General features: G+C 54.9%; 87 protein-coding genes (1 of these 87 running past the window's edge). 44 read left to right on the top strand and 43 right to left on the bottom strand.

The genetic code is table 11. The annotated features are described in order from the left end of the window. Both VFO10_RS08055 and VFO10_RS08050 read left to right on the top strand, forming a co-directional pair. Positions 1-273: the final stretch of a response regulator gene (locus VFO10_RS08055; RefSeq protein ID WP_325138852.1), read on the top strand. The gene continues 390 nt to the left of window position 1, outside the view; only the last 273 of its 663 coding nucleotides appear in the window; its start codon lies off the left edge, out of view; its stop codon occupies positions 271-273. Positions 274-292: 19 nt separating this feature from the next. Next, positions 293-2,419, top strand: a complete 2,127-nt coding sequence (locus VFO10_RS08050; protein WP_325138850.1) for a response regulator — start codon at positions 293-295, stop codon at positions 2,417-2,419. 70 nt (positions 2,420-2,489) lie between these two features. Here the strand turns inward: VFO10_RS08050 and VFO10_RS08045 are convergent, their stop codons facing one another. From VFO10_RS08045 to dusB, 3 genes are all read right to left on the bottom strand, one after another. Beyond that, positions 2,490-2,963: a hypothetical protein gene (locus VFO10_RS08045; protein ID WP_325138848.1), complete on the bottom strand. Its 474-nt coding sequence runs from the start codon at positions 2,961-2,963 to the stop codon at positions 2,490-2,492. Positions 2,964-3,110: 147 nt separating this feature from the next. Further along, positions 3,111-5,507: a hypothetical protein gene (locus tag VFO10_RS08040; protein ID WP_325138846.1), complete on the bottom strand. Its 2,397-nt coding sequence runs from the start codon at positions 5,505-5,507 to the stop codon at positions 3,111-3,113. A gap of 128 nt (positions 5,508-5,635) precedes the next feature. Then, positions 5,636-6,754 (bottom strand): tRNA dihydrouridine synthase DusB, encoded by a 1,119-nt coding sequence (gene dusB, locus VFO10_RS08035; protein ID WP_325138844.1) that lies wholly within the window; start codon positions 6,752-6,754, stop codon positions 5,636-5,638. Between the two features lie 215 nt (positions 6,755-6,969). Between dusB and serS the strand changes: the two genes are divergently transcribed. The 5 genes from serS (at position 6,970) to VFO10_RS08010 (ending at position 14,646) form a co-directional block, all read left to right on the top strand. Continuing rightward, positions 6,970-8,235 carry a serine--tRNA ligase gene (gene serS, locus VFO10_RS08030; RefSeq protein ID WP_325138841.1) on the top strand — a complete coding sequence of 422 codons (1,266 nt, stop codon included), beginning with the start codon at positions 6,970-6,972 and terminating at the stop codon, positions 8,233-8,235. A 57-nt stretch (positions 8,236-8,292) separates the two neighbouring features. Beyond that, entirely contained in the window at positions 8,293-10,677 is a 2,385-nt protein-coding gene (locus tag VFO10_RS08025) for a response regulator (RefSeq protein WP_325138839.1), read from the top strand. Positions 10,678-10,788: 111 nt separating this feature from the next. Next, positions 10,789-12,999 carry an MBL fold metallo-hydrolase gene (locus VFO10_RS08020; protein WP_325138837.1) on the top strand — a complete coding sequence of 737 codons (2,211 nt, stop codon included), beginning with the start codon at positions 10,789-10,791 and terminating at the stop codon, positions 12,997-12,999. 105 nt (positions 13,000-13,104) lie between these two features. Next, positions 13,105-14,109: an NAD(P)-dependent alcohol dehydrogenase gene (locus VFO10_RS08015; protein ID WP_325138834.1), complete on the top strand. Its 1,005-nt coding sequence runs from the start codon at positions 13,105-13,107 to the stop codon at positions 14,107-14,109. 402 nt (positions 14,110-14,511) lie between these two features. Next, positions 14,512-14,646: a hypothetical protein gene (locus VFO10_RS08010; protein WP_325138832.1), complete on the top strand. Its 135-nt coding sequence runs from the start codon at positions 14,512-14,514 to the stop codon at positions 14,644-14,646. 89 nt (positions 14,647-14,735) lie between these two features. On the opposite strand, the gene VFO10_RS08005 is transcribed toward VFO10_RS08010, so the two are convergent. The 5 genes from VFO10_RS08005 to lysS all read right to left on the bottom strand — a co-directional run bounded on the left by VFO10_RS08005 (position 14,736) and on the right by lysS (position 21,653). Next, positions 14,736-17,453 (bottom strand): amidohydrolase family protein, encoded by a 2,718-nt coding sequence (locus VFO10_RS08005; RefSeq protein ID WP_325138830.1) that lies wholly within the window; start codon positions 17,451-17,453, stop codon positions 14,736-14,738. Between the two features lie 60 nt (positions 17,454-17,513). Further along, entirely contained in the window at positions 17,514-18,410 is an 897-nt protein-coding gene (locus tag VFO10_RS08000; protein ID WP_325138829.1) for a hypothetical protein, read from the bottom strand. 171 nt (positions 18,411-18,581) lie between these two features. Further along, entirely contained in the window at positions 18,582-19,520 is a 939-nt protein-coding gene (gene rfbD / locus VFO10_RS07995) for a dTDP-4-dehydrorhamnose reductase (protein ID WP_325138827.1), read from the bottom strand. Positions 19,521-19,544: 24 nt separating this feature from the next. Next, a complete protein-coding gene (locus tag VFO10_RS07990; protein WP_325138825.1) occupies positions 19,545-20,033 on the bottom strand; it encodes an LEA type 2 family protein in 489 nt (162 codons plus the stop codon). A 30-nt stretch (positions 20,034-20,063) separates the two neighbouring features. After that, positions 20,064-21,653 carry a lysine--tRNA ligase gene (gene lysS, locus VFO10_RS07985; RefSeq protein ID WP_325138823.1) on the bottom strand — a complete coding sequence of 530 codons (1,590 nt, stop codon included), beginning with the start codon at positions 21,651-21,653 and terminating at the stop codon, positions 20,064-20,066. A 129-nt stretch (positions 21,654-21,782) separates the two neighbouring features. Between lysS and VFO10_RS07980 the strand changes: the two genes are divergently transcribed. From VFO10_RS07980 to VFO10_RS07965, 4 genes are all read left to right on the top strand, one after another. After that, the gene (locus VFO10_RS07980; RefSeq protein ID WP_325138821.1) at positions 21,783-22,097 is read left to right on the top strand and encodes a DUF1820 family protein; all 315 of its coding nucleotides are present in this window, start codon (positions 21,783-21,785) and stop codon (positions 22,095-22,097) included. A 202-nt stretch (positions 22,098-22,299) separates the two neighbouring features. Then, positions 22,300-22,971 carry a GNAT family N-acetyltransferase gene (locus VFO10_RS07975; protein WP_325138820.1) on the top strand — a complete coding sequence of 224 codons (672 nt, stop codon included), beginning with the start codon at positions 22,300-22,302 and terminating at the stop codon, positions 22,969-22,971. Positions 22,972-23,114: 143 nt separating this feature from the next. Further along, positions 23,115-23,789, top strand: a complete 675-nt coding sequence (locus tag VFO10_RS07970) for a hypothetical protein (protein WP_325138818.1) — start codon at positions 23,115-23,117, stop codon at positions 23,787-23,789. Next, a complete protein-coding gene (locus tag VFO10_RS07965) occupies positions 23,773-24,786 on the top strand; it encodes a YcaO-like family protein (protein WP_325138816.1) in 1,014 nt (337 codons plus the stop codon). The genes VFO10_RS07970 and VFO10_RS07965 overlap by 17 nt, the downstream gene beginning before the upstream one ends. Here VFO10_RS07965 and VFO10_RS07960 read toward each other — a convergent pair. Beyond that, the gene (locus tag VFO10_RS07960; RefSeq protein WP_325138814.1) at positions 24,689-26,410 is read right to left on the bottom strand and encodes a HAMP domain-containing sensor histidine kinase; all 1,722 of its coding nucleotides are present in this window, start codon (positions 26,408-26,410) and stop codon (positions 24,689-24,691) included. The two genes, VFO10_RS07965 and VFO10_RS07960, sit on opposite strands and share 98 nt — an antisense overlap. Positions 26,411-26,687: 277 nt before the next feature. On the opposite strand from VFO10_RS07960, the gene VFO10_RS07955 reads away from it, so the two are divergent. After that, entirely contained in the window at positions 26,688-28,097 is a 1,410-nt protein-coding gene (locus VFO10_RS07955) for a hypothetical protein (protein WP_325138812.1), read from the top strand. Here the strand turns inward: VFO10_RS07955 and VFO10_RS07950 are convergent. After that, positions 28,094-29,815: a GMC oxidoreductase gene (locus VFO10_RS07950; RefSeq protein WP_325138811.1), complete on the bottom strand. Its 1,722-nt coding sequence runs from the start codon at positions 29,813-29,815 to the stop codon at positions 28,094-28,096. The two genes, VFO10_RS07955 and VFO10_RS07950, sit on opposite strands and share 4 nt — an antisense overlap. Beyond that, on the bottom strand, positions 29,812-31,602 hold the full coding sequence (locus tag VFO10_RS07945) for an alpha/beta fold hydrolase (RefSeq protein ID WP_325138809.1): 1,791 nt from the start codon (positions 31,600-31,602) through the stop codon (positions 29,812-29,814). The genes VFO10_RS07950 and VFO10_RS07945 overlap by 4 nt, the downstream gene beginning before the upstream one ends. Before the next feature lie 270 nt (positions 31,603-31,872). Between VFO10_RS07945 and VFO10_RS07940 the strand changes: the two genes are divergently transcribed. Further along, complete coding sequence (locus VFO10_RS07940; RefSeq protein ID WP_325138808.1) at positions 31,873-33,816, top strand: sensor histidine kinase; 1,944 nt, start codon at positions 31,873-31,875, stop codon at positions 33,814-33,816. A 3-nt stretch (positions 33,817-33,819) separates the two neighbouring features. Here the strand turns inward: VFO10_RS07940 and VFO10_RS07935 are convergent, their stop codons facing one another. After that, on the bottom strand, positions 33,820-34,548 hold the full coding sequence (locus VFO10_RS07935) for an FHA domain-containing protein (RefSeq protein WP_325138806.1): 729 nt from the start codon (positions 34,546-34,548) through the stop codon (positions 33,820-33,822). Between the two features lie 234 nt (positions 34,549-34,782). On the opposite strand from VFO10_RS07935, the gene VFO10_RS07930 reads away from it, so the two are divergent. The 5 genes from VFO10_RS07930 to VFO10_RS07910 all read left to right on the top strand — a co-directional run bounded on the left by VFO10_RS07930 (position 34,783) and on the right by VFO10_RS07910 (position 39,834). After that, positions 34,783-35,919: a hypothetical protein gene (locus VFO10_RS07930; RefSeq protein ID WP_325138804.1), complete on the top strand. Its 1,137-nt coding sequence runs from the start codon at positions 34,783-34,785 to the stop codon at positions 35,917-35,919. Further along, positions 35,864-36,403 (top strand): hypothetical protein, encoded by a 540-nt coding sequence (locus tag VFO10_RS07925; RefSeq protein ID WP_325138802.1) that lies wholly within the window; start codon positions 35,864-35,866, stop codon positions 36,401-36,403. Before VFO10_RS07930 ends, VFO10_RS07925 begins: the two co-directional genes overlap by 56 nt. Positions 36,404-36,556: 153 nt before the next feature. Continuing rightward, positions 36,557-37,207: a hypothetical protein gene (locus VFO10_RS07920; RefSeq protein ID WP_325138800.1), complete on the top strand. Its 651-nt coding sequence runs from the start codon at positions 36,557-36,559 to the stop codon at positions 37,205-37,207. A gap of 70 nt (positions 37,208-37,277) precedes the next feature. After that, on the top strand, positions 37,278-38,306 hold the full coding sequence (locus VFO10_RS07915) for a hypothetical protein (protein ID WP_325138797.1): 1,029 nt from the start codon (positions 37,278-37,280) through the stop codon (positions 38,304-38,306). Between the two features lie 37 nt (positions 38,307-38,343). Continuing rightward, the gene (locus VFO10_RS07910; RefSeq protein WP_325138795.1) at positions 38,344-39,834 is read left to right on the top strand and encodes a hypothetical protein; all 1,491 of its coding nucleotides are present in this window, start codon (positions 38,344-38,346) and stop codon (positions 39,832-39,834) included. Positions 39,835-39,861: 27 nt separating this feature from the next. Here VFO10_RS07910 and VFO10_RS07905 read toward each other — a convergent pair whose 3' ends face one another. From VFO10_RS07905 to VFO10_RS07895, 3 genes are read right to left on the bottom strand one after another with little or no spacing between them, the layout of a single operon-like run. After that, positions 39,862-40,179, bottom strand: coding sequence for a hypothetical protein (locus VFO10_RS07905; protein ID WP_325138793.1), 318 nt, complete (start codon positions 40,177-40,179; stop codon positions 39,862-39,864). Next, a complete protein-coding gene (locus VFO10_RS07900) occupies positions 40,176-40,670 on the bottom strand; it encodes an RNA polymerase sigma factor (protein ID WP_325138791.1) in 495 nt (164 codons plus the stop codon). The genes VFO10_RS07905 and VFO10_RS07900 overlap by 4 nt, the downstream gene beginning before the upstream one ends. Before the next feature lie 3 nt (positions 40,671-40,673). Continuing rightward, entirely contained in the window at positions 40,674-41,114 is a 441-nt protein-coding gene (locus tag VFO10_RS07895; RefSeq protein WP_325138789.1) for a Spy/CpxP family protein refolding chaperone, read from the bottom strand. 114 nt (positions 41,115-41,228) lie between these two features. On the opposite strand from VFO10_RS07895, the gene VFO10_RS07890 reads away from it, so the two are divergent. Further along, complete coding sequence (locus VFO10_RS07890; protein WP_325138788.1) at positions 41,229-41,792, top strand: dihydrofolate reductase family protein; 564 nt, start codon at positions 41,229-41,231, stop codon at positions 41,790-41,792. 105 nt (positions 41,793-41,897) lie between these two features. Continuing rightward, positions 41,898-43,769 carry a DUF5939 domain-containing protein gene (locus tag VFO10_RS07885; RefSeq protein WP_325138786.1) on the top strand — a complete coding sequence of 624 codons (1,872 nt, stop codon included), beginning with the start codon at positions 41,898-41,900 and terminating at the stop codon, positions 43,767-43,769. 26 nt (positions 43,770-43,795) lie between these two features. Here VFO10_RS07885 and VFO10_RS07880 read toward each other — a convergent pair whose 3' ends face one another. Together VFO10_RS07880 and thrS are read right to left on the bottom strand one after the other, a co-directional pair. Then, positions 43,796-46,372 carry a glycosyl hydrolase gene (locus tag VFO10_RS07880; protein ID WP_325138784.1) on the bottom strand — a complete coding sequence of 859 codons (2,577 nt, stop codon included), beginning with the start codon at positions 46,370-46,372 and terminating at the stop codon, positions 43,796-43,798. A 253-nt stretch (positions 46,373-46,625) separates the two neighbouring features. Further along, a complete protein-coding gene (thrS, locus tag VFO10_RS07875; RefSeq protein ID WP_325138782.1) occupies positions 46,626-48,410 on the bottom strand; it encodes a threonine--tRNA ligase in 1,785 nt (594 codons plus the stop codon). Positions 48,411-48,759: 349 nt separating this feature from the next. Here thrS and nadA point away from each other — a divergent pair, with 349 nt between their 5' ends. Further along, positions 48,760-49,806, top strand: coding sequence for a quinolinate synthase NadA (nadA, locus tag VFO10_RS07870; protein ID WP_325138780.1), 1,047 nt, complete (start codon positions 48,760-48,762; stop codon positions 49,804-49,806). Between the two features lie 59 nt (positions 49,807-49,865). Here nadA and VFO10_RS07865 read toward each other — a convergent pair whose 3' ends face one another. The 6 genes from VFO10_RS07865 to VFO10_RS07840 form a co-directional block, all read right to left on the bottom strand. Then, positions 49,866-50,741 (bottom strand): alpha/beta hydrolase, encoded by an 876-nt coding sequence (locus VFO10_RS07865; RefSeq protein WP_325138777.1) that lies wholly within the window; start codon positions 50,739-50,741, stop codon positions 49,866-49,868. Positions 50,742-50,983: 242 nt separating this feature from the next. Further along, positions 50,984-51,148 (bottom strand): hypothetical protein, encoded by a 165-nt coding sequence (locus tag VFO10_RS07860; RefSeq protein ID WP_325138775.1) that lies wholly within the window; start codon positions 51,146-51,148, stop codon positions 50,984-50,986. A gap of 40 nt (positions 51,149-51,188) precedes the next feature. Continuing rightward, entirely contained in the window at positions 51,189-51,668 is a 480-nt protein-coding gene (locus VFO10_RS07855) for a carboxymuconolactone decarboxylase family protein (RefSeq protein WP_325138773.1), read from the bottom strand. Between the two features lie 131 nt (positions 51,669-51,799). Further along, positions 51,800-52,255 carry an LEA type 2 family protein gene (locus VFO10_RS07850; protein ID WP_325138771.1) on the bottom strand — a complete coding sequence of 152 codons (456 nt, stop codon included), beginning with the start codon at positions 52,253-52,255 and terminating at the stop codon, positions 51,800-51,802. A 3-nt stretch (positions 52,256-52,258) separates the two neighbouring features. Then, complete coding sequence (locus tag VFO10_RS07845; RefSeq protein WP_325138769.1) at positions 52,259-53,854, bottom strand: GMC family oxidoreductase; 1,596 nt, start codon at positions 53,852-53,854, stop codon at positions 52,259-52,261. After that, positions 53,854-54,429 (bottom strand): hypothetical protein, encoded by a 576-nt coding sequence (locus VFO10_RS07840; RefSeq protein WP_325138767.1) that lies wholly within the window; start codon positions 54,427-54,429, stop codon positions 53,854-53,856. The genes VFO10_RS07845 and VFO10_RS07840 overlap by 1 nt, the downstream gene beginning before the upstream one ends. 164 nt (positions 54,430-54,593) lie before the next feature. On the opposite strand from VFO10_RS07840, the gene VFO10_RS07835 reads away from it, so the two are divergent. Together VFO10_RS07835 and VFO10_RS07830 are read left to right on the top strand one after the other, a co-directional pair. Continuing rightward, on the top strand, positions 54,594-55,433 hold the full coding sequence (locus tag VFO10_RS07835) for a hypothetical protein (RefSeq protein ID WP_325138765.1): 840 nt from the start codon (positions 54,594-54,596) through the stop codon (positions 55,431-55,433). 1 nt (position 55,434) lies between these two features. Further along, positions 55,435-56,835 carry an MBL fold metallo-hydrolase gene (locus tag VFO10_RS07830; protein ID WP_325138763.1) on the top strand — a complete coding sequence of 467 codons (1,401 nt, stop codon included), beginning with the start codon at positions 55,435-55,437 and terminating at the stop codon, positions 56,833-56,835. Here the strand turns inward: VFO10_RS07830 and VFO10_RS07825 are convergent. Beyond that, the gene (locus tag VFO10_RS07825) at positions 56,830-58,149 is read right to left on the bottom strand and encodes an SLC13 family permease (RefSeq protein WP_325138761.1); all 1,320 of its coding nucleotides are present in this window, start codon (positions 58,147-58,149) and stop codon (positions 56,830-56,832) included. The genes VFO10_RS07830 and VFO10_RS07825 overlap by 6 nt on opposite strands. Before the next feature lie 132 nt (positions 58,150-58,281). On the opposite strand from VFO10_RS07825, the gene VFO10_RS07820 reads away from it, so the two are divergent. Next, entirely contained in the window at positions 58,282-58,737 is a 456-nt protein-coding gene (locus tag VFO10_RS07820; RefSeq protein ID WP_325138759.1) for a YaiI/YqxD family protein, read from the top strand. A gap of 40 nt (positions 58,738-58,777) precedes the next feature. On the opposite strand, the gene VFO10_RS07815 is transcribed toward VFO10_RS07820, so the two are convergent. After that, complete coding sequence (locus VFO10_RS07815; protein WP_325138758.1) at positions 58,778-59,830, bottom strand: serine/threonine protein kinase; 1,053 nt, start codon at positions 59,828-59,830, stop codon at positions 58,778-58,780. A 246-nt stretch (positions 59,831-60,076) separates the two neighbouring features. On the opposite strand from VFO10_RS07815, the gene VFO10_RS07810 reads away from it, so the two are divergent. Beyond that, positions 60,077-60,718 carry a hypothetical protein gene (locus tag VFO10_RS07810; protein WP_325138756.1) on the top strand — a complete coding sequence of 214 codons (642 nt, stop codon included), beginning with the start codon at positions 60,077-60,079 and terminating at the stop codon, positions 60,716-60,718. A gap of 77 nt (positions 60,719-60,795) precedes the next feature. On the opposite strand, the gene VFO10_RS07805 is transcribed toward VFO10_RS07810, so the two are convergent. Next, positions 60,796-64,068, bottom strand: coding sequence for a DEAD/DEAH box helicase (locus VFO10_RS07805; protein ID WP_325138754.1), 3,273 nt, complete (start codon positions 64,066-64,068; stop codon positions 60,796-60,798). 504 nt (positions 64,069-64,572) lie between these two features. On the opposite strand from VFO10_RS07805, the gene VFO10_RS07800 reads away from it, so the two are divergent. Both VFO10_RS07800 and VFO10_RS07795 read left to right on the top strand, forming a co-directional pair. Further along, a complete protein-coding gene (locus VFO10_RS07800; protein ID WP_325138752.1) occupies positions 64,573-66,573 on the top strand; it encodes a M13 family metallopeptidase in 2,001 nt (666 codons plus the stop codon). 266 nt (positions 66,574-66,839) lie between these two features. Next, positions 66,840-68,222: an AarF/ABC1/UbiB kinase family protein gene (locus tag VFO10_RS07795; RefSeq protein ID WP_325138750.1), complete on the top strand. Its 1,383-nt coding sequence runs from the start codon at positions 66,840-66,842 to the stop codon at positions 68,220-68,222. Positions 68,223-68,233: 11 nt separating this feature from the next. Here VFO10_RS07795 and VFO10_RS07790 read toward each other — a convergent pair whose 3' ends face one another. Next, positions 68,234-69,334 (bottom strand): amidohydrolase family protein, encoded by a 1,101-nt coding sequence (locus tag VFO10_RS07790; protein WP_325138748.1) that lies wholly within the window; start codon positions 69,332-69,334, stop codon positions 68,234-68,236. A gap of 270 nt (positions 69,335-69,604) precedes the next feature. Between VFO10_RS07790 and VFO10_RS07785 the strand changes: the two genes are divergently transcribed. Then, on the top strand, positions 69,605-72,262 hold the full coding sequence (locus VFO10_RS07785) for a 7TM diverse intracellular signaling domain-containing protein (RefSeq protein WP_325138746.1): 2,658 nt from the start codon (positions 69,605-69,607) through the stop codon (positions 72,260-72,262). A gap of 4 nt (positions 72,263-72,266) precedes the next feature. On the opposite strand, the gene VFO10_RS07780 is transcribed toward VFO10_RS07785, so the two are convergent. From VFO10_RS07780 to VFO10_RS07760, 5 genes are all read right to left on the bottom strand, one after another. Continuing rightward, positions 72,267-74,156, bottom strand: coding sequence for an LTA synthase family protein (locus VFO10_RS07780; RefSeq protein ID WP_325138744.1), 1,890 nt, complete (start codon positions 74,154-74,156; stop codon positions 72,267-72,269). A 110-nt stretch (positions 74,157-74,266) separates the two neighbouring features. After that, positions 74,267-74,686, bottom strand: a complete 420-nt coding sequence (locus VFO10_RS07775; RefSeq protein ID WP_325138742.1) for a ketosteroid isomerase-related protein — start codon at positions 74,684-74,686, stop codon at positions 74,267-74,269. Next, a complete protein-coding gene (locus VFO10_RS07770; protein WP_325138740.1) occupies positions 74,646-75,083 on the bottom strand; it encodes a DUF2784 domain-containing protein in 438 nt (145 codons plus the stop codon). The genes VFO10_RS07775 and VFO10_RS07770 overlap by 41 nt, the downstream gene beginning before the upstream one ends. Beyond that, positions 75,083-75,460 carry a CoA-binding protein gene (locus tag VFO10_RS07765; protein ID WP_325138738.1) on the bottom strand — a complete coding sequence of 126 codons (378 nt, stop codon included), beginning with the start codon at positions 75,458-75,460 and terminating at the stop codon, positions 75,083-75,085. Before VFO10_RS07765 ends, VFO10_RS07770 begins: the two co-directional genes overlap by 1 nt. Before the next feature lie 15 nt (positions 75,461-75,475). Continuing rightward, positions 75,476-78,280 (bottom strand): 7TM diverse intracellular signaling domain-containing protein, encoded by a 2,805-nt coding sequence (locus VFO10_RS07760; RefSeq protein WP_325138736.1) that lies wholly within the window; start codon positions 78,278-78,280, stop codon positions 75,476-75,478. A 272-nt stretch (positions 78,281-78,552) separates the two neighbouring features. Between VFO10_RS07760 and VFO10_RS07755 the strand changes: the two genes are divergently transcribed. Further along, positions 78,553-79,305: a GGDEF domain-containing protein gene (locus tag VFO10_RS07755; RefSeq protein ID WP_325138734.1), complete on the top strand. Its 753-nt coding sequence runs from the start codon at positions 78,553-78,555 to the stop codon at positions 79,303-79,305. On the opposite strand, the gene VFO10_RS07750 is transcribed toward VFO10_RS07755, so the two are convergent. The 3 genes from VFO10_RS07750 to VFO10_RS07740 form a co-directional block, all read right to left on the bottom strand. Then, positions 79,306-79,863 (bottom strand): c-type cytochrome, encoded by a 558-nt coding sequence (locus VFO10_RS07750; RefSeq protein WP_325138732.1) that lies wholly within the window; start codon positions 79,861-79,863, stop codon positions 79,306-79,308. Positions 79,864-79,882: 19 nt separating this feature from the next. Beyond that, positions 79,883-81,934 carry a cbb3-type cytochrome c oxidase subunit I gene (locus tag VFO10_RS07745; protein ID WP_325138883.1) on the bottom strand — a complete coding sequence of 684 codons (2,052 nt, stop codon included), beginning with the start codon at positions 81,932-81,934 and terminating at the stop codon, positions 79,883-79,885. A gap of 73 nt (positions 81,935-82,007) precedes the next feature. Next, entirely contained in the window at positions 82,008-83,537 is a 1,530-nt protein-coding gene (locus VFO10_RS07740; RefSeq protein ID WP_325138730.1) for a sigma-54 dependent transcriptional regulator, read from the bottom strand. 290 nt (positions 83,538-83,827) lie between these two features. Here VFO10_RS07740 and rlmM point away from each other — a divergent pair, with 290 nt between their 5' ends. From rlmM to VFO10_RS07705, 7 genes are all read left to right on the top strand, one after another. Beyond that, entirely contained in the window at positions 83,828-84,913 is a 1,086-nt protein-coding gene (rlmM, locus tag VFO10_RS07735) for a 23S rRNA (cytidine(2498)-2'-O)-methyltransferase RlmM (protein ID WP_325138728.1), read from the top strand. A gap of 145 nt (positions 84,914-85,058) precedes the next feature. Beyond that, positions 85,059-86,249, top strand: coding sequence for a glycine C-acetyltransferase (locus tag VFO10_RS07730; RefSeq protein ID WP_325138726.1), 1,191 nt, complete (start codon positions 85,059-85,061; stop codon positions 86,247-86,249). Positions 86,250-86,329: 80 nt separating this feature from the next. Continuing rightward, the gene (gene tdh / locus VFO10_RS07725; protein WP_349259351.1) at positions 86,330-87,355 is read left to right on the top strand and encodes an L-threonine 3-dehydrogenase; all 1,026 of its coding nucleotides are present in this window, start codon (positions 86,330-86,332) and stop codon (positions 87,353-87,355) included. A 297-nt stretch (positions 87,356-87,652) separates the two neighbouring features. Then, positions 87,653-88,027 (top strand): PilZ domain-containing protein, encoded by a 375-nt coding sequence (locus VFO10_RS07720; RefSeq protein WP_325138722.1) that lies wholly within the window; start codon positions 87,653-87,655, stop codon positions 88,025-88,027. Positions 88,028-88,193: 166 nt separating this feature from the next. After that, a complete protein-coding gene (locus VFO10_RS07715) occupies positions 88,194-90,905 on the top strand; it encodes an ATP-binding protein (protein WP_325138720.1) in 2,712 nt (903 codons plus the stop codon). Positions 90,906-90,979: 74 nt separating this feature from the next. Further along, complete coding sequence (locus VFO10_RS07710; RefSeq protein ID WP_325138718.1) at positions 90,980-91,759, top strand: substrate-binding periplasmic protein; 780 nt, start codon at positions 90,980-90,982, stop codon at positions 91,757-91,759. 145 nt (positions 91,760-91,904) lie between these two features. Beyond that, the gene (locus tag VFO10_RS07705) at positions 91,905-92,459 is read left to right on the top strand and encodes a hypothetical protein (RefSeq protein ID WP_325138716.1); all 555 of its coding nucleotides are present in this window, start codon (positions 91,905-91,907) and stop codon (positions 92,457-92,459) included. Positions 92,460-92,498: 39 nt separating this feature from the next. Here the strand turns inward: VFO10_RS07705 and VFO10_RS07700 are convergent, their stop codons facing one another. Next, positions 92,499-95,492 (bottom strand): hypothetical protein, encoded by a 2,994-nt coding sequence (locus VFO10_RS07700; RefSeq protein ID WP_325138714.1) that lies wholly within the window; start codon positions 95,490-95,492, stop codon positions 92,499-92,501. Between the two features lie 481 nt (positions 95,493-95,973). Between VFO10_RS07700 and VFO10_RS07695 the strand changes: the two genes are divergently transcribed. The 5 genes from VFO10_RS07695 to VFO10_RS07675 all read left to right on the top strand — a co-directional run bounded on the left by VFO10_RS07695 (position 95,974) and on the right by VFO10_RS07675 (position 103,168). Continuing rightward, positions 95,974-96,255: a hypothetical protein gene (locus VFO10_RS07695; RefSeq protein WP_325138712.1), complete on the top strand. Its 282-nt coding sequence runs from the start codon at positions 95,974-95,976 to the stop codon at positions 96,253-96,255. Positions 96,256-96,302: 47 nt separating this feature from the next. Further along, positions 96,303-97,973, top strand: coding sequence for a DUF692 family multinuclear iron-containing protein (locus VFO10_RS07690; RefSeq protein ID WP_325138710.1), 1,671 nt, complete (start codon positions 96,303-96,305; stop codon positions 97,971-97,973). Between the two features lie 170 nt (positions 97,974-98,143). Next, positions 98,144-99,400, top strand: coding sequence for a TolC family protein (locus VFO10_RS07685; protein ID WP_325138708.1), 1,257 nt, complete (start codon positions 98,144-98,146; stop codon positions 99,398-99,400). Beyond that, entirely contained in the window at positions 99,397-102,498 is a 3,102-nt protein-coding gene (locus tag VFO10_RS07680; protein WP_325138706.1) for an efflux RND transporter permease subunit, read from the top strand. The genes VFO10_RS07685 and VFO10_RS07680 overlap by 4 nt, the downstream gene beginning before the upstream one ends. 100 nt (positions 102,499-102,598) lie before the next feature. Then, on the top strand, positions 102,599-103,168 hold the full coding sequence (locus VFO10_RS07675; protein WP_325138704.1) for a hypothetical protein: 570 nt from the start codon (positions 102,599-102,601) through the stop codon (positions 103,166-103,168). Positions 103,169-103,183: 15 nt separating this feature from the next. Here the strand turns inward: VFO10_RS07675 and VFO10_RS07670 are convergent, their stop codons facing one another. From VFO10_RS07670 to VFO10_RS07655, 4 genes are read right to left on the bottom strand one after another with little or no spacing between them, the layout of a single operon-like run. Further along, positions 103,184-104,113 (bottom strand): stomatin-like protein, encoded by a 930-nt coding sequence (locus VFO10_RS07670; protein WP_325138702.1) that lies wholly within the window; start codon positions 104,111-104,113, stop codon positions 103,184-103,186. A gap of 4 nt (positions 104,114-104,117) precedes the next feature. Next, positions 104,118-105,038: an SPFH domain-containing protein gene (locus VFO10_RS07665; protein WP_325138700.1), complete on the bottom strand. Its 921-nt coding sequence runs from the start codon at positions 105,036-105,038 to the stop codon at positions 104,118-104,120. Then, positions 105,035-105,490 carry an NfeD family protein gene (locus VFO10_RS07660; RefSeq protein WP_325138698.1) on the bottom strand — a complete coding sequence of 152 codons (456 nt, stop codon included), beginning with the start codon at positions 105,488-105,490 and terminating at the stop codon, positions 105,035-105,037. Before VFO10_RS07660 ends, VFO10_RS07665 begins: the two co-directional genes overlap by 4 nt. Continuing rightward, positions 105,487-106,290, bottom strand: a complete 804-nt coding sequence (locus tag VFO10_RS07655) for a TerB family tellurite resistance protein (RefSeq protein WP_325138696.1) — start codon at positions 106,288-106,290, stop codon at positions 105,487-105,489. The genes VFO10_RS07660 and VFO10_RS07655 overlap by 4 nt, the downstream gene beginning before the upstream one ends. Before the next feature lie 285 nt (positions 106,291-106,575). Between VFO10_RS07655 and gntA the strand changes: the two genes are divergently transcribed. The 3 genes from gntA (at position 106,576) to VFO10_RS07640 (ending at position 111,086) form a co-directional block, all read left to right on the top strand. Beyond that, on the top strand, positions 106,576-107,262 hold the full coding sequence (gntA, locus tag VFO10_RS07650) for a guanitoxin biosynthesis heme-dependent pre-guanitoxin N-hydroxylase GntA (protein WP_325138694.1): 687 nt from the start codon (positions 106,576-106,578) through the stop codon (positions 107,260-107,262). After that, a complete protein-coding gene (locus tag VFO10_RS07645) occupies positions 107,252-107,845 on the top strand; it encodes an urea carboxylase-associated family protein (RefSeq protein WP_325138692.1) in 594 nt (197 codons plus the stop codon). The genes gntA and VFO10_RS07645 overlap by 11 nt, the downstream gene beginning before the upstream one ends. 187 nt (positions 107,846-108,032) lie before the next feature. Then, the gene (locus VFO10_RS07640) at positions 108,033-111,086 is read left to right on the top strand and encodes a choice-of-anchor D domain-containing protein (RefSeq protein WP_325138690.1); all 3,054 of its coding nucleotides are present in this window, start codon (positions 108,033-108,035) and stop codon (positions 111,084-111,086) included. Between the two features lie 73 nt (positions 111,087-111,159). On the opposite strand, the gene VFO10_RS07635 is transcribed toward VFO10_RS07640, so the two are convergent. From VFO10_RS07635 to VFO10_RS07625, 3 genes are all read right to left on the bottom strand, one after another. Continuing rightward, positions 111,160-112,200: a YsnF/AvaK domain-containing protein gene (locus VFO10_RS07635; RefSeq protein ID WP_325138688.1), complete on the bottom strand. Its 1,041-nt coding sequence runs from the start codon at positions 112,198-112,200 to the stop codon at positions 111,160-111,162. 297 nt (positions 112,201-112,497) lie between these two features. Next, the gene (locus VFO10_RS07630; protein ID WP_325138686.1) at positions 112,498-113,865 is read right to left on the bottom strand and encodes a hypothetical protein; all 1,368 of its coding nucleotides are present in this window, start codon (positions 113,863-113,865) and stop codon (positions 112,498-112,500) included. Between the two features lie 16 nt (positions 113,866-113,881). After that, positions 113,882-115,066: a PLP-dependent aspartate aminotransferase family protein gene (locus tag VFO10_RS07625; RefSeq protein WP_325138684.1), complete on the bottom strand. Its 1,185-nt coding sequence runs from the start codon at positions 115,064-115,066 to the stop codon at positions 113,882-113,884. Between the last annotated feature and the right edge of the window lie 277 nt (positions 115,067-115,343).

Raw genomic sequence — 115,343 nt, 5'->3', positions numbered from 1 at the left:
GTGCAGAAGGTGCTGGCCAACCCGGACGTTCGCCTCATCATCACCGATTTGAAAATGCCAAAATTAAATGGGCTGCAATTTGTTAAAACCCTGCGCCGCATGCGTCTGGCGGAATCCTCCCGCATCGTGGTCATGACCGCTTATTCCCAGCCCGCGCTCATAGCCGAGGGCAAAAAACTGGCGATCGACTCCTGGCTTGTGAAGCCGGTTCAGCCGGAAACCCTTTTGGAAACGGTCAAACGCCTTTTGGAGAGGAAGAACCACGTTGCCTAACCGCTTTGAAGAAAAAACAATGCGCTGCCTCGCCATCTCGGCAAGTAGTTCCCAGCGTCAGTTGCTTTCTTCCGTGCTGAAGGAGCTTGGCTTCGGCAATGTCGTGGTGGTCAGTGATATCAAAACCTGCCTCGAAATGATGGAAGCCGAGGAAGTCGGCTGGATCATAGGCCCGCTTCAGGACGCCAATGACTGCTCGATTCTGCAGCTTTTGGAGGCCATCAACAAGCAGCCGGTGCTGCGTCATGTGAAGGTTTCGGTTTTGCGCGATGAGGATCAGGAGCTTTTACCCAAGGCCTTTGCCATGGGCGCCATGTCCTGCCACAAATTCGCCATGACTCGCGAAGCCTGCTATCCGGAATTGAAGAAGCTTCTGGAACGCCTCACGGTCCATGAATTTGATTTTATTAAAGTCGCCGCCAGCTATCTGCAGGAATACCTGCAGGAAGCCAGAGAATTCGGTGACCTGCGCTCGCTCTTCACAGGGCTCCTGCAGGTTTACCCCGGGCATCCGGATTACATGCTCTCACTGGCCCATGCTCTCCTTCAGATGGGCGAGCTCGATACCGGCCGCGTGATTCTTCATCAGGTGAAGCTCACAGGCCCTGACCGCAACGATCGCGTCCGGGCCCTTTGCCAGGAATTCTTCGAAAGCGACGAATTGCCCGACGAGCCTGAGGTGGTGCTGGCCGAACACTTTGGTTTTCGCACCTGTCTTGTCGTGGATCCGAACGAGGGGTCGCTGGAAGTCATGAAGCAGACCCTGCAAAACCTGGGTTTCGGCGAGGTGATCTGTCAAAGAGATCCGATTGCCGCACTGAAATGGTTGAGGCTCAATAAAAAGGTGGATCTCCTCATCTGCGAGTGGAAACTGCCGAATATCCCCGGTCCGGTCTTCCTTTATAAGCTAAGGAACCGACTGGGCCTGAATATCCCTTTGCTCGTCATCAATGAATCCATCGAAGAGCGTGAAATCCCGTTCCTGAGCGAACTCGGTGCCAGCCGCCTCCTGCAAAAACCCATCGATGAAAAACGCCTGAACGCGGACATCATCTGGGCTCTGCAGCAGCACACCAACCCCACCGACCCTCAGGTCATCAAACAAAAACTGGTCCTGGCTTCGAAGCGGCATGACCTGGCGGAAACCAAGAAACTGAAGGCCCTTTACTTCAACCTGCCGGCGCTCATGGATGCGGAAAAGCAGCTGATGGAAGCCCATATCGCCTTTGATTCGGGCTGCTTCCTGCATGCGAAAAAATATGCGCTGGAGGCCATGCGCCTGGGTGGAAGTTCCCGCGAGGCCATGGAGATCCTGGGCAAATCCCTGATGAAGCTGCGGGATTTCGATGCCGCGGTTCGCTGCCTCGCCAACGTCTCGTTCATTTCACCTTTGAATGTTTCCCATCTTTGCAGCCTTGCCGAATGTCACCTGGAGCAGGGCAACGACCAGGCCTTCGATCAGGTCATGAACAAGGCCCAGGCCATGGACGACGAGTCCACCGAAGTGCTTGAAACGGCCGCCAAGGGTGCGATCAAACAGGGGCATACGGATACCGCCAGAAAGCTTTTGAGCCGCCTGAAATCCTATAAGGAAGTGATGGCGTTCATGAACAACCGCGCGGTCTCGCTGATCCGGGTCGGGAACTTCCAGGAAGGCGTCGATCTCTATAAAAAAACGCTGGAATCCCTGCCCGAGAATCAGCAGGAGATGAAGGCTTTGATCCATTACAATTTGGGCCTCGGCCTCGCCCGTTCCAACCGTCTGGAGGACGCTCTGCAGGCCCTTTCCGAAGCCGAGCGCAGCCAGAACCAGCAGAGGATGAACAAGGCCAAAAGCCTGAAAACGCGGATCGTCGCGGCCATCAATTCCGGCGAGCCCATCGCGCTGAAATCCGAGCCGCAGATCAGCGAAAAGGCCGAGCAGGATCGGATGGACGAGATCAAGAAAATGGAGGCCAGCCTTGCGGCCGCCGAGAAAATCAGCCGCTCGGACTACTGCCTGATCAATATCTACCGGACCGCCCTGGGCGAAGACCGGGCGCAGGAATTCCTTTCGAAAAAGCTCAACTTCACACCGCGCGGCAAACTGGTCAAGGATTACCATCGCGGTCTTGTGCTCGAGGATTCCACCAAGGACGCGAGCTGAAAGACCCCGAAAAAGCGAATGCCCCTGGGGCTAAAGCACCAGAGGCAGTCCACGGATGGGTTCGTCCGGATCAGGCGACTTCGGACAGGAACGAGAAATAAAGCTCAGGATTATGGTCGCATTCCATCTGCTCGCCGCATTCGGAACACTTCATCTCAGGGCTTTCCATATACGATTCCAGACCGGCCTGGATGTCTTTGCCGACGACCAGGATCATGCTGTCTTCGTGTCCGCAGCTGGGGCACACGAACTGAGTTTCAAAGGATTCCACCACACCGTGGCGACCGATGAACTCGGGTATCATGGAAAACTGGGTAACGATCACGGATGAACAGTTGATGTAATGAATCTTCGATTGGTTCTTCACAATCGCTTTAATCCATTCCCGCACGCCGCAGCTGTTGATACGAGCCACGTCGCGCAAGTCGATCCAGACTTCCTCTTTGAACTTTGGCAACTCCTCGTCTATCGAGAAATTCTCGTCGATAGTCCCTGAGATCTTCAGGGTTCGGTCGTTGATCCATCGAAATTCACAGCGGCTCATGGTTTGGCTTTCCTCAAGCTAGACAACAGCTTCCCAATCTATCGGCCATCGATCCCGAACCTTTATGGAAAATGAACCGAAATCGGAGCAAAAATTCCATCCCTCTGAAATACTTGGAGGAAACCCGGCAGTCACCGGGCCTTTCCCTCACACACAGGTCAGCGTCGCCGTATCAAAGGTCTTGCCAACCGGGCATTCGCAGGAAGCCCCGTTCGTGGACTGCGAGGCTCCGACGACGCATTTGCAGGCGTTGATGCGGGGCAATTCCAGATAGGTCGAGATCGTCGTGTTGGTGGCGTCAAGGCCCGAACCCAGGCCCGGCTCCGTGATGCCCAGGCGGATATAACCCGACCAGCCCAGGCAGAAGTGCCCGGGATCGGTGGGATTCACAGCGCCGCTGCAGGGGCGTGAGCACTGCGGAACCGTGACAGTACCCATGACGGGATATCCATAATCACGGGACGGGTGATCCACGGCATTGAAGTTCAGTATGGCTTCCGTCTTCTCGCTGGCATTGCTGCGCTCAAGGTTGGACTGCTTGAAGAGCCTGCGGGTCGGCTCCAGATAATAATCTTCGGGTGGCGAAACGAAGTTGATCGCGGGAAAACGCGCATAGGCGAGATCCACATTCTGATCGAAGTTGATCTGCTCCAGCCAAAGCGACAATTTCGTGCCGCCTGGGAGCAGCGAACCGCAAAGGTCATGGGCATAGATCGCGAACTTCCAGGTCGACGAGTTGGAATACTGATTCAAAGCAGTCCAGAAATCCGAAGCGTTGAGGATGCCCTTCACCCCGAAGACGTTGTAGTTGCCCCATGGCAAGGCCGCAACGTCTTCTGTGAAGGTGTAGTCGCTGCTCTTGATCTGATAATGCTGCAGGGAATAGGGTGAAGGCCCCATGGAGATCGGCAGGACTTCGTACTTCCAATCGGTGGTGTCGGAATCCCGCTTGCCGTTCGGCGCTTCGTATTTTTCACCGATCAGAATGTCGATGCTGGGATTGAACGAGCGATCTTCATCGACATCAATGAAGGGCGTAGGGAGATCGATGAACCATTCGCCCCGGCGATCCAGTTTTCCGTCGTTGCCGGCATCATAGGTCAGCACATCTTCGGTATCATAAAAGCCGTTCTGGTTTCTGTCCCAGAAGCCATCGCCGCCTTCATCGTATTTTCCATTGCTGTTGGCGTCGTTATAATGCTCCTGACCGCGAGTGTAATAGACGAGCGTCGACCGCCAGTTCTTGGCGATTTCGGTATAATTCACGTTGGCCTTGCCATTGGCCTGGCCCCACTCCGCGATCTTCTGAGGATGGCAACGGGTCTGGGCCAGCGTCACATCATCGAAGGGATAGACCTGGTAGGGGTAGTTATCGACAAGGTGCAGGGCCTGAACCTTGAATTTGACGCTGCCTGTTTCGGGATCGATCACACCCCCATTTTCCAGGGTCACGCGCCCGGTTTCCATGGCCACCATCAGCGGATACTGCTTGATGGGCATCCCGTCCATGCGCGAGCCGACGTTGGCTGTGATGGGCAGTTCGTATTTACTGTTGGTGTTGAAGTAGGCGCGCAGGGTCCGGCCATTGTCTTCATCGAACATGAGGGACATATTGATCCAGTTGGTGAGCCCGCCGACGATGCGGACGACAGGGGCATGGGCTTCGTAGCGGCGGCTTTCCTCGTCCACAAAGTTTACAGCCACATCCAGACTGCCAAGGAAGACACCGGCGCAGACTGGAACCGCGGCTTCACCCGAACCATTGGTGAAGGTTTCATAGCTGAGGTATTTCTTATTGGTGAGGGGATCGATCGCCGTCTTCGCAGCATCGGCTTTTTTCGCGAATTTCGCGCCGGCGGGAAAATCGATCTGCGAGCGGAAAGCGACCTTCGTGCCTGTGACGGGTTTATTGGCCTTGGTCAGTTTGAAATAAACGCTCGTGCAGTCCTGGGGCCCGGAATCAATCAGGTTCAGATAGATCGCGTCCTTGTCCTCCAGACTTTCCGTGGGGCCCAAAAGGGGATCGGCATCGGTTCTTTCGTAACTCAGCTTATAGATCGGCTTTACGGTTACGCGAATGGTTTCCGAGTTGGTGATGATCCCACTCAGCTCGGCTGCGATCACAATGGAGCCTTCGCTTTCACCCGAACAGTATGTGCCCTCGACCACACCGGCACTGTTCGATTTGGTGGAAGCGGCCAGGACCTCGCCCAGATCTTTCATGCCCGCGGACAGGGTGCTTACGGTAAAGGCCACGGTTGCGCCTTCCAGCGGCTGCCCATCGGAGGTCACGTTCACCTTGAAGGGCAGACACACATTCTCGGCCGTGGACTGCACAAAGATGGTCGGCGTCACCGTAAAGGCTTCAAAGACGAGCTTGACCTTGTCACGCGCCACTCCATCGGGAAGGCTGGATTGGGTCGGTACCGTGGGGGTGCCTGTTCCAGGATTGGCGCCGGTGGATTCGCTCCGGCCTCCACCTGCGGAAGGGTTACAGGCGACAAGAATCAGTGAACTCACGACCATGAGTAATGATTTGAACATGGTTGGATCGCACTCCTAATCGGTGACTCTAACCCGATCGTAGGAGGCGCCCTCCAGCTTGAGTTTTTTGGTATTAATTTTAATTTACCCAAACCCCGCGCGGGCTTGGGCCATTCGGTCGATACGGATTAAAAGGACAGTTCCTCTTGCACTGCAAGGGTTTCCAGCCCGTCGTCCCCAACGCCGCGATCGAGCTTTCTATCCATTTCATACTTGGGATCCCAGGCGAAGCGGTGACCGGCTTCGTTCTGAACGATAGGCGCGCGGACGAGGTACTGACTTTTCCGCAGCTGATCGGCGAAACGTTTCACAAGGTCCCCTGCCCCGCTCAGACTGCCGGCTTCGTTCACGGCTTCGCGGAAAGGCTTCACGCCCTGCCAGCCCTTGGCATACCAAAGAAGGTGCTTGCGCATGCAGACCGCTGCGCCGGGCTGATCGCCGTATTCCTCCTGCTGCCAGGCGAGGTGCCGCAGCACGGTCGCTTCCCATTCATCAATACTGACCGTCTTATCGCTGGTCCGTATTTCCTTGAAGAGCCAGGGATTGCCCAAGGCCCCGCGGCTGATCATCACGCCATCGACACCCGTAACAGCTTTCATATGCGCGACATCTTCGTGTTGAAAGAGATTGCCGTTGCCAATGACGGGAACTTTCAAAGCCGCCTTGATCTGCCGAATGCCGTCCAGATTCACCGGCATTCCATAATCATCGGCGCGGGTGCGACCATGAACGGTCACCCACGCAGCCCCGCCGGCTTCCGCCGCCTGCGCGACTTCCATGCCATTGATGGATTGATGATCCCAGCCCAAACGAATCTTCGCCGATATGGGTTTATCTGTGGCGTTGCAGGCGGCCTTCACGGTTTGAAACACCCGCTCGGGATCGCGCAGGATCGCCGAGCCGCAGCCGGTCTTCACGACCTTTTTCACAGGACAGCCCATATTGATGTCGATCGTTTCAAAATTATGCTGGGCCAGGATTTCCACCGCACGGCCCATATCATCCGCAGATGCGGCTGTGATCTGCACGCCAAGTATGGACTCCGAGCTATGACGCTTTAGCATGTCATAGGTACGTCGGCTTTCGTAAAGCAGAGCGGTCGCCGAGATCATTTCAACGTAAGTCAGATCCGCACCTTGAGCGGCACAGCTTCGCCGAAAAGGATGATCCGAGACTCCAGCCAAAGGGGCCAGCAGCAGGGGATCCCGGGGCAGGCCCAAGGCTTCAAAAGGATTTAACTTATTCATAGGAGCCTCTTCCGACATGGTTTTCCATTCGAGCAGGATTTCATAGGGGAAAATGAGGAGATGGTCCAGCCTTTTTTGACTGCCCACATCAACAGTCCTCGGGCTGATGCTTCCAGACTTTTCATGCCGGGTTGCCTTCTGTATGATGGCCGCCTAAGCGGATTGGGCCATGATAACCCGTAGCGTTTGCCAAGGAAAAGGAAGCTGAAGATACCATGCTCGACATCAAATTCATTCGTGAAAATCCCGACAAAGTACGCAAGGCCATTCAAGATAAACGCATGGGTGTTGACCTCGATCGACTCCTGTCGATGGACGAACACCTGCGGAAAAAACAAGTCGAGATGGAGCAGCTTCAGGCCGACCGGAATCGCATCTCCAAAGCCATTGCCAGCGCGACGCCTGCCGAGCGTGATGGTCTGAAGGCCCAGGTGGCCGGTATCAAACCCCGCCTGGAAACCCTGGAAAATGAAGTGCGCGAGCTGAGCGGGGAATTCGAACAGCTGATGCTGCTCGTGCCGGCCCCGGCCCGTGACGATGTTCCACTGGGCAAGGACGATACGGAAAACGTCGAAGTGAAACGCTGGGGCGAGGTTCCCAAATTCGATTTCAAAACCAAAGACCATGTCGAGATCGGTGAGGCGCTCGATCTTTTCGATGTGGAACGCGGCGTGAAACTCGCCGGCAGCCGTTCCTACGTTCTGCGGGGACTCGGCGCGCAGCTTGAAGCCGCGATTCTGCGCCTGACCGTCGATCATTTAAACAAGAAGGGTTATACCCAGCTCGCCGTGCCTGTCCTGGTCAAGGAAGAGGCCATGGTCGGCACCGGATACTTCCCGGTGGGTCGTGAGCAGGCCTACCTGGTCGAGCGCGATGAGATGGTGCTCGTCGGCACGGCCGAGGTTTCGTTGACCTCGTATCATTCGGGCGAAATTTTGAAAGACGAGCAGCTGCCGCTTCGTTATTTCGCGCAGAGCACCTGCTTCCGTCGCGAAGCCGGAACCTATGGTAAAGACGCGCGCGGCCTTTATCGCGTGCATCAGTTCCAAAAAGTCGAGCAGGTGGTCATCGGTCATGCGGATACTGCGGAATCGGATCAGCTGCATAGCGAGATCCTGGGTAATGCCGAAGCCATCCTGCAGTCTTTGGAACTTCCCTATCGCGTGGTCTACGTCTGTACGGGCGACCTGGGTCAGGGCCAGGTGCGGAAGCACGACATCGAAACCTGGATGCCCTCGCGCAATGCCTATGGCGAAACCCATAGCTGTTCGACTTTCTACGACTTCCAGGCTCGCCGATTGAAGCTGCGCTACAAGGATAAGAACGGCCAGAATCTTCATGCCTACACCTTGAATAACACCGCGATCGCGACCCCGCGCGTTCTGATCCCCTTCCTGGAAAATCACCAAACAGCGGATGGAAAGGTACGCATTCCAAAGGCTTTGCAGCCGTATCTCGGCGGCCGGACCACCCTCGGCTGAGGTTTTCTGAAAAGCGGCCGATAATCGACTCAGGATGTCTTCATAAAGAATGAGTCGATGAGCCCTTTTCAAAGCCAGCTGCTGCTCATCGTGATGAGCCTTGGTCTGAGTGGCCCCGCCTATGCTGATGCTGGCGGGACGTCCCCCCTTTGGCCCTGGCTCAGTCTTGCCCTCGCTTTGCTGCTCGGCGCCACGATATTCTTTTGCTTTTGGCTGCAAAAACAAATCACGAAGCTGCAGCGTCAGGTTCTGGCGAAGGCCGCGGAAACCGAAGCGGCGCAAAAGCACCTGGACGAAGCCCTTGCCGAGGACCGTTTCCGCACCACCTTTTTTCACAGCAGTTCCCATGAGTTACGGACTCCGCTGAACGGCATCATCGGCTTTCTGCAGCTGATGTTCCAGGGTCAATACGGGCCCTTGCCTGCGAGCGGACGCACCCAGATCAGTAAATGCATCATGCTCGCCGAATCCTTGAAGCATCAGATCACCACCATCCTCGACCTTGCGGACGGTCGCCGCGGCAAGCTTCAGCTGCAGAATTCCCGGATTCATCTGAACCAGCTCGTGCTCGAAGTCGAAACCATGGCCGAAGGCCTGCGCCTTCGCTATCCGGATTGTCATTTTGAAATCAGAAAACTCTGGATGAATGACGACGGTATTTTCATTCACGATAACGCCAGGCTTTTGATGATACTCAGAAACCTGATCGGCAATGCCTTCAAGTTCGGCAAGGCGCAGGAGCGCAATCACGTCGTGCTCGCCATCAGTAAACGCGGCCGCGCATTAACGCTGGAAGTCAGTGATCAGGGCGTCGGCCTCGGTTCCGAACAGATCAGCCGCATTTTCGATGATCAGGCTTTTTTAAGCGATGCGAGCAGTCTTGGGCTTCCCATGGTGCGCATGCTGCTGCGGCTGATGCAGGGTGAAATGAAGATCAGTTCCGAACCTGGGGTCGGCAGTAAATTCACCGTGGTGATTCCCGAGCAAAGCGAAGTGCACCTCGAAAGCACCGCCCGTGAGTATCTGCCGCTGACCGGACCCGCTGATCCTGAGGACAGAAGTTTCACGCCCGTTCAGGAGGATCCGCCCAGCCATAATCTGATGAAGATGGATGGCTATGCCGCGCATATCCTCGTGGTCGATGACAATGAAATCAACTGCGAGATCATTCAGGAGATCCTGATGCCTCAGGGCTATCGCGTAAGCCTCGCCTACGGCGGACGCGAGGCCTTGACCCGCATGCGTTCCGATCGACCGGACCTCGTTCTGCTCGATCTGGCGATGCCGGAATTTTCCGGTGAGCAGGTGATGCAGGAAAAACAGCTCGACAGCAGCCTTGCCGATATTCCGGTGATATTGATCACGGCCCGCGCGTCCGAACAGGATCGCATCCATGGCCTTGACCTCGGCGCCGATGATTATCTGACCAAACCCATCATCCAGCAGGAACTCGTTCTGCGCGTCAGAAACCTTTTGAGCCGTCAGCGTTTGACCAAGCGCATCGCCCTTATGGAAGAACGCGAGAAGCTCGCGCAGCTCGGGGAATTGATCACCGATTTAAGCCGGGAAATACGTGCGATCTGGGCCGAGCGCAATGGCACCGATGCCGGACGCATCCTTTGTCAGGAGGCGCTGGCAGCCCTGCCGGATGCCGAGCGCTTGGGACCGCATTGGGCCGAGGTCTTTTTAAGTGGGCAGGACAGTGCTGAAGACGTTGACCTCGACGCTTTGCCGCTGCCTAAAACCGATGGGGAAAGCCTGGCGCTTTTAAGGAGCTTCCGTCTTCTGCTGGCTCCCGCGCTTTTATCCGCAGACGAGAAAAGCCGGATCTGGAAAGGACTCCAGGATCTCGCCCGGCCGCAGCTTGTGCTTTTTTCCCGCGTCACCGCTCTGGCGACCACGCACATGCACCTGATGGAACAGTCGCAGAAATCACGCCTTTTGATGGACGGAATACTCGAATTCCAGCAGCGCCTCGGGCCGCAGAAACTCTGCCGCCTCGACCAGACCCTGGCCAAGACCGCGAATCTTCTGGGTCCGCGGCTGCGTCTGGCCGGCGTCCGACTCACCATGGATCTGCCGCCGGAAAACCTGATGATTCATCCTGCGGACCTTATGCAGGTCGGCATCAGTTTGATCACCATGCTCTGCCAAAGGCTTGAGATGCTTTTGGATCAGGATAAGTGGCTGAATATAACAGCCGAGGTGCTGGAGGACCTGCTTCTGATTCGACTGACCTGCGGCGGGCCGAAGCTGACCGAAGCCCAGGCTCTGCGGCTCTTCGATCCGGTCGCCGAGGGATCGGAAGGTCATGGGCACAGCGGCCTGCATGTGGCGCGAAGAATTGTTCTGCGGACGCCGGGTCGATTGGATTTTAATCTATCGGGAACCGCCACCTGCTTTGAGCTTGAATTGCCTAAGGCTTTGCCGGGAATTTATTGAAATGCAAGGCGAATGCGAAAACGAAATCTACCCTAAGGTAAGCATGCGGCAAAAGATGCCGCTCAACTCCGCCCGAGTGGGGCCGATAGGCTGAGTGGAGATGGGAGTTTCATGAGCTTGATAGAGAACAAAAAAATTGCTCCGGGGCTTTACTGGGTGTCGGTTCCCAGCAGGAAGGTCTTCCTTCAGGCGGGCTGTCCGGCCGATAGCGTCAAGCACCTGATCAAGCACGGCGTGATTCGCAACCAGGCGGGTAGCGGGGCGCTGCATGAAACAGGTCCGAACTGCCTGCTCCTCTCGGACCTTGGCATCCAGAATGGACAGTTTGCCAACCTTGCTGAATTCACCATGCTGCAGATGTTCTATCGTCAGGGCATGCTGATCCCGAATCATCCAGGCTATTCCAAAGACAAGCCGATCATGATCGGCAACTCCGAGCAGATCAAAGCCCAGCTCGATTATGTCTTCCGCGGCAACTATGGACTCATCGACGAGAATGAACTCATCGAAGCCGGAATGCCGAAGGAACAGGCGCAGGAAATGATGCGTCTGAAGCTGAAGTTCGCCTTTGGCAGGATTCAGGCGACGCATGATCTGATCGACTGCCGGCAGCTGGGTGATGACGTCCTTGATCTGAACGGCGTTCTGATCAAACGAACCGGCATCAATAAATTCCGCATCAGCGTGGATCAGGAATTCATCGACATCGATCTGAATCTGGCGGCGCATGAAGCCTACCAGCCGACTTATAAATTGAATTTCCAGCGCTTCGCACCGGAGTTCTTCTCGGTGATCCACAGCGGTGAAGGCGACGGCTGGGACATCCATCGACCGGCGATGGCCAGTATCATCTGCTATGGCCCTGACGTGTACCTGATCGATGCCGGACCGCACATCACGCATACGCTCCGCGCTCTGGGGCTCAGCTTGAATTCCATCCGCGGGATTTTCCAAACCCACGGACACGATGATCACTTCGCGGGTCTGACCGAACTGATGCTGGGCGATCGGAAGCTTGAATACTATTCGACCAGCGTCGTGCGTCACTCGGTGAACAAGAAGATGCAGGCTCTGCTTTCGGTTAAATTCCCGGTTCTGGAGCGGTTTTTCACCATCCACGATCTGGCGCCCGAGGAATGGAATAACATCGACGGTCTGGAAGTCCAGCCCAGCTATTCTCCGCATCCTGTGGAGACCAATACTTTCCAGTTCCGCACGGTGACGGAAAACGGTCATCGCACCTATCATCACCTCGCGGATATCTGCTCGTTCTCCGTCCTTCAGCGGATGATAGAACCGGATCAGCAGAAGCCGGGCATCTCGCTGCAGTACTTCCAGAAGATCAAGGATCTTTATCTGCAGCCGGCCGACCTGAAGAAGATCGACATCGGTGGCGGGATGATCCACGGTCATGCCGAGGACTTCCAGGGCGACCGCAGCAAGAAAATCATTCTGGCCCATACCGCCGACGAACTGAGCCCCAGTCAACTCTCGATCGGAACCCGGGCTCTTTTTGGCCAAATAGATCACCTTGTGAAGAGCCACATTGATAACCGTCATGAAGTAGCGGCGCGTTCGCTGCATCACTACTTCCCCACGGTGCCTTTCAGCTCGTTCTATGAACTTTTGAATCAACCTATTGAATCTTTGGAACCAGGCTCCGCCCTTGTTCGCCAGGCCGGGCATGCGCAGGATATTTTCCTGGTGCTGAGCGGTATCGTGGCGGCTCCCAAGAGCGAAGTGCCCTTTGGCCTGGAATATGTCGCAGGCTATCTCGTCGGTGATGATCCCGACTGTCCTTTGCATCAGCTGATTTCCAAGAGCTTCGCGGAAATCCTGCGCATACCGCGCCGGATCTTCGATTCGTTCCTGGAACGCTATAATCTGAAGGAAAGCTTCAGCAAGAACATCAGCCGTCGCCGCATGCTCCAGAGCAGCGATCTCTTCCAGTCGATCAAGTGGTCGCCGCTGCTGAACAAGATCGCGAAATCGGTCTATGAAATCCAGATCAAAGACCAGCAGATCATCTCGCACTTCACAGGTCACTTCGTCTTTATCCTGGAAAGCGGTCACCTCTCGCTCTTCCGTGAAGGCTATGCCGAGGAATTGAGACCGGGCCAGTTCTGCTATGAAGACAACGTCATCACCGATCACGCCCCACTGGAACTGCAGCTCAAAGCGCTGGAGAACAGCCGTGGCTACCTGATTCCGCATGTGGTGCTCAAGGATATTCCGGCGGTGGAATGGAAACTCCTGGAAACCTACAAGCGCCGGTCCCAGGCCATTCAGAAGGCGCCCGTTCTTCATAAGAATGCGTCGTAAACTGGCCTGCGTCTTACACCAGCCCCGTCTTCTCAAAAATGAGCATTAAACAATTTAATTTTACGCTATATATTGTCGGAACACGTAAACTCTCAGGAGAGTTCCATGACAATCAAAGCGTATGCCGCTATTCAAGCAAAATCCCCTCTGGTTCCCTATACTTACCAGGAAAAGCCGCTCGGACCCCATGACGTTCGCGTCAAGATCAGCCACTGCGGAGTATGTCACAGCGACGTTCACCTCGTTGATAATGACTGGGGCTTCTCCAGCTATCCGCTCGTAGCCGGTCATGAAGTTATCGGCACCGTCGAGGCTCTGGGATCGTCTGTCACCCATCTGAAGGCCGGCCAGCGCGTGGGTATTGGCTGGGCGAGTGGCGCGTGCATGGAATGTGAATTCTGCATGCGTGGGGACGACAATCTTTGCGTACGAGCCCAGGCGACCGCCGTGGGTCGCGAGGGTGGTTTTGGTGAAGCGCTGACTGTGGACAGTCGTTTTGCGTTCCCCATTCCCGATCAGATCACATCAGAAAATGCGGCGCCCCTTCTTTGCGGCGGCATTACCGTTTATGCGCCGCTGCGCGTTTATGGAGTGACACCGAGCATGAAAGTCGGAGTCATCGGCATCGGCGGACTCGGTCACCTCGCCCTTCAGTTTGCCCGGGCCTGGGGTTGTGAAGTGACAGCGTTTTCGTCGTCCGCGGACAAAGCCGAGGAAGCACGCGCATTCGGAGCCCATCACTTCGTGAGTTCCGTTGACCAGGCGGCCATGGAAAGTCAGAAAAATTCCCTCGACTTCATCATCTCGACAGTGCATGCCGACCTCGATTGGAATGCCTATCTGAATCTTCTAAGGCCTGATGGCAAGCTCTGTTTCGTCGGCGTTCCCCAATCGCAGGTTCAGATCGGAGCCTTCGGGCTGATCGCCGGTCGTCGCTCCATCTGTGGCAACCCCACAGGCTCGCGCCATCAGATTCACGAGATGCTGGCGTTCGCCGCACGGCATGGAATCGAAGCGAAAACTGAAGTCATGCCGATGTCGGAAATCAATGCGGCGCTCGATCGCGTCCGTTCCAACAAGGCCCGCTATCGCATGGTGCTCAAGGCCTGACCGGCGAGCCAGTTAACAATTTTTTCCCTGGGAAAGTGTTAACTGGCCGCTCATTCAATGCTGTTCGAGGACGCTTCCCCAAAAAAATTTTCAAGCGATTGGCTCATCCGCCAATCGTTTTTCAACACTCCATTAAAGCCTTGCGATTCAAGATCTTCCCCGACTTTCTCATAGCATTTTAACGAGTTAACCGGCTGGCCAGAAGCTCATCCAGAGTGATTTTCCGCATTCTCGTGCTTGATTCGTCCCGAAAAAAGCATAAATTGGAGATGTCAGCGGATGATGCTGATGCAATAAAAAGACGACGAGGTCGTCTGGTCCTCGGAAGCAGAAAGCGGATTCAATAATGCGCGGCTTCAGGAAAGAAAAGACCAGCGCAGTTTAAATAAAGGAAGAGACATTATGAAAACCATCCAACACACACCCGAACAGCACAACATTATGGAAGTCATGTCGGAGAGCGTAATGGCGACATTGATCATCGGGTTGTCTGTAGCTGCCACGCTGGTCGCCATCATGATGGTCGTTGGTGCCTGAATCTTCGGAACTCTCACGTTCCTGTAACTTTATAGAAGCATCTTCAAAGCCGGTTCCTTGGAACCGGCTTTCTTTTACTCCATCACAACTTATTTCACTGCAGGAACGGGAACCGGCGCCTTCGCAAGGTAAGCCCGCGCGAGTTCTTTTTGCCGATGATTGAGGTCCATATCCTTTCCAGCGATCCAGACTTTCTGCACCGTGGTCTGGGGCTCGAAGGGATCGCCCGACCAAAGCACAAGATCAGCGCGCTTGCCGACTTCCACGCTGCCACGATCCTTCAATCCAAAAACCCGAGCCGGTACGCTGCTGATCGCGGCGATCGCCGACGCGTAAGGCAGAGAATACGCGACCGCACGGGCCGCCTCCTGCCTTAAACGTCCGGCCCTGACATCATCAGTGCTGATGATGACGTCAACGCCTGCATTCATCAGAAGCGTCGCCTGATCGTCCCGCACACGCAAAGCATCGAGGGTGCGCGGCATCTCTTTCGAGGGGGTCACGATCACAGGGATTTTCGCGGCGGCGAGTTCCTTGGCGGCCAGCCATGCCTCCCCTGCTCCGCTCAAAATAAGCTGAAGGGGGAAGCCCTGCGCGGCCATTTCCTTTTTCCATTGAATCGCGGTCAGGACATCAGCGAGTCGATGCACGGTCAGAACCAAGGGCACGCGCCCCTGCATCACTTCATAAAGCGCTTCCAGATGAAGAGGCTTCAGACTGAGTTCACGCGAATGCGCAGCCTTCAGACCGCCTTCCTGTTTATAATAACGGGCATCATCAAAAGCCTCCCGCAGCTTGAGCCAGGTCTGCCCGCGATTTTTTCCGCCCATCAAAGAGCCGAACATGATAGGTCCTGCTGGAGTCACCGTAGCGTCGGCACGGGTGGAAAGATCCAGAGCGCGCCCCTGCCCGGAAAGTATGCCGCCGCTGGGCTTTGCAATGATCGTCGTCACGCCCTGCTCGCGGGCGATCGGCATACGCAGGGAAAAGGGGTCCCAGCCATCCATGGCGCGAAAGCCGGGATTCAATCCGTCGCCTGAATTATGATCCTGCCCGTCGTCTTCCAGTTCCACCACCAAAGCGCCCATTGAAGTCTGCGCTTCGATAAGTCCAGGTGTGACCGTACGTCCCTGAGCGTCGAGTCGCGGCAGGCTCAAGGGGGCATTGCGGGCTCCGATGGCTTGAATCACGCCTTTGTCCACCCAGATGCTGGCATCAGTCCGACGTTCCCCGCTGCCGGTTTCAAGGGTCGCGTGTTCAATGACGAAGCTATCCTGAAGGCGGGGTTCAGCAGGCACAGGGGGCTGGGCTTTGGCATCGGGAATGCCGGCACCGGGCAGAGCCGTGTCCTGAGTCCCACGATCACCGAGTCCGAAGTCGCGAATACCGCGCTCCAGGTCACCAAGGGGAAATGTTTGAGGCGCGCGATCAAAGAGCAGTTCGCCCCCCACAAAAACCTTATCAGGCTTGGCATAAGCCGAGAAAGGATGACGATCCCAAAGAACCAGATCCGCCATCTTCCCTTCCTCGATGGTGCCGACTTTCTTATCAATGCCCAGAACGATCGCCGGATTGCGCGTGATCCACTGCAGGATATCGTCATCACTCATTTCAAGGCCGAATTCACGCGCCGCGCTTTGCGCTTTCGCCGCTTCCAGATTCAGATAACGGATCTCGTCCTCGGAATCGGAATGAATGGTCGGCATGCCGCCGGCGGCCTGCAGCATCGGAGCATTCAAAGGAATGCCGTCAAAGGCCTCCATTTTAAAACCCCACCAGTCGGCCCAGGTGGCAATCGCCACTTTTTCCGCAACCAGTCGATCGCGAATTTTATAAGCTTCCAGCGCGTGATGAAAGGCGCTGATGTGAAAACCATAGGTCTTCGCCAGATCGAGCATGATCGACATTTCATCAGCGCGGTAGCAGTGGATGTGCACGCGAATCTCGCCATCCAGAATTTTGGCGATGGTATCCAGCGCATGATCACGCTTCGGCGCCATGGGACGTTCCCCGTCGCCGCTCTTATTCCAGCGTTCCATCGCGTGCTCATGATTGAGCCAGCTTTGACGATATTCCCAGCCTTCCTGAAAAAGACGGCGATAGCCTGCGACATTCCCCATGCGCGTGGATGGACCGCTTTTGTCACCATAGGTGCGCTTGGGATTTTCTCCGCAGGCCATCTTGATTCCCTGCGGGGCATCGGGAAAACGCATGGCCGCGACCGACGTCGCCGGCTTCATATGCAGCGTGACCGTACGTCCCCCAATAAGATTCGCCGAACCTGGCAGAACGTGAATGGTGGTGACACCGGACGCCAGCGCCCGCCAGATCGAAGGATCCTGCGGCCAGAAGCTATGCTCGGCCCAGACATCCGGTGTGGTGGGCGCGGTCGCTTCGTTGCCATCCTGATGAGCCTTGGCCCCGGGCAAAGGATAAACACCGATGTGCGAATGCATATCAATAATCCCAGGGGTCAAAACTTTGCCGCGACCATCGAGTCTTTGGCCGTCCTTGAACTCCTGGATGGGAATGGTGCCCGCGCCCACTTTCTGAATCTGGCCGGCTTCAATCAGGACATAACCTTCAGGGATTGTCTTTCCCGCCGCTGTCATGATTTTTACGTTTTCAATCAGAACCCGGGGCAGGTTTTGAACATCGGTATTGGCCACAGGATAAAGAGGCTCAGCGACCTTGGACCAGACGTCCGGCGAATCTGTCGCTGGGTGCTTATTCTTTTTCCAATGGCAGGCAGGCAGCAATGCGAGAAGACCAAGAAGACCAAGCTTTCGGAACAGAGTACGCGGCATAGGCGGCATCCATGGCAAGGGAAGTTTGATTCCCTCTTATCCAATCGGCAGCCGCCCTTGTCAAGGTTGTAAGGCTGTGACCATGGGTTCGCTGACATTCAGAATCTCGTCCACAGGCACGGGACCTTCATGACTCACAAGACTGCTGAGCGAAGAATCAGCCATGACTTCACGCATGGAAACGAGTTTGCCATCAAGCATGCCCCAGGCCCCGACCAGCCGCAGACCATGACTGTAATCCACATAGCGTTCGCCGTGCCAGGTGGAAAGCGGCTGAATGTTTTCCCCGGCGCGAATATTCTGCCAGCCATAGATCGCGATCTTTTTTCCCTGATGCCTCAGGCGTGGCGAGAGCACGATATCTTTTTTATGCCCAGCGGCGAGTCGCGAGAAATCCAGATCGAGCATGCGCTGCGAGCGGATCAGATCATTGTGCGCTTCCAGCCAGGCGACGCTCACCATTTCCGTTGCGGGTTTGAAGATGCGTGGCCATAAAACGCATTCGGCCTGATGAAAGATAGCGTCCACCATCTTCGGCGTGGGAATGACGAAGCCCCAGCTATTCAGGATTTTGCGGGCGCTCACGAAACTGAGTGGGATGATGACGGCATCCTCGTTATTGCCGATCGAAACATAATCCGGCGTGACCCAGAAGGTCAGCGTGTGGCCTTTTTCCTGGATGGTGATAGGCTTCAATGCCCGCATATAATCAGGAAAGTAGCCACGGTAAAGAGCATCCAGCACAGCTTCTTCACGTTTGGGAATCGGTGCATCGCGGTATTCGGCGAGCAGGGCCTTGCCACCCGGTATGGGGGAGGACGGTTTTTCGGGCATTTTGCTGGTCAGAAACGCCGACATGCCTTCGCCCAAACCATCTCGAGCCCAGGCCGGGGTAGCGGCCCAAAGGGCGACGCTGACCAGCAGCCTGGTCACAGTATGACCGAAAAGAATATTCATCAGGCAGACTCCGAGCAAAAGCTTTCATACCTCCTCGGAAGGCCCGGCCCGGGACTTGAGAAAAACCTCATTTTATTTATAGGTTTTGGTAAGTTACAGCGCTTTCGATCTATGCAAAAAAGCGTGAAGAAAGGGGGGCGAATTCCTGCAAAATTCGCCGTCTGGTATGAATTAGAGGCCCAGGAGCGGGGCCATCATCGCGGCCAGGGCATCCTCCCAACGCGGGGGCTGAAAGCCAAAGCTTTCCTCGATGCGGGCCAACGAAAGACGTGAATTATGGGGACGTTTGGCTGGTGTCGGATATTCCGAACTTGGACAGCCATCCACTTTTTTCACCTGAAGATTGGCCCCATAAGCGCGGGCCAGCCGGAAGATTTCCTCGGCAAACGCGTGCCAGTTCGTGCAGCCGCGATCGGTGAGGTGATACACGCCCTGATGCGCGGTGAAGGTCGCGGGAAAACCATGAATGCGGCCGAGCTGCACAAGGTTTTGCGTGAAGTTCGCCAGCGTGCGTGCGCTGGTGGGTGCCCCGAATTGATCGTTCACGATTCTGAGCGCTTCCTTTTCACGGCCGAGCTTCAGCATGGTCTTCACGAAATTGTGCCCATAAACACCATAAACCCATGACGTCCGCAGCGTAATGTAAGCCGCGCCGCTGGCCATAAGATTGGCCTCGCCCTGCCACTTGCTTTGCCCATAAACATTATTCGGCGCAATGCGCTCGTCTTCATGATAGGGGCTGTTGCCCTCGCCCGAATAAACATAATCGGTCGAGAAGTGAACGACACCGGCGCCTATCTCACGCGCCACGCGGCCGATGATGGCCGGAGCCGTGGCGTTCACAAGGAAAGCCCGCTCCTGATCGCTCTCGGCCTTGTCCACCGCGGTATAGGCTGCAGGATTCACGATCAGGTCGGGTTTGACCGAACGGATCGCCTGTTCCAAGGCCGCAGCATCGCAAAGATCAAGCGTCTCAGCGGGCACGGCCGCCACGCGATCCTGGGGGCCTTTGAAGGCGGTAACTTCGGCGATCGGCGCCAGGGCCTGCCAGATTTCAAAGCCTGCCTGCCCATTGGCTCCTGTCAGAAATATGCGCGGACGCTTCATCATGCTTCACCTGCCCAGCTGCGGATATTATGGGTTCAGACCTTTGACCAGAGTCTTCTCGTCTTCAAACTGCATATCCATCGCGCCAAACGCTGTTCCGAGGTGCAGGCTGGCCGACAGTTTTAATTTTAAATCCTTGGGGTTCTTCAAATACTTTTTCATGAGCTTGAGGGCCACATCAGGGTCCATGACGAAGGGCAGGCGGGCCGTGCTGTGCTCCTTGGCTTCGAGCACGATCACGTCCGTATGCTGGCCCTTGCCCAGTTCCATATCCAGACCGCGGACCCGGTAATCGAGGTTTTCGATTTCCACCCGGAAGGCGTTGGGATTCACGATATCCAGGACGAAAACGAGATCGATGCGATGGACGCTGAAGGACTGAACGTCGACCTGAACGAGTTTGATTTCGGGCTTTTCGGCCACCCACCCGATCATTTGCCGGAAATACGTGCACCCGCCGATCAGAGCCAGACCTGATAACAGAAGCACAAGACTCAAACGCCGGCGGTCCAACATCAGCCCCTCCTGGATTGTGGAGCGATGGCTTCAGACGTCTGCCAGAAGCTTCAGGACACGGTCACTGCCCAGTTCCTTCAGGAAACCCGGCAGGCGTGGCCCTTGATCGCGACCGATGATCTTCTGATAGACGGCCGTGAAAAATTCTTTGCCATCGCAGCCCGTCGTATGAATGATATCATCATAGAGGCGCTGGTTTAAATCCTTCGCTTCGATAGCCCCAAGGTCGATTTTTTGCAAAAGACCACGCAGGGCGACCACGGCTTCCTTCTGCTTATCCGACATCGGGATGGCGACCGGCTCCTTGTGAATGGAATAGCGGAATTCGTCGGGCGCGTAATCCTGCACCCAATTCCAGGCACGCTGGCAACGGCTCAGGAATGCCGCCTTGTCCGCGGCCGTCACGGCCTTGTCCTTGTAATAAGCGGCCCAGGTCCGCTCAAAATCACCATCGCAGAGCTGCAGGCGGCCGGTGAGTTCGCGGAATGGCGCCCGGTAAGGAGCCTGAGCCGGGACATCGGTGCCAAGGCAGGAGAGTTCATAAGCCCGGCGCATGACCGGCCACTTGCCGGGATTGTCCGGCATGGGCTGCAGGACAAAGAGTTCGGCGCGGTCGAACTCGTCATAGACCTTGATCACATCGGTGTCGAAGGCTATGGAAAAGTCGGTATTGGGTCTTTGGTTGGCGAAAATCCACCGCACCATCTGCGGCTCATAGACAGCCATCGCTTCGGACAGGGTGATAAGCTCGCCCTTGGACGAGGACATTTTTCCCGTTCCGCCTTTGATCAGGACGAAATCGTACTGCAGATACTGCGGCGCTTCACGGCCCCAGACATCCTTCACGATGCGCTTGCCGGTATCATAGGAACCGCCGTCGCTCGAATGGTCCTTGCCACCCGGCTCGAAGTCCACGCCTTCAAAAGCCCAGCGCATCGGCCAGTCGGTCCGCCAGTTCAGTTTCAAATTCGAGGTCTTCCTGATGTCGACCGTTTCCTCGTGACCGCAGCTGGAACACTTGTAGGAATAGTCATAACCACCGGGATAGCGCTCATAATCCATGCGATCGCGCTGGCATTGACTGCAGTAAATCGTGGTGGGCAGCCAGTCGGTTCCCAGAGGTTCCGCGCGGTAGGCATCGAGGATCCCCCGAATCACATCGCGTTTTTCCAAAGCGACCTTGATGGACTCGGCATAAAGACCAGCGCCATAGCGATCAGACTGATACAAAAATTCCGGATCGATGCCGACCTGTTTCAATTCCTCTTCAAAAACGCGTTCGTTGTGCGCGGCGTAGCTCTTGTCTTCGCCGTAAGGATCGGGAACGCGACTGATAGGGCGACGCAGGTTTTCCGTCAGCATCTCCTGATTGGGCAGGTTGACAGGAACCTTCCTCAGGGTATCGAAATCATCCCAGCTGTAAATGAAGCGAACCTTTTTTCCCAAAGAACGCAGCGCGCGAGCCACGAGATCGACCGTGATCACCTCACGGAAATTTCCGATGTGGACAACGCCGCTGGGCGTGATACCACTCGCCACGGTATAAGATTCTTTGTCGCCGCATGCAGCTGCCACGCGGGCGGCAGCCTGGTCGGCCCAATGGGGGGTCAGGGGCTTCATGAATTACCTTCGTGCTGGAAATGCGTTTACGAACGGAACCGGTTAGTTTTAGCATACGAAGGGCTCAAGGCAAGAGAAAACCGGGCAAGACCGCCGCCTTGAAGCCCTTGACACGCCATGAGGACTTGGATGAAAAAAGAGCATATTTACCGTGTACGTTTTGTGGAAAAAAGTCAGTCCGCGCCGATGGAAGCCCTGGTTCGGCACGTCGAGCCGAGTACGCTGCCTGGCTTGGTTTGTCTCCGCGACTTCGTCTTCAAGGACGCGACCAAGATGATCATACTCCCGGAAGAGGACGCCGCCAGCAAACGCTTTCGGAGCACCATCTCGATGCATATCCCGTATCACAACATCCTGTTTGTCGAGGAGATTCATGACGAGCCCGTGGACGTGAAAGCCTTGCCCTTTCTGAAGGAAGTCACCGATCATTCGGAGCAGGACTGAAGCTCTCGCGTCATAAAAATTCGTTTTCCCATTCCATACCCCTCTGAAAAGTTCGAACAGGCATGGCAGCAGCCCTTCGCCATGCTATTGATCACAGTGACGATTTCCCTGCCTCCATTTGCCTCACGAAAATTAACTCAACTCCTGCGCGTGAACGGCGAAGGTGGTCCCTTGTCAGGCAAGTGGATAAGAGGACAGAACTATGGCACAGCTCAAGAAAATTCCGGTCTCCAAGGTTCCTGATTCCGAGGCGAGTCCAGCACAGAAAGTCTGGGGCCTGGATTGGTCGCAGCATTTTCCCAAAACCCTGACGGCCTCGATCACTGTCGACCGCATCACGGCTCAGGAAGCCTGGCCTTTGGTGGATAAGCTTTTTCCTGAAGTCTATCAAAGGGACGACACGGCGCAGCGTTTTGCAGAGAACGGCGGAGCCGATCCCAAAAAACGCTATTATGAAGCGCTCGGTGACTTTTTCGTCTTCGAGGATCAGGCCCAGAAAAATCGGGTGATGGGCCTCGCTGTCGGCACCCTGCTCGACTGGAGCAGCTATAATTTTCGCAATATCGCCGTGCATCCCGACTATCAAAACCTCGGTCTCTATCCCTTGTTTTTCGACTATCTCGCGACCGTGATGAAGGCCCATGGCGTAAGGCGCATCGAAGGGGATGTGGCGCCCAGCAACCAGCATCATCTGCATGTGCTGAATAAAATGGGCTGCGTGGTCAGCTCCCTCGGCTATTCCGAGCGCTGGGGCGTGCTTTTGCACATGACCCGCTATCTTCACGAAGCGGATCGCGAGCAATGCGCCCGCTTGTTCTCGATGACGGCGTCCAGCGATATTGCCGGCACGCAGCGTTCTGATCGTAAAAAATGACCTAAAATGGGGATGGTCCCCAGCTTTCATACCCAAGTCAGGAGTCGAAAATGAAAAAGAAATACGCTTTGTCGACTTTCTAAGTTGATTGAAACCTGCTCCGCTCGTCGGAGCAGGTCCCTCCTTTCAGGAAGGATGGCCCGATGCTTATCTATCAGAATCTGACCCAACACATTCAGGACTATTTCAAAACGCTGAAGCGAACAAACAGTTTCTATCAGCGGATCTTCAACGGAACGCTGACAGCAGCGGAACTCGCCTGCTTCCTGCAGAACGTCAGTTTCCTGACGGCGCATACGCCCGAGCATCTGACGCTGGCCGCGACGACTGCCAGAGCGCAGGGTCACGAGCCGCTGGCCCATTATTTCGAAGAAAAATTCCGCGAGGAAGTGGGGCATGACCAGTGGGGCATCGAGGATGTCGCCGCTCTCAGAAAGCGTTTTCCCATCACCCAGGACCAGATCGGGATCGTTTCCGAAATGCAGGTGCTGGTGGCCAGCAATGAGGCCATGATCCTGCGCGATCCCTTCCAATATTTCATTTATATCCTTTATGCGGAATACTTCACGGTCCTCGCGGGACCGACCTGCGTCCGGGCCATCGAGAACAACAGCAAGATCCCGCCCGGGATGATGACCATCATCAGCAAACACGCGGAACTCGATCAGCACCATATCGCCGAGTGGGCCAAGGATGCGGAAGAAGTGGGACTGAATTCGGCCCACTGCGCCGCGTATCGCAAGGTGCTCGATGGCATCATGGACCGCTATTCCCTTTTCTGTGAGGCTTTGACGCGACCCCATGAAAAAGCAGCTTAAAAATGCGGATATTCCGCCTGATTGGACCTTGATCGACGATCTGCATGACCAACGCCGAATCGGCGACTGCACCCTGATCATGCGCGGCTATGCCTGCCAGCGGATCTCCGATCAGCTGATCGTGACCGGCAGCTGGGCCGGCTGGGAAGAATCCCCGCTGGACAAGGCCCGCCTGGAGCTTCGGGAAAGGCTCGCGCTGGTGCAGGCCATGGATCAATCCGCTCGCATCTGGCCGCTGCTTCACATCGTCAGCCGGAAAAAAACGGGATTCGCTCGCGGATCGCAGCTATTCCCTAGCTCTGATGATCCCAGGACCATGCAGTTCGCACGATCCAATGGCGTCGCATCAGGCGAGAATTTTGCTGATGCCGCGCGACGTGCGGCCTTTGAAATCGTGGAACGGCATATGGTTCTGGCCAGCTGGTACGGGGCTTCGCGCCCTCAGGCCTGCACCCTGCCGCTGCCTGCCGCTCTGCAAAGTCTTTCGTCGCTTTTTGATTTTCAGCATTATGATTTTGGATCGTTCTACGTCCACGACTGCGGCAGCGTTTTCGTGCGCGGCACTTTCCTCTGGCCGCTTCATGACGAAATGCCCGTGATTTATGGATTCGGGGCCGGTGCAAGCGAGGAAGAGGCAGGCATCAAAGCCTTGAGCGAAGCAGTGCAGCGCCTTGCGTTCCTCGACCCTTTGGATGCCCCGAAAGACGAGCCCAACTTCAGTCCGACGCCCGACTTTCATCAGGACTATTTTCTGCATCCCGCACGCAAGCCCCGGCTTCGGGCATGGCTTCAGGGCGAGGCTTCGCATCCTGGCTTCCCGGTGGATCATTGCCGTTCCGGGATTGCGCAGGCTTTGGATCTGACCGTTCGCGGCTCTGGGCACGGCGCGGTGGTGCGGGTTATGATTTCAGGGACGCTTCCGCTGGTATTCGGCCGATTTCAACCGTTGGCATGGCCGAAGCTGCCGGCTGATTTCTTAATTCACCCAATTGTGTAAAGACAGGGTGGGCCTGGCCGGGCGCTCGGGCCATCGCCAGCCTTATCAGAAAAGCCGAGCCCTGCTGGGCATCTGAATCCACAAGGCTCAAGGAGCCCCCGTAAAGCTCGACGAGTCTTTTGGTGAGCTTCAGCCCAATACCGTCCTTGCCCGGCAGTCGATCCGCCTCTTCGGTGATGAAATGAAAATTCTGCATCGAAAGCCCCGTTCCATTGTCCCGCACGAACAGGTTCACATGCTCAGAATCGGGAACGTCGAACTGCATGATGAGGGTGGGATTCGCGACCTTATGCTCCAAAAGGTTGGAGACCGCATTGGAATAAAGATTCTGCACGACCTGATTCAGTTCAGGCTGGGGAAAGGACACCCGCAGCTCGGGATCCACCTGGCACTCGAACTTCAGCTTTTTATAAACAGCCTGCTCGTGAAGATACGAAAGCATGCGCAGCGCCGCCTGATGCGCGATGTAGGGCGAGGCCTGACGGGCATTGACGGCGCTGTCTCTTATGGAAAGGCGCAGGTTGCCGATGAAATCGGTGATCTGCTGCAGACAGAAGCGAAGGCGCTCGACATAACGATGCGTGACGGCCTGATCCCCTGTGCCTTCTTCCAGCTGGGAAACGGAAAGACCCATGATGGTGAGGGGCGTGGCAAGATCGTGTATGAAGAGCCCGGTCACGCGGCCGAGCTGCAGGTAGCGGGAATCCTCCGCCTTGCGCAGGATCCAGCGGTGGATCTCCTGCTCCGAGGCGACGTTGCGTTCCACCATGTCGTTGAAAGTCTTCTGATACCAGGCCAGGGTCGGATAGGTGCTGAGCGGCAGGCCGCGCGGATCCAAAGGCTGCCCCTGGCTGCCGTGAAAGGTGATCAAAGACTCGATTCCGCTGGTGATCTGACGACGACTCGACACATAGATCTGACTGATGAAGTAAATGCCAAAAGCCGAGAGATAAAGGATCTGAACCAAAGACCACCAGGGGGAATAGCTCTTATCGAAGGGAATCAAACAGATCATGCCCAGCCAGAAGACCAGCACGCCCATAATGGCGAGTATTTCAAAACTCTGGAAAATGCGGGCATTCGGTAAGGGATTGACCTTGCGGAACACATCCGACCAATTGCTTTTGAGATGCACGAGCTTCAATGTCTCGCTGACTTGATTGTGATATCCGAGAAAGCCCATGCCGGCGCCATAGGAAAAGGTGAAGGCACAGATGGCAAAGCCTTTCAAGATGATTTCGAGGGCACTGTAACGATCGCCCCATACCCAGAGACCATACATAAAACATGGAGTGACCTTCAGGAAACTGACGGCGATCACGAACGAAGCTCGCTGCCAAGGGAATTCAGCCATAGCTTTATAGATCGTCAGCCGCTCTTCGATATCATTCATCGCGAAGAGTGTGAGCCTGGGCTGCGGAAAAAAATGTCGCGTCTTGGGAAAGTACCGATGAAAAGTTTTGACATCAAAAGGGTAAAGGACAAAAAGCAAACCAAAATCAATCACGAAAAAACCAAGCAGCTCCAGGAAGGTAGGCCGGAAGAAAACGATAAGCATCGGAATCATTACAAGTGACATAGCGATATTAACTTTGGGATCGACCATGACGGTGTCACGTTGCATAGCGAAGAAGCTCCTGAATGGCCGGGTCTCTGGGAGGGCCTGCTTGACCTGTTTAACCGCCAATACCGGGGACTTCGATTCGAACGCACATTGAAACATCCAAAGCTTGGATTTCGCAATCGAAGTCAAGGTCTTGGCAAGCTGAAAAAATACGTCAAAAACAGTCGTTCGTCCAGGGGACTTGTTGGATGGTTGCCATAGTTTTACCGAAAATTTCCCTCAGTTTCGCGGGATCAACTGCCGATGCCAACTCGGTCATCTCCCTTAAGGAGTCGAAATGAAGCGTTCCAGTGTCTATTGGCTGCTGCCTGCCGTTGATGATCAACATCATCGACGTGCCAGCATACTCGATGACATTGGCTACCAGGTTTTCTTTTTCGAAAATTTCGAAACCTTGATCAAGGAAATCTGCGTCAAGCGTGCTCAGATCCTGATTCTGGGCGACGAGTGGCCGAGCGTTGAGGCCATCAGCTACGCGCATGCCTTCGCCAACATACCCGACATCAATGCGGCCCGGCTTCTCGTTTCCAACTCCCGAAATGACTTCGCGCTGATGGATGCGGCGATGAACGAGGGCTTCCGCGACATCATCCCCGCGGATCTGGAAGATCATGAATGGCTGCAGCGCTTTGAATTTGCGACTTCGGGCGTGGAATCCATACTCTCGCTTCATAAGGATCTGGATGTCGTCGGCGAGCCGGTCGACATCATGGTCCCCGCCCGCCTTGTGTGGGTTGGAGCGCAGCAGGTCTGGATGGAAACGAGGAGCTGCCCGCGGGTGGGTGACAGCCTCAAGATGGAAGGCGGTTTCGCGCGTTCGCTTGGGCTTGAGACGATCAACGTCCAGGTGCAGCAGAAGCAGCAGACCAACCTTACCTACAGGTTTTCCGAGGCGATCATTGCCAGCTGGTATCAGGACGCCGTGATCAACGCGGATCCGCAGAAGATCATTGATACGCTCGATACGCTGCACCGGGTGGACCTTGGGCAGCGGCCGAAAATATTCCTGGCCATCCAATCGCCGGCCCTGCGCACGACGCTTCTGAAGTATCTCGATAAGCGGAAGTATGAGGTGCACACCGCGCTGCAGAAACAAAGCCTGATTTATGAACCGAAGTACTTCAGCCCGGATCTGGTCTTTGTCGAGGATCGACTGACCCATGGTGATGCCAAGCGGAATTTCTATGAGCTGCTCCGCTATCTGCCCGAGCATGCCTGCATCGTGAATATCGGCGGCAAGGAAAGCCCGACGGCCAAGAACAGCAATGCGCCGCGGCGAACCTGGACCTTGAAGCACGTGCCGGTGAATCTGTCCGATCTGATCGAGAGGGAATACCTTGCGGGTCTGGCGCAGAGGCGACCCAATTCGAATGACAAGCAGGCCTCGTTTCCACCGGCCGATCATGCCTATTCCTTTGCCCAGCTGCATATGAGCGCCGAGCTTCTGAAGGCCGATTACCTGCAGTTCAATATCCGCACGATGACCCGCATCGGGCCCTACTCCCTGATTAAAATCGTCAGCCCGCGCTTTCAGGAAAAACTGGGCGGGCCGCTTTATGTGAAGGTCATCGAGAGCCCGGAAACAGGCTCATCCGGTCCTTACATCTGCAAAGCCCACATCTGCAATCTAACCCAGGCTCTTCGTGTGACAGCTCCGAATCCGGCCGACCAGGTCGCCGGCGACTAGAGATCATCGCTCGGCATTTCACCTGTAATACCCTGCGCCACGCGTTCCGCCAAAGCCGCAATCGTTGCCGAGGGGTTGGCCCCGACCGCGGTCGGGAAAAGACTGCCATCGGCCACATAAAGATTGCGATAGTGATGAACCGCCCCGAAGCTTTCCGGCTGGCTGCTCGTCACACCCTGCTGAGCGGTCGGCGCAAGGCGGCAGCCTCCCAGAGGATGCACGGTCACGTTGCGGCGCATCGGCCAGCTCCAGGTGGGCATGTGAAACATGATCCGCCCGTTCACCACCTTTTTGAATTGCCGGACTGATTGGTCGATGGCGTCATAGAGTTTGCGACTGTTCTGAGTTGGCCAGTGTATTGCGAGCTTCCCAAAGGAATCGAGTTCCATGCGGCCATCGCTCTTATCGAGCCCCATGCAAAGATGCACGCTGGTTTTATACGAAAGATCGTTGCTTAAAAAACGGTTGAGTATGCCCCCCACGCGGCGGCCGAGGGTGGGATGTTTGATCCAGGTGCGGATCATCTCGACCAGGCCTCGCCAGAAGGCTTTGACCTTGAAAATAGCCGGTTTTTGTCCTTCGATAAACCAGGCGAGGATATTGGGATAGGAGGCGTCCTCCATGATGAAGGCGCGTTCCTTATCAAAATTCTCGAAGAGGTTGAAGTCGATGCGCTGGGTGATCACAGGCCCATAATTCGGATTCGCCGGTCGATCTGCATCGACGATGAACGAGAGGAAATCGCCGTTGCCGGAAAAACCATGACCAAGGTACGGGCTGATTTTAGGCAGCGTTTTCATCCTATCGCGGCACTTCAGAAGAAGCTCATTGGTCCCCAGTGTCCCTGCCGAGGCCACCACGCGGCGCACGCGGAAGGGCCGCACGTTGCCGTTGGTCAGATCCCGCACCAAAACCTCATAACCGAACTGCCCATCCGCCGTGGGATCCACATGCCCTGAGGCATTCAAAGGTGCAATGCTCTGGGCCTCATGTTCGGTCAGGATACGCGCCCCGTATTTATGCTCGGCGACATGCAGGTAGTTGCGATCGGTGGAATTTTTCGCCTGGATATTGCAGCCGACGTCGCATTCTGCGCAGTAATTGCAAGAGCTTTGCAGAGCCCCATAGCGATTGGTTTCCTGAAGGCCGGGATCCAGCGGCCTGGCCGGATCCTTGCCGAAGTAGACCATAAGCGGCACCAGCTCGGATTTTCTGCCAAGGGCCTTGGCCGCCTTGGAAAAATATTGGGTGCGCGTCATGTTCCGGCGCGGATCATTTTCCGCAGTTGGAATCGTTCGCGCTCCGAGCACTTTTTTGGTGACGGCATAATAGGGTTCCAGATCCTTTTTTTTGCAGCTGGCAGGCCAGCGTTCATCAAAGATGGCCTCGGGCGGTTCCAACCAGACGTTCGCATAGATTAGGGAACCACCACCAAGCCCGGCCGCCTGCACGACATCAATATGATCATAGCTTCGGATATCAAAGAGTCCATTGGTGGACTCCTTCGGTACAAACCGCGGACGGCGATGACCATCCTCTCTTTGCACGAAAAAGTTATTGGCCATATCATGCGGCGAACGCGGGAAAGCCCCAAAACCATAGCGTTTGCCACGCTCCACCACCATCACGTCCTGCGGCCATTTCCTGGCAAGCCGACAGGCCAGGACTCCACCACCGAAACCGGAACCGATGACCAGGGCTTCAGCATCAAATTTCATACGGATGCCTCCTGCCCTTGCAGAAACTTGAGAATGCCGGGGAAGACATCGCGCGCGGCGTGCTGCCCCATGAAAATATCCTGATGACCATACCCAGGGATTTCCCAGTACTGGACCGGCAGGTTCGAAGCTTTTTTGCGAAGCTCTTCATAAAGCGCGCGATTGGCTCCTGGGAATATATGATTTTCGCGACCGCTGATGAGAAGCAGGCGCGGCTGCTTTTTCTGGCAGAACGCCTCCAGATAGGACGCCGGCAGCGTGAGCTCCCCACGCACCCCGGCCTTCATAGGACAGGCGTGGCCGCTTTTGACCATTTTGCTGATGTGACGATAGTAGTTCATGGATGTCCCACCGAAAAGATCGGCGAGTCGCCCATGGGTCAGCACACTCATATTGCTGTGCTGATAGGCTGCGGGATGTCCAGAGCCCCACATGAAGCTAATGAAGTGGCAGGCCGGATCGCGGCATTCCCTGTGGAAAAGCCCAAGTATGGGCACCAGCCATTTGCCAAGGGCAAAGCCGGGGAACTGCGGCATGCGAGGACTTACATAGGGATAGCGCAGAACTTTTTCGACCAGGAAGGGGGCAAACATCAGCTTCATGCGTGACCAAGTGCTCACGCGCGGCGTCAGGCCCACGCTATTGATGGTCACCGAAGCCAGTCCAGGATAGGATTGCAGGGCCATGCTCAGCATGGTGCTGATGCCGCCCACGCAATGGGCGATGATATGAAGGCGCGCCTTGGGTCCAACCGCCGCCCGAATTTTTTCCAGAGCCGGCGGGATATCATAGGCCGCGACATCATCCAGGGTGAAGCGATGCGGCTCCAGGTTATAGTTGAAGCGCCCGCTGCCGCGCCAGTCCAGGGACCAGACATCACCATAGCCATGATCAAGAAGATAATCGACGAGGTTCTGATGTTCCGGCATGATGAACATGTCGGTCGACGTGGTAAGCCCATGCAGGAGCACCACGACGTCGTCACCGGCCTTGCGATGAAAACGCTGCAAATCAAGGGTCAAACCATCCCTCGTATCAAAGGCGTGATGCGTGATCGTCGCGTCGCTGACACCGCGCTCGGTGTGCACGGGAATCGCCACCTTCGACCAGAGTTCAGGTTCGGACTGCATGAAGCCAGGAGCATACGAGGTCCAGAGATTGCCTAGGAATTCACCACCAAAGAGCGTGAGCGCACGGGCGCGTTCCAGGATGGTGCGCCCGGAACTTTTGAAAGTCGTCAGCTGACGCGCGAAGTCTTCGGCCGTCAGATGCAGGATGCCCTGGGCTGCGACCTGATCCGGGGCCTTGTCGGAATGCCCTTTCCAGAGCCTTGTATAGAGCGTCGTGGTCTGGTTCCAGACTTCCGCCATGGCGCCGTCACGCACTGTCTTATAGCCATAAAACGTCCAGGGTTCGCCCTTTTTGTTTCTTAGGTAAAGCGTGTAATGCATCTCGCGCGCGATGGTGCTCGCCTGATCAGGAGCCGGCTGCACGAAGAGGTTGAAGGTCCCTTTTTCCACCTGAAGATCACCGCCCGCCGCATCCGCTTCGACTTTGCCAATGGCCTCGGCCTTCAGCGAGGGATCTTTCACAAAACGATCGATGTCGGGAATCTGGATCGTCAACCGGAATTTGACGGCGCGTCCCTGGGACTGGCCCTTCTGAAAGGCCGACTCGTAGCACTGCTGCTCATCACGACCAAAGTCCTGCGTGGCTCCGCTGAAATCACAGTATCCGTGCATGTCTTCAGTAAATGCGAGAGAAACAGGCGCGCTTGTCATAGCCATCCTTTTTCGAAAGAAGGGTCTTCGTTCGTCCGTGGTTTTTATTATAAACAATTTTTGCAAAATCCGGACAGAACCCGCGCCGGGCAATAAGTTCAGCTACATAAAATCACACCGCCCCCCCTTATTCGATAAACGAGAAAGGACGCTATTCCGAAGAAAATTCGGGACAAAGAAGAAGTACGGGAAACACCGCTTTAGCAGCTGGGCCTTGACCGACTTAACTTTTCCATGCAAAAACCGAGAACTCATCAGAATCAATGGGAATCTTTTATGCTCTCCGGCCGCTCCATTGGGATCATAGTCTGGCTGCTCCTTGGGTGGATGAAACCCTTGTCAGCCAATACCCTCGTGTTGTCTCCAGCACAGGGGCGCTATGATCTGGTCCCGTTCGTGAGCGCCTTCGAAGATAAGGAAGGCCGCTTTTCGGTCGAGGACATACGCAATATAGATCAGGCAGGATCGTTTATTCCGGTCTCCGATCTGCACAAAAGCAGCTTTGGCTTCACCCGCAGCACCATTTGGTTCAAAGTCTCGATCCGGAATGAAAGCGAGCGCCTGCAATGGATTTTGGGCTCCCTGCGGCCGGATTTTTATCTCTTTGAAGTCTTCATCTGGCAGGGCGACTCACAGATCGCAGCTAAAAATATAGGCACTCTGCATCATCCCCGTGATCCGTATACACGAATGCCGTTTGGGCGCTTCGAGCTGCCTCGCGACCAGGATCTCACGGTCTACTTCCGCATTCGCAGTGATCTGCAGCTCGCCATCAACTTCATCGTGCTCGACGATCAGCACCATCTGGATCAGGCCACGCTGGAAAATTCGATCTTCTATGCTTACTACGGCTGCCTTTTCGCGCTGCTCGTCTATAACCTTTGCCTCTTCATCTTCATTCGCTACAAAGATTATCTGATGTACGTGTTCTTTTCGAGCGCCATGCTGCTCAACGCCATTGTCCAGGGCGGTTACGCCGAGATGTGGGGCTTTCCCTGGCCGCTTGCCAGCACGCGGGATGCGCATCTTGTGATCTGTCTGCCCGCGATCGCGGCCATGCTTTATACCCGCAGTTTTCTGAACCTCGCCCGCATTGCCCCGAAGCTCGATAAGCTGATCCTGAGCGTCGTGTGCCTGGCTGTGGGTCTGGCGCTTCTCCTCATGACGCCCTGGGGTTTTTCCTTCTCCCGCTATGTGAGCCTCTTCGATCTCTTCTCGCTCTTTTTCGTCTTTCTGGGCGCTGTGACCGCCATTCGTCATGGCGACCGCACCGCTGTCGTTTTCCTGATCGGTTGGGGATCTTTGGCCAGCAGCGTGGCCGTGTGGGTGCTCGGCAACGTCGGCGTCATCAGCAAAACCACCTGGGTCGCCGTCTCGCCTTTGATGGGCAATATGCTGGAGATGGTCCTGATGTCGATCGCCCTGGCGCTCCGCATCAAGGAAATTCAGCAAAGCCGCATTGAAGCGGAGATGAAGGCTCGCGAACGGGATAACCTTCAGCATCTTCTGCGCATGGTTTGCCATGATATCAGTAATCCCATCTCGATTATCAAGACGGTCTTCTTCCTGGCCTCGCGCCGCAGTCAGCTGAAGCCTGATGAATTGAAGCAGTGGGAGCGGGTGAAGCGGGCGTCGGATTCCATCGAAGGGATCATCAACCAGGTTCGCCGCTATGAAGCCTTCCGTTCCGGCAAGCTGGCTTTCGAGCTGAAGCCCTGCTCCCTGCGCAAGGTCTTCGAGGATATCGACTTCTTCTTTCAGACCAAGGCCATTGAAAAGGGCGTGAAACTGTCCTGGCGCTTTATCGAGGAAAGCAATGATATCCTGGTGCTGGCCGACAGCACATCTCTGACCCACGAGATCTTCAATAACCTTGTGTCCAATGCCATCAAATTCACCTCGGAAGGTGGATCGGTGACGCTGGATGCCGAACGCATTGATAATTTCGCGGTGATTACGATTCGGGATACGGGCATAGGCATGCCGCGGGATATACTGAACCTGCTCTTCGATCCCAAGGCCAATATCTCGCGGCGCGGAACCAATAACGAGTCGGGCACAGGCTTTGGAATGCCTCTGGTGAAGACCTTCCTGGAAATGTTCGGGGGCAGCATTCATATCGATTCGGTCGAGCAGCAGACCGGTTCGGTGCAGCACGGCACGACCATCGAAATACGCCTGCGCATTGCAACGAGTGATGTGGCTCTGCCGAAGACCTGAGATTCAACTCTTGGCAATAATACGTAGAATACAGCGTCCGACGCGCACCTCATCGGTGGGCTGCACGCGGTGCATGCCGGTCATCTTCTGGCCGTTCAGAAACGACCCGTTGGTCGAGCCCTGATCCTCGACGAAGACTTCGCCGGTGTCATTGAGCTTAATCATCATATGTTTCCTGGAAATTTCCGAATCCTGATCAAAATGCCCAAAACTGGAGGCGCGGCCGATATAGGCGACCTTCTGGTGCAGGTGGATCGTCTCGCGGCTGCCGTTGCCATACTGCACGATGATTTCCAGGTGAACCTTATGCGCTTGCTTGAGTTCCTTCTCTATCAAGGTATCCACGAGGCTGTTGCTGCGATCCTGTTTTTTCGTGGAACTGAAGAGCGTGGGAATGTGGCGAACGTTCTTTTCATCCTCTAGCGCAAAACGAAAGACCGTTTTGCCGATTTCAATGACATCGCCTTCCTTGAGTTTGGCCTTCACGATGCGCTGGCCGTTGACGAAGGTCCCGTTGCTGCTGTTCATATCGAAGATATGATAGGAATCTTCAATGCACTGAATCTGGCAGTGCGTGGCCGACACCTCGGCGTCAGACACAATGATATCGGCCTTCTCGCGCCCGAAAATGGTATTATCCCGGCGGAGTTTCACCAGCTCATTTTGACTCTTGCCAGAAATACAGACGAGGACGCCGCGCTTGTCTTTGTCCGATTTCCCTTTGGTCGTCATGTCTTCCTCGTATGGTCTACCGATAATGATACCTAAATGACTTGGCCTATACCAGTAGAACTGAGCTTTTTGGTATCAAAAGTAAACCTGTCACTCGTGCTGGGCGGGCTCCCGTGGTCCTGTAACCCGCTTGAATCGGGTCTTCTTCAGATTCCACAAGGCCTCCATAGCGTGGCTTGTTCTGTGCTTAGTGTCTTATGTAGCCACCACGAGCACTTGAAGGATGACGTAGCCATGGACTGGAATGCTAGCATCGCTGAAATCAAGGATCTCTACTATCAGTGCCAATTCAAGCGCGTCAGCCAATCCGTGGATCTGAGCTGCCAGAATAACCCGTCGGTTGATGACTTCTTCACGCTGCAGCTCTATAAGTCCCAGGCTCTTTGGGAAATGCACAAGGTCGCTGAATCGCGGGCTTTGCTTCGCGAGCTGACGCAGTATCATCAAAAGCAGTCCGATTCCTATCTTTACACAACGGCTCGCCTTGCCTATGTGGATCAGGAATATGAGATGGCCGAAAGGCTCTTCCGTCTGCTCGCCGATCGCAGCGAGACGGTGAAGGATTACTTCAAGGCTTTGCTTGGCCTTGCGAACGTCTATTATTCCCTGAAAAAAACCCAGGACATCGGCCGTCTGGTGCGTGAGATGGAAGAGCTTGAGGATCTGGTCAGCGTCGACCAGCGTCTCAGTCTTTATCTGCTTCGGGCCAACGTCTCTTATATCTTTCAGCAGGATACCTCCTTGGCGAAGAAGTTTTTCCAGGCGGTGATTAAAGAATCAACATCGCGGCAATGGAATTACTTCATAATCAAAAGCCTCTATGGTATGGCCTGCATGTACAAGGATCTGGCGAAGTACGATGCGCTTGAAGTCAGTCTGGATTTGCTCGATTGCTATCTGGATCCCGAGGAATGCACGTACCTGACCTATTTGGTGAATGAAAAATTCAAGGACCTCGATTACTCCTTGAGTTGTTCGCTCCAGATGGATCCCGACTTGCGCCGCATCTGCGTTCAAGGGAAATGGGTTGCCCTGCATGATAAGCCGCTTATCTATGACTTCCTGGAGCTGCTGTTTAGTCGTGGCAGCTTTGTAAGCAAGGCTGATATTGCATCACGGTTGTGGCCGGAAGAAGAGTATAAGCCTAGAACCCATGACCCACGTATTTTTGACCTTGCACGTCGTATACGGGCATTGATTGAACCCTATGAGAACCAACCTCTCTGTTTGCTTTCGGGCAGACAAGGCTATAAACTGGCTGGACGAGACCAGTCTCAACACAAGATCGACCAAGATATCGAACGGAGGCCCAATTATGAAGTACATGAATCACCTGAGGAAGCTGGCGCTGCTCAGCAGTTTGGCGCTTAGTTTCAGCGTTGCCGTACAAGCGGATGGTACTTTGCCTCTGCCTATCGGTGCAAATAAAGCACTGCCTATGGAGATGGCTGCTGATACTGCAGACATGACTCTTAGAGTTGAGTACATGGCACTGACTCCTTCTTCGCAGCTTAACGCACTTAACGCTGAGCCATGTGGAAAATCCAGTGACTATTACACAGCAACTGGCAATCTGATTCGGAAAGTTGGCGATAAAACCAGCGAGATGAAAGTTCGAGGAGTCTGTAAGCCACAGACTCAACCGGGCGTTGAAACATATTCTCGCACCGTTGTAGCCAAGGCCCCAGGCTCTGGCACCGGATTTGTTCTGCTGACTGGGACCTTGGAAGTTGAGGAGGTTGCGAACCCAGCTACTGGCGGTACGGTTCCTTCGACTGTATCTTTCTCAGGCTCCTTTGGATCTCCGACGGGAGCTGAAGCTGGAGACTCGTTTACACTGTATCGGGTAAAATAAGTCCTTCGTTTCTTGCTTATATAAAATCAGGCCTGATCCCTTTTTAGGGATTCAGGCCTTTTTTATATTTTGACTACCCTTTCCAGCGCCACTTGCACTCCCACTTAAAATCAGCTATCCGCTTGTGTTGAACCTTTAAAAAGGCCAGACGCTATGCCAGGCAACTTGATCATCATCCTTCTATTCCTAACGTTCATCGACATGATTAGTCTCGAAAAAAAGCAAATCATTCCACTGCCAGAAGACCTTCGCTACACACAGCACCCAGGCCTCGAGTTCTCGATTTCTTCGGATAAGCAGTACTATTATGTTTCCTTTGCTGAATACGTCTTCCGCATTGACTGGAACACAAACAAAACAGCTATTTATAAAGATCCAAAAGGATGCTGGATCAGAAGGCCAGAACTTGCACCAACGGGAGAACTCTTTTACGTAAATTACAGTGAACCCGCAAAACCCAAAGACTGCAATGATGTTTATCGCATCGACTGGAGTCAGCAGGAAGCGCTGGCTTCCAGGGTTTCAAACGATGGGCGAAAGCAGTATCTTGACTTCAAAGATTTATCTGGAGGCACTCCAGATCAGACTTTTTATTCAAAGTCTTCGGGCTATCTAAAAACACAACCGATGTATCGCAACGTATTGTATCTTGAGGGTGAGCGCTCGCTCCACCTCATTTCATTGCCCCTGCAGAAGAACACTTTTTTAGATACTCAGGAAATTCCATTGCCTCTTTCATTCCAGAGACACTGGGCGTTATGGAGCAGGTGTCCAGCGGGAGTCCTGTGTCATAGCCCACGGTAACGACTATTCGCTTTGCAAGCGAAAAGACGGTTTTTTTCATTGGGCCGACCATAAGAAGACGCGAAATAAAGTGATAGTACCTCCGACTGAAATAACGGAATGGCAGATTCTAACGGATGGCGAAGTTATCCTTATAACAGCAGCTCGCGAACTCTTACAATGGAGTCCAGCGACAGAACGCTTTTCAAAGATCGCTCACATCAGTCTAGAGGGCAAGCTCCAGGTCAGCTGGTTCCCGCTCCCTCAGGTTCTTGCTGTCCATCATGCAGTTGAACATTACACATTTTATCCTGACAGCTATCGCGGCAGCCTGCCTCCGCTGACCCTTCTCTTCACACGAAAAGACGACCAGTGGATAAGCCCTTCAGGACCTATGGAGGGTTTCCCTCTGTCCCGATATTCTCTCCCTGTCGTGCTTTTACTAGGAGTCAGCTCACAAAAGGCTAATGTTCAGGTCGTGAACCAGAGCGCTTCACTGATCAATGCTTTAGAATTATGTAGTGCCCCAAATTCAGAATCTGCAAGAGACTTCATCATCGCTTTGACGTCAATCGCTCAGCAAGTCATGACTTCAAGCCCTGATCCCTTCCTTTATTCGACGTGCAGTGGGAACCTCAGGAAATTTAATATTTACGACGGCACTGAACACGAGACATTTCCCATTCCTGAAGGATACGTAGCAACCACCTTTGATGATGACAAATGGGTCTACCTGGAAAGCGAAACCAGTTCAAAATGGATCATGAATCTTCGAACTGGACTTAGCGGTGACTTTCTAGATGAAAATATTTGGAAGCTGCATACTCAAGTCGAGTGGAGCCATGGTATTTCCTATTCTAGCGTTCCAGCCGTAGTTACACCTTCGGGAGAGTCGTTTCCCATTGACCTTCGGCGTTTTTTCCAAACGGCAGATCCGTTTACCGTAGGCCTTACTCGTAAAGATAGGGTGGGAAAGACAAACTCCATTATGAAAGTAAATCCACACTGGATGGATCGGCAGCTCCAAAAGTCGACTCTATCATTTGGAACGAAGAGAGTTGGGACCCTAGGCTGCAATAACTCCATACTTTTTCAGTCCCTACCTACGATGGTAGAATGACCAAACAGAAAAAGACCCGGCCCCAAAGGAGAACCCCTTGAAGAGACTTCTGCTTTTAACCCTTATCCTCCCCCTCCAAGGCTGTATAACCCCCGCCGTTTGCACTCAACAGGGCGCCTTTGACACCGGCCGGCAGCAGGCCTTGGCCGGCAGACCGGCGGATTACAATCAAGGGTCCGAGTGCGAGGGGGAGACGTCCGAGGTTTTCCGCACGGGCTATCAAAGCGGATACCAAGCCGGCCTTCAGCTGCTTTGCAGCGTGCAAAACGCCAGCGATGACGGCCGGGATGCGGGACTGCAGGGTGAGAATGTTACCGGCTTGCCGCTGCGTTATCAGATCTGTCAGGGGGACAAGGGAGCGCTGGAGAAGGCGTTCATGAGTTCTTATAAAAGAGGCGTCGAGGAGCACTGCTCGGTGGACACCGCGAAGGCCCGCGGCGAGCAGGCCGGTCGCAGCAACCAGGCGAGTTTGGATATCGAAGCGAAGTATTTGGTGTGCTCGCAGGGGCAAAGAAGCCGTCTGAAACAGGCTTATCAGGACGCTTACACCAAAGGACTCCGCGCCTATTGCCAGCCTTCGCAGCATATCGAAAGCATCAGAAAACAAGCGCAATTGAACTCACGGCCATCCTTTGACCCTGCAACATACGGCAACTGCGCCCAGCGTTTTCCTGATTTACTCGAAGCCTACAACGCTCAATTCTACCGCGAGCGTAACGATATCGTGCAAAAACTCTGCACCTTCGAAAACGGCCTCGATCAAGGCAAGGCCGACGCCGCACGCAGTAATCAAAGACTCCGCGGCAGCCCGGAATTCTGCGATGAAAAATCCCAGCATGCGTATTTAAGAGGCTACGACCGCGGCTGGGCCGACCAGAAACGCGAGATCTGTCTGTTGGAAGACTTCCAGGAACGCGGCTATCATGATGCCGTCAGCGGTTTGCCTGCCAACCCTCGTTATCCTGAACTTTGCCCTTCGGATTTTTACACCGACATCCGCGACCGCTATCAGTCCGGTTATGACCGTGGCCGTCGACAGGGTGGATCGCACCACCCTCATCCCGATCATCACGGCGAACAAAAGCCGGACGTCGTAGGTGCCTGCGGTCGTGCGTTTAATTTCGACAGCGATAAACTCCAGTGCATCAAAGAAGGCCAGCAGATGCGCTACGGAGCCGCGAGCGTTATTGAAGCCTGCACACAGGCCTTCTCATTCACCTCGGAGCGCATGAAGTGCATCAGCAGCGCCAGCGGTCGGAACTATAATCCGACCTCCGTCATACGCGTCTGCAAAGACGGGGCCGGCTTCACCTCGGACATTGAAAACTGCATAGTCACCGTAAAAAACACCCGCTACGAACCGTCTAAGGCCATCCAAACCTGCTATGATGCCTTCAGCATGACAAGCGACCGCAAAGCCTGTCTTGATTTCATCGCGAAGGAACCAAGAGACCCCTCCGCGAAAATTCGAAGCTGCAAACAAAGCTTCAACTTTACATCCGATACTCTCAAGTGCCTCGGCACCTGAAATGAAAGGGGGTCCTCGCGCCCCCTTTCACTCCTCCGCCTCATCCACAACCTGATCCGTAATCCACAGCCAATCCTGATAAGACCCGCGGTCCTGAATCTCAGGCTGATAGCTAAGATCATCCGCCTCAAGCCAGGCCTCCGGCTCGGCCCTGGGCGTAAAAGTCAAGAACGCCATCATACCCGCTGCAGCCAGGCTCGCCGCCGACACACCCAACCAGATCCTATGCTGCCGCTTTCTTTTTTCCTGCCGCGCCCGCTCCAGAATACGCTCGTACTCATCCCGGGGCGCTGCCTCCACGGAAGGCTTATGCTTTTTCATAAAGTCATGCAAGGGATCGTTCATGGCGCTTCCCCTTCCCTTTCCAGCCAACTCTGCAGTTTTTTTCGCGCGGTGGAGAGCCGCGATTTCACAGTACCTTCAGGAATCTGAAGATGCCGCGCGATGTCCTCAAGACTCTCCTCTTCCCAATAAAACAAAACCACAGCGCTGCGCTCCTTGAAAGTCAATTTTTGCAAACCCTCTTGCAGCATCTGATATTCCCCCAGCCGCACTTCAGCATTCGGCCGGGCATCACCGGAATCATGAGCCGTCGCGCCGGGCTTCAAAAACCGCCGCCAGCTCTGGGCCCGCTGCATATCCTGCGCTGTGTTCAGGCTGATCCGATACACCCAGGATTTCAAGGAGGAATCCCCGCGAAATCCATCCAGATGGCGATGAACTTTCAGAAAAACCTCCTGCACCCCATCATCCACCTCCGAAGCGGGCAAAAGCCCACTCAGAACACGGCGGACAAGGCCGGCATAATCCCGATAGACAAGGGCGAAGTCCATCATACTTCACTCACGCCGTGTGCCGGAAGGTCCCGGCTCCCGGGCGGCGCGCGTTTTCTGCCTCAGATTTTGGAACGCCAACCTTTGCTGTTCGGACAGAACCGCGCGGATGGCGAGCATGCGTTCAAAACGGGCTTTTTCCAGGGCCGCACGCGCTGTCTGAAGGTTCTGAAAGGCCTCGCGCACAGCGGGGTCATCCGCACTGTTATCCAGCTGCTCATCCAAGGCCCGACGACTTTTGTCCAGCTCTTCCCGCAGACCCTGAAGACGATTGCGGCTTGACTCACGGATCTGCCGCACTTTAACCTTTTGTTCAGGATCGAGCTGAACCGTCTTCAGCACCTCATGAATCTGCCGTTCAGGATTGCGCGCAGGCGGTTGGGCCAGAGCCATCTCGGACGTGAAAAAGGCCATCAGCATCAGAAGAGTTATTTTTACAGGGCGCATACCGTTTCCTTTTCAAAAAAGGTCTTACATGCCTCCTTAGACGAGAATGGTCATGGAAAGGTTCATCGCCAAGGAAACTTTTTTTTTCGTCACTCTGAACATAGGAGCACTCCGATGACCCGCAGACTTTACATCGCGAACATGATCAGCGCCGACGGTTATTTTGAAGGCCAGGGGCACGATCTCAGCTGGCATAACGTGGACGCCGAGTACAATGACTACTCCATCGACATGCTGGAATCGGTGGACAGACTTCTCTTTGGACGCAAGACCTGGGAACTGATGGCCGCCTACTGGTCGACAGAACAGGCCAAAAAGAGCGATCCGCACGTGGCCGGCCTTATGAATTCCCTGCCCAAATATCTTTGTTCGCGCACCTTAAAAAAGGCCGACTGGCAGAACAGTCATATCGTTCGTGAACCCGTTTTGGACACGATCCGCGCCTGGAAAAAAGAAGAGGGTCGCGACATCGCCGTCTTTGGCAGCTCCGAACTCTGCAAGTCCCTGCTGGAGGCCGGACTGGTGGATGAACTGCGGCTCATCCTGAATCCGGTTCTCCTGGGCCGGGGACATTCGCTTTTCGAGGGCCTCGGGGCGCGTTATGAACTGACCCTCATGGGCCTTCAGAGTTTTTCATCCGGCAATATTCTGCTGCGCTATAAACCCCGCCCAGCCTAAGGTTTTCCGCTTATCTTCGCAAAGGACCAAGGGCTTTTGCGAAAGCCCCATTCAATGGATCCCGCGCCCCCTCCGAAAAGCTCCGGGGAGGATAATCCATTGACCGTGAAGATCACCAAAATCTTTCAACCGGCGGAACTCGCGCAACTGGAAAAGCAGGGCGAGATCCTGATGCAGGAATTCACTGTAAAAGCGCCGTTGGAAAAGGTATGGGCGGTCATCATCGACCATGATCTTCTGCGGCGCAAGCTGGGCATGGGAACGGTGAACTTCACCTATCACAAGGCCGAGGAAACCGGCTCGGTGTTGGAAGGCGAATATAAGGTCCCCTTCGGTACCGCCCGCTTCTTTGAAAAGCCCTATGAGTGGGTGAACAGCTCCTACAGCATCGGCGCGCGGCTTTTTGATAAGGGCCCCATGCGCTATGCCTCGCTCGGCTTTCAAGTGGAAGCCCTGGATCCCGAGCACACCAAAGTCAAAGCCATCATGCGGGTCGTGCTCAAAGGTCCGCTCCGAGGCATTTACTGGATCAAACTGCAAAAATCCACGGCCCTGTTCCATGATGTGATTCAGGACCTCGTCCAAAAAGTGCGTTCGAACCAGCCGCAACTCTTCGAAGCGTCGATGAATCCCGAGCCGAATCCCGCGGCCGTGAAAAAATATCAGAAAATCCTGAAAAAACTGGAGCCGTTCCACGCCCAGATCGAAGCCCTTTCTGATTACCGGGCGCGCGCCAGCGATCGTTTTCTGCAGCGTCTCCGGCCCTATGAAATCGCCGACTATTATAAGCTGCCCAGGCAAAACACCCTCGCCTTCTTTCTGGAAGGCACTCAGGTTGGACTCTTCGCCTTGAACTGGGATATCCTCTGCCCCGGCTGCCGCGGCGCGAAAAAACAGAGCAAAAGCCTGCGTGAACTCGATAAGAAGGTCCACTGCGAAGCCTGCGGCATCAACTTCGATGTGATTGATTCCAAGGACGTGGAACTCTCGTTCCAGTTCGCCGGTGAGCTCGCCGTCGAGCCCGCGCCGGTTTATTGCATCGGCAATCCCGGCCGCAGCCCTTCGATTCACGCCCAGATTCCCTTCGCTCCGAATGAAGCGCGCAGCGTGGCTGTGCATCTGCCCGGACACAGCTATCGTCTGCGTGATATGAAAGACGGGCATCTCTTGCGTTTGACCGTGGATGAGGCGGGCCTTGCGGAGTTGAAACGTTCGGACCTTGAAAAGCTGAAGACAATGCCTGAAGTTCGGCTTCGCCCGCAGTTCACCCTTGATTGGGACAACCCGAGCAGCCTTTGGCAAATCATTCGCTTTGATTGCCTGGATCCCCATCATGATGCGGCGACCGCCGATCACGTGACATCTCTGCCTTCCTACCAGCATCTTTTTGGTGAAGACGCCCTAAGACCCGGCATGCAGCTGGGCGTCGGGCATCTCGTCTTTTTATTCTCGGATATTCGCGGCTCGACCCAGCTCTATCGGGAACTCGGCGACTCCAAAGCCTTCCGCCTGGTCCAGGACCATTTCGCGGTGATGGAGGACTTCATCAAAAAAGGCGGAGGCAGCATCGTCAAGACCATCGGCGATGCGGTGATGGCCACCTTCATTGATGAAGAAACCGCGATCACGGCGGCCATGTCCATTCAAAAGTACTATGAAAGCAAGGGGCGCGAAAACTCGCTGCGCGGCCTAAAAATAGCCCTTCACAGCGGCCCCTGCATCATGGTGAACCTGAACGATCACATGGATTATTTTGGAACCCATGTGAATATCTGCTCCAGGCTCCTCGATCAGGCTCAGGATGAAGACATCGTGATCTCGGCCAGCCTTTTCCAGATGCCGAAAGTTCAGGAGTTCCTGAGCCGGCAGAATATCACCTGGACCCAGGACGAACAGGTCCTCCGTGGCTTCGAGGGTTCCAAGACCTTCTACCGACTCAAACTCCTGCGGCAGATGCCGACCCGTCTTATCTCGTAATCGGGACGCAAGAGCCGCATTCCCTCTTAAAGCGCCAGCCTTCGCGTCACCGTTTCGAGCGGCGGAATATCCGCTATCGTTTGAATCACACGCCCATCCGCATCCTTGAAGCGAATCGTCATCGACTCGGTGCGCGAGGGATTGAAGGCCACAAGGTTATAGGCTTCGGCCTTTTTAAAGACTCCATAGGACGGCTGATCCGCGGTGAAATCCGCGCTCGGCGCTCCCAGCTCATTCATCTTATGAATGAAGTAGTAGGTCGCAGCCCAGGTTTCATGCGCCTGGATCGCGGTATGATCATAGTCGTAAGGGAAGTAGGTTTTTCCGAACTTGAATTCAGACAAGGCCATCCCTGGATTGACAAGGGCCATCAGCCGCAGGGTGATGCCATCCCAGGCCGAGGCCACGGTCTGCGCAGCCGGATCCAGATTGAAGCCCCCGTTGGTGCTCTTATTGATCGAGAGCATTTCATTCAGAAAACGCTGGGCATAGGGCTGATTCAAACCAAAATAGAGCGTGGCGGCCGTGACCGGCAGCGTCTGTATCCCATAAAGCTCTTCGATCTGCCGTGATCCCCAGTGCGAATCGAATTCATAGGCCGTATCGCGCAGTATAACAGCGTGCGTGTAAGGATAATCAGGGCTCAGATTTTCATCATTCACATCCAGCCAGTATTCATCCACCGCGGTTTTCTCGGTCCAGTAAAGATAAAGCCCCAGGTCCCGCCAGTTCTTTTGCCCCGTTACCAGCCCCCAAAGATAGATGCTGGACCAGGCATTCATGGCTTCCGAGGTCGATTCCTGATCGTTCCCCTGATAGTTGTCATCCCAGTACCAGCCGCTGGCGAAACTGCGACCCGCGTAGCTATTGAAATAGCGAAGGTAAGGGAATTGCGGATCCTTGCGATCGGGGGAGGCGATATTGCGAATGATCATATCCACCGCCCACGCATAATCCTGAACGAAGGTCGGATGATGCAGAGCAAGAATCGCCGCCGCATGCAGCATGTAACCATAATGAAAGTGCTGATCATTCAAAGCCTGGGAGCCAAAGCCCGCGCGCCAGCCGACCAGGCGACCGAATTCGGTGGCGGACGGTGGATTATAGGTCATGAAAGGATAGGGTTTGTTATCGTGCCAGAACAGTTTTTCCTGACCCGGGGAATAGGTGAACCAATCGGCAAACTGATTGTAGAGCGTTGCGAGGATGGCATCCTTGGCCGCAAATTCAGGCTGATTCGGATCATAGGCTTTGATCTTGGGATTGCCGAGCTGATCGGTCATCACAAGGTATTCCGCCGCGCGCAAAAGCCCTTTGCTGCCGCCATAGGTATCCGGCCCATAGACTCCGGGATCCACCACATACTGCTCATCGCGGATATAGTCGAGGAGCCGATTTCTATCATAGCCTTGCGAGCCCTTGGGTTCGGTGAAAAACGGCAGGATCCCGCTGTTCTTCAGGACGGTTTGAAAGCTGTTGCCCGCAAAGTAGCGCATGGAGCCGCGCATGGTGCGAACCTCGGCGTTCGGGAGCAGGCCGGAGTTCGTCGTCATATGCTTATACTGATGGGGAAAGAGTGTCGTCAGAACCCCGTCTTCAAACTCCGGTCCGCTCCGCATACGCTCCGGCGTGAAGGTAAAGTCCGTGATCACCGATGCCGACGCTTCATCATAGCGATAGCGCGATGCAGTGCCCGCGATCTTCGTATAGGCGTGGGCATAGACCTGGGCGGCAAGTTCTGTGTTCACTGTCGAAGCCGCCTGATCAGGGAGCAGGACGACATTCACATAGTTGCTCGCAGCGCCCTCCAGCGTGATTTTGTTGGCATCCATGCGTTTCCAGAGCGTGCCTTCCGCTGCGAAAAGCCCATACCAGCGAGGCTTTTTGAATCGACGATCCAGAAAGCGAACCAGCACATGATCACCCTGATAGCTGCTGTTGATTCCCAGGGGAACCGGACTGCCATCCTTGGTAAAGAACTGGATGCCGTTGCCGTCAAAATCCGAGATATGGATTTTGGGTTGCCCGTTTTTAAAGCTGTGATAGGAAATCGGGCTGCCTGCCGCCAGGGTGCTCGACATCTCATGCCCGGCGTTATCCACCGACAGAAGTTTGATATGCCAGTCACCGAAGCCATCCAGTTTGGTGACGACCGTGCCGTCCGCCAGGCTGTTATAAACAACCAGATCATATTCCACGGGCGAGGAGATTTTCCAATTCCGCTTGCTGTAGCCCAGGACGGCGCCACCGGCGGGTTGCGCAACAAAACCCTGGTCTTTGTAAGCGATGGAGAGTCCATTGCCTTCGGCCTTGCAGAGCGCATAAACCAAAGGATAAGCCGCCATCGTCACGAGATCATTGCGAACGAGTATTCCCGTCCACCAGTCGTTCGACGGCACGGGTTTGTCGTCCGGAACATTCGCCGTGCGATAGACGGGACTCCGGTACATAAAGCCCGGAGCCCCGTTGTCCTGGGATCCGGTGACACCCGGAGGCGCCAGCGAACCTTTCGCTGCAAACAACGCTGAACTCCCCAGCGACAGCGCCAGAGCGCAGATGGACAGCCGTCCAGGATCGAAAATCTTTTTCCAAAAGTGATTCATGATATGTCCCCCTTCCATTATTTTTCTAACAATGATTTCGTTTTGTTAAAAAACAAACTAGAAGACCTATCAAGCGCTATTTCTACCCATCAGTGCTAAGAATATTTCAATACGCAGTGGTGGCATCCTTTAGAGTGATCCCGTATTTCCTTCAAATATGTATTCCACAAGGCACACAGCCGAATCCTTATTTAGTTGTGTATACGAACCAAACTAAGCTCTTTCATTTTTTATGTTGCCTATCACAACAAATTCACCTCATATACTTCGCCTGAATTTCCCGCTTCAGTTTTTCGAGCAGCTCGTCCACGTTCAAAGACACAAGCCCTTCATCATCCCGCGAGCGCAAGGAGAGTCTTCCCTGCTCGACCTCCTGATCGCCGATGACGACCGCATAGGGTATCCGTTCCAAACGAAACTGCCGAACGCGATGGCCGAGGCTTTGCGCATCCGCGTCCAGATCGGCGCGAATTCCTGCGGCTCTGAGACTTTTTTGAACACGACGGGCAAAGTCTTCATGACGATCCGCGATCGGAAGGATGCGCAGCTGCACTGGAGCCAGCCAGACCGGAAACCTGCCTTCGCAGTGTTCAATCAGAATGCCGATGAAACGCTCCATGGATCCATAGATCACGCGATGAATGACGGCCGGATGTTTGCGCTGCCCATCACGATCCACATACTGACAATCAAAGCGCTGCGGCAGCTGAAGGTCGAGCTGCAGGGTTCCCATCTGCCAGTCGCGGCCGATGGCATCCTGAATCAGGATATCAATCTTGGGTCCATAAAAAGCGCCGTCCCCGACGGCGACCTCATACGAGCCGCCCCTTTCATCCAGCACCCGCCTGAGGCAGGCTTCCGCCCTTTGCCAATCAGCGGCTTCGCCCATGGAATCCTGCGGCTGGGTTGCCAGACGAAAGCGGTACGGCAGCCGGAAGACGCGATAGAATTCATCGACGAGTTCGAGGATGCGCTGAAATTCACGATGAATGGCGTCCTCCTGATTTTCGACGAAGATATGCGCATCATCCTGCTGAAATTTTTGCACCCGCAAAAGTCCGTGCAGCGCACCGGACCTTTCGTGCCGGTGCAGGGCATCGCAATCGGAAAGGCGCAAAGGCAGGTCGCGATAGCTTTTGGCTTCATGATTGAAGACGATCATGGCATTCGGACAGTTCATGGGTTTGACGCCATAGACTTCGTCCTTGTCCAAGGCCATCACAAACATATCGTCGCGATAATGCTCCCAGTGCCCGGAAATTTCCCAGAGCTTTTTGGAGTTGATCAAAGGGCTCGAAATTTCCGCATAGTCCTCGCGCTCATGAACCTCGCGCCACCATTGGATGAGCTGATTCAGGATGGAAAATCCCTGCGGCAACCAGTAGGGCATGCCGGGAGCGGTGGCGTGGAAGAAAAAGAGTTTGAGTTCCTTGCCGAGCTTTCGATGATCGCGTTTTTCAGCCTCTTCGAGGCGATGCAGATGCTCCTGGAGGTCGGCGGCGGAAGCAAAGGCCAGGGCATAGATACGCTGCAGCATGGGCCGCTTTTCATCTCCGCGCCAGTAGGCTCCGGCGATTTTCATCAGCTTGAAACAGTCGGAAGGGATGTCCTGGCACGAGGCGACATGCGGACCACGGCAAAGATCGCGGAAATCAGCGTGCTCATAAAGAGAGATGAGCTGCGGGACGGCGTCGCCGATTTTTTCGCCGTGATCATCGCAGCCACCCTTCTGCAGGCCGTCGAGTATTTCGAGTTTATAGGGTTGATCGGCGAGAATGAGGCGAGCTTCGTCGGCTGAAAGCTCCTGATAGCGGAAGGCATGTCCCTTCTTCAGGATTTCTTTCATACGATTTTCAAGGGCGGGCAGGTCATCAGGGACAAGGGCGCGCGGCAGATCAAAGTCGTAATAGAAGCCATCCTGGATCGGGGGGCCGCCAGCGAAGTGGACCGGACCCTCCTTGGAAAAATGATCACGGACGGCCTGCGCCATGACATGGGCAAGGCTATGACGGAGACGAACAAGAGATGCGGATTCCATGGGATACTCCATAAATGAGGTCCCCGGAACGCCTGGACTTTTGCTCGTGAAAACAAAAAACCCAGGTACGGGGACCTGGGTTGATTCGAGCTTATATGCGAAAAACGCTCAACAACGCCAAGGTCGTGCCTTTGTCGTTTGCGTTGTCGTGTTGTTTTGAATCGAGTTCATAAAAAAGTTCTCCTGCTTTACCTTGTAACACAGGGTTTATCGGCGGAACAAGTCCCGGGCTTGAGGCTCCGTCCTCGAAGAGCCCTTGGTCTCCGTCCTCAAGGGCCTTTGAACTTGCTTTTTGCCAGTTTTTTCGCAAGACTTCCCGACCGAGCCGCTACCCATGGAGGGCGCCGATATGTCACTATCACTTGATGCCACCTATGCCCTGATGAAGGAAAAACTCCAGGGCCTTGTTCCTGAGTTCGAACTGGAGCATAAAGCTGAATTGGCTTATGAAATCAATAAGCTGAAGGAAGAACGCAACGCCATTATCCTGGGCCATAACTATATGGAGCCAGCCCTTTTTCACGCCGTCGCGGACATCACCGGGGATTCCCTGGAGCTATGCCGTAAAGCCGCTGCGACGGACAAGGATATTATTGTCTTCTGCGGTGTGGAATTCATGGCCGAAACCGCCAAGATCCTGAACCCGACCCGGAAGGTTCTGATTCCTTCCAAGAAGGCGGGCTGTTCACTGGCGCAGAGCATTACCGCGGCCGATGTACGGAAATTGCGGGAGCAGTTCCCGGGCGTGCCTGTGGTCACCTATATCAACAGCTATGCGGATGTGAAGGCGGAGACGGATATCTGCTGCACCTCGGGCAATGCTGTGAAAATCGTGAATCAGCTGGACAGCGACCAGGTGATTTTCATTCCCGATGAATTTTTGGCGAAGAACGTGGCGAAGCAGACGGGCAAGACGATCATCTTCCCCGAGAACGATCTGAACAAGGCGATGCAGTCCGGTGACGGCTTGAAGAAAGTCTTCATCGGCTGGCACGGCCGCTGTGAAGTTCACGAGCTCTTCACGCCTCAGGATATTGCGGACGTTCGCGCGCAGTATCCGGACGTTGTGGTGCTCGCGCATCCCGAGTGTCCGCCGGAAGTGGTGGAAGCTGCGGATTATTCCGGCAGTACCTCGGCCATGATCAAATACGTTCAGGAGGTCAAGGCTCCGCGTTATCTGCTTCTGACGGAATGTGCGATGGCCGATAACATCATCGCGGCGAATCGTGACAAGGAAGTCCTGCGGCTCTGCAGTCACCGCTGTCCGCACATGGCTCAGATTACGCTGGAAGATACTTTGGCTTCCCTGCAAAACCTCCAGTATGAAATTCATCTGGAAGAGGAACTGAGGCTTAAGGCCAAGCGTTCGATCGATCGAATGCTGGAGATGTCCTGAGTCCTCTCGATGTCGGTGCGTAAGGGGTGGTTGAGTATCTCGCGATACTCAACCCTCTTTCAAACAGATACGCTTGCTTCCCGATGGGCATCGAAAGAAACCGACCTGGCAGCGGATTCTCTGAAAAACTGGAGAAGGTCAGCATTGAAGCGCTCAGGCAGGGTCTGAGCCAGACCATGCGGCGCGTCCTGGTAAACTTTTAACTGGGCATGCTGAATCAGTTTGGATGAAAGCATGGCTGCAGCTTGAATAGGGACGATCTGATCATCACTGCCATGAATAATCAAGGTCGGTATGTCTATTTTCTTGAGATCTTCGGTGAAATCGGATTCAGAGAATTGCTCCACGGAATCATATTCGGCCTTGATGCTTCCCTGCATTCCCTGCAGCCAGAAGGATTCGCGAAGACCTTCCGAGATCTTTGCGCCCTCTCGATTGTAACCATAGAACGGCAGACTCAAGTCCTTGTAAAACTGAGAGCGATTGAGGGAAACGCCTTTGCGTATGTCATCAAACGCCTCCAAAGGCAAGCCCCTTGGATTGTTTTTCGTCTTGAGCATCAAAGGTGGAATGGCACCTACGAGCACAAGTTTCGAGACGCGACGGGTTCCATGACGACCAAGATAGCGAGTGACCTCGCCGCCGCCAGTGGAGTGGCCGACAAGGATGAGATCGCCCAGATTCAGCTCATCAATAAGCTCCGCAAGATCATCTGCAAACTGGTCCATGGTATTCCGATCCCACGTCTGCTCGGAACGTCCGTGTCCACGACGATCATGGGCAATCACGCGATAACCCTGCTGACCAAAATAGAGCATCTGTCCATCCCAAGCGTCGGCGGTTAAAGGCCAGCCATGAGAAAAAAGAATAGGCTGCCCTTGTCCCCAATCTTTGTAATAGATCCTTGTTCCTGCCTGTGTAACGAATACACTCATGGTTCATCTCCTGGTTTCGAGATCAATTTCTGCCGCGCGCTCTGCGCAGCAATTGTTTGTTGTCACGTTCCTGATGAAGCTTGGAAAAAATTAGGCACGAGCGATGAGATATATCTGATCGAACAGGAGCGGCAATTCAAGTGGATTGAACAAAGGTTTCGATAAAGTATACTTGGAAAAAAAGCTGCGCTGCTCGCGACCGGCAGGCAGGCAATTTGCGGAATGCCCTGGCAGCCGGAATTTCAGCCCTGGGCAGGCAGCAATTCCAAATACTCCGCGTACTGTTCCGGCTCCCGGTTCGGATCAAACTCCAGATTATGATCCGCAGGGAAAGGGCTCGCGCTAAGGATTCCATGCAGGCGGTTTTGATTGAACCAGGACTCCATCGCTTGCGTGAGACTATTCATAAGCCCTTCCTTCTTCTGAAATCCCTGACCATCACGCGTGTCAGCTCAAGCCTGCCTTGTCCAGACCAAAGGTTTTGTCCGCGGATCCTGGCGGGGCCTGAAAGCTGATAGCCAGTCGATTCCAAAGGTTGATGACACCGATCGCCACGGTGAGTTCAGTGAGTTCCTTCTCCGAAAAATATTCCCGGGTCCTCTGGTAAAGGTCATCCGGAATGCCTTCCCGCGAAAGACGCGTGACGGCTTCCGTCCATTCCAGAGCCGCCTTTTCCCGGGCGGTGAAGAGAGGCGACTCACGCCACACATGAGTATGGTGCACGCGAAGATCCCTCTCCCCGTGGATTCTCGCCTCCTTTACATGCATGTCGAGGCAAAACGCGCAGCCGTTCAATGTGGAGGCGCGGATGTTCACGAGGTCGCGCAAGCTCGTGTCGAGAGAACTTTCATTCAAGCTAAGGCTGAGCTTCGAGATTTGATTCAAGAGCTGGGGAGCCTGGTGATAATAATTAATACGCGCTGACATGCCTATGGTCTCCTGATTGCTGATAAAATATCCCTGCGATTCCTGGGGATGCAAGCTTTTTTCTGTTGAGTAAAAAGCTGTGGTGGGGTGACGTTCTCATCGACTAAAGTCCACGTCCCCGGGCGCACTTATCAACGTTTCTTTTCCTTGAGATCCTTAACATCCTCAAAATTCAAACTTATCGGTCCCACCGGCGAATTCACCTTCACCGTCGCCTGCAGCGACACCGGCAGCTGCTTCTGTCCCGGCGAATAATAGGCCTGTCCGAACTTCACCGCCGACGCCGTGGTCAGAGTCAAAGGCAACTTCACCGTCTGCTTCATATGCGGCTGCAGACGAATCGCTTCAAGGCTGCTCCCCTTTCCGAGCGTCATACCCAAGGCATCCACCTGATAATCAATCGCCGCCAGATTCAAATCATAATCATTCGGATTGGTGACATCCAAAACCGCAATAAGCTCCACGTCCGTGAGCCCCACTTTCCCTAGCTCCACATTCTTCAGCGCAACCTGCGGCTTCTCGGGCACAAGGTTCATCGACGTACAGGCCGCAAAGAACAAACTCACCAGCAAAAGGACAAATTTCATGAATCAAACCTTTCCCAAAGTCTTCAAAAAATCATGCGCGAGCTTCGCCACGATTCCATAAATCGACAGCTGCGGATTCGCCCCGACGCTGGTCGGAAACAGCGACCCATCCCACACCCAAAGGTTCTCGATCTGATGATGCCGACCCTCGCTGTTCACCACGCCCATCCGCGGCACCTCGCTCATCGTGCAGCCGCCCATCACATGCGCGCTGCCCAGTCGCATGCGGAGCTTATCAAACGAATACCGATCCAGATCCCGCCGAAACTCCTGATAGCTGCTGTAATCCTTCGCATCCCCATGCCCAGGAAAATAGGCCCTGGCACCCGCCGCGAAATAAATCTCACCGATCGCCATATAAGCCCGCTTCACGCCATCCATCATGTAAGGCGTAATCGGATAATCCAGAATCGGCGCCTGGAAACGATCCAAGAGCACCGCACCACCGGGGCTCTCCTCATGAAAACCATCACGCAAAAGCGCCAGCGATCCCGCCGTGTGATCCAGCTGCTCCATCCTCTTCCGATGCTGAAGACCATGTCCCCGCATGATGACCGAAGCAAAGAGCGGCTGCATGGGGACCGCCTCGATCTTATAACCCATCCGTCCCGATGCACCATGCTGCCATTGATAGTGATCGGTGAATATGGACTGGGGAGCGCCATGGAAAGGCTGTGTGGGTTCATCAAAACGCGCGAAGGCGAAAACTGAAGGATGCAGAAACGTGCGCTTGCCGAGGGTGCGATAAGGATCGGGAGCCTCTGACCTTAAAAGTATCGAAGGACTGCCGATCGCACCCGAAGCCAGGATGAAATACCGGGCCCGTACCCGCAGGGTTTTTCCCGTGGTTTTCCGGCCCTCAGCATCCAGGGCCACTGCAAAAAGCTCACGCACACCCTTCGGACCGATCTCAAGCTTCTGCACGCGCATTCGATGCACGAGTCGCGCGCCGCGCCGCAGGGCTTCGGGTATCGTTGTGACCAGCATCGACTGCTTGGCATTCGTCGGACAGCCCATTCCACAGTAACCCAGGTTCCAGCAGCCTTTGACGTTCCGCGGAATCGGCTTCACGGGAATACCGAGCTTTTCACAGCCGCGCAGAAGCACCTCGTTATTGGGGTTCGGCGCCTTCCATTCGGTTACGTTCAGCCGTTCTTCCATTTTCTGAAACCAGGGCCGAAGGTCGGCGCTGCTTAAGCCCTTCACCGCGAAATTCCGCGCCCAGTATTCCAAAGTGGGATCAGGCGTACGAAAACTCGACGTCCAGTTCACCGTCGTCGATCCCCCGACCGTGCGCCCCTGAAGGATGCTGATGGCCCCATCACGCGTGGAACGGGTCATGCCTTCCTGATAGAGCCCGGTATAAGCCTCAAGTTCCTCAAGCTGAAAATCCTGCGAGGTATGAAGGCCGCCTTCCTCGATCAGGACGACCTGAAGGCCCGCGCCGCTCAGGATTTCTGCCGCGGTTCCACCCCCCGCGCCGCTGCCGATGATCACAACATCCGCATCCCAGTTTTCATCCTGGGTCAGCTGGGCTCCATCCACGACTTTCCAGGCCTCGGACTGCATGGAATCCAAAAAAACATCGGGCAGCCCCATCAATGGTCTCCCTTCTGAAAACGTTTCAGAAAAGGCTGGATGGCGGCCGGGGGACCGGGATAACGCAAGGGCGCGGCATGCTCAGGCCGGCCGTAAAACGCGAATTCCATAAGCTGCATCAGGGACTGATATCCAAAACGCTTCAGGCTCATCGTGCTGCGTTCCCACTGATCCAAAAAGCCTTCCACCTCTTCGCGCGAAGCCTTTTCCCATTGGGTCCAAAGACCCAGGAGCGTCCGCGTCAAAGGCATGGATAAAAGATCGAGGAGCAAAAGAAGATCCTCGCGATTGCGTTCGGAAAGACAGTCGATCAGGTGATCCAAACCTTTCAGGGTTATGACCATCAATTTCTGATCCTCGGGATCGGAAGAGTTCAGCTCGACGCCCAAGGCCATCGGCATCAGGATACTCAGGACCTTGTTATAATGCGGCCGCAGATGAATGAACGTCACGTCCGCGGCTGGATCAGGAAGATCTTCGGCCAACAGCCAGGGCGAAGTTAAAAGCGTCGGCATGGCAACCAAAGATTGCGCGCCATAGGTCAAAAAAACACGCCGCGTATGAGGAGATACCATGCAAGCCTCGTCCATGAAAGGCAATCGGTGAGGGATTTTAATGCAGGGCGCTGAAAATTCCCAGCAGCCAATTGGAGAGGCGCGGACTTGGGCTGGACAGGGGCTTCCGCTTTCGTTAGCAAAGGACATTCGCGTTCTTTCGACCCTCTCGTCCAGGAGCACCCATGTCTGATATGCAAAACTTCATCGAGCCCCCTCATGAGGCGCAAGGCTTTGTGCCACGCATCATTCAAAGCCTAAAAACGTCGCGTGCGTTTCTTGTCGATCAACGCTGGGCTTCGCTCCTCTTTCTTCTCGTTTATGTGGGACTGGTGGCCTGGGATCAGTACAGCGCACGCCTGCTCCCCACACCACCCGCACCGGAGTGGACGAGCGGCTGGCCCGACTTTCTGGATCCCCTGAAAATTCAAATAGCCCGCGAAGGTCTTAATACCTGGCGTTCCATCCTGGCGTCACTCGTGACCCTGCTTTTCTGGGGCAATGCTCTCCTTTATATCGCAGACCGCTCCGCCGCCTTCCCGGACGCCGAGGTCGTGGGTCTTGGCCGCTACATCGTACGCGCCTCGATGATCGCCCTCCTTCTGCTGGTGCCCTTGGGCATTGGCCTTGTGCTGCTGGTGATTCCTGGCCTTCTTGTCGCGGGAATTCTGGTCTCGGCCGCCACCATCACGATCTTTCGCAGTCATGGAATCTTTCGCGCGATCGGGGAAGCTTATCGACTGGTCACGCAAAGCCTGCCTGGACAAAATCGCGTCTTTGGCTTCAGCCGCAGCTTCATCCACATCACCGGCGCCTATGCCCTGGTGATGGCGCTGGCCTTTGTGTTCGCCCTCAGCACAATTTTTTTGGCGGCAGGACTTTCCGTCCTGGCCCCCGCCCTGGCTTTTCCTCTGTATTCCTTGCAGACCGTACTTTCCGAACTGGTGGGATCGTTTTTGAATCTAAGTTTTTCCATTTTTGTATTAAGGTTGTATTCGGAGTATCGAACGCTTCTCTGGAGATAGCATGACCTTTCCCATCCGTTTGCAGTTCCTAGGCGCATACTCGGGGGTGACCGGAAGCAAAACGCTTCTTGAATGGAAAAACCAGCGTTACCTGATCGATTGCGGGCTTTTCCAAGGACCATCGGTCGTTCGCCAGCAGAACTGGGTGGACCTGCCGATCAAGGCCGACAGCATCCAGGCGGTTTTTCTTACGCATGCCCACCTGGATCATATCGGTTATCTTCCGCGCCTTTATAAACAGGGTTTTCGCGGCCCGATCTACTGTTCCGATGGGACCGCTGACCTTGCGCAAATCATTCTCATGGACTCGGCTTACCTGGAAGAGGAATCGGCAAAGTTCGCGCGTGAAACGCAGTATTCCAATCATAAAGACCCCCTGCCTCTTTTCACGACCGCCGATGCCGAAGCCGTTCTGAAACTTCTGCGGCCCGTGGCCCGCTATGAATGGGTCACGGCGGGCGAAGGGATCAGTCTGCGGCTGCATCGGGCGGGGCACATCATCGGCGCCAGCCTGGTGGAAGTCAGACTTCATGGGGATCGGCATTCGAAGACGATCACCTTCACCGGCGATGTCGGTCATGAACGTTCCATGACGCTGAAGGGCCCGGATCCTTTGCCGTCGAGTGATATCGTTGTTCTTGAATCCACCTACGGCAATCGACTGCATGATAAGGAGAGCGCGTTGGACAAACTCGGCGTCTTTTTAAAGCGTGCGATCGACCGCTCTGGTGTGGTGGTCATCCCGGCTTTTGCCGTCGGACGTTCGCAGGAAATTATTTATATGATCGCGCAGCTGGAGCAGCAGGGCGTGATTCCAGCCGTGCCGGTGGTGTTGGATAGCCCCATGTCGGACAAGGCCCTGAAGGTTTTCTTCAGCCATGAAGAGGATCAGCGCATCGCGAGTTCGTTCAACCGTCACGGGCAGTTTTATCCGGCGAAGTTTGAGACCTCGACCACGGCCGATCAATCCATGCTGACCACCATGCGCGATGGACCTCTGATTGTGATTTCAGCCTCTGGCATGCTTGCAGGCGGCCGCATTCTGCATCATCTGAAGAAGCGTCTGCCTGATGCCCGCAATATGGTGATTTTCAGCGGCTACCAGGCGGAAGGCACCAAAGGCCGTTTTTTACAGGATAATAGCAGGTCTTTGAAAACCCTCCGCATTCATCATAAGGAAGTGGAACTGGCCGCCGAGGTGGTGACGATCACCAACCTTTCCGCGCATGCCGATCATGAGCAGCTGGTCGCCTGGCTGAAACGAACGCCGAAGAAACCGCAGCAGGTTCTGATCAACCATGGGCAGCTCGAAGCCCAGGATTCCCTGGCCGAACATTTGAAGCGCGAGCTGGACTGGGACGCCGCCGCCAGCAGCCGTCAGACCAGCTGGGATTTTCTATAGCAGAATCCAGCCGACCACCCACTTGACGCTCAGAAACATCAGAAGACTTCCGATCAGCAGCACCGGGCCACCCACCTTCACCATATCCCGGTTGCTGACTTCGTAACGTCCGGCCACCAAAGCATTGGCCGGCGTGCTGATCGTGAAGGGCACACCCAAAGAGCAGGCCGCGGCCACAGAGATAGCGGCATAAGGTTCCGGTATCAACTGAATGGCCAGGGGCACGAGCATAATCGCGGTGGCCGTGTTGCTCGATACCGCACTGCCGATGGCCGCGAGGACAATCAAAAGCCCGAGCTGCCAGTCCTGGGAAATGCCGGAACTCTGCAGAGCCCGAGTCGTGCGCCCCATCCATCCCTGTGTTTCCAGAAGATTCCCCAAAAGCAGGCCGCCTGCGATCAAAAGCAAAACATTCCAATCGATTTCATTGAGGTCCGGCGCCTTCAAAAGCCCGCTGGCAAAAGCCAGGGACGCGGCTCCAAAGCCAATGGCCAGGGGATGAAGGCCATGAACGCTTTCGGTGAGCCAAAGGAAAACCGTACCGAGAAAAAGCGCGATCACACCCCGGTGCAGGCGCGTATTCTCCTCCTCTTTCACCAGATCGGGCTGAATCGTGACCTCGTTCATGCGAAAAAATTTAACGACCATCCATTCACTGATCACAAGAAGGAGGAAGGCCAGTGGCAGCATGAGGATCATCCAGCGTCCGAAACCGATGGGAATGATGGGTTCCAAGGCCGCAATCGCGATGGCATTGGGCGCGGTTCCAATCGGTGTGGCCATGCCTCCGAAATTCGCCGCCATGGCAAGGCCAACGAGGTAGCCTTTCGCCTGCAGGGAATTCTTCTGCATGAGCTGCTGAATCGTTCCGCCAAAAGCCGGAAGCGTGATCGCCATCGCAGTGCTGTTCGTTGTCCACATCGCAAGCCCGGCCGTCATCAGCATGGCCATGCGCAGATTATAGGAAAGGGAACCGCGGCTCAGACGCCAGGACGCGGCGGCTATGGCCTGATCAATGCCATGTTTGCGAAGGGTGAGCCCGAGGCACATGCCGCAGAAAAAAAGTCCGAGCACGGGGTCGGCCATGCGTTTGAAAATCTGCGCGGCGGCATCACCCTGGCCCGAGTACGGCAGGAGCAGACTGCCCGCCACCAATAGAAGCGTCGGTACGAAGGCCGGCAAACTTTCGCTGAGCCAAAGGATCAGAATACAGCCGACCAGGGCCAGCGCCATGACGGGCACACCGCTGCCGAACAGCGCCCAGCACAGAAGACTCCAGCCGAGACAAAGCCCCAGTAAAATCCAAAACTTCATGGCCCACTCCCTTTCTCGATTCGTCTGAGTTTCCTGAAAGACGAGCTTTCGAGCAAGGGCTTTCTTTGCTAGTCTCAAGGGCTGGAGCCAGGGTCATCCCTGGTTGAAATGGCTGTCAATCAGGAGTTGCGCGTGGTGAAAATCTGGATCGATGCGGATGCCTGTCCCCGGGCCATCAAGGATGTGGTAATTCGCGCAGCGGAGCGTTTGAAGATACCCACCACGTTCGTGGCGAACAGCTATCAGACCCTGCCCCGCTCCTCAATCCTGAGTTTCGTGCAGGTGCCGAAGGGTTTTGACGTCGCGGATAGTTACGTGCTCGCGCACTGTGAAGAAGGCGATGTGGTCGTCACGCAGGATATTCCCCTGGCCGCGGAACTCGTTGCCAAAAAAGTTCACGCTTTGAATCCCCGCGGCGAGCATTATACCGAGAGCAATATCAGGGAACGCCTCAACATGCGCGACTTCATGGACTCCATGCGCGGAGCCGGGATGGCCACCGGCGGCCCTCCCCCTTTTCATGAAGGCGATGTGAAGCTCTTTGCGAATAGCTTCGATCGGCTTTTGACGAAGCTTACGCGGAAATAGGAGAGAGGCTTGTCTCTCCCGCCTACGGTGGAGCCGCACCTCACGCATTCCAATCATGAATATTCCAGGCATGCGGCCGGTGCATCCACTCCTCCTGCTCCACCAGATCCCGATAAAGCTGCTGCCAATAACGATCCGTTCCAAAATCTGGAAACGCTCTTTGAAACGCGGGATCATCCCGCCGGTGAGCGATCCAGGCTGCGAAATGCACCATGCGCATGGCCCGCAGCGTTTCGATGAGGCGCAGGCTTTCCCAAGGGAAGGGCCGCATCTGCTCATAGGCGGTCAGAAGATGGGAAAGAAGCTGCTGCGCGTAGCGATCGCGTCCGGGCAGGAGCAGCCAGACATCCTGCACTGCAGGGCCGCGCATCGAGTCATCGAAATCGACCCAAAAGAAGTGGCTGCCGTATTGAAGAAGGTTCCCAAGGTGGCAGTCGCCGTGAATCTGGATCGTATCGCTGTGCTGGAACTGCTGTTTGGCCTGTTCGGAAAGCCTATGCACAAGGTCCGCAAAGGGCGAACGGAGATTTTCCGGCAAAAGGTTTTCACCCTGCAGATACTGAAAGTTCTTATTCAGAAAAATTTCCGGAGTCAGATGAATCCGATGCTGCGCCTTCATCTGCGCGCCGACGTTATGCATGCGGCCCAGAAGGCGACCGATCTGCTCCACATCCTCAGTCGTCAGTTCCTGAGGCGAACGCCCGCCGACTTTGGGGAAGATCGCGTAATAGATATCGCAGTCCGGAAGTTTGTGCAAAGTTTGACCATCAATCAGCACCCGGGGCGCCACGACGGGAATTTCCACATCCAGGAGCTGCAGAAGGAACTGATGCTCTTCCAGAATCTGCTCGCGGGTCCAGCGACCTGGGCGATAGAACTTGGCGATGACCAAATGCTCCAGGGATTTGCTGCGGCGCGGCGCTTCATCAAGGTCCAATTCAATTTCATAGACCCGATTCTCCATGCTCGCATGTGCCATGGTCCGGCCGGTACAGCGCAAACCCAAAGATTTTTCCACAGCATCAAGCACGCGCTCGGGTGTCAAAGCGTAGAAGTATTGTGTTTCCTGGGATCCCCACGCTGATTGAACCATACTGTGCCCCCTTTGCAAGTCATGATACTTACTTAGACAAAATCCGCTTTTTGAGCCAGCCCCAATGCAGAATGGAAAATAAAATAACACAAAAGTAAGTCTTGCTCGTGGCTCTTCCGTGCCTGACTCAACAAATAATACCGAGTCATTTCAAGCTATTGTCCCCAGCGTCCTCAATCCCTGGCAAGACTAGCCGAATCATTCCACAACGAAAGACGTGAGCCTAGTATGGTGAAAGGACTGCACATGATAACGAGCCACTCTGTCAAATGGATTTTGGCCGGAGCCTTGATAATACCGGGGCTCACGGGATGTTCGTTCTTCGGCGGCGGGGATGAAACCGCGGAAGTTGCGACCAGTGAAGAAAGCACCGAAGCCGCGCCCGAAGGTGATGCCCCCCAGGCAGAAGAAGCCTCCATCGAAGGAGCGGAAACTTTGGGTGCCGAAAATGGTATGGCCGAAAGCAACGCCTTGAATGATGCCGCGGTGGCTGAAGCCGCCAACGCAGCCGCCGGCCCAGCCGGAGGTGGATTGCCAGGCAGTGAGATTCCGCCTGAACTGCTGGCCAACGGTGGTGCCGCGATGGCTACCGATCCCACTGCGGCGAACGCAGCGATGGGTTCGGCTCCGGGATCAGCCCCTGCGGCCCCTGGATTTTCGGCAGCCCCCAGTGATGTAAGGGTTTACTATGTGAACGCCGCCTCGGCGACTTTACATAACAGTCCAGATGCTGCCAGCCAATCGGTGGGCGCCTTGAAAAAAGGTGACCCCGTGCTGGTCAAGGTGGAAGGAAATTGGGCCAATGTTGTGAATCGCGGCTGGGTGGAACTGGCTTCGCTTTCCATGAGCCCTGTCTCCCGCGGGAAAGCTGCCAAAGCCTGGAACTAAGAGTGGACGATGAGGGGTTTACCAGAGTAAATCCCTTTTTTATTGTTGAGTCCAAGAGATGACCTTACCCTGCTCTTTCAGGCTTCGTCCATCATAGAACCTTCACGCGGCGTTATGATCCCACTCGCACGAGGTCGCGACGGTTCCGTAAAGAGACGCCATACCTCATCCCAATTGAAACGCGCATTCGGCGTGCGGCCTTCCAAAAGTGAATCCACCAATTCTTTTTTCTCGCCATGCAGCGTATGAATCAATTCTTCAATCGTACCGCGAGCCCGCATTTTATAAACGGTCACCGCCTGTTTCTGTCCCATGCGCCACGCGCGGTCGCTGGCCTGCGCTTCCACCGCCGGATTCCACCAGGGATCCATATGGAAGACATAGGAGGCGCGGGTGAGATTCAAACCCGTGCCGCCGGCTTTCAGGGAAATCAAAAACACATCGCCTTCGCCGGATTGAAAGGTATTGACCAGCTCCTGCCTTTGCGCCACCGGCGTCTGCCCGTCCAGGTAAAGGACCCGGATGCCGACGCTTAAAAGCTGGTCTTCGATCAGACGCAAAAAGCCGGTGAATTGGCTGAAAACAAGCGCCGCGTGACCGGCCTCCTTCAGCTCCAGAAGTCGCTCGGTCAGGATTTCGATTTTGGTCGCCCCACCCTGCCACTCAGGGTCCACAAGGCTGCGATGACAGGCGGCCTGCCTGAGACGGGTCAGGGCTGCGAGCACCTGGATTTTTTGTTTCTGAAGGGCCTCATCATCCGCGGCCAGGGTTTCGACCTTATCGATCGCTTCACCGCGCAGGGCATCATAGTAAGTTTGCTCGTCGTCGCTCATATCCACCCAAAGATCAATCTCCGTTTTGGGGGGCAGCTCGGCGAGATGATCCTGTTTCAGGCGTCGTAAAACAAAGGGCTGAATCTTCCGCTTCAAACGCTCGCGCGCGGTCTCGGATTGGTCGCGTTCAATCGGAAAGGCAAACGAACGGCGGAAGCGCTCCCATTCCCCGAAAAGCCCCGGGGAAATCGTCCGGAACAGCGACCACAGCTCGCCCAGATGATTTTCAATCGGCGTGCCGCTCAACGCGAGGCGCCAGGTGGCAGGAAGGTCCTGCACGGCCTTGGCGGTTTTGGTCTGGGCGTTTTTCACCTGCTGGGCTTCATCAAGGACCAGGATATTCCAGGATGTCTGCGCAAGATGTTCGCTATAGCGCATCACCAGCCCGTAGCTCGCAATCACGACTTCACCGGCCGCAAAGGTCCGACTGCGACCGCGATCACCGAGTTCGCGCAGGATCACGATTTTAAGATCGGGACAGAAACGCGCGGCCTCCGCCTTCCAGTTATACGCAAGCGAGCTGGGTGCAATGACTAGCGAGGGTCCGCGGTCTTTATATTTTAAAAGTATGGCCAGCGACTGCAGGGTCTTCCCAAGGCCCATGTCATCCGCTAGGCAAGCGCCCAGGCCTGCCGCTGCAAGATGATTCATCCAAAGAAAACCGTCCTTTTGATAGGAACGCAGATCGGCCTTCAATCCCGCGGGCAGGCTTGCATCCGCTTCGCGGCTCCGTTTGGCTTTTTGAACGAGCTTCCAAAAACCCTGCGAGGCCTCGGTGAAATCAAGTTTTTCAATGGCCGCGAGCTGCTCATCCGATTCAAGAGCGGCAAGGTTTAAAGAGCAGCCTTCTTCGTCTTCATCGATGCTCTGCACCAAAGGTTCCATTTTTTGCCGGAACTGCTCGGTGATCGCGGCCCATTTTCCATCGCTTAACCTGAGATAACGCTTTTTCTGACGACAGGCCGCGAGCAGTTCCCGCAGCGCAATTTTCTGGCCATCGTCCATTTCCAGCCAGCCGTCGACGGAAAACCAATCGCGTTTTTCCCCGGCGCTGACGCGCAGAGTCTGGTCTTTGACCAGGGCGCTGACGGCATAGGGTTTCTCTTTGCCGGCAAGGGCTGCGGGCCATTCAATCAGAAGGTCGAGGTCTTTTTTATGCTCTTCGATGCGGGCCATGAGGGCCAGGGCCACTTCATCATTATAGGCGATGAATATCGAGTTTTCCGGCTCGGGTAGAATATTCAGATCGAGCAGGTTTTCCACGCGACGCGCGAGCTGGCGTTCGGCCTGGAAATCACGAATGAACTGTCTCAAAGCCCCACGGCGGCTGCGTTCCCGCAGTTCCTCAGGTCCTTCCCCGGCTCTGACCGCCGTGCCGGGACTCAGCTGAATCCATATTTCAACCTTCATACCGCCGCGTTGAAAGGGACTGAGGCGCAGCATGGGCTGCGGATTATCCACGGCCACGCGTTCCAGCGGTCGGTCGCTCCAGAGAACGGCAATGCCGGGATCGAGCTTTTCAATAAAGTCGAGCATCGCATCCCGGTCCTGCAGCGGAATCAGACGCTTTTGCTGCAGCACGCCGCTGATCAGACCTTCGCTTCTTTTATCCAGCACGCACAGAAAAATAATCTGCGCAGCCGCATCATAGGCAATCAAACCGCGGCCGGGAATCAGCTTCCAGGGCGGCAGTCGACCCGGACCGACTTCGATGTGAAGGCGATAGCCTTCCTCTTCCTCACGAATACCGAGCTGCCAGGTCCCGATCCGCACTTCGATGGGATCGCGGCTTTCCCGGTTTTCGAGGACGATGGAATTGTGGCCTTCGACAAGGCGCAGGATTTCAAAGAGTTCATCATCCGGGCGATTGCCCCCCTGCAGCAGCGCAGTCCGCAGACTCTGCGAAAGCGGATCCTGGAAAGCGGCCAGAGCGCCGAGCAGCTCACTTGATGACCAGCGCCCTTCCTTCTTCCAGCACGCGTCTTTTTCATAGCGGGCCTTGGTATAGCGTTCCGCGCTCAGTCCGCCGGTCGACGGATCCCAGAGCAAAAGCCAACGCTGCTCCAAAAGCAGCGCGTCTTCGGCGATCAGACTGTCGCCATCTGACTGCAGATAGCTTTGCAGCTGGGCCAGAGCATCATCCGGCTTTTCCTGCTTCATTATGTTATCGAGCCGATGAGCTACGACGGTCTGCGCAAGGTACATATGATGACAGCGAATCGGATCGAGACTCAGGGCATCGCGGAGGCAGCTGCATTGAATTAATGTAAAGTCACTGTCGAGATCGAAGAGCGGAAAGGTCATATCAACCTTCTGCACCTTGCCCTGATCGCGCACCATCACAAGCAGGTGTTCGCCCGAAAGATCGAGGTCTTCGACAGCCTGCGGTCCAAGTTTATTGGCTTTGGTACGGTGCTTGGGTTGGTATTCCCGTTCCAGATCGCGGCGCAGATATTCACGCAGATTGACACGTACTGAGGGTTCCAGCTCAACCAGTATGGGATCCAAGGGTTCCAAGAATGAACTCCGCTCGAAAGACAGCGCGACTGCACGCAGACAGCGCAACACCACGCGGACAGCGCAACACCACGCGGAAATCGCGACACCACGCAAAAATGCGAAAAGTCATTTCCAGGATGCTTCAGGATTAAAAATTTGGTAAGGATAAAAAACGCAAAACAGAAGAAATGGGGGATCGGGGTTCGATCCTATAGGTCGGGGGGCTCGCCCTAGCCCCACCGACACTAGAGGGGATCAAAATAACTCGAAGGAGTCATTTCCAGTTTTAACAGGACCCAACAAATTGATGAAATTATTTATTCTTATCAGACGCGATCAATCCCACTGTTGCAAAGATCGGAGTGCGTGCGCTGAAAGCCCCTGTGTTCACGCAGCGATATTTCCCAAGACCCTCTGATGTCCGGTGCAGGAAGCGCTTGGCAAAGAGGATGTTTCCTGGCTAGAACTGTCGGCAGAATCGACAAAGAGTTGCTTTTGAGCGTATTTTTGACGGAGTATAGTATGCAGTTCAGGATTCCAGCCGTGCTGGCTACAGCCTTTTTGGCCCAATGTGCCACGGCTCCCAAGCCCGAGACCCCGACACCATCCAGTGCCATCCCCGATCGTCGGGAGTTTCCGGTCAATGCCAATGTCAGTCCCTGCGAAAACTTCTATGAGTATGCCTGTTCCAACGTGATCAGCTCCTTCAAACTGCGCGACGACCGCAGCTCGCATACCTTTGCGTTCTCCGACTCCCGCGAACGCATTCTGGACAAGAAAAAGGAGTTTCTGCAGGATCTTGATCAGCAGCTGAGAAGCGGCAAGGCGCTGTCCGATCGTTCCAAGACGCTGGCCACCGTTTACGGCGCCTGCATGAACGTCGATGGCCGGAAGAAAGAAGAGCAGGACCTCGTGAAAACCACGCTGGCCCAGCTCGACAAGATCAAAACCCGCGAGCAGTTCCTGAAGTTCCTGGCTGAGCAGCGCGATGCCGCCTATCACACCTTCGTCGATGTGGGCTCGACCGCCAACCAGGATAACCCGGATCTTTATGATTTCGCGTTCATGGGCAACCTTATGACTTTGCCCGAGCGTTCCTATTACCTGAAGCCGGAAGTGAGTGGCGACTACCAGAAAGTCGTCGAAAAATTCTTCACGACCATCGGGGACAAGAACGCGGCGGAGAAAGCCAAAACTGTCCTGGCCATGGAAACCGAATTCGCCAAGGTCTATCCGCTGCCGGCGCAAATGCGTGAGATCTATACACGCAAGACGTCGATCAGCAAGGCCGACCTTATGAAAAAATATCCGAGCTTCATGCTGGCCAAGGAGCTGGAGCGCGTTCCTGAGAACACCAATATCCGGCATATCGTTCCTGAAACTTATGCCTATTTGGAAAAAACCCTGGAGAAGGAAGACCTGAACAAGCTGAAGACGCTCTATGCGTACCAGGCTCTTTCCCCCTTGATGGATGACGCTTATCCTGAATTCTTCAACACCCGTTTTGAATTCCGTCAAAAGCATCTTGGCGAATCCAAAGTCCGTCCTGACCGTCAGGAGCGCTGTACCCAGATGGTGATGCGTTCTTTCAACAAGGAACTGGACGCCGAGGTTCTGCCTCTGATGTTCCCGAACTTCCCTGAAGAAAAATTCATCGCGCTCGCCGAATCCGTGCGCGGCTCCATCATCGAAGGCGTGAAGCAGAATCAGTGGCTGACGCCGGAAGGCAAGGCCGGTGCGATTGCCAAGATGAAGAACGCCAAGCTGCAGCTCGTGAAGCCGCGGAATGAAGATGAGTGGTATTTCAACCCCAAAGCCAGTTACGCCGCGACCACGCCGATCGCCAACCAGGTGAGCCTGGAACGCGCTTTGAATGAGCGGATGTATAAAGAGCTGAAAGAGAAGCGCAACAAAGACCGCTGGGGCATGGGTCCTCTGACGGTGAACGCTTACTATAGCCCGTCGGATAACAAGTTCGTGATGCCGATCGGCATCCTTCAGTATCCGTTCTATGATCCGAGCCTGCCTGTGGAAGTGAACCTCGGCGCTGTCGGCGCTGTGATCGGTCATGAACTCGGTCACGGCATTGATGACCAGGGTGCCAAGTATGATGATACCGGCAAGCTGCGTCAGTGGATGAGCAATCAGGATGTGGAGAACTTCCAGAAACGCGGCAAGGCTTTCATCGCGCAGTTCAACGAGATCGGACACAATGGCGAACTGACATTGGGCGAGAACATCGGTGACCTGACCGGCGTGACCTTTGCGTACCGCGCGGCCTTCCCGGATGGAAAAGGCAGCCAGGAAAAGAAGCGTGACTTCTTCCTGCAGTATGCCCGCGTATGGTGCGGCGTCGAATTGCCCAAAATGGCTGAAGCCATGCTGAAGACCGATCCGCACAGCCGCGGCTGGGCCCGCGTCAATCAGCAGATGAAGAACCAGCCGGCCTTCGCGGAAGTCTTCTCGTGCAAGGCGACCGATGCGATGGTGCTGCCTGAAGACAAGCAAGTGAAGATCTGGTAACAGACCGCGCAGGGGGATTTTGGTCCCCCTGCGTTCGTCATCTTCCGCCACTGTCATCTTCCGCCGCCGTCATCTTCCGCCGCCGTCTGCCTCCCCGCCGTCAGCTTCTGCCACTGTCATCTTCCGCCGCCGTCATCTTCCGCCACTGTCATCTTCCGCCACTGTCATCTTCCGCCAACGTCATCCCCGCAGGGGACCACTGTCATTGTTTTCTCATATTAAATCTGTTTCAATAGTAGCTCCCCACGCGCGAGAGGAGCCCGCCGTTGTCAGAACCCAAGAATCTAAAAAGAATTAAAACCGGGCTTTTCGATCGCAGTCTCAGCCTGACCAAGCTGGCCATAAAATCCGGCGCTGGCATTGCCGTGAGTGGGTTGAAAGGCATCCTCTCCGATTCCGACACCAAGGATCTTCATTTCAAAATCCTTCTGGAAAGCCAGGCCAAACTCCTGGCCAAGGAACTCGGCAACCTCAAAGGAAGCCTGATGAAGGTGGGGCAGATGCTGGCTCTTTACGGCGAGCACTTCTTCCCCGAGGAAGTCGTCCGCTCCCTGAAAACCCTGAACGAGCAAAGCCCCACAGTCGACTGGCCGGAAATTCATAAAATCCTGAAAAAACGCCTGAGCGCCGAACTCCTCGATGAACTCGACATCGACCCCGTGCCCCTGGCTGCGGCGTCCATGGGCCAGGTTCACCGCGCGCGCATCAAAGCCACTGGCGAGGAAATCTGCCTGAAGGTCCAATATCCCGGCGTGGATAAGGCCATCGATACCGATATCAAAGCCCTGCGCTCCATCCTCGGCATGTTCAAGATCATCCCGACCCAGGGCGAAGGCTATGAGCAGCTGTTCCAGGAAATCCGCGCCATGCTCAAGTACGAGCTGGATTATGAGCGCGAACTTCATTTCACCGAGCAGGCCCGCGAACTGCTCAAGGATGAAAAAGCCTTCATCGTGCCCAAATGCTACGCGCGCTATTCCTCGAAACGCGTTTTGGCCACCAGCTTTGAACAGGGCGTGAACATCGACAGTCCCGAAGTTCAAAGCCTTCCCCAGGAACGCAAAAACCGCCTCGGCGAATCCTTCTCCTGGCTCTTCGTTCACGAGCTTTTCCATTTCCGCATGATGCAAACCGATCCGCATTTCGGAAATTACAAAGTCCGCCTGGATGAATCCGGCGACGATAAGCTCGTGCTGCTCGACTGGGGCGCCGTCAGGAATTTCGAACAGGACTTCGTGGATAGCTATCGGCGCATGCTGGAAGGCGCTTTGACCCAGAATCGGGAGATGATGGTGGAAGCGGGAATAGCCGTCGGGTTTTTAAGACCCGATGATAACGACAAGCTACGCGATTCCTTTGCCGATATCTGCTCGATCGCCACCGAACCCTGGCTGCCGCCTGCCGATCCCCGCGTCCCGGCCGGGCTGGTGGATGGCAAAGGCTGCTACCTATGGTCACGCAGCGATCTGCCTTCGCGCATCACGCAGCTCGCGACGCGCTATGCCCTCTCCTTCAAAATGCGGCCGCCACCGCGCGAGGTGCTGTTCTTGGACCGGAAAATCGGTGGCGTCTTCATCATTCTGAAGATCCTCGACGCCCGTTTCCCCGGTCATAAGCTCCTGGCCCAGTGGCTGCAGCGGGGGCCCTGAGACCCCTATTTTTAAAGCATATCGCCGAGCTTGAAAATACGTACCGTATTCTTGCTCAGCACAGCTTCCGCCTCGGCATAGGAATAGCCCACGCGCTCCATGCTTTTCAACACCGCATCCATGTACTTCTCGGTACCGCCAGGGGAACCCGGACCGTCGGATCCATAGATCGCGCGGTCCAAAAGCCCCTTGCTTTTCATCGTGTGAAGCGCAAGATCCATATTCTTTCCTTCCGGATCATACGCCGCGCGACCAAAGGCCGAGATTTCCAGATACACATTCGGATAGCGTTCCGCCAGATCGTAAACGACCTGCGAAAAGTCATAGCCTTCCTTGTTGAAGTCAAAACCCATGTGACCCATGATGAACTTCACGTTGGGATGCGCAGCGATCGCGCCTTCCAGACGACTGGGATCGTAGCTCGAAATATATTCCTTCTGATCTTCCTCATCACCGAAATCCGCAAGCTTCTGCAGCGGGGATGAACCCACGTGATGGTAAACCGGCACATCAAATTCCTCAGCGACGCCATAGATGCCATCATACTGCGGATCGTCGAGCGGTATGGAGTTATGTATGAAAGCCAGCTTGATTCCACGGAACCACTTCTGCCGCAAAGCCTTCCTCAGGTTTTCGAGTTCGGTGGGACCACCCATATCCCAATTCTGCATCCGAACGCTGGCAAGGCCGAAGAACATGGGTTTGCCATCAGTTCTTTTATTCTTACCGTTCTGCAATTTTTCGAGCACATACTCATTGCTCACGACACCCCAGGTATCAGGCGCATAGACTGCGAAAAGACCGCACATCTTCAGACCGGCTTTTTCGCATTCGCTTTTGATGCCGATGAAGGCCCCATAGGGGTCCAGCATCAGATTGCCGACCGTGCTGAGCGACAGGCCTTTCAGAGCATCCGGTATGAAGTCCGGCAGGGAGGCCTTGACGAAGGCCTGGCCTTTGGGCCCCATGGTTTGAAACGTGCCGGGATGCATATGGATATCAATGGGTTCCACAGGCATGCCGAGATAGGTTTTCGTGGCCGAATAGGCCGGAGCGCTGAGTGCAGAGGTGCAGGCAAAAGCCATGAGACCGCGATTCCAGAGTTTTGACATTCTCATCCCCTATGCGAAACGTGAAACACCAGAAGTAGTTCTTCCGCGGCGCTCCCGCCAGCACGAAGTGCAAAAGCCACTTTTCGAAATCTTCAGTTCAACGTGAACGCTTCTTCCGCCAAGCAGCGATCGCGGTAAACTTTCCAAGCCATGCTGCACTCCCCATACAGGCTAACAAGCTTGAAAGGCTTGCCAAACAGTAAGCTTTTGCGAGTGAATTTTTATCACAGGATAACGAAAAGGAGATAAGCCATCCAAGGGGATATCTGCGTGTTTTTACGAGTGCTTCTTTTCCTGCTGACCCTAAGTTCTCGCCTGCTGGAGGCGGGTGTCGCGCCGCCTATCGAAAAGGGCCTTTTGGATCTGCGTGCTGTCGATCTCACCCAGGGGGAACCCATCGAGCTGGCAGGCGACTGGGAATTTTATTGGGACCGTTTTATCAGCAGCACCGAGGCCCGGACTTTGCGTGAGACGCGGACCTACCGTATGGTGCCTCTGCCCTGGTCGGAATCACGTCCCGGTTATCCTGCCCACCCTGCTTTTGGCAAGGCCAGCTATCGCCTCCGCATACTTCTTCCGGCGCAACATCCGACCTTGCTCCTGCGCGTCCCGGAAACCTTCACGGCCTTCAATATTTTCATCAATGACCAAAGAATGCCGGTCCGCACCGAAGCCGGCGTGGATGCCACCAGCACACATACCACAAGGCGCACAGTGTACGTTCCGATCGAGAGCACGCTGACCGAAGTCGACCTCGTATTCCAGGTGGCCAATTATGTGTCCGGAACCGGCGGCATCTGGCGCTCGATGTCTCTCGGCAACACCGACGTTATCATGGACGCGCGATCCAGGCAGCAGTTTCAGATGCTGCTTGCCGTCAGCGCCTTGGGTGTGATGTGCTCCTATCACTTTATTCTCTTTCTCTTTCGACGGGATCATCTCGATAATCTTTGGTTCTCGCTCTTTTGTTTCACCATCTTCGTGCGGAGCTTTCTCGTTGGCAATGACCTTATGCTGTATAACCTCGTTCAGGACTTTGACTGGACCTGGAGCCGGCGCATAGAATTCATCTCCTTCTACTGGGCCGTGGCGCTGTCGGTGATATTTATCCGTGACCTTTTCCCCCAGGATATGAAGGCCCTGACGCTGCGCATCCTGCTTCCCACCATCAGCCTTGCGACGCTCATTGTGCTGACCCAGCCGCATGTGATTTTCCGCAAAACTCTTTTGCCCATGCAGATCGTCGGTATCGTTTCCATCCTCTTCTGCCTTGTGACCATCATCTTTGCCGTTATTCGGAACAGGCCCCAGGCCCGTACGATGATGGCCGGCTTTCTGATGATGGCGACCGGCACCATTCACGATATCCTGAATTCAATGCTGCGTTTTGATACGCTGGAGCTTGCCAGCGTCGGCGTGATCGGCTGCGTGGTTACGACCTCCATTGTTATTTCCAAGCGCTTTTCCATGGCCTTCGATCAGCTTCGCGTGGCCCAGGAAGCCATCCGTGTGCATAATGAGCAGCTCGATCAGCTGGTGAAGGAAAAAACCCTCGATATTCGCAGCATTTTCGCCAATATTCCCCAGGCTATCTTCGCCATTCAAAGGGATGGCCGTCTGAATGCTGAGGTCTCGGATTATTTCCGGGATCTTTTCCGGCCAGAGCCCCTGATGCGGGCCCGGGATCTTCTGGAACGCATCTTTGATCAGTCGCAGCTGAGTGCGGATCACCTGGATCAGATCACCAATGCCGTCGATTTCTGCCTCGATGGCAAAAGTCTGAGCTTTGAATTGAATGAGCATGTGTTTCCCCATCAACTGATCAGGACCATCAAGGGCGAAAAGCGCTGTTTTGAAATGGACTGGAATCCCATAGTTGATGAAGCCGGCAACATTCAAAAACTGCTGATCTGCATGCGTGATACCACGGAGTTGAACGAACTGCGGATCAAAACGCTGGAAAGCGAAAAACGGGTCAAGATCGTGGCGGAACTTTTGGACAAGGATCACGGCCAGTTAATGAGCTGGCTGGAACAGGCCATCCGCGAGCTGGGGGAGATGCTCGACCTTCATGCCTCGGGACGCAAGACCCTCCATGATATCAATCGGGACGCCTTGCGCCTTCTTCATACGCAGAAGGGTAACGCTCGCAGTCTGGGACTCGGCATCAGCGCTTCGAGCGTTCATGCCTGTGAGCAGGCGCTGCTGGAACAGGCCTTGGGCTTCACGGAAGTCCTGGCGGGTCTTCTGCATGAACTCATGTTCACCCGCGATATTCTGCAAAGCCTTCATGTTCGCGTCGGGGCGGGCCAAAACCAAAGCACCAGCCTTTGCGCGCTGGTGGCCAGCGCTCTGGAGCAGCTCGCACCTTTGGCTCTGCGTTTGAAAAAAGAACAGCCCGAGTGCCATGGCCTGGACCTTCTGCAGTCGCACACGCTGCGCCTGACACCGGAACTCGCCTATATGCTGCGCGGCGCGCTCAATCATCTTTTAACCAACATCATGGACCACGGACTGGAAACGCGTGAGGAGCGCGTGCAGAAGGGCAAGCCGGTGCGCGGGGCCATCGTCTTCCATCTTTTCGAGGACGCCCAGCGTTGGGCTCTGCAGATCAGTGATGATGGTCGGGGTCTGCCGCGTCAGGCTCTGGAAGAGCGCCTTAAAAAGCTGGGACGCGGTATTCCCAAGGACGCTGAAGCCCTGGCTCAGGTGCTGATGGAAGGTGGCTTTACGACCAAGGATGTCGTCAATGATCTGTCCGGTCGTGGCCTTGGGCTGGATGCTGTGGCGGCCGCCTTTGAAAAGTTCGGCGGTGCGTTCCGCATTACGACCCGGCCGCGAGCCCGTGACGCGGAGCCTCAGCTGATCTTTACCCTTGAATTACCGAAGGCGGCCCTGGCGGATCCGAATCACGCGGCCGTCGCGTGAAGGGTCAGTGCCCCGTCAACTGCCAGGTTTCCCCCGGCCTTGCTTCCAGATAATAATCCACCACCGACTGGAGGTAAGCCTGGGCCTCTTTCTGCGCCTGGATTCTTTGATCCAGGGTGAAACTGCTGTAGAGCACCCTATCATTCTCCTGATCATAGACCAGCTCACCATCACTCTTCACCCAGCCCACACCTCGGCCTATTTCATAATAAGCATAGGAAGGAGCCGTCGGATCGAAAAGATCATTCCCCCAAGGGTAGGCCTTGCTCTCCATTTTCATCTGATGCAAAAGCGTGGTGGTAAGATCCACCTGGCTTCCCACTCGATCCCAGATCCGCCCGCGGAATTCAGGGCGCAAGGCCCCGCCCCATAAGAGCAGCGGAATGCGGCGATAACCGGGCTGCCAGTTTTCACGAAGTTTATAACTGCTGTGACTATGATCGGCGACCAGAACAAAAAGAGTGTTGGCATACCAGGGCTCCTGGCGAACCTTGGCAAAAAACTGTCCGAGTGCGGCGTCCGAATACGTGGCCGAGCACACGTACTCAGCCTCGCGACCCTGACGGGCACAGAGATCCCGCCCCGGATAATCATAGGGTGCATGCGTGCTGAGGGTGAAAAATGCGGAGAGGAATGGTTGCGTCAGGGACTTTAAATGCTCGGCGTAAGCCGGCAGCACCACGCTATCCGCAGCCCCCATGGAACCCTGCGGCAGCTGCGGAAGGTCGTCGTCTTCCGTGATGGTTTTGAATCCGTTGTTCAAAAGAAAGGCTTTGATGTTTCCGTACTCTAGCTGCCCGCCATAGAAAAAATCCGTTTGATAGCCCAGGGCCCCATAGGTCGCCGCGAAGCGAGGCAGGGTCTGGCTCTTGCCCGGATTCTCGGTGATCGTGACAACGGGCAGCGCGGGAAAGCCGGAAAAGATCGAAGCAATCCCTTGCTGCGAGCGATTGCCGTTGGCATAGAATCGGGTGAACAGAAGACCTTCTTTGGTCAGCGCCGAGAAATTCGGAGTGATCCCCGGTTCACCACCCAGCTCTGCGACCAGGTCCGCGGACCAGCTTTCCAGTACGATAAAAACGAGGTTGGGCTTTTTGCCCCGCAGAATGGAAACAGGAGCCGGGCGTTTGGCGGTCGGCTCGCGCAGCTTCTTCAAGGTCTCGCGTGCTTCCTCGCGGCTCATGCTTTGGAAAGGATTTTCCCCGGATAGGAATTTGCGGTTGTGGCTCAGATCGAGCAGGAAGAACCAGGCGGTGTTGGTGGCCGCATCATTGAGTACAGCGTCCTTGGAAAAATAAACACGGCTTACGTTGATCGGTATCGCTTTCACGCCACCGCGCGCGGTGAGGCCCAAAATCGCAGGCCAGATCACCAGCAAAAGAGCCACATTCAGACTGATATGAGTCTCATGAATCGGCAATCGTTTTTGGTGCCGGTAAAGTCCAAAGACCATCAGAAGACTAATGCCCGCGGCCAGACCAAGGCCTAAAAAAAACTGTCCGGCCGACGTCACTTTCCAAACTTCCGACGGCCGCTGCAGACTGGAGAGCGCGAGGCTATTGATCTTGGTCTTCCATTCGGGATAAAGGAGCGCATCGGCCACAGCCAGGAAGGTGGCGGCCACAATCAGAATAGCCGTGATAAGGTTCGCGGCGGAGCGGGCATTTTTTTTCGGAAAGGGCAGACTCAAAAGAACAAAAAGCCAGGCGAGTATCGTGGTATAAGCCGCCATCGAAAAATCGAGTTTCAAGCCCTGCAGAAAGCTTTGCAGCAGTCCCGTGACTTCCAGCTCCGGCGGCGCGATGGCTCCAACATTGATGCTCAGGAATACCAGTCGATGGACTGCGAAGATAAGCAGCCAGTAGAAATAAATGAAGAGCAGATAGAGATGCATGAGCCACCGTTCATGAACCGAGAACCATGGCTTATCTTTTCGGACATTTAAGCCCGCCCCTGACAGGAATTACATAACTATCTGTTTATCTTCATATTTTTGAATTATTTTCAGCCCTTGACGGCAGCCAACCATTCCTCAAGATTATAGTAATTGGTGACTCGCGCGATCCGGCCATTTTTGATCGTGAAGAAGGCTCCGCCAGGTATCGTATAGCGTTGACCACGCGCCGGAGGCAGTCCCGGGTCAGCTTTCAAATAGGTGCCGGTCACCTTGTATTCGCAGGCGGCCCGCTTGCCATCGGCGCTGGCAAAAATTACGATATCGTGAATCTCTTCCTTGTAGTTGGTGGCCATTCGATCCAAAAATTGACGGAATGCCTCCAGACCACTTTCACTGCCGCCCTGGTTGATGTCGTGACGAACATCCTTGTCGAGCAGGCTGAGCATGCCCTGCATATCACCTGCATTGAAGCGGGCATAATAGGATTCAATCAGAGATTCTGTCTGGGTCTGGGCCTTGTGTTCCATGGAACCTCCCTATGCTTTTCTTTCTGCTATAGAGCATCTGTCCCACTGTGATCAACAGCAAAAGCACAAAGACTGTGCCGGTACCGACGTCCACCCAAAAGTCCGGAAAGTTGAAACCCAGTTTATTATGCAGGATGTATTGGATATAAGAAGGTGGCAGGGCCCTTTCCCCCAGCTGTCTCTTCACGGTCCAATGCCAGTCGGTAAGAAAGCAGTAGCCCAGACCATGGAAGGCGCCGAGCCCCACCCATGAAAGTGTTGTCAGAAGCAGCACCCAGCGCTGAAGGAGGCGGGTGCGCGGCGCGATCCAACCGAAGACATTGATCCCGATAATAAGCAGATGAAAGGCCATCAGCCCATGATCCAAAGCCACGAGGGCCCAGTTCGGAAGATTCATCAAAACTGCCGGGAGCGAAGCATGACCAGGGTGCAGGCCGCTTCCACTTCGATGCCTTTATCCTGCGCGGCCTGCATGAGCGTTTTGGATTCCGTTCCGGGATTCAGAATGATCCTTTTGGGATTCATCTTCAAAATACCGGGAATCATAGGCTCCAAACGCTTCGGATTCACATAGACGGTCAGCGTGTGCGGCCGGTTGGGAACATCCTCCACGCTCGGCACGACCTTCACGCCTTCCACCTCGGTGAGGCCGGGATTCACGCCCAGGATATTCTGATAACCATACTGCTGCAGAAGTTTCATGGCCATGTGGCTGTAACGATCCGCGTCATCCGAAAGGCCGAGAATTACCATCAGGTCCTTGGGTTCTGCCATATGCGTGCTTCCTTATCAGGAGGCCGAAGCCACGCCCGCGCCGCTCACGCTTTGCATTTTTTCACAGACGCTGGCCGGCAGCGTGATATGAAAGCGGAACGGCCTGCTCTTGGCGGACTTTGGCCCCAGCTGAATGTCGATGTCACCGTTATACTGTTCCAAAAAGTTTTTCACGGCATCCAAGCCCACCCCGCGTCCCGAAACAGCCGTCACCTTTTCCTTGGTGCTCAATCCGGGCGCGAAAATCAGATTGGCCACCTCATAGTCGCTGAGGCTGGCGCCTGATGCAATAAGCCCTCTTTGCCGGGCCGTCCGTTCGATGGCCTCCAAATTCAGGCCCCGCCCATCGTCGCCGACAAAGATCTCAAGCAAACTTTCCTCAAGCCGCAGCTCCACCACGATCCGTCCCCGCGCCGTTTTTCCTTGGCTCTGCCGCTCCTCGGGAGTTTCCAGGCCATGATCCAGGGCATTGCGCAGAAGGTGGGTGAAGGTGTTGCGAAAAAGGTCATAGGCATCGTGCTGGATGCTGATGCCTGGATCGCGGAAGATCAGTTCTGGATTCGCCTTGCCCAGATCCTGAGCGAGGCGCGGCAGATCGCTGATAAGATCCTGCAGAAGCTTCGGCAGGGGCATATAGATCAGGCTCATGAAGAGCTGCGCGATATCCTCGATGGAGTTCTGGCCCAGGGTCCGGAGCCTTTCCATGTTTTCGGTGATGACGGCGCGGTCGACAAGCAGCATATCGTGGCCCCAGCCTTTGCGTCCGAGCTTGCTGCGATGAATCTCGTCATAGTGCTGCAAAAGACTCTGCACATGCAGGCTCACGTCCCGAAGCCTCGTGAGGCTGACGCTCTGCCCATCCCGTAGCTGCGCATAGAGCTCTTCCGCATGATGGGCGGCATCGGCCAGATGCGTGAGTCCATAGGATCGGGCGACGCCCTTGATGGTGTGCATATTCCGAAAGAGCCGATGGGTATCCAGTTTTGCGTCATCAAGGTGCAGAAGACTGTCACTCAGGAACTTTTCACAGGAATGGATCAGCCCATCGAATTTATCGGTCGGCACATTCAGAACTTCGCCGATCAGCTCCAGCTCCTCTTGACTGCGACGCGATTCCTCCTGCAGCTGCCGCAGATCCGTGACATCGCGCAGGCTGACCAGGACTTTTTCCACGAGCCCGCTGTGTTCGTTTTCAATGGCATTCCAATCCAGCTCCAAAAGTCGCGTCTCGCCTTCCCGCTCCAGCTTCAGCTCGCGGGGCAGAAGGTGGGCGTTCACCTCGAAGGCGATGCTGTCTTCGCCCACGGTATTGCTGAGCACGGTTTGTATCTGATTCATGCGGTCGCGATTCAGATCCGCCTTATGCAGAACGGCATCCAGGCTTTCACCGCCCTTGAGGTTGGGCGCACCGACCATGCTGCGAAGATGATCCGAGAATTCATTGCCGAGCCGCGTGCCTTCGCCGATCACGGTGAAGATGCCCTGCTTGATGTTCTTCATGATGGAGCGGATATCGCGGGTCTTTTCTTCGACCAGGGAATCGAGGACCTCATTTTGATTCTGCAGTTCGGCGTTGAGCGATTGGATCTGCTTCTCGCTCACCTCGACCGCCTGGAATGCACGGGAGAAACGACGACCCAAAAGTATGGCCTGCAGGAGTATCATCAGGAACAGCCCATAGGGAAAGATCATGGTCGGGATGGGGGCAATGCGATGGGCGTGCAGGATGTCGTTGATCCCCGAGAAAAACAGGATGGAAGATCCCACCAGGAGCAGTCCCACGCCATCCCGTTTTTTACGCACGGCCTGATAGAGAAAGATGCAGGTGATGGTAATCGCGAGCAGGGCGATCGCCTGGTAGTATTCGATGAAGTCGGTGAATATCCGCACCGGCAGGATCAAAGTCGTCAAAAAGAAGACGCCACCTATGAACCAGAGGATCCGCTTCATGGCCAGACTGAACTCTTCCGGATAGAGTTCCCGCACAAAGGAATAATATGCGGGCACACCCAGGTAGAGCCCACCATACTCCATGATTTTTTGAATGTGATGAGGCATGCCTGGAAAGACCAGGATATGAATGTCGCCAAGCCCGGATACCGAAGCACGGATGGCGATCACGCTTGAGAAGATGGCAAAGACCAAAGGGGCTCTATACTGCGGCCGCATCAACCAAAGGCCGAAATGATAGAAGGCCATGATGAAAAGACAGCTGAGGGTGAAGCCATCCAACGCGACTCCGGCGGCGTGAACCTTATGCACATGGTCCGTCAGGCCCACTTTGATCGGCCACCAGGTTCCGCCATCTCTGTGGTGAAAACTCGAAGCCTGCAGAACGATCTCGGATGTCGCCTGGTCAGGAATGAAAGTATAAAAAGAGCTGCCGACACTGGGAATTTCCCGCTTTTCCTTGCGTGCGACCCGACCGGCTTCAACCGCCAGGGCCCCATCGATCCAAAGTTTATAAGCACCCGGCATACCGGGTATGCTCAGCGTCAGCACCTGTCTTTTCTGAAGAGCCGACTCGGGCCATTGGATGGTGGCCCGGTACGTTGCGTAATGATTCGCTTTGAGTTGGATACCTTCCGCTTCGGCCTTGTTCCATACCTTGGGTATGGGAAAAGCCAGGGGCTTCGTGGTCACGCGACCACTCGCGAAATCTTCCGGCTTCCAAAGGCGTCCCCAGTAGAAATCCCAGTCGCCCTCCAAGCTGGTGCTTGGATGCTCATCCGGATTCCACGCGCTCAGGTCAAGCACGGCCGCGAATCCCAACTGGGATCCCAACCAGAGACCGAGGAAGAGAATGCGGAGCCACGCCATGGATCAATCCTTTGCAAGGGCTGATTCTCTATCGGCATCGAAATACGCAAATTAACCAATTCCTTTGCTTATTTAAGGAAAACTTCCCAGACCTTTTGCTTTTCCGCAAATTACCGGAAAATACCCTGCAAATCCGCGCACCGAAAGCTGCAGGGACCCGCGCTTAGCGGCTATCATCATCACAATAGGCGGTAGGCGGGGCCTCCAAAAGACTGCTATCATTTTCACTAATGCTGCAGGCTACCACATACGTTATAGGCCGGGGAGGCTTCATGGTCCCGTTTTTTCACACGCTGCCCAGAAGCATTTATTTTCTGCTCCTTGGGGTCGTCGTGGCCCTCGGCGCGCCTTTGGGCTGGTGGCTTTGCGCGAGTTTCGTTCCGCCTGAGCATCTGGAGGACGCGGTCTACCTTTACATGGCCGTGGGGACGACTTTGACCTTCGGCAGCTTTGGTTTCCTCATGGGCCATTCCCAGGATCTGCTTTATAAGCTGATTGAAAAAGATTCTTTGACCGTCCTTCTGAATCAAAAAGCCTTTTACCGGCATATGGAAGCCTACTATCAGATCGGTCTTCGCTATAACGATTCGATCGGCATCATGATGCTGGACATAGATCACTTCAAGCAGGTGAATGACCAGAACAATCACCTCGTCGGCAGTGATATCATCAAGCAGTTCGGTCAAATCCTGGCGGTGATGACGCGTGAAACCGATATCGTGGCCCGTTACGGTGGGGATGAGTTCATCATCGGCATACCGCGCGTGGAAAACGCGGCGGCGGCGCTGACGCTGGCGGAGAGGATTCGTTCCACCATCGAAGCGCGGGTTTTTTATTCGAGGGGCTGCAAGGTGCAGGTGACCATCAGCATGGGACTTGTCGTCAGTCTTTGTCAAAGTTCCACCAGCATTGATCAGCTCGTTCAGGAAGCGGATCAGATGCTCTACAAAGCAAAGCGCAATGGCCGCAATCGCGTCGAGTCCCTGGTCAAAGCGGGAGACAAGACCACGGCCTCGGCCTCCTGATCAGAACTCATCGCCCTGCGGAGCCTTGCCATTGGCTGGCTTTGTCCCCTGCAGACTCAGCACGTAAGCCGTCACCGCTTCCACCTTCGCCTGGCCCAGAATCGGTCCCCAGGCCACCATCCCCATCGCGGGAATGCCTTCACTGATCGAAGTCAGTATCATCTCGGGCGTTCCGCCATGAATCCAATATTTATCCGTGAGGTTGGGGCCGACCGTGCCCTCGCCCTGCTGGCCATGACAGGGCGAGCAGTGCGCGGCATAGAGCCCTTTGCCGTCCTGAACCAGCTTGGGATCCTGCAGGCGAACGGCCACATCCTCGGGGCTCAGGGCCACCTGCTCCCGCGCGGCCACCAGCTGTTCATGCGCTTTGCGATCCTGCAGCAACTCGTCCTGGAGCGAGGGCTTGTTCAGGATATGAAACCACATGAAATATCCCAAACCAAAGATCATCGAAAAATTGAACAGAGCCACCCACCACGTCGGCAGGGGATTGTCGAGCAGCTCGATGCCATCGACTTTCTCGGGACGGAGTTCATCCTTGTTTTTCCGATCAGCCATCCTCTGTCTCCGCAGGTGATTAATGTTTCAGATCCGTACCCAGTTTTTGCAGATAGGCGATCAGGGCAATGATGTCCGCATCCGAATCCACTGCGATCTGAGCCTGGGCGAGGCTTTCCCGAATCTTCTGCGCCTCGGCCTCGTAAAGCGCCCAGGGATCATCAGGACCATAGGCAACGCCCAGTTTTTTGAGCGTCGCATGACGGAGGTTAACCTCATCGCGGCTCACCTTGCTCGTTACGAGACGCTGATAGGAAGGCATCAAGGAACCTGGGGCCACGGTTTGCGGCGTCACGAGATGCTGATAATGCCAAAGGTGAGGATACTTCCCGCCTATCCGGTAAAGATCAGGTCCGTGACGCCTTTGTCCCCAAAGAGCAGGACGATCCTGCTGATATTCCCAGAGCTGCGAGGCCGGACCATAGCGCAGCTCTTCCTTCAGGGCGACGCGCACCACCTGCGTGTGACAGCTGTGGCAACCCTCGCGCATATAGATATCGCGACCGTGCTGGGCCAGTGGCGTATAGGGTTTGAGTTCGGTGCTTTGATCCGGCAGCGGCAGAAGAAGGGCGAGACTGCTGCCGATCAGGAGTATGAAGATCCCGAAGGTCAAAGGCCCAAGCTTTCGCTCCCAGGCTTCCCTGCGATTCATGGGCTCCGGCAGGGTCACGATGTCCAAAGACGCTTCGGTATCCTGTAATTTGCCGAGCTGCGCTGTCTTGAAAAAATTGAAGACAGCCAGCAATGTACCCAGCAGGAAAAGGGCATTGCTGATGAGCCTTACAGTATAAAAACCCTTGAGCGAATGAATCGTATCCAAAAATTCCGGCTGCACGAGCAGACCGTCCTCCTGGACCGCGAACCAGCGAAAACCTTGAACCACACCGCCCACACCCAGAGCGATCAGCATCAGTATAATGCTGGCAAGCGTGATCCAAAAATGGATCCGCCCGAGCGTTCGACTGTAGAGGCGCTGATGCCAAAGACGGGGGACCAGGGCATAAGCCATTCCGAAAATAAAGGATCCTATCCAGCCCGACAGGTAAAGATGGGTTTCCGCGCTGATCCAATCGCTATACTGAACAAGCAGGTTCACGGATTTGAAGGAACTCAAAGCTTCCACGCCCACGCTCAAACCATAGGACGCAAGGGCCAGCGTGAAGAAAAGAAGTGCAGGGTGCCGCAGCCACCTGCGATCCTTCCAGCCGATGGTTCCCACACCATTGATCACAGCCGCCCATCCCGGCGCCAGCATCATCAGGCTGAAAATAAGACCGAGTGACTGCATCCATTCAGGAAGGCTCGTATAGAGCAGCTTCGAAGGTCCGGTCCACAGGCTGAAAAAAACCAGGGCCCAGAACTGGAGGATGGCGAGTCGATAGGAATGAAGCGGTTTTTTCACAAGCTTCGGTATGAAATAATACATAAGACCGAGGGCAGGAAGCGTCAGAAAAAAACTTCGGAGATTTTGCGCGTACCAGAGCTGTATCATGGCGTCGCTCAGCCCTACAAAGAAGGGATAGCTTTTGAAGATTCCCGCTGGCATGGCCAAGGCATTGACGATATGCAGAAGAGTAAAACCCATAATCCCGGCAGCGAAAAACCAGAGGGTCACATAAAGGAAAGGCACCTGCCGGCGCCCGACCGTCATGAAAAAATTAAGGCTGAATAAAGCCCAGACGATCACAATCAGAACATCCAGCGGCCATTCCATTTCCGCCAAAGGCCTCGCCTGCGTAAAGCCGAAGGCGAGTGAAAGAAGCCCCAGCGAAAGCACGAGCTGCCAGCCCCAAAAATGCCCGAGGGCAAGGTGGTCGGACCAGATCCGGCTTTGGCAGAGCCTCTGCAGCGTGTAATAAATGCCTGCAAAGAGAGCATTCGCCGCGAAACCGAAGACCATCAGGTTGCTGTGAAGGGGACGCAGGCGTCCGAAACCCAGGAAGGGAATTTCGCCCTGCAAAGGCCAGAACTGAAGCTGCAGGGCTGCGTAAAAACCGATGAAGAGGGCCAGAAGGCCCCAACCAACTGTCGCTTGAAGGAAACGGCCGGCGATACGATCATTGTAATGCACCAAAACAGGAGCCCCCTCAACGTCGCGCTATAGGAAAGTCCGATCATTATAGCGCAATCGTGCGGGGGATGCCTCAGTGTTTGATGATCCCGTGTTTTTCGAGCCGGTAGCGAAGGGTGTGGCGCGAGATGCCGAGCAGCTCCGCGGCCTTGGTTTGGTTATTGCGCGCCCTTTCCAAAGCCTGCAGCAAAAGATCGCGCTCCAGGTCTTCCAGGTTGATGCCCTGTTCGGGCAGGACCATGGGACTCGGCCCGGCCATGGAACTGCGCCCGGCCATGGAACTATGCCCGGCCATGGAACTATGCCCGGCCGTGGAGTTCGGACCGCCGTGATCGTGGCCGTTCCTTAGGAACTCATCCTCATGATGATGCGTGAGCGCGGGCTGGCAGGACATCGGCTCGATCACCGGGTCGAGTTCAATATGCTGAGGCAGGATTTCCGTAGGCGCATGAAACACGAGGGCGCGTTCCAGAACGTTCTTCAATTCGCGCATGTTCCCGGGCCAGGTATGCGAGCGCATTTTTTCGCGTGCCGAAGGACTCAGATCCGGTGGCGCGATGCCCAGGTCGAGGGCGATGCGGCCCACAAAAAATTCCGCGAGCCCATCCAGGTCCTCCATGCGCTCCCGCAGAGGCGGCAGGTAAACCGGCAGGGAACTCAAACGATAGTAAAGATCGCTGCGGAAATTTTTCGCCTGGATCTCTTCCAATAGGTTTCTGTTGGTAGCGGCGACGATGCGCGCGGAAAAGCTGATATCCTTGGTGCCGCCGAGTCGCTTGAAACGCCTGTATTCCAAGGCTCTCAAAAGCTTGGTCTGCAGCTTCATCGGCATCTCGCCCAACTCGTCGAGGAAGATGGTCCCGTTCTGGGCCAATTCGAAAAGCCCGAGCTTGCGATCACGGGCATCGGTGAAAGCACCCTTTTCGTAGCCGAACAGTTCGCTTTCCAAAAGCGTTTCGGGAATGCTCGCGCAGTTGATTTCCACAAAGGGACTGTTCGCGCGATCCGACCATTCGTGAATGGCGCGCGCGGCCAGCTCCTTACCCGTCCCGCTTTCACCCAGGATCAAAACCGTGTTGGCTTTGGATTTGGCAATGCGTTCCAGTTGACCCCGCACGCGTTTCATCGCCGGGGATTCCCCCACCATCTGCAGGGGCTCGCGCACCACCTCATGGCCGGTGAGCTGACTCACCTTCTGCCTCAGAAACGATAATTCCGCCCCACGATTGACCGAGGCCACGAGGGCTTTCATATCGAAGGGTTTTTGCAGGTAATCAAAGGCCCCAAGCCGCAGGGCATCCACCGCGGATTCCACCGCGCCATGCGCGGTGATCAGGATGATGGGCATATCCGGTTTTTCAAAGCGCCATTTTTTAAGCAGCTCCATCCCACTTCCATCAGGCAGCCGCAGATCGCAGATGGCCAGATCCGGGTTGAAGCTCGTAAAGTTTTCGAGCGCCGTCCGCAGCGTGCTGCACGACATGACGTCCGCACCGTTCGACTTGAGTTCCGTCTCGATGCTCCATGCCAGGATCTCTTCATCATCCACGATCAGGATCCGCGTCCCGTTCAACGCATGCCGGGGTAATTTGCCTTTGGACATGAGTTTGACTCTCCTTGTGATCCTGCTTTATTAACAAGAAGCATACCACGCGAGGCCTTTCAACTTTACGCCATAAAGTTAGGCTCTTACATCATAGTGTCAAATATTCTGCGTGTTTTCACGCAAAATGCTGTGCGTTCTCGCACGCCCCTTTCCCCCGGTCAAGTCGATAATATGACTTCCTTTCTCCTGCGGAATGCTCTAAGAAACGCAGGTTCTGGTGATCTTGTGACAGAAGTGGCCCCTTGGGTTTCCCAAGCCACGCAGGATCTTATGACAGGAGTTGCCCCATGCGTTCGTTCCTTCTTTACTGCCGCGCCGGATTTGAAAAGGATTGTGCGGCCGAAGCCCATGATCGCTTTGCTGAAAAAGGCTGGAACGGCTATCCTCAAATCCATGAGGGGCAAGGTCTTGTTGTATTTCGCGCCGAGCCCTTCGATCCCGAAGACAAGTTCATCCAACCGCCTTCCGGTCAGGATTTCGTCTTCGCGCGGCAGATGGTCGATGACGTGCAGCTCGTCAAAGGCCTGGCCGACGGCGACCGGGCAGGCCCTCTGGTCAAGGCGCTGGCAACACTCGCGCCGAAGGGCGTTTATCGCGAGCTTCGCCTCGAATACCTGGAAAGTCAGGAAGGCCTCGGCATCGCGCCTTTTTATAAAAAATTTAGTCCGGCCCTTTTCAATGCTCTGAAGCGCCAGGGCCTGAAGCATGACCGCAATGAAGCACGCGCTCCCATCCTGCACATCCTGATGCCGTCCTATGAAGAGGCCTGGGTGGGCCGCAGCTCGCCGTCGCGTTCCTCGCCTTGGATCAACGGCATTCCGCGCCTGAAATTTCCGAAGGATGCGCCGAGCCGCTCGACCTTGAAACTCGATGAAGCCTTTGTCACGCTCCTGAATGACGAGGAGCGCGTGAAGCTTCTCGATAGCCCCGGCACCGCGGTGGACCTGGGTGCCGCGCCGGGCGGCTGGACCTTTCAGATGGTGCAGCGCGGATTTTACGTGACGGCCGTGGATAACGGTGACATGGATCCGACCCTGATGAACACAGGGCTAGTCGATCATAAGACCGAGGACGCCTTCAAATACCGGCCTAAACATTCCGTCGATCTTCTGCTCTGCGATATGGTCGAACGCCCCCAGAAGGTCATGCCGCTCATGGCCCTTTGGTTCAAGGATAAACTCTGCCGCTGGGCGGTCTTTAACCTGAAACTTCCCATGAAGAAACGCTTCGAAGAATACGAAAACTGCCTGCAGCAATTCTGGGAACTGAGCGGCCTGAATCCCGATAACTACGTGCTGCGTGCGCGCCAGCTCTACCATGATCGGGAAGAAATCACCGTCCTCGTTCGCCCAAAAGTTCTGGGCCGCGGATAAACCGCTTCATTGCGACAGGGAACCCCGGTCGGGAGGGCCATGGCACAGGCCTTGCGTCCCGCCTTTCTCGTAGTTTCTCCCTGGGAAAATGATTATAGTCCTTCTTCCATGCCGCTTGATCGGAGTGATAAGGGGGATTTTTTTCATGTCTCAGGATTACCTGCACTATCTGCAAGGCGAAATTCAAAAGCTGAAAGACACAGGGCTCTATAAACGCGAGCGCGTGATCACCACCGCGCAAAAGGCCCGCATCGAGGCGGAAGGCCGCAGCGTCATCAACCTTTGCGCCAATAACTATCTGAGTCTCGCCAATCACCCCGAACTCATCCAGGCCGGCCGTGACGCGCTCGAACGCTATGGCTACGGCATGGCCTCGGTTCGCTTCATCTGCGGGACGCAGTCGATCCACAAGGAACTGGAGGCCAGCATTGCCTCGTTTCTGGGCATGGAAGACAGCATCCTTTACAGCAGCTGCTTCGATGCCAACGGTGGACTCTTCGAAACACTTCTGGGGCCGGAAGATGCGATCATCAGCGATGCCTTGAATCATGCCTCGATCATCGATGGCATTCGACTTTCGAAGGCGCAGCGCTTCCGTTATGCAAACAACGATATGAACGATCTGGAAGCGAAGCTCAAGGAAGCCTCGGGCTGCCGCTTCAAACTGATCGCGACCGACGGCGTCTTCTCGATGGATGGCTACATTGCCAAACTCAAAGAGATCTGTGATCTGGCCGAACGCTATGGGGCCATGGTGATGGTCGATGATTCCCACTCGGTGGGTTTCATGGGCGCCAAGGGCCGCGGCACACACGAACATTGCGGCGTGATGGGCCGCGTGGACATCATCACTGGCACGCTCGGCAAGGCGCTTGGTGGAGCCTCGGGTGGTTATACGGCTGGCAAAAAAGAAGTCATCGAGTGGCTGCGGCAGCGTTCGCGCCCTTATCTTTTTTCCAATACCCTCGCCCCTGTGATCACGGCGACCTCGATCAAGGTGCTGGAGCTTCTGAACCGATCCGACGACCTGCGGCAGCGTCTGCACGCCAACAGCCGTTATTTCCGTGAAGGCATGAGCAAACTCGGCTTCAAACTCCTGCCGGGCGAGCATCCCATCATTCCCGTCATGATCGGCGACGCGGCCCTGGCCACGCGCATGGCCGATGCTCTTTTGAATGAAGGCATCTACGTGATCGGCTTCTCCTATCCTGTGGTGCCCCAGGGCCAGGCGCGGATTCGGACCCAGATGTCGGCGGAATTGAGCCGCGAACAGCTGGATCAGGCGATCAACGCCTTTGCAAAAGTCGGACGACAACTCGGATTGATTTCAGGTTAGGATAGAAGACTGGTGCCTTGATCCAAAGGATCTGAGGCGCCAGGATCTTGAGAAGGGAGAGAGAAACCGTGACGAAACTTATGCGCGCTCTGGTCAAACGTCATCGCAAACCCGGTCTTTGGATGGAGGAGGTTCCCGTTCCCGAGCTGGCGCCTGATGATGTTTTGATTCGCGTGAAGAAAACCGCGATCTGCGGCACCGACCTGCATATCTACAATTGGGACGCCTGGGCCCAGAAAACCATTCCGGTGCCGATGGTGACCGGCCATGAGTTTGTCGGCGTCATTGAAAAACTCGGTTCGAACGTGACCGGCTATAAGGTCGGCGATCGGGTTTCCGGTGAAGGCCACATCACCTGCGGCCACTGCCGCAACTGCCGCGCGGGCAAGCGCCACCTCTGCCGCAACACCATCGGCGTCGGCGTCAACCGTCAGGGCTGCTTTGCCGAATACCTCGCGATACCTTACGGCAACGCCTTTAAAATCCATGACTCCATTCCCGATGATGTGGCGTCGATGTTCGACCCTTACGGCAACGCCGTGCATACCGCCCTTTCCTTCAACCTCGTGGGCGAGGATGTGCTCATCACCGGCGCAGGACCGATCGGGATCATGGCGGCCGCGATTGCCAAGCACGTAGGCGCTCGTCACGTCGTGGTCACCGACATCAATGATTACCGTCTGAACCTGGCCAAGGAAATGGGCGCCACCCGCATCGTGAATGTGGCCCGCGAAAACCTGAGCGATGTCATGCGCGAGATCGGAATGGTCGAGGGCTTTGACGTAGGCCTCGAGGTTTCCGGTAACGCCAAGGCCTTCCGCTCCATGCTGGATACCATGAACCATGGCGGCAGCATCGCGCTGCTCGGGATCTTTTCCGAGGAAGTGGCAATCGACTGGAGCGCGGTCGTATTCAAAGGCCTTTTCATCAAAGGTATTTATGGTCGCGAGATGTTTGATACCTGGTATAAGATGAGCGCCATGCTCCAAAGCGGCCTCAATATCGCCCCTGTGATCACGCATCGTTTCAAGGCCGAGGATTTTGAGCAGGGCTTTCAAATTCTGAATGCCGGTAAGTCTGGAAAAGTGATTCTGGACTGGACCTGAGGATTCCCGCCTCCCTGGCAAAGGGGGGCTTTCCTAAATTTTCTGAAATTAAGAAAATGCGAGTCCGGAATTTTGCTCTTTTACTCGAAAGCAGCTTCGTTCTTACGGTCTTTAATACCCGCGGAATAGACCTGCTTTTTCCGAACCTTCCCCCAGCACCTCAAGTTTGCCCCAAACAGCTTCCCAAACAGGCTTTTGTAAGTTACGGCAATTGGCCGATTAACCAAAAAACCGCATTCAAGCCAAAACCCCTTTGTGGCGATAAGCATTTCAAGCCAAGCACTAGGGAGAAAAAGCATGACCATGAACTGGTCCGACAAGCGCCGCGAGTTTCGCTTCCAGCTGAAAGGCAGCTTCGATGGCTATAACTTCGCGATTGGCGCCCACAACGTCGCCGTCGAGCCCATCGACATCAGCCGCAGCGGGTTGGGTGTAATTGTGGACACTCATCTGAATCAAGATGAGGAGGTTGAACTGAAGATTCACTTTCCTGATTCCCGCCCTCCCGTCACGCTGCATGTTCGCTTCCGCACCTCGGAGCGCGATGCGGCAACGATGAAGGCCCGGACCCGCTGCGGTTTGGAGCTGAGTGATAAAGACAAGCGTCGCGGCATTGATCTGATTGCCTTGCTCAGCGGCACTCCCAAGCTTCGTCTTTTGTGCGCAAGCTAAGCTGAATCTCGGGTCGAGACAACAATAGAGTTTTCTTGCCCCTATCCGTCTTTCAGCTTTTTGGTACGAACGTGCGATAGATCCCCATCTCTTGTGAACAGAGCCCGTCCCACGGGCTCTTTTTTTTTGCTATAATCGGAGGCATAACACCTGACCAGGACGCTCCATGCTGATCGCACGCCTCGCCCTCCTCTTTTTTCTGATGGGGCCAGCCTCGGCCCAGGATCAAACTCTGACTTTGGAGAGCATCGAGGAACTGGAACAAAGCATGCACGCCGCACCCTTGGTCGTCGGAAAGCGGCTTGAAAAATATCTGCAGGACGCGACTCCTCATGACAATCCCCGTCTTTGGCTGAAAGCGCTTTTTGTTCATATGCTGCTGTTTCAGGGTGATCTGGATGCCCCGGAGTCCATGGCGCTGCAAAAAAAATGGATGGAAGAGGCCCAGGCCGCGTTGCCAGGAATTCCGGAGAGCCGGGAAAAACTCGAATATGAAATGGGTTATCTGAAGCGAAGGGTGCGCGAGCGCGGGCTGAGTGATCGTATCGAGGAACTGGATGCTCGGTATGAGGCCCTCCTCAAAAAATCCCGCGCCATGCAGCAGCCGACCATTACGAGCCGGCTGCTGGGAGATTACGCAGAACTCGCGCTGAATGAGCAAAAAATCGAGAAGGCCCTGGAACTTTCCCTGGCCGCACTCGAAGAACTCAACGCGGCGGTTTTCCCGGAATGGTCGCTGGCGCGCCCTTCGGTAAAGTCCATCGTGGCCCTGGTTTTCCAGGAGGCCGGACGCGACGCTGAGTCCCTGCGGCTTTATCAGGAGATTTTAGCCGAAGCCTGCGAGGGGAAGGACAATCCCTATTTCTGTAATCCCATCCTGACCAATATTGCCTTTGCGTTGGTGACTTCCAAGGATCGCGAGACCTATATGAAGGCCCTCAGCTATCTGGATCGGGCCATCAAGGATGCGGAAAGAATCCAGGATCTCTGGACCATCGGGATCGCGCGGCACAAAAAGGCCCATATTTTTTATCGCGAAGGTCAGTATGAGGCGACGATCAAGCTAGAGTCCGAAGCCTACGCTATCTTCGTCAAGATCAAGGAAACCGAAAGGGCTGTGAATGCCCTTATTTTCAAGGCGATGGCCCTGAATAAACTGAAGCGCTTTACCGAGGCCATGACGATACTGGACCAGGGCGAAGCCATGCTGAAAGCGGAAGGCAAACCGGCCTTCAGCAATCTTCTGGACGCCCGCACGAATGCGCTGGTGGGGCTGAAGCGTTTTGAAGAGGCTTTTCGCCTGCTCAATGAAAGTTATCTGGATATGGAGAAGATGCTGTCCGAACGCTCGCAAAAAAGTTTCAGCGAGGCGGCGGCACGGGTGGGTTTGCAGCTGGAGCAGGAGAAAAACAAGGTTCTGGAGCGCGATCAGAAAATCGCAGAACTCCGTATCCAGGAAAGCGAGCGCCTCCAGCAGTTTTTGATCATGGGTCTTCTTCTCGCCACCCTTGTGATCCTGGTGAGCCTTTGGGCCGTTCTTCGTTCGCGCGAGGTGCGGCTCATCAAGAATAAGCTGCAGAACATCCTCGACTCCATTGATGAAGCGATCCTGATCGTCGGTTCGGATCTTAGAATAAGGGGGCCGGTTTCGCCCTTTCTACAGCATATTCGGCAGGACGATCGGGATCCGGTCGGCACCGATTTCATTGAGTCCGTCCTTCATGGCAGCATGCTCTCGCAGGATGATTGCGCCACGATCCGGCACTGTCTGCTGGCCATGTTCGGCGAGGAGCGTCTGGCTTTTGACCTGAACGTGGCGCATCTGCCTTTGGAACTTGTCAGAGCCCATGGCCCTGAGCGGCGTATTTATACCATGCATTGGCAGCCGATCTTTGACGGTCACCACCATCTTCGTTCCATGATCGTCAGCATGCGCGATGTCACCGAACGCAAGGTCCTGGAGCAATCCATGCGGCAGGAGAAACGAGAGCATGAGCGGGCGGCTCAGTGCCTTTTGGAATTGTCCCGCGCGCACTTCAGTCGCGTGACAGCTCTTTTGGAGCAGATGGAAGCGATACTGCCCAGGACTGAGATTATTACAGTTTCGCCCGAGCTGCTGCGATCCATTCATACCTGCAAGGGCGTGGCGCGAGGGCTTGGACTTTCACTTCTGAGCACAGCTCTTCATAGCTTTGAAGACTCGGTTCAAAGAAATGCGCCCGAAGCCGAGGGACTGAAAGAAAGCATTCAGGTCTATCGCAACCTTTTGAAGCAAATCGGTTCAGGCCAGAGCCCGACTTCGCAGGAGGCTTCTGATCTGGCTGGGGTTTGGCATCACGTTCAGACGGCGATGAAACAGCGTCTGAAAGAGGAAGGCCTTTCATGGGCAGGTTGCGTTGTCAGGGATGATGTTCCCCGCTGGACCGACGGAAGCCTGCGAGTCCTGGAGCAGTGCCTCATGCATGCTCTGAATAATTCCATTGATCATGGCTTTGTCTTTCCAAGCAGGCGTGGTGTGAAGGTGGACTCACCTTATTTTGAAGTGGCTGCAAACTCCGATCATGACGCAGCGCATATCATAATCCGGGATAACGGCGCGGGTTTGGACTGGGAGGGACTGCGGGCGAAAGCGCGGGAGATGAATCAGGATCCAGAGGGTGATCTGACCGAAATTCTTTTCATGGATGGCTTTTCCACCGCGCAGTCCGTATCGGAAACGAGCGGCCGCGGTATGGGGCTCGCGGCCATTCGGGCTCTCTGTCGTCAGCAGGGTGGCGACGCTCGCCTCAGGGCACGTTCCGACCGCAGCGGAACGGAACTGCATCTGACTCTTGGGTTTCATTCTCAGCAGACTCATCCATGGCTGGCTACAGCCTGATTGCGCCTTACGGCTTCCGGTGATAGACTGGCTGGCATATGCTTTCACCTTGCGCTCTCACTGTGGACCCGAATGTGCAGAAGTTATGGGCTCAACTTGCAGCCTTGCTCTTGGCTACCCAGGCCTTGGCTGAGCCTTTGCGCATCGGATATATCGACTATCATCCTATAGTTCATAAAACTGACAAGGGGCCAGTTGGCTACCTTGTCGAGTATATGAAGCCCATCTTTGCCAAGGCTGGTTATACCCCTGAGTGGCGGGACCTGCCGACCCATCGGGCTTTGATCCAGCTGCAGCAGGGGCAGCTTGATGTCTTTCTCACGCTCTTGCATACGCCCGAGCGGGCCCAGCAGATCAACTATAGCGAGGTGCCCATATTTCAGGCTCAGAGCGCGGTCTGCAGCAAGCCTGGGGCCTTTCAGGTGCCTCCCCGTTCTCCGCTTCGCATCGCGCATTTTCTCTCGACTGTCATTCCACCCGCCCTGCAGGCCCACGAACTTGTTCCCGTCACGCCCGAGGAGGTCACCCAGCGCATGCTGACGATGCTGGATAAGGGGCGGATTGATGCCATTTATTATGTTTATCCCGAAGTCCTGGCCCTCTCCCTGGCGGCGACCAACACACGGTTGGAGCTGGAATGCCGTGTTTTCCAGGAATTTAGCATGCATGTGTACCTGGGTATTTCCAAAAAGCTGCCGGCGGATCGCCAGAGGCGGCTCAATGAGGCTCTGCGCAAGGAAAAGGCGCTGCATGATTTTCGAACATACATCGATAGTCTTCTGAGAAGCGCCAACGTCAAGAATTTCCGCAAAGTCGATGCCGTTGCGCGTGATTTTGAGATCGTGAAGAAGTAAACCCCGCATCCAAAAAATCCCCCATGTTTTCCACTGGAAAACATTTTCAGGTCCCTGAAGCTTTCCCGCTCTATCCGCCTTCGGCTTTTTCCCTTACTTTCCAGCCTGCAATCGGAATGGAAACATCTTACTTTCGGAGTCATTCATGAAAATGAAGAAAAAAGGTTTGAATGCTGTTCTCGCACTCGGTATCGCTTTCACGCAGACCCTGGCCATGGCCAACCCAGCCATTGACGGCAGCGAAGTCGTCACCCAGGACGATTCCCTTCTCTTTACCGAAACGTTTCAAACCGTCTCTTCCTATGTGACGGAAAACGGCGACGGCACCCTGTCCGTCGAGATCCCCGCCGAAGTTTTGGAAACCCTCGATCAGGCTGTGTACGCAGACCTCGTGGCTTCGCTCGCCGCGCACAACGCCTCCACGTCCACTAACGAAGGCCAGGATCAACTCAGAATCCCCTTTGCCAAAAAACTGATCATCATCGGTCTGAAACACGGCGGCCCCGTAGTGAAGAAGATCGTCTCCAAGGTCAGCCCCAAGGCCGGGAAGTGGATTGGGAAGTATGCGGACAAACTTGCGAAGTTTCTTGAGGACCTGGAAAACTGGGCCGAACTGCCGATCATCACCTTCCTGGTGAAGAACGGTGTGCCACCGGCGGATGCGAAGATCATGGCGGAGATTATTGTGGCTTTGCTCTAAGCCGAGACTAGTCAATCGGGAGTATTCTCCCGATTGAGCTTATCGAGCAAGCGCCTGACTTTTGCAGAATGCGGCCTGTTTTGGGTAGGTTTCTTGCGTGTAGTGCAAATATATCCGCAGAGCTTCGCAAGTCTTGTTGATGATGTGTTTCATAGACTGAAGTTTATAATGAAACATCTCTGATTCTGCTGTCTCCACGACAAATTCATTCACTCCGGGAACAGCAGCTATATTCCTAATAGCTTCCGTCAACGCGGGCGTAAAACTTACTGCTGGAAACTCCGGATTCTTGATATCCCAGATTTTCAATTCACCTCCACTAGACCCGGACACCAGAAGTGAGGATTTGCCGATAAGAGCGATATCCATTACTGCATCGGAATGTTCATAAAAGGTTAAAGGCAACATATCTTCTGTATTCCAAATTACAACTCGAGTATCCTGGTCTGACGAAGCTGCCAGATACTTTAGGTCGTCGGACAACACCGTTCGCTGATTTTCCCTCGGAAGAGCTGGTACAGACATAATCGGCTCACTTAGTTCATTGAGCCGCCATATCTTGAGCGGCTTTTCACCGCGTGCCTCAGTTGTATAAAGGCGCCCAAGTTCTTTATCGTATGTCAGCTTCGCAATCGGCTGGTCAACAAGCTTAACCTTCTTCTCAAAGTCTGGCTTTTCTTTTCCGTTAAGTTTATAGAAGTGAAGTTCACCTTTGTTCGAACCAACCAGAAGTCTGTCAGACAGTATCAACGTGCTTGTAACTGCATCTCCGATATCCAGAACATCGATCAGCCTGGGTGGATTTTCTGCGAGGCTCCACACCAATATATCATTCTCAATGCTGTGACAAGCATGAATAAGAACCAAGTTGGCCTCATCGAATTGAAATTCTCTGGGGTCTCTTATCTCACCGCATCCCCCAAATTCTGCAAACTGCACAAAGTCGCCTGTTTCGCTTCTAGTCCAAGCTCTGACATGCCCACCTGTCAGGCTGGGTTGCGCCAAGTCTTTTTCTTTTGACCCGCTGAACATCCAACGCCCAGACCTGGTGATCATCCGATCACTGGAAAACTCAATAGTGCCTGCTGGCAGTTCAGAACTTAATACGGATTTACGAAAGGAAGCCGACCCTGGCTTATAGATAAAGGCCGCAATATCATTGGTACCTGCCAGCCACACTTCACTTCCTAGAGGGGTTCCATCGTCATTTGCAAAGCACGGCATCGCTTCCAGAAGCCGCTGGGATTTCAAGCGATCGGGTTGATTAGAATCATAGTAATAGTAGCTACAAAACGGAAATCTATCGTAGGTATAGGTAATGAATAGATGCGTATCCGAATCTAGAACCCTTATGCTATCTGAGCTAATTGAAAAATTCGGGATGAGAGCAGGATCAAAATCCAAGGCTTTTCTTCCTTCGCTCTCAAAGAGAGACCATCCCTCAAGGCTGTTCATCTCTAGATTTTTCATCCAAATACTGCGTGCATCCTCTGTTAAACGAACCACACTAGGAACGATGTTACTGCTCCAAATATCAATGGGGAGAAGTTCCGAATTTGACTCTACTAATTGTTCGCCCGCTTGATAATAAGTTATCTTGTTTTTATGACGCGTAGTAACAATAGCAAGCTCTGCATCATCTTTAATGAAACGCACTGAAGAAACGTAGTCATCTTCAAAGTTGAGTTCTTGAACTTTGACTTCATCGCCTGTGAGCTTACCGTAATGAACTCCACTAATAGTAAACCAAAAAAATTTGGTCCCATCTTTGGACACCTGCCAGCCACTCGGCAAATATCTGGGCGCTGGCAAGCTCCTCTCCAGCAATGTTTGCGTGTCAACGAGAGTAGCCTTAAAAAAATAGTCTTTGCCTGTTTCGAAAACACCTTCAATTGAGACAAATTTTTTACCATGCGCGATCGGAAAGGCAACCTTAGGATAATGATTGAGGAGAGCGACTCGCAAGGGAACTGCGACGCTAGGTTCCATCCAGGGTCTATGCATGGTCAAAAGAATCGAAGATTCAAGCTGATCGCGTTCGAACGAAGTTGGGAGGTCTTGCCAGTCATGATAAATATCCAACGCCTCTAGCATAGAATATGGAGTATACCGATAGCCATCACGGTCAAGATTAGAAGCCTGCTTGGTTGCTTTGTTTATCAAGTGCAATCTGGCATTTTGCTGTTCAATTAAGATCACCATCGGCTGGGACCATTCCGAAACATTTCCCGCTCCATCAACTCCTCGGTAGGCAAGCTGCCAAAAGCCCTTACGCGACTCAAAGGGAACTGGGCGGTCCGCAGGAATACGTACTGGTTTATCACACAGAGGAAACAATTCATTCAAGTTACCTAGATCCCACTCAGACAGCTTGTGATAGCATATGTCGAAAGATTGAAAGTCATCAGCAGATGACGTAAACCGCACATCCTGATCAGAACTCAACGCCACAAAAGGGCGCCCTTTATAGGCTTTGTTCTGTCCTTTGGCCAAGGATGTGCTGATAATCGGACCTGTATAGTCAAACTTTACAGAGCAGATTTTCGCAGTTTGTTCACCAGTACGAAAATTATTGGTGACACGAATATCAAGCTTAATTTCCCCCTCGGGAAAGACGCCAGCCAGTTCAATACTCTGCAACATGGAAAAATTCTGTCTAGGCCAGGTTTTCTGTATTTTGTCAGATTCTATCGAGAAACTGATTTCATACCCTCTCAAGTCGTGCCCGGCCTGACTGTCCAGCACGGTGCGCAGATCTAACTTTCGTCCAACTTCATAAGCCGGGCAGACAGGCTTAAGATTCTCCCCTGATATATCCTGAAGGCTCAATACAGTGGAACCACGTACTTTTGAAAAATCCAATATTAAGCCTTCCGGCTTCTCACGGTGACGTATCAGCCAAAGGCCAGGTTTGTCCAAGGCAAGACAACCCTTGCTGCTAATATTCAAAGCCTGAGTCGATTCGCCTTCAAGGGAACGGTACTCCAGCATCGCCAGTGGCAGAGGATTTCCAATGGCGTCGACGAATTTCACATATGGATCCTGCCACTTGACGTCGCTTCCACAGTCCAGGCGCACGTTTGTAATAGTGTTGGTTACTCGCTCGCACCCCAACGAGCATACACATACAATTGCAAGTATCAGGGATAAGGTCGCCGCGCTCCAAGATTCGTGGAAGGTCGATCGCAAAATACTTTGGATTCGCTGATGAGACGATGACAGGAGAGAAATCAAACGCATTGTATCAACTCCGCAAGCACAACTTCAACGAAGGTATACTTGCAGAACGCTTGCCAGGGAATAAACAAGCAAAAGTCTCCTAATTTTTAATATTCCAAAGTTTAAACAGAGGGTTACACGCGCCAGAAGAAACACTAAAGTTAGGTCGCGGAACTGGTTTCTATCCACCTGTCAGACCAATTGACACCCCTCCTGATAACTTTTCCCTTCATTCCTAAGATAAAAATCCCATATAATCACCTTCATTCGAAAACTTTCTGATCGGAGAAGTTCAATGGATTCTAAGAAATTGGGTATGTTCGCTGCCGCGGCTCTGACTGTTCTTGCTTCGCAGGCCAATGCTGGTGACAAGAAAGCTGCTCCAGCAGCTGCAGCCAAAGCCAGCGGCGAAATGGAATGCGTGGGAACCTGCGCACCAGGTTGCGGCGGCAAAATCCGTGAAGGCGTAAAAGATGCTGCTGCATGCAAAGAGGCCAAAGGCAACTGGACTGCGAAAGCTGCCGATAAGTCCGCAGCACCCAAAGAAGGCAAAGCTCACGGTCACGAACACAAATGATTCCACAAGGGGAGCCCTAGGCTCCCCTTTTCCTTCCTGAGGTCTCCATGCTGCATGAACTTGGTTTCGGGGTTGGGCTTCGTCCTCCGCATTACCCGGATTTTCACGCAAAAAACACTCCCAAAATCGACTGGCTGGAGATTATCAGCGAAAACTTCATGGGCATCGGTGGACGCCCACGCCGGCATATCGAAAAAATTCGCGCCGATTATCCGATTGCCACGCACGGCATAGGACTTGGCATTGCCGGATATGACCCCTTGAACGAGCGTTATTTGAAACTTCTCAAGGAGCTGATGGACTGGCTCCAGCCTGCCATGGTCACCGACCACCTCTGCTGGACCTCGTGGAAAGGTCAGCAGGCTTACGATCTTTTGCCTTTCCCTTTGAACGAGGAAAGCCTGAAGCATATCTCTGCTCGCATTCAAAAGGTGCAGGATGTTTTGAAACGGCCGATGCTGCTGGAAAATCCTAGCATGTACATTGATTTCCGTGCTTCGGACATGCATGAGCCTGATTTTCTCAACGCCTTGTGTGAACACACAGGTTGCGGCATTCTTTTGGACCTGAACAATTGCATGGTGAACAGCAAGAACCTCGGCTGGGACCCTGAACTCTATATTCATCGCCTGAAACCTGAATACGTGGGTCAATTCCATCTCGCTGGACATTCTGTAAACCCGGATATCTGCATTGACACCCACGATCAGCCCGTTCCTGATGAAGTCTGGAAACTTTATCGTGAGGCCATCAAACTCTTCCCGGGAGTTCCTAGCCTCATCGAATGGGATGGCAAACTTCCATCGCTCGCACGCCTCGGCGAGGAATTGGACACCGCCCGACAACACGCAGCAGAAGCGCAGACAGCGCCAGCACGCGAGCGTCAACCCCTTTCCGTTCCCGAGATTCGTGCCACATGTCATGACAGCCTCGAATCTCATCAGGCCAAACTCTTCGGAATATTGCGGCGGGAAGCGTCACACGATGCAATCACGGAGCTTTTACAGGACACCCGGGTCAAACCCGAGTTCGGCCTTGAGGCTTATCAAAACAACCATTTTCTCGGCCTTCTGGATGCCCTCCAGAAAAGTTTTCAAACACTCCACGCCATCGTCGAAGACGATGCGATGGCCGAAATCGTCTCCCAATACATTCGCCACATCCCCCCAGAACACTTCTCCATCAACGGCGCCGGCACCCAGCTGCCCACGTTCCTGATGGAGCACCCGATCGGCATCGACTTCGGTGTCCCCCAGGCCTTGATCGCCGAACTCGCCGCCTTCGATGCCGCGCATATGGAACTCGCTATGCAGCCGGACCCTGTGCATCCTCCGCTGGAGCTGGGCGTTCTTCTGCAATGGACCCCCGATGAATGGGACACAGCGAGCTTCGTTCTCCGCAATGAGCATCGTCTCCTTCATCTAAACTGGGACGTGCTCAGCGTGTATACAACCCTGCAATCTGGCGAAGTGCCGCCGCCGCCCGATCTGGCGACATCACCCATTCTGATAACGCGCAATGAAGAAGGCATCCTCTTCGACCACTGCCCGGAAAATATTCAGAACCTTCTGAAAGCCCCCGAGGGCCCGTTTACATTGGTCGATCTGGTTGAAATTTTTAAAAGCCCCGACATGAGCGATGAAGCCGCCACAGAGCTGGCCCTGGACGCGCTGATCACGGGCCTCAAGCGTTCGATGATAGGCCTCGCCAGCGTTTAAAAGTCAAATTGACACTAAAACCTCCTCATCCTTCTCTCACTTCTGCTACGGGATTCTGAGGAGGCCGGCCTTCGCGTATCCAGACTGCGACTCTTCCCTCGCCAGGCGGAAGTGCGAATGCTAAAGAATAACCTTCAAAGTTCCCCTCGTGCTGTTGGAAAAGGATCACCATGAATCGCTCCCTCAAGATTGCTCCGGCCTTGCTGGCCTGGGCTTTATGCGGCCAGGCCTCAGCGGCTTTTACTCTCGATCAGACCTTTGATCTCGCCGTCAAAAAATCGGAAAGCCTGACTCTTGGACAACTTGAAGTGGAACGCGCCCAGCAGACCGGCGAAGCGATCCGAACGCGGACCCGACCCCGCCTCCGTTTGAATGGTGACTTTGATCGCGTCTATTCCAAAGTGGGCAGCTCCAATATCCGCGGCGACTGGCAACCCTCTCTGCAAACCGAGTTGCGGCATCCCCTCTATGAAGGCGGAGGCATCAAGGCGCAGCTGCAGAGCGTGGAATACCTGACGACGGCAGCCCGCTGGGAATTGGAGGCGCAGAAAGAGCAACTCTATCTGCAGATCGCCGAACTTTTTTATCAGATCATCGGCAGTGAAGCCGACATCGGCAACCTCCACGAATCCGAACGCATCTACCGCGAACGCATACGCACCCTGAAAGCCCGCGCCCGCATCGGCCGTTCGCGTGATGCCGAGGTCCTGGCGGCTCAGACGCAGCTCGATGCCATCATCGCTCAAATCAAAGCCGCGGCCTCGCAAAGGGATATAGCGCAGAGACGCCTCGCCTGGCTTACCGGACAGACGCCACCTCTTGTCTTAACCGACCGACTGAACCTTGCTGACCTTAAACTCAACCCGACCCAGCAAAAAGTTTTGCCCACCGTGGAAGCCGCCAAAGCCCGCGTGGCCCTTGCGGAAAGCCGGATCGAGGAAGCCCGCTCCGTGAATAAACCCCGCGTGGATCTGATCGCTGCGCATGCCTGGAATTATCCCTTCCCCGATGGCGAACAGGCCAACCGTTTGAGTTTCGGTGTGGGGCTGACCTGGACGCTCTATGATGCCGGAGAAGTGGACGCTAACGTCCGCACAGCCGTCATCGAACGCAGCCAGGCCAACGTCACGCAATCGCTTCAAACCCGGGAAAATACCCTGATTCGTGAGCAGGCCGAGCAGGCCTTCCGCGATGGCCTTGTGCAGATCCGACTCTACGATCAGGCTCTCGCCGCCGCCGAACGCAACGTTAAACTTCAGCAGAATGAATTTGAAAATGGTCTTTTGACCAACCTCGAAGTGATGCAGGCCCTCGATCAACGGCTGCAGATCAAACGCAACCGCGATCAGGCCATCTATGACGCGAAACTCGCTTATGTCGAAGCTCAGCTGCAGGTCCGCGGTCTGCCGAAGGCAGGCCAGCCATGAATATCTCCGAACTCTCGATACGGAACCATGTCTTCACGTGGATGCTGATGTTCGGGCTCATCTTCTTCGGTGCGCTCGCCTATCGGGAAATGGGCGTCAGCCTGAATCCCGACGTGGATTTTCCCGTCGCCAACATCAGCGTGAGCCATCCCGGTGCCGCGCCCGAGGTGATTGAAAAGGATGTGATCGAACCCTTGGAAGCGGCTGTCGTCGCCGTTCCCGGGATCAAGACTCTGACCTCCGATATCCGCACCGGTTCGGGAAATATCAGCGTCGAATTCGAACTGGGCCAGGACATAGATATCGCGATTCAGGAGCTGCAGTCGCGCATCAGTCGCGCGCAGCAGTTTTTACCGAAGGGCCTTGATCCCCCTATTCTTTCCAAGAGCAATCCCGAAGACAGCCCCATCATGTTCCTCGCGGTGAAGGCCGGCAAGCTTTCCCCCCGTGAACTCATGATCCTGATCAAGGAACGCATTCAAGATCCCCTGTCCTCGGTCGTCGGCGTCGCCGAGGCCACCGTCTTCGGTTACATCGAGCCCATGATTCGCGTGGACCTGGATCTGAATAAACTCAAAGCCTATGAACTCACCGCCGACGATGTCGTGCAGGCGATCCAGCGCGAGCATAACGAGCTTCCCGCCGGGGCATTGACCCTTGGTGAAAAAGAGCAGGCCCTGCGCGTTCTGGGCGAAGTCGGCAGCGCTGAAGAACTCAAAAAACTGCAGATCACCCGCCGCGGCGGTGGACCCATCTATACGAGTCTCACGCTCGGACAGGTCGCGAATGTCTATGAAGGCACCGACGAAATTCGCCGTATTTCCCGCGTGAATGGCGAAACTACGGCCACGATCGGCATCAGAAAGCAGCGCGGTTCCAATGCCGTGGCCGTCGCCGACGCTGTGAAAGTCAAAATAGAGGAACTGAATAAGATACTGCCGGCCGGCACCAGCCTTGAAGTGAACTTCGACAGCACCTCCTTCATTCGCGAATCGGTCGAAGAGCTGGTGGTGACGATCGTTCTGTCGGCGGCCCTGACCTCACTCGTTTGCTGGCTGTTCCTGGGTTCCTGGATTGCCACCTTCAATATCATCCTGGCCATCCCCACTTCGATCATCGGCAGTTTCATCGTTCTGAAAATGCTGAATTTCACGCTGAACACCTTCACTCTCCTTGGTCTTTCCCTGGCCATCGGCATCGTGGTGGATGATGCGATCATCGTCCTTGAAAACATCTTCCGCCACCGCAGGACCGACAAGGATCCCGTCCGTTCCGCTCTGACCGGCAGCAAGGAAATCACGCTCGCTATCCTTGCCACCACAGCGGCCGTCGTCGCGATCTTTTTACCGATCGCCTTTATCAAAGGCATCGTCGGCCGCTTTATCTTTCAATTCGGCGTCACCATCTCGGTCGCTGTTCTTTTGTCCATGATCGAATCCCTGACCCTGGCCCCTATGCGCATCTCCCGCTTCAAAGGCGACGGCACGCGCCGCACGCGCTTTGGCAAGGGCTTCGAAGCTGCCATGGACTGGCTGGGACGCACCTATGGACGGAGTCTCGGCCATGCCTTGCGTTTCCGTTGGGTTTACCTCATCCTTTCTCTTCTGGCTTTCGCCGGCTCGCTTTACACCGTCAAAATCCTGAAAACAGAATTCGCGCCTCCTCTTGATGAGGGCCGGGCTTTCGTCTCGGTGAAAACCGCCGAAGGTTCGTCCTTGGAATTCACTGATGCGAAAATGAAAGAGGTGGAAGCCGAAATTCAAAAACTCCCCTTCGTGCAGCGTTATTTCTCGTCCATCGGCGGCTTCGGCGGCGCGGGACGCAATAACTCAGGCACCGTCATCGTCATCTTTGGCAAACCCAAGGAACGCGGCCCCGAGTGGAAACTCGAAGTCATCGAAGCGGGTTTGCGGGATGCCATCAAAAAAGTTTCCGGCGTCAAAGGTTTCGTGCGGGCCAGTTTCTCGCAAGGCATTGGTGGAGGCGGCGGACAGCCTGTCGAATTCACCGTCAAAGGTCCCAATGATAAAGAGCTGCGCAAGGCCACCAAGAGCCTGATTGAAAAACTCGAAGCCACCGGACTCTATACCGGCGTCAATGCCGATAACCTGAACGCGATTCCGGAAATGCATGTCATGCCCGATCGAGCCGCGGCCCTCCGCTACGGCGTTGACGTCGCAACCATCGCCAGCACGCTCAACACCATGTTCAGTGGAACCCGCGCAGCCAACTACTCCCAGGGCGGTCGCCGCTACCCCATCATGGTCCGTCTTCCAAAGGAAACGCGAAATTCCGTGGATGTGGTGAAGTCCATTCAGGTGCGCAACAATCGGGGTCAGTTGATTCCTTTGCAGTCGTTGGTGAAGATCGTCAGCGACGACGGACCCTTGACCATTTACCGTGAAAACCGGCAGCGCGGCATCGTCGTGACCTCGGGCCTTGCCCCGGGCGCATCCCAGGCCGCTGCCTTGGAACGCGTACGAACCGAAGCGGCCAGTGTCCTCCCCGCTGGATACTTTGTGGATCTGACCGGCTCCTCGGAAAGTTTTCAGGAATCCTTCCAGAGTTTTCTGATCGCACTCGCGCTGGGCATCATCGTGTCCTATATGGTGCTCGCCTCGCAGTTCAATAGCTTCATCGACCCCGTGACCATACTCATGGCCCTGCCCTTCAGCGTCTCCGGCGCGCTTTTAGCGCTTTGGGGGACAGGTCAGTCGCTGAATATGTACAGCATGATCGGATTGATCCTGCTCATGGGGATTGCGAAGAAAAACTCGATCCTCCTCGTGGAATTTACCCATCAGCTGCGCGAACAAGGTTATGGGCTGTATCATGCCATTCAGGATGCCGGGCGCCTGCGTCTGCGTCCCATTCTGATGACGACCCTGGCCACGGTGGTCGGGGCCATTCCCGCAGCCCTGAGCCTCGGGCCAGGGTCGGAAACCCGGATTCCCATGGCTATGGCTGTGATCGGCGGCGTGTTTTTCTCAACGCCCTTGACCCTTTATGTGGTGCCTATCGTTTACAGTCTCTTTACCAAAGAGGAGGCAACGGAGAGCGCTCCACTCTTTGGTCGCGACGCCCCCGCCGAGGTATGAAAATCTTTGCGGCCTTTTCCATTATCTTAAGGATGTCTCATTTGGTTTTCCTATACACTCATCGGCAGGCTCTTGTTATCCACCTATGAAGGAGTCGCAGATGATACATGAAAATAGGGAACTCGGTTACAGCGCAGCTTCAGACAGCGTTTTTGTTCATCAAACTTCCGACATCTTGCATCATCTGCGAGTGGCGGAGGAACGAACGGAAGCACGCCACCAACTTGCGCAGGTGTCCGGCATTACCAATGAATCCATCCTGAACGACCTTCTGGAACATGACGTCACCGCGGCAACGGTCGCTGCTCTGCCGCTCGTGCCCTTGGTTTTAACGGCCTGGGCCGATGGAGCCATGGAAGCACCGGAACGTGCAGCCATCATGAAGGCCATGGCGGATCATGATTTGATCCCAACTCAACCGGCTTACGAACTTCTGGTGAGCTGGCTGAACGAGGCTCCGGATTCATCCTTGTTCGGGGTCTGGGAAATCTATGCGCGGGGCATTCGGGAAGTGATGGACGCGCAGACCTTTCTGGAATGGAAAACGCGGATCATGGACCGCGCTGAATTTATAGCCGCCGCGGCCGGCGGCTTTATGGGACTTGGTTTTACCATCTCGGCGGCCGAGAAATCCATGCTGGTGAAGCTGGATAGCTCGTTCCGCGCGTGATGTCGGCTGTCGGATTTATTTTTTGACCTTGGGATCCAGGTCAACAATCCGAAGCCAGCTGTTGATATCAGCCAGATGCGCTGGCAACACCACCTGCGTTCCTTTACGGGCGAGGTGAGATAGCTTTGTCAGATAGCGTTCGGCAATCTGCAGTTTCAAAGCCTCCTCTCCACCTTCGCGCTGCAGGACAGTCGCGATCTTGGAGATGGAGTCCGCTGTAGCTTTAGCCAAAGTCCTGATCTCTTCCGCCCGACCTTCCGCTTCGTTGATCTGCCTTTGCATTTCACCTTCGGAGAGGTTGATCATCTCCCGCTTTTTGCCTTCAGAAAGATTGATCTTCGCCTGCTTATCACCCTCGCTCTTGGCGAGCATGGCGCGACGATTCCGTTCGGCCGTCACCTGCTTTTCCATCGACACGCGCACGCTTTCCGGCGGACGCAGGTTCTTGATTTCGTAGCGGTGAACGCGAATGCCCCAGGCCTGCCCCGCCTGATCCAAAACCGAAACCGCACGGGCCGAGATGGTCGAGCGCTCTTCAAAGGTTTTGTCCAGATCGAGCGTACCAATCACCGCGCGCGTTGTGGTCTGCGCCAGCTGCACGGCGGCATAGCGATAATTGGTGACGCCATAGCAGGCCTTGGTGGGATCGGTGACCGACAGATAAATGACGCCATCGACGGTCACATGCACCTCGTCCTTGGAAAAGCATTCCTGCGGCGGCACCTCGATGGCCTCCTCGCGCAGGTCCACTTTATAGGGAACCTTGTCGATGAAAGGGACCATAGCGTGAAAGCCCGGGCCCAGCGTCCTATGGTATTTCCCAAGCCGCTCGACGATATAAGCCGACTGCGTGGGAACCAGCCGGATCGAGCCGATGAGCTTGACCACGATCACCAAAAATAAAGCGCCCCAGAAAACCAGATTGATCAGATCCATGAAGTCCATGGTTTTACCTCGACGTTGGAGTATGCAAAGGGTTTGTCACCAGATCAATGCCTTCGAAGATGCCTTTCACCCGGGCCAGCTCTGCCGGCACCACGGACACATCCGCGTGCTGCAGGATTTCGCCGAGTTCATCGACGAACTGATCCACCAGCTTCATCTTCACAGCCGTCGCACCACCGGCCTGATTGATCGCCTCGGCAACCATGGTCATACCCTCGGCTGTGGCGGTCGCAATCAGAGTGATCTGCTGGCCTTTGCCGATTGCCTCGTTGATCTTCTTCTGCTTCTCGCCTTCGGAAATATTGATCGCAAACTGCCGCTCCCCTTCGGAAAGATTGATGCGCGCTTCTTTTTCCGCGGTGGCCAGGGTGATTTCCGCGCGCTTCTCCCGTTCCGCTTCCATCTGCTTTTCCAAAGTCGCGACGACGTGCGTCGAAGGTTGAATATTCATGACCTCATAGCGAAGGACCTTGATGCCCCAGGAATTCGAGGCCGCATCGATCTCTTCGACGATCTTGTCATTCAGGGCATCGCGTTCCGAGAAGGTCTCGCTCAGACTCAGTTTACCGACCTCGGAGCGCATCGTGGTCTGGGCCAGGTTGATGGCGGCCAGCTGATAGTTGGCAATCCCGTAGCTCGCGAGCTTGGGATCGACGACTTTCAGATAAAGGAGCCCATCCACCTCGATCTGAATGTTATCCCGCGAAATGCAGCTTTGCGGCGGGATATCGAGGACCTGCTCCCGCGTCTCGTGCCGATAGGCCACCCGATCGATCAAAGGCGTCAGGATATGAAGGCCCGGCTGCCCGACCTTCAAGAAGCGGCCAAGCCGTTCGATGACCACGGCCTCGCGCATCGGCACCACGATCACGGTGAGGTAGACAAAAATCAGGAAAATGAGGGTTAGAACTGTAAGCACGGTCATGGCTTCTGATCTCCTTTCGCCATTGATTGCACAATAAATAAGGGTCCGGAGCGAGCCACGATCACAGCCTTCTCGCCCTTCAGGATGGTTTCTTCGCTTTCCGCCTCCCAGGTGCTGTCCCGGTAGCGAATGCGGCCATGCCGAGCCGGGGTGATATCGTGGATGACATCCACCAGGGCTCCGCGCGCGTCGGCGTCTTCATCCACATTTTCCACCTTCGTATCGCCGGGAAAGAGCCGCAGAAAAAAACTGCGGACGACCAGCACGAGAAAGAGCGAGCAGACGAAGAACAGGGTCAAGGACGGCAGCCAGCCTTCCACCCAGCCCAGGTATTCCGCAAGTCCGACCAGGGCTGCGGCCACACCGATGAAGCCCAGCACGGCTCCCGGCACCACGAATTCCGCCAGGAGGCAGACCAAAGCCAGGAGGGTCCAAAAAAGGGTTTGACTCATGAACGGTCCTTTCTATGAAAACTGAGCACCTGTCCCTGTATGAAATGCAGCGAAGACTTCTTCAGTTCGATGTTCTCGGCCACGGCCTCGATGTAGGCCTCTTCATGATGATTCAGCTCACCATCGCTCAAGGCCATGATGTAAAGGATCCAAAGGAGCAGATGCTTCTGCGCTTCCTTGGGAAATTTCCGCTCCAGCCCCTTGCCAAGATATCGGGATTCAAAGGCCCGCAGGAGGCTGGCTTTCTCCCTTTCATCCAGCACGATCGGGGCATGAGCCAAAAGAATATCCCGCGCCTGCTTTTCCTCGATGCGAATGCGATGATCAGCCGTCATCAGGGAATTCACATAGCGGCACAGTTCCAAAAAATAATCCCGACGCTGGGTTTCGGTCAGACGCTCCAGAAGAAGCTGCAGCACGGGCGTCGCCGACGTCATCTCCTCCAGACCAATCTCCGCGGCAATAATAGGATCGCGGCGAATCGCCTGGATCATGTCCTGCATCGCGGGAAATACAAGCCCCAGCTGCACCATCGGCCCCATCCAAACGCCCACCCCATCTGTCGGGGCTGGACTTTGCCCCTCAGGAAAAAGCTCCTGCCAATTGGCTCCATAAAGTTTCAAAAGAGACCAGGTGGCCTCCAGACTGATTTTCAAGCGCGCTTTCTCATAATCATAAAGAGTCCCCTGACGCCAATCGAGCTTGTGCTCCACGGTTTTTTGCGTGAGTCCTGCTTTTTTCCGCAGAAGCGTGAGCCGCTCCAATATCTCCGCTTCGGGGAACCGATCCTCTTTGGACATGAAGGCCTCCGTGATCATTCGTTCTATACAACGGATTATTCGCGAAAATATTGCAGCCTGTTCGTAATTATTTTTCAACACATTGATTTTACGATATTATTTTTTCCTAATCACGAACTTTTGACATATTTTTCTCTGTGCAGGCTCAGACCTTCGCTCTGTCGTCTCACGACCCCATGTTGTTAAAGTCCCGCACGTGAGTTTTTCAAGCAGGTTATCCGTTTTTTGCGAAGGAATGCTTCTTGCGAAGGATACGCTGTTGGTCCTTGCATAGAGAGGATGTCCATGCACAGTTTAAAACAAAACATCGAAGAGTATATTGGTCACAAAGCCTTTCCCTGCGTCGGAGCCAAGACCGCGCTGTCCAAGGCTCAGATTGAAATCTTCGAAGGTCAATCGCTGCTTTCCGCCGATGATGACCAGGCTCTCCTTGAGAGCCTCAAGACCTATATTCAAAATTGTCGCAACGATGATTCCCATCGCAACGGGGAATCCGGCCCCGGCTTCCGGAGTTTCATTGCCGCGTTTCCCGAGACACCTTCTTTGACCGAGGAGCAGTTTGAAAAAGCTCTTTGGAACAGACTGAACAGTCTTCATGAACTCGACGACGCCGACTGGGATGAATCGGTGAGCGACGATCCCGACGATAAAAATTTCAGTTTCAGCCTTGCGGGCAAGGCCTTTTATATCGTGGGTATGCATCCCGGCGCCTCGCGTCCGGCCCGGCGTCTTCCCTATCCGGCTCTGGTGTTTAATCTGCATGAGCAGTTTGAACGCTTGCGCGCCGATGGTCGCTATCATACCATGCGGCAGATCATTCGGAGGCGTGACACGGCCCTGGCTGGATCGGTCAATCCCATGTTGCTTGACTTTGGCACGCGCTCGGAAGCGATCCAATACAGTGGCCGCAACATCGAAGGGGCCTGGACCTGCCCTTTCCATAAGAAAAAGGCTGAAAAACATGCTCACTGAGAGAACCAGCACCATTCTTCCCCGCAGCGGAACGGCCTTCACCTTAAAAGCCGGGCAGGAACTGAAAATCATAGATCCGCATGGAGAGCAGGTCTGCGATCTCATCTGCTTCAACGCGGCTGACAAGGCTGAACACCTTTCCTCGGGCCGTACCCTGGATTATGCAAGCCGCCTCTTTCTGACCAAAGGCGATGCCTTCTATTCCAATCGCAGCCGCGTTATGTTCCACATGATCGAAGATACCGTGGGACGTCATGACTTTCTTTTAACGCCATGTAGCCAGGACACCTTTCGCATCATCTACGGCCATGAAAAGCCGCATCGCGGCTGCTTTGGCAACCTTGTGGAAGCGCTCGCTCCCTTTGGCATCCATGGTGATGCCATCCCTGTGACCTTCAACGTTTTCATGAACGTGGTTATAGATGGCCAGACCGGCGAACTTAAAGTCGAACCACCGAAGAGTCGCGCCGGAGATTCCATTATCATCCGTGCGGAAATGGATCTGATCGTGGGCTTGACAGCCTGCTCAGCGGAGCAGTCGAACAACTATGCGTTCAAACCCATTCAGTATGCGATCCTCTGAAACGATTCTGCCCTTCAGTAAGAAGCCAAGGAAAATTCCTAATACTTCCGACCGAGGGCCGGAATTTAATACCCGCACGACATTCTACGTAAGAACCTGTAAGACTTAACCTTTTCACTTATTTTTGAATTCTTTTTCAGTCCTACCCAGGATTGCCGAAGGATACTCTAAGCGGACGAGGTTAAGAATGTCTCTACTTCAGAAACCACGAAGTAAGGTTTGGCTGGGATTGATCCTGGCCTCGCTCCTTGCTGGCTGCTTTCCTCAGCAGTCGCAGGTGGCTCCTGAAGCCGTGTCTGAAGACGGAACGACGACCACCACCCTGTCCAAGCAAAGCGAAATGGGAAAAGCCAAGGCTGATGTCGAAGTGCAGCTCGGCGTGATGATGGGCTCGGGCTCTTCGTCGCGGACCATCATGGCCCTGGTCTCCGCCATCGAGGAAGTCGACTACCGCCTGAGCGGTTGCGCCAGCGGCAATGCTGCGACCTATAGCGCAACGGGCCCGCAGACCATTCAGCTTTATAAATTCGATCGCGGCTGCGTGATTGGACTCCAGCGCGTGAAAGTCGCGGGCGTGAATTATGTCCTGCCCCTCGGCCAGAGTTTTGATACGCAGCTCAATGCCCGCACAAGCCTGCAGAGCACCAATGGCAAAACGATATTCGCCGTCGTACAGAGCCAGCTGCCCGCACTCCTGGACGCTCCCAGCTATGCTGTTGGTTTCATCCTGACGGAAAACGAGCAAGGGACCGACAAGGTCGTCCCCATATATGAACTCGGCTTGAGCGTGAACCGCACGGAAATTTCAGAAGGCGGTTCCTTGACTGCGACCTTCACGGTGCAAAGAGCGGTGCCGTCGGTTGGTGCGCTGACCGTGAATCTTGCCTACTCAGGCACGGCCATCCGCGGCGTGGATACCAATGCTCTGCCCAACACTCTTCAATTCCTGGATGGCCAATCCCAGGTCAGCTTCACAGTTTCCGCCGTGGATGATACGACCTTGGAGCCACTGGAGACCTTGATCGTCGACCTTGGCCTCGGAGCCTACATGTCCAAGGCCACGCCTCTGACCCTTGGAATCCTGGATAATGATGTCGCAGTGCTGGGCCTGAACACGCCTACGTTGAATTTTGGATCACGCGCCTTGAATCTGCCGCATGATCTTCCCGTCATCGTCACCAATACGGGGACGGTCGCCGCCTCGGCCTTGCAATTGGTTTCAGGCCTGACGAGCCCCTTCTATTTCCCCACCGGCTATCCGGGTGAGGGCGGAACCTGCAGCACGAGCTTGAATCCAGGCAGCAGCTGCACGCTTGTTCTTGGTTTCAACCCGACCGCTCTGAGCGCTTACAGCAATGCCCTTGTTTTCAGCTACTTTGATGGAGTGAATACGCAGAACCTGAACCTGACCCTTCAGGGCACAGGCGCCAATGTCGGTTATCTCAAGACCAGCCTCGGTCGACGCTTTGATTTCGGAACGGTGGCCAGCGGCACGCCCGCGAAAAAACACATAGTCCTGGAAAACATCGGTGGCGGCACGCTCAGCAGCCTTGTCATGACCTTCGGCTCGACGAGTTTCGGCTATGCTGGTGGGAGTTTTCCCGGCACCGGCGGTTCCTGCACAACAAGTTTAGCCGCAGGCGCATCCTGCACGGTTGTGATCGCCTATACCTCGGCCAGTGCAGCAGCCGTCAGCTCCTCGCTGACGTTCACCTATTCGAATGGCAGCCAGACCCTTATGCAGACGGTGGCTCTGGAAGCTTCCGCGAATCCACTCATTGCGGAAAGTCAAACCGTTACCACAGCTCTGAACACAGCGCGGACGATCACGCTGAGCGCTGTGGGCGGAAGCGGAACGAAGACCTATACGGTCGATAAAGGCCCGGTCTTCGGAACCTTGAGCGGGAACGCACCGAATCTGACCTATACGCCCAACACGGGGTTCAAAGGCCACGATACCTTTACGTTCCGGGCCAACGACAGCGCGGGTCCGAGCGCCAGCGCGGAAATTCGCATTCTGGTTCAGCCCGAGGCCATCTTCATCGTGGCCTCGCCGAACAATCTACCCAACATGGATATCGACTTTAGAAGCCGGCTCATTGCCAAAGGCTTCACGGTTACACTGATTGACGACGGCGTGTCCTCCACCAGCCAGGCCTTGGGCAAAGACCTTGTAACGGTGAGCGCCTCGGTGCGACCAGCGTCGGTTTTGACAAAGTATAGGGATGTCAAACTTCCTGTCATAATCTGGGACCGCGGCCTCTATGATGATATGAAAATGATAGCAGGCAGGTCGGCGACAGGAGCCACAGGCAGCTCCTCCGCCATCCGAATTCTGGAAAACAGCAGCTATATGAACAGCGGTTACGCCCTCGGCAACCTGACGGTTTATACTTATAGCAGCAAGATGAGCTTTGTGACGAATAATGACAGTAACGTTCAAACATTTTCGTCGGCCACCAACTCCACGAGTCAGATCCTGGAATTTGGTTACGACGCGGATAACTACATGCCCGGTGGCCTGATCGCTCCAGGCCGGCGTCTCGGTACCTTTTATCCGGCCAGCAACGGCGATTTCAGTGCGGCGGGCTTCGCTCGCATTGATCGCAACATTGATTGGGCGCTGCAAAATCCAGCGTCCCTCTTCTATGATTCCTTCCAAAGAAACGCCAGCAATACCGTTGGCAATGGCTGGAGAGAAACGGAAGCCACCGCCTCCGCCATCAGCACCGATGGCCAGCAGCTGCGGTTCGAAACTTTCGACAGCATGGTGCAGGCGCGGAACAGTTTCCCCATACAAAGATCGGGAACTTTGAGTGCCTCTTTTTATATGGACCTGCAAAGGACAGGAACTCTGTCCAATGACTATCAGCTGCGCTTCCAACTCGGACGCTGCGATCTCATGGACAATGACAGCAGCAACGAATCAGGCATCGCCGTGAATCTTGTATGGGGTGGCGTGAATGCAGGCATGACGAGCGAAAACAGCCTCGGCTATCGGCTGGCCAATGGCACGACCACGACCCTCGGAACGGTCAATAGCGGTCAGGCCTCTATCAATGTCGATCTTGACTTCACCACCAAGACCTTCAAAATCACCAGCCCGCTCGGGACCACCGGCTCGATCGCCTTCCAGAATGATGTGGCCGTGGACTGCGTTAAATTCATGGCGAAAAATATCAACAGCCAGAACTTCCCCCGGCGCGGCATCCATCACCTGAAATTACTGCAGGCCAACTGATAGAATAGGAAAAAGGAACCGCATCGCGGCTCCTTCTTCCCGTTCAAGCGTCCGAATGGGCGTGTGTGTCCCTTCAGATACCGGGCTGGATCTTATCCTGATCGCGGGTGCTCAAGGGAGCGCGCGTATTGTCACGGCGATCCTTGATGGCCACTTTACCATCCGAATCCACCTGAGCTTCCTCGCGGCGAACATCCTCCGACACCCTTTTGGTATCGGTGATCTTTTCTTTCGAAACGCGAATCTCTTCGCGCGGCACCACTTTCTTGTCGATGTGCACGAACTCTTCGCTGACAGGGATGCGGATTTCTTTCTGATCCGTGTCAAGGCCTGCGGCGTCCAGCGAACCTTCGCGGGGCACACCATCCAGATTGCGGCGTTCCACCACGATTTCTTCGCGCGTTACCGGCACTTCAATGGTCCGATTTTCCGTGATGATCTCTTTGCGAAGTGAGACTTCACCAGTCTGCATGCGCTCGGTACGCACATCCAGCTGTTCCTCACGCAGTTCCATGACGCGCTCAGAATCCAGGTTGGTGTCGATGTCGGAGTCCAACCGGGCTCCTGAAAGAGTTTCGCTGCGGTCGTAGTCCATCCGATTCCGAGAGAGGCTCGAATCAGCCGAGAAATCACCGCGGCTGCTGGTCAGTGTGGAATCGCGATCCAGGTTCGAACGATCGTTCGCTCCCCACGATGCATCCATGCCCACGCGCGAGCCTGACAGCGAGGAATCACTGTCCATGCCCAGGCTGCTGGACGTCAGATCGCGGTCGCGATAGCGTTCGGTTTCGTAATAGCGGCTGCCCTGGTCTTCGACTTCACCGCCGAAGCGGGTGATGACTTCGCGGCAGACAGCAAGGTCACTGCAGTCTTCCACGATCACAAGGTGATGCTTGCGATCATAAGCTTCCTGGAAATAGGCTTCCGAATCACGATTCAAATTAAAGGACGTGCGCTCATGATCATCATCGAAGCCGAAAAGACGGGCGAAGAACGCACCGATTCCGGTTTTTTTATGCGGAACTTCTGAACTATAGCTATCGGTGCTGCTGGCGCCTTGGCGCTCGGCAGTTCCGGTGAATGTCGCGTCCTGATCATTTTCAACAAGGCGCACTTGGGAGATTCCGAGAGCGCGGAGTTCGTCAGTGGCACGTTTTGCATCTGTCAGGTCCGAAAATACGCCGATTAGGGTTCTGCTTCCGGTTTGCATGATTTGTCTCCTTGTCATGGAATGGCTCGATGCCGACGAGGAGGGTTATGCAAATCAGGGTCCAAAGTCGAAGGGTTCGCGTGCGCATGCGTTCCACGCTGCGTTTCGCATGCTATGATGGAAGCCCCTGTTCGTTTTTTCATACGGTGTCACGCGAAAACTCATGCAGCCGCCATTCAGAGAAACCGCATGAGAAACCCATTAAAAAGCGCAGGATGCTGCGATTACGTGACCGGCTCTTTGCACTTCTTTACAAGCATCCGGCAGAGGATCGCTATCTATGAAGAGCCCGAATGCTGATTGATCTGAGCCTACACGCTCGCCAAAACAAAGCCCAACCAAAGGATAGGGGCGCGGCGCCGTGCGGAACACGAGCGCTTGATTCCAGGGCCAATCGGGAAGACGCGCCTTCAGTTCCTCGCAATCGCGAAAACTCATAAAACGCTCCGGGGGAGTTGTTTGATACAAAGGACGCCATTCATAGACCATCTGCGTCAGGACACTGCCGCCTATGAGAAGGAATAGGACCCAGCTCAGGGGTCGGCCCTGCGGGGACGCTCGAAGATCATCCAAGGCAGCCTGCAGCAGCAGACAAATGAACGGTAATGTTCCCATGAAGTAGTATCTATGCTGAAAACTATGAGCCCCATCCAAAACCGCAATCGCCAGCACCTGAAGGATAAGCAGGAGCCAGAGATGGCCCAAGGGTCGGACGCGTTTGATCATCATAAGAAAAAGAAGAAGAGGCAGCCCCGCATAGAAGGTGAGTCCCTGCAGGAAAAGATCAGCGAGCTGAGGCGGGTTGCTGAGAAACTCCCGCAGCGCCGTCCAGGGATTTTGCGGTTCCACGCGATAGAGCGATTCGCCGCCAGCCAGAGACTGTATCCAACGCGTGCCCTTCATGTAGTAAAAGGCCGTCAGCCCAAAGGCGCCTGCAATGGAAGGCAGGGCGAAGCGGAGCACTTCGATAAGAGTGGGTGACAGCAGGAGAAGAGCCAGGACGATCACCGAGGTCGGCTTCATCAGAAACCCGAAAAGCAAAAGCAGGCCGGCCCCGGCGCGCGCCTTCTTTTGATAGAGGAATCCTGTTCCAGCCAGAACGATAAGCATCGCGACGACATCGGGAATGAATTTCGGGAAGAAGACCAGCCCAAGTCCGATCAGAGGCATCCATCGAAAGCTGCGCGACGCATCAACGCCTCCTGGAGTCAGGCCTTTCCAGATGCGCATATTCCAAAGCACCAGAGCAAGATTGAGCGCGAGCACCAGTCCACGGGCCAAAGCCGTTCCCCAGGCGGGTCCGAATGCAAACAACGGGGCAGTAAGAATATTCAGAAACGGCCATTCCATTGCCATGATGCCGGAACTATCACCGCTGTGCAGGACAGCAGGCAACAGAGGCCAGGGACTGGGTGATTCCACCGTCCAGCGCAGCCAGTAGCGCAGACTCACACCCAGCGTATCCACCTGCCTCCAGATATGCGGATGACCCAAAGGCAAAAAAACGGCGACGAAAGCAAAAAAACAGCGAACCCACCAGGCGATTTTCAAAGCCCGCGTTTCATTCATGGTGGAAAGTGCCCCTTCAGTTCACGCGATCCAGGAGCTGCTCCAGATCCCTGATCAGATCCTCAGCATTCTCGATCCCGATGGATAAACGAATCGAGGTGGCGTCGATGCCAGCCTTGATCCTTTCCTCGGCGCTGAGGTCCCCGGCGAAGAAAAAGAGCGCAGGGGTGATCAGCGATTCGGTCGAGCCAAGACTCGCGGCCAATTTAAAAAGCTGGCCCCGGGCCACCATCTCTTCGATAGGATAATTTTTATTCTTCAAACTCAAGAGCAGCATACTTCCGAAATCCTGATACGTCTCGCGGAAATGCTGATGCTGGGGATGGCTCGGAAGACCAGGATAGCTGACCTTGTCGACTTTCGGATGCTTCTCAAGCCAGGTGGCAAGGGCCAAAGCATTGTCGCACTGGGCCCGACGCCGCAGATGAAAGGTCTTCATGCCGCGCAGGATAAGATAGGCCGCATGCGGATCAAGCGTGGCCCCGAGCAGGATCATGTTTTCTTCAAACTCATGGCGCAGGGCTTTGCTGGTCAGAATAATCCCGCCCATGACATCACCGTGGCCACTGGCGAATTTGGTGAGGCTATGGATCACGACGTCACAGCGGGCGGCTTCGAATTTTTGAATACCGGCAAAGGTGTGATCGAGGATGGTCAGGACCTTGTGCTGTTTGGCGGCGCTGCAGATAAAGTCGATGTCGGGGGCCCGGACCTGGGGATTGGTCATGCTCTCAAAGATGACGGCCTTGGTATCAGGCAGAGCCAGCGCCGCCTGGATGCCGGCTTTGTCGTCAATCGAAAGGCGGGTTAACTGCACACCCATCTTCCTGAGGATTTTTTCGGCGAAGACCCGGGTCGGTCGATAGGATTCGATGAAATAGACCAGCCGATCGCCGGATTTCAGAAGACTGAGAAGCGTGCCCGCAATGGCCGCAATTCCAGTGCTCGTCGCCAGTCCGGTTTCCTGACCCTGCAGTTCCGCCAGAAGATTTTCCAGCTGAGCCACCGTGGGATTGCCGTGCCGCGAATAGAAATAGCCGGTCCGTTCATTGCGAAAAATCCGTTTCAATTCATCAAAGTCTTCAACGGCAAACTTCACGCTCTGATAAATCGGGGTCGCCAAGGCGTAATTATCAGGTGGCAGCAGCCGGGTTTCCATATGACTGCAAAGGGTTTCCGGGGCCATTGCGTTGGGATCCATCGGCTCGTCCTCCTGCTTCCGGGTCGGTTCCGCCTGTGTCGGGCGCAGCACAGCTGTTGCCGGGAACCGCCAGTTTTTGTGGCTTTCTACGCCAAAAAATACACGCAAAATCAACAACTTCCGCACACAATTACCGGAATGCTGCTTGCACCAAGACTTTCAGAGTGCTTCGTGCACCAAAGGAGAAATCTACCATGAGCTTCGAGATTCTTACCCGATTCAGTCCCCTGGCCGTGATCCCCCTTTTATTTGCCTGTGGGGTCGAAATCTACCACAG

It is taken from the genome of Oligoflexus sp. (genome assembly GCF_035712445.1).
Classification (GTDB): Bacteria; Bdellovibrionota_B; Oligoflexia; order Oligoflexales; family Oligoflexaceae; genus Oligoflexus.
The sequence above is the reverse complement of the archived record's forward strand: the minus strand, read 5'-3'. Positions and strand labels throughout refer to the sequence as shown.

What these genes read in the sequence shown, in the direction of transcription:
- dusB (WP_325138844.1), bottom strand. Translation starts at nt 6,754, where the DNA reads ATGAATAAGTTAAATCCTTTTGAAGCCTTGGGCCTGCCCCGGGATCCC.
- VFO10_RS07900 (WP_325138791.1), bottom strand. Translation starts at nt 40,670, where the DNA reads ATGATGGACTTCGCCCTTGTCTATCGGGATTATGCCGGCCTTGTCCGC.
- VFO10_RS07930 (WP_325138804.1), top strand. Translation starts at nt 34,783, where the DNA reads ATGGACTGGAATGCTAGCATCGCTGAAATCAAGGATCTCTACTATCAG.
- VFO10_RS07760 (WP_325138736.1), bottom strand. Translation starts at nt 78,280, where the DNA reads ATGGCGTGGCTCCGCATTCTCTTCCTCGGTCTCTGGTTGGGATCCCAG.
- VFO10_RS08045 (WP_325138848.1), bottom strand. Translation starts at nt 2,963, where the DNA reads ATGAGCCGCTGTGAATTTCGATGGATCAACGACCGAACCCTGAAGATC.
- VFO10_RS07950 (WP_325138811.1), bottom strand. Translation starts at nt 29,815, where the DNA reads ATGAAATTTGATGCTGAAGCCCTGGTCATCGGTTCCGGTTTCGGTGGT.
- VFO10_RS07920 (WP_325138800.1), top strand. Translation starts at nt 36,557, where the DNA reads ATGCCAGGCAACTTGATCATCATCCTTCTATTCCTAACGTTCATCGAC.
- VFO10_RS07705 (WP_325138716.1), top strand. Translation starts at nt 91,905, where the DNA reads ATGAAAATGAAGAAAAAAGGTTTGAATGCTGTTCTCGCACTCGGTATC.
- VFO10_RS07895 (WP_325138789.1), bottom strand. Translation starts at nt 41,114, where the DNA reads ATGCGCCCTGTAAAAATAACTCTTCTGATGCTGATGGCCTTTTTCACG.
- VFO10_RS07645 (WP_325138692.1), top strand. Translation starts at nt 107,252, where the DNA reads ATGCTCACTGAGAGAACCAGCACCATTCTTCCCCGCAGCGGAACGGCC.
- VFO10_RS07675 (WP_325138704.1), top strand. Translation starts at nt 102,599, where the DNA reads ATGATACATGAAAATAGGGAACTCGGTTACAGCGCAGCTTCAGACAGC.
- VFO10_RS08000 (WP_325138829.1), bottom strand. Translation starts at nt 18,410, where the DNA reads ATGAATATTCTTTTCGGTCATACTGTGACCAGGCTGCTGGTCAGCGTC.
- VFO10_RS07890 (WP_325138788.1), top strand. Translation starts at nt 41,229, where the DNA reads ATGACCCGCAGACTTTACATCGCGAACATGATCAGCGCCGACGGTTAT.
- tdh (WP_349259351.1), top strand. Translation starts at nt 86,330, where the DNA reads ATGCGCGCTCTGGTCAAACGTCATCGCAAACCCGGTCTTTGGATGGAG.
- VFO10_RS07960 (WP_325138814.1), bottom strand. Translation starts at nt 26,410, where the DNA reads ATGCAACGTGACACCGTCATGGTCGATCCCAAAGTTAATATCGCTATG.
- VFO10_RS07720 (WP_325138722.1), top strand. Translation starts at nt 87,653, where the DNA reads ATGACCATGAACTGGTCCGACAAGCGCCGCGAGTTTCGCTTCCAGCTG.
- VFO10_RS07855 (WP_325138773.1), bottom strand. Translation starts at nt 51,668, where the DNA reads ATGTCAGCGCGTATTAATTATTATCACCAGGCTCCCCAGCTCTTGAAT.
- VFO10_RS07940 (WP_325138808.1), top strand. Translation starts at nt 31,873, where the DNA reads ATGCTCTCCGGCCGCTCCATTGGGATCATAGTCTGGCTGCTCCTTGGG.
- VFO10_RS07835 (WP_325138765.1), top strand. Translation starts at nt 54,594, where the DNA reads ATGTCTGATATGCAAAACTTCATCGAGCCCCCTCATGAGGCGCAAGGC.
- VFO10_RS07770 (WP_325138740.1), bottom strand. Translation starts at nt 75,083, where the DNA reads ATGAATCTTCCGAACTGGGCCCTCGTGGCTTTGGATCATGGGCTGATG.
- VFO10_RS07810 (WP_325138756.1), top strand. Translation starts at nt 60,077, where the DNA reads ATGATAACGAGCCACTCTGTCAAATGGATTTTGGCCGGAGCCTTGATA.
- VFO10_RS07740 (WP_325138730.1), bottom strand. Translation starts at nt 83,537, where the DNA reads ATGTCCAAAGGCAAATTACCCCGGCATGCGTTGAACGGGACGCGGATC.
- VFO10_RS07845 (WP_325138769.1), bottom strand. Translation starts at nt 53,854, where the DNA reads ATGGGGCTGCCCGATGTTTTTTTGGATTCCATGCAGTCCGAGGCCTGG.
- VFO10_RS07925 (WP_325138802.1), top strand. Translation starts at nt 35,864, where the DNA reads ATGAAGTACATGAATCACCTGAGGAAGCTGGCGCTGCTCAGCAGTTTG.
- VFO10_RS07780 (WP_325138744.1), bottom strand. Translation starts at nt 74,156, where the DNA reads ATGCATCTCTATCTGCTCTTCATTTATTTCTACTGGCTGCTTATCTTC.
- VFO10_RS08005 (WP_325138830.1), bottom strand. Translation starts at nt 17,453, where the DNA reads ATGCCGCGTACTCTGTTCCGAAAGCTTGGTCTTCTTGGTCTTCTCGCA.
- VFO10_RS08050 (WP_325138850.1), top strand. Translation starts at nt 293, where the DNA reads ATGCGCTGCCTCGCCATCTCGGCAAGTAGTTCCCAGCGTCAGTTGCTT.
- VFO10_RS07945 (WP_325138809.1), bottom strand. Translation starts at nt 31,602, where the DNA reads ATGGCTATGACAAGCGCGCCTGTTTCTCTCGCATTTACTGAAGACATG.
- VFO10_RS07980 (WP_325138821.1), top strand. Translation starts at nt 21,783, where the DNA reads ATGAAAAAAGAGCATATTTACCGTGTACGTTTTGTGGAAAAAAGTCAG.
- thrS (WP_325138782.1), bottom strand. Translation starts at nt 48,410, where the DNA reads ATGGAATCCGCATCTCTTGTTCGTCTCCGTCATAGCCTTGCCCATGTC.
- nadA (WP_325138780.1), top strand. Translation starts at nt 48,760, where the DNA reads ATGTCACTATCACTTGATGCCACCTATGCCCTGATGAAGGAAAAACTC.
- VFO10_RS07665 (WP_325138700.1), bottom strand. Translation starts at nt 105,038, where the DNA reads ATGACCGTGCTTACAGTTCTAACCCTCATTTTCCTGATTTTTGTCTAC.
- VFO10_RS07840 (WP_325138767.1), bottom strand. Translation starts at nt 54,429, where the DNA reads ATGGTATCTCCTCATACGCGGCGTGTTTTTTTGACCTATGGCGCGCAA.
- VFO10_RS07640 (WP_325138690.1), top strand. Translation starts at nt 108,033, where the DNA reads ATGTCTCTACTTCAGAAACCACGAAGTAAGGTTTGGCTGGGATTGATC.
- VFO10_RS07715 (WP_325138720.1), top strand. Translation starts at nt 88,194, where the DNA reads ATGCTGATCGCACGCCTCGCCCTCCTCTTTTTTCTGATGGGGCCAGCC.
- VFO10_RS08015 (WP_325138834.1), top strand. Translation starts at nt 13,105, where the DNA reads ATGACAATCAAAGCGTATGCCGCTATTCAAGCAAAATCCCCTCTGGTT.
- VFO10_RS07765 (WP_325138738.1), bottom strand. Translation starts at nt 75,460, where the DNA reads ATGGCAGAACCCAAGGACCTGATGGTAATTCTCGGCCTTTCGGATGAC.
- VFO10_RS07670 (WP_325138702.1), bottom strand. Translation starts at nt 104,113, where the DNA reads ATGGACTTCATGGATCTGATCAATCTGGTTTTCTGGGGCGCTTTATTT.
- gntA (WP_325138694.1), top strand. Translation starts at nt 106,576, where the DNA reads ATGCACAGTTTAAAACAAAACATCGAAGAGTATATTGGTCACAAAGCC.
- VFO10_RS07730 (WP_325138726.1), top strand. Translation starts at nt 85,059, where the DNA reads ATGTCTCAGGATTACCTGCACTATCTGCAAGGCGAAATTCAAAAGCTG.
- VFO10_RS07815 (WP_325138758.1), bottom strand. Translation starts at nt 59,830, where the DNA reads ATGGTTCAATCAGCGTGGGGATCCCAGGAAACACAATACTTCTACGCT.
- VFO10_RS08020 (WP_325138837.1), top strand. Translation starts at nt 10,789, where the DNA reads ATGAGCTTGATAGAGAACAAAAAAATTGCTCCGGGGCTTTACTGGGTG.
- VFO10_RS08040 (WP_325138846.1), bottom strand. Translation starts at nt 5,507, where the DNA reads ATGTTCAAATCATTACTCATGGTCGTGAGTTCACTGATTCTTGTCGCC.
- VFO10_RS07655 (WP_325138696.1), bottom strand. Translation starts at nt 106,290, where the DNA reads ATGTCCAAAGAGGATCGGTTCCCCGAAGCGGAGATATTGGAGCGGCTC.
- VFO10_RS07825 (WP_325138761.1), bottom strand. Translation starts at nt 58,149, where the DNA reads ATGAAGTTTTGGATTTTACTGGGGCTTTGTCTCGGCTGGAGTCTTCTG.
- VFO10_RS07695 (WP_325138712.1), top strand. Translation starts at nt 95,974, where the DNA reads ATGGATTCTAAGAAATTGGGTATGTTCGCTGCCGCGGCTCTGACTGTT.
- VFO10_RS07955 (WP_325138812.1), top strand. Translation starts at nt 26,688, where the DNA reads ATGAAGCGTTCCAGTGTCTATTGGCTGCTGCCTGCCGTTGATGATCAA.
- VFO10_RS08025 (WP_325138839.1), top strand. Translation starts at nt 8,293, where the DNA reads ATGAGCCCTTTTCAAAGCCAGCTGCTGCTCATCGTGATGAGCCTTGGT.
- VFO10_RS07750 (WP_325138732.1), bottom strand. Translation starts at nt 79,863, where the DNA reads ATGGCTGATCGGAAAAACAAGGATGAACTCCGTCCCGAGAAAGTCGAT.
- VFO10_RS07790 (WP_325138748.1), bottom strand. Translation starts at nt 69,334, where the DNA reads ATGTCAAAACTCTGGAATCGCGGTCTCATGGCTTTTGCCTGCACCTCT.
- VFO10_RS07755 (WP_325138734.1), top strand. Translation starts at nt 78,553, where the DNA reads ATGGTCCCGTTTTTTCACACGCTGCCCAGAAGCATTTATTTTCTGCTC.
- rfbD (WP_325138827.1), bottom strand. Translation starts at nt 19,520, where the DNA reads ATGATGAAGCGTCCGCGCATATTTCTGACAGGAGCCAATGGGCAGGCA.
- VFO10_RS07690 (WP_325138710.1), top strand. Translation starts at nt 96,303, where the DNA reads ATGCTGCATGAACTTGGTTTCGGGGTTGGGCTTCGTCCTCCGCATTAC.
- VFO10_RS07800 (WP_325138752.1), top strand. Translation starts at nt 64,573, where the DNA reads ATGCAGTTCAGGATTCCAGCCGTGCTGGCTACAGCCTTTTTGGCCCAA.
- VFO10_RS07935 (WP_325138806.1), bottom strand. Translation starts at nt 34,548, where the DNA reads ATGACGACCAAAGGGAAATCGGACAAAGACAAGCGCGGCGTCCTCGTC.
- VFO10_RS07990 (WP_325138825.1), bottom strand. Translation starts at nt 20,033, where the DNA reads ATGTTGGACCGCCGGCGTTTGAGTCTTGTGCTTCTGTTATCAGGTCTG.
- lysS (WP_325138823.1), bottom strand. Translation starts at nt 21,653, where the DNA reads ATGAAGCCCCTGACCCCCCATTGGGCCGACCAGGCTGCCGCCCGCGTG.
- VFO10_RS08010 (WP_325138832.1), top strand. Translation starts at nt 14,512, where the DNA reads ATGAAAACCATCCAACACACACCCGAACAGCACAACATTATGGAAGTC.
- serS (WP_325138841.1), top strand. Translation starts at nt 6,970, where the DNA reads ATGCTCGACATCAAATTCATTCGTGAAAATCCCGACAAAGTACGCAAG.
- VFO10_RS07685 (WP_325138708.1), top strand. Translation starts at nt 98,144, where the DNA reads ATGAATCGCTCCCTCAAGATTGCTCCGGCCTTGCTGGCCTGGGCTTTA.
- VFO10_RS07905 (WP_325138793.1), bottom strand. Translation starts at nt 40,179, where the DNA reads ATGAACGATCCCTTGCATGACTTTATGAAAAAGCATAAGCCTTCCGTG.
- VFO10_RS07630 (WP_325138686.1), bottom strand. Translation starts at nt 113,865, where the DNA reads ATGAATGAAACGCGGGCTTTGAAAATCGCCTGGTGGGTTCGCTGTTTT.
- VFO10_RS07975 (WP_325138820.1), top strand. Translation starts at nt 22,300, where the DNA reads ATGGCACAGCTCAAGAAAATTCCGGTCTCCAAGGTTCCTGATTCCGAG.
- VFO10_RS07830 (WP_325138763.1), top strand. Translation starts at nt 55,435, where the DNA reads ATGACCTTTCCCATCCGTTTGCAGTTCCTAGGCGCATACTCGGGGGTG.
- VFO10_RS07880 (WP_325138784.1), bottom strand. Translation starts at nt 46,372, where the DNA reads ATGAATCACTTTTGGAAAAAGATTTTCGATCCTGGACGGCTGTCCATC.
- VFO10_RS07680 (WP_325138706.1), top strand. Translation starts at nt 99,397, where the DNA reads ATGAATATCTCCGAACTCTCGATACGGAACCATGTCTTCACGTGGATG.
- VFO10_RS07965 (WP_325138816.1), top strand. Translation starts at nt 23,773, where the DNA reads ATGAAAAAGCAGCTTAAAAATGCGGATATTCCGCCTGATTGGACCTTG.
- VFO10_RS07660 (WP_325138698.1), bottom strand. Translation starts at nt 105,490, where the DNA reads ATGAGTCAAACCCTTTTTTGGACCCTCCTGGCTTTGGTCTGCCTCCTG.
- VFO10_RS07850 (WP_325138771.1), bottom strand. Translation starts at nt 52,255, where the DNA reads ATGAAATTTGTCCTTTTGCTGGTGAGTTTGTTCTTTGCGGCCTGTACG.
- VFO10_RS07865 (WP_325138777.1), bottom strand. Translation starts at nt 50,741, where the DNA reads ATGAGTGTATTCGTTACACAGGCAGGAACAAGGATCTATTACAAAGAT.
- rlmM (WP_325138728.1), top strand. Translation starts at nt 83,828, where the DNA reads ATGCGTTCGTTCCTTCTTTACTGCCGCGCCGGATTTGAAAAGGATTGT.
- VFO10_RS07775 (WP_325138742.1), bottom strand. Translation starts at nt 74,686, where the DNA reads ATGGAACACAAGGCCCAGACCCAGACAGAATCTCTGATTGAATCCTAT.
- VFO10_RS07625 (WP_325138684.1), bottom strand. Translation starts at nt 115,066, where the DNA reads ATGGATCCCAACGCAATGGCCCCGGAAACCCTTTGCAGTCATATGGAA.
- VFO10_RS07970 (WP_325138818.1), top strand. Translation starts at nt 23,115, where the DNA reads ATGCTTATCTATCAGAATCTGACCCAACACATTCAGGACTATTTCAAA.
- VFO10_RS07860 (WP_325138775.1), bottom strand. Translation starts at nt 51,148, where the DNA reads ATGAATAGTCTCACGCAAGCGATGGAGTCCTGGTTCAATCAAAACCGC.